Here is a 113,881-nt window from a genome sequence, read left to right on the forward strand (position 1 = left end):
GCGGACTGCGATCTCGCGCTGCATGTCGAACGACAGCCGCTCCTCGGCGCGGCCCGAGACGAAATGCAGATTGCAGCGCACCGACCACAGGAAATCGGCGCAGCGGCGGAAGGTGCGGTATTCCTGCGCGTCGAACACGCCGCGCTCGACTAGTTCGCCGGTCTCGCGCACGCGGTAGACGTATTTGGCGATCCAGAACAGCGTGTGCAGGTCACGCAAGCCGCCCTTGCCGTCCTTGACGTTGGGCTCGACGAGATAGCGCGACTGCCCGGCGCGGCGGTGGCGTTCTTCGCGCTCGGCGAGTTTGGCGGTGACGAATTCGGCCGCCGTGCCCTGCACGACATCCTTGTCGAAGCGGGCCACCAGCTCGTCATAGAGCGGCCGGTCGCCGGTCAAAAACCGCGTCTCCAGGATCGCGGTGCGGATCGTCATGTCGCCGCGCGCCTGGCGGATACATTCATCGACCGAGCGCGTGGCGTGGCCGACCTTCAATCCCATGTCCCAGAGGCAATAGAGAATGGCTTCGGCGACCTGCTCGCCCCAGGCGGTCTGCTTGTAGGGCAGGATGAATAACAGATCGATGTCGGATTCCGGCGCCATCAAGCCGCGGCCGTAGCCGCCGGTGGCGACGACCGCCATGCGCTCGGCGCCCGACGGCACATGCGAGCGATAGAGATGCCGGGTCGCAGCCGCATAGAGAATGCGGATGATCTCGTCCTGCATGAAGCAGAGCCGCTCGGCGCAGCGGCGGCCGTGGCGATCCTTCAGCAGCACGGCCTGCGCGGTGGCGCGCGCCGCGATCATCTCGGCCTTCAGGAGCTGTGCCAGCGCCGAGCGAAACACGTCCTCGCGGCCGGCATGTTTTTCGGCCAGCGCATCGACCGCCGCGGTGATCCGCGCGGTATCGAAACGGTCATCCGCCCCGGAGCGGTCCTCTGTCACGATGCTGTCCATGATCTCCCCGATATCGGACGGCACAGGGGCTGTCACGGGCGATTCCAAGCTGACCTGAGGCTATGCCGTGGGCCGTCCGAATTCCAGCCCTAACCTGTTGAAAAGACTGAAGTCGGCGAAGCGAATAGGCCCCGCGGCAGTCGCGGTGATGACATGGCGACAATCGACGACTATACCGGACATAAAATAAAGTCCGGGAGACGAACATGGACGCCGCCGAACTCCGCGCGATGCAGGCCCCGATCAAGGAACGCTACAAGTCCGATCCCTCCGCCGCCGTCATTACCCTCAAGGCCAAAGGCTCGATCGATAATGAAGGGATCGCCTGCAAGGTCGAGACCGGCCGCGCGCTGGCGATAGCCGGCCTCCATCCCGGCACCGGCGGCTCCGGGCTTGAGCTCTGCTCCGGCGACATGCTGCTCGAAGCCCTCGTCGCCTGCGCCGGCGTGACATTGAAGTCGGTCGCCACCGCCACCGAAGTACCGCTTAGAAGCGGCAACGTCATCGCCGAAGGCGATCTGGATTTCCGCGGCACGCTCGGCGTCGACAAGGAAGCCCCGGTCGGCTTCGAGGAGATCCGCCTGCGCTTCGAGGTCGCAACCGACGCGCCGCAGGACAAGCTCGACCTGCTGTTGAAGCTGACGGAGCGTTACTGCGTGGTCTATCAGACGATAAAAAACGGCCCGAAAGTCTCGGTGTCCATGAAGCGGGTCTAGCTCGCCGTCGTCCCTGCGAACGCAGGGACCCATAGCCACTGAAGTCCATTGGTGTGGAAGTAGAAGACCCGCACCGCCCAAAATCGAGAAGCCGCGGTGTATGGGTCCCTGCGTTCGCAGGGACGACAGGTAAATGTCCCCCGAACTCGCCTTCATCCTGACGCTCGGCCTGCGCATGGCGATTACCGCGGCGTTCGTGGTGACGGCCTCCATCATCACCGAACGCTCAGGCCCCGTAATCGGCGCGCTGATCGCGACGCTGCCGATCTCGGCGGGACCGTCCTACGTATTCCTCGCGCTCGATCACGACGCTGCCTTCATCGCCGAGGGCGCGCTGGCAAGCCTGCCGATCAACGCCGCGACGATCTTCCTCGGGCTGACCTATGTCGTACTCGCGCAGCGCCACGGCGCGCTGCTCAGTTGCCTTGCGGCGGTCGCGGTGTGGCTCGTGCTCGCCGCGATCATCCGCTCGGTGCAATGGTCGCTCGCCGGCGGGCTGGTCGTGAATGCCATTGCGTTCGGCATCTGCGTGCCGCTGCTCGCCCGCTACCGCCACGCCAAAATGCCGCCGATCCGGCGACGCTGGTACGACATTCCGTTGCGCGCCTCGCTGGTCGCGACGCTGGTGGCAACGGTGGTCACGACTTCGGGCTGGGTCGGTCCCAAGATCAGCGGCATGATCGCGCTATTCCCGATCGTGTTCACCTCGATGATGCTGATCCTGCATCCGCGCATCGGTGGCCCGCCGACCGCCGCCGTACTCGCCAACAGCGCCTGGGGATTGATCGGCCTCGGCATTGCGATTGCGGTGCTGCATGTCGCGGCGCTGCAGTTCGGCTCGACGGTCGGGCTGACCCTGGCGCTGGCGACGTGTATCGGCTGGAACCTGAGCCTGTGGTGGCTCGGGCGAGGGAAGGCTGCGGAATGACAGCGGCTACTTCGGCAGCTTCGCCTTCAGCGCATACAGCGCCTCCAGTGCCTCGCGGGGCGACATCTCGTCGGGATGCAGCGCCTTCACTGCCTCCACTAATAGCTCCGCCTCGCTCGGCGGCGCGGGCTCCGCGGCGGCGCGGGAGGGGACGGCGAACAGCGGAAGATCATCGGCGAGCGCGCGGGCGGTCTGGCCGCGATCCTGCGCCTCGAGTTTCGCCAGCACCGACTTGGCGCGCGCGATCACGGCTGGCGGCAGGCCGGCGAGCTTCGCAACCTGAATGCCGTAGGACCGATCGGCCGAGCCGGGCAGCACTTCGTGCAGGAACACGACGTCGCCCTGCCATTCCTTGACGCGCACGGTGGCGTTGAACATCCGCGGCAGTTTGGCGGAGAGCGCGGTCAGCTCGTGATAATGGGTGGCGAACAGCGCGCGGCAGCGATTGGCCTCGTGCAGATGCTCGATCCCGGCCCAGGCAATCGAAAGGCCGTCGAAGGTGGCGGTGCCGCGGCCGATCTCGTCGAGGATGACCAGCGAGCGCTCGCTGGCCTGGTTCAAGATCACGGCGGTCTCGACCATCTCCACCATGAAGGTGGAGCGGCCGCGCGCGAGATCGTCGGCTGCGCCGACGCGGGAGAACAGCCGGTCGACGACGCCGATCCGGGCGCGCGACGCCGGCACGTAGGAGCCGATCTGCGCCATCAGCGCGATCAAGGCATTCTGCCGCAGGAACGTCGACTTGCCGGCCATGTTCGGGCCGGTGATCAGCCAGACCTGGCCGGACTTCTGGCCCGGCCCCGGCGAGAGGTCGCAGGCATTGGCAATGAACGGCTGGCCGTCGCGCTTCAGCGCCTGTTCGACGACCGGATGCCGGCCGCCTTCGACAGCGAAACCGAGCGAAGTATCAACCTCGGGCCGCACGTAGTTGTCATCTATCGCAAGCTTCGCCAGCGCCGTCGCGACATCGAGCAGCGCGAACGCATGCGCCGCCGCGCGCAGATCATCGCTGGCGGCGAGCGCCATGGCGCAAAGCCGTTCGAAGAGTTCCAGCTCCAGATTGAGCGCGCGGTCGCCGGCATTGGCGATCTTGGCCTCGATCTCGCCGAGCTCGGAGGTGGTGAAACGAACCTGGCCCGCCAGCGTCTGGCGGTGGATGAAGGTCGCGTTCAGCGGCGGCGCCATCAGTCTGTCGCCGTGCTGCGCCGTCACCTCGACGAAATAGCCGAGCACGTTGTTGTGACGAATCTTCAGTGCTTTGATGCCGGTGTCCTCGGCATAGCGCGCCTGCATCGCGGCGACGACGAGGCGGGAGGCGTCGCGCAGGTTCCGGCTCTCGTCGAGCGCGGGCTCATAGCCCTCGCGGATGAAGCCGCCGTCGCGCTTGATCAGCGGCAGTTGTTCGGCGAGTGCACGCTCGAACTCGCGCGCAAGATCGCGTGAGGGACGGCGCAGCGCCTCCATCACGACAATGATTTCAGATGGCGCGGCATCGAGTTGCGCGAGCCGGGCCAGTGCCTGGTCTGCCGCGAAGATGCCGTCGCGCAAAGCTGCAAGGTCGCGCGGGCCGCCGCGTCCGACCGACAGGCGCGCCAGCGCACGCGACATGTCAGGGGCGGCGCGCAGCGTCGTGCGGATGTCATCACGCGCAGTGCTATCGCTGACAAAGGCAGCAATCGCATCCAGCCGCCGCCCAATGGCTGCACTGTCGGTAAGCGGTGCGGCGAGCCGTTGCGCCAGTAGCCGGGAGCCGGCGGCGGTAACCGTGCAGTCGATCGCGTCGAGCAGCGACCCGCGCCGCTCGCCGGCGAGCGTTCGGGTCAATTCGAGATTGGCACGGGTGGCGGGATCGATCGCCATCGTGGTGCCCGCGGCCTCACGCGAGGGCGGCGAGAGCGGCGGGCGCTTTCCGACCTGGGTGCGGTCGATATAGGTGACGGCGGCGGCCGCCGCGGTTGCTTCCAGCCGCGACATCGCGGAAAGGCCGTCCATGGTCGCGACCGCGAAGTAGTCGCACAGCCGCCGCTCGGCGGTGGCGCCATCGAAGACGTCACGCGTCAACGGCGTCACCGACGGCAGTTCGCGCAACAGCGGCCCGAGATCCGCATCGCCATAGAGGGCATCGGTAACGATGGCTTCGTTCGGATTAATCCGCGCCAGTGTCGCGGTGAGTTCCGCGGTCGAGCATTCCGTGACCATGAATTCGGACGTGGAGATATCGATCCAGGCAAGCCCGATGCGGTCGCCGCCGGAGGAGGCGCGGGCGCGGGCGATCGCCAGCAGATAATTATTGGTGCGGGCATCCAGCAGCGTGTCTTCGGTCAGCGTGCCCGGCGTCACCAGCCGCACCACGCCGCGCGCCACCACGCTCTTGTTGCCGCGGGCGCGCGCCGCCGCGGGATTCTCGGTCTGCTCGCACACGGCAACGCGATGGCCGGCATTGATAAGCCGATGCAGATAATCCTCGGAGCGCTCCACCGGCACGCCGCACATCGGGATGTCCATGCCCTGATGCTTGCCGCGCTTGGTCAGCACGATGCCGAGCGCCTTCGAGGCGATTTCGGCGTCTTCGAAGAACAGCTCGTAAAAATCGCCCATCCGGTAGAACAGCAGGAGCCCGGGATGGGCGGCCTTGATTTCGAGATATTGTTCCATCATCGGCGTGACGCGCGCGGGCGCCTCTGGTGCCGGTGCTTCCGCCGGGGGCAGGGGAATGGATTGCTGGATCGTCATGCGGGCCGCAAACTACAGAATTTCGTTGCCCGGTCCTATTCCCTTACCTGCGTTGTCAGAGTTTTCCACGCCCCCGGCGCCGCATGATTGATCACGCCTGCCGTGAGGGCATGGCGGCCCTACGCGAAAGCACCGCACGGGGGCGCCGCCTCAATTGACCTGCAGCGGGCGCGCTCCTAAAACTCGCCATCAAATTTGGGTCAACGCCTAAAGCGCGGCATTCAGGGAGAGATTCTATGCGTGATGTATTCATTTGCGATGCCGTCCGGACCCCGATCGGCCGTTTCGGCGGCTCGCTTGCCAAGGTCCGCGCCGACGATCTGGCCGCCACCCCGATCAAGGCGCTGATGGCGAAGCATCCCGATCTCGACTGGTCGCAGGTGGATGAAGTGTTTTTCGGCTGCGCCAACCAGGCTGGCGAGGACAACCGCAACGTCGCGCGCATGGCGCTGTTGCTGGCGGGCATGCCGGAATCGGTTCCCGGGCAGACGCTGAACCGCCTCTGCGCGTCGGGCCTCGATGCGGTCGGCGCCGCGGGCCGCGCAATCCGTGCCGGCGAAATCGATTTCGCGATTGCCGGCGGTGTTGAATCGATGACCCGCGCGCCCTTCGTGATGGGAAAGGCGCCGGAGGCGTTCGCGCGCTCGGCCGAGATTTACGACACCACGATCGGCTGGCGCTTCGTCAATCCACTGATGAAGGCGCAGTATGGCGTCGATGCGATGCCGGAGACCGGCGAGAACGTCGCGGAGGAATTCCAGGTCTCGCGCGCCGACCAGGATGCGATGGCGATCCGTTCGCAGCAGCGCGCGGGCGCGGCGATCGCTTCCGGCTACTTCGCGGAAGAAATCACGCCGATCCAGGTGCCCGGCGGCAAGGCCGGTCCGATCACCGTCGACAAGGATGAGCATCCGCGTCCCGAGACGACGCTGGAGGGCCTGGCGAAACTGAAGCCGATCGTGCGCAATCCCGGCACGGTGACCGCGGGCAACGCCTCCGGCGTCAATGACGGCGCGGCGGCGATGATCCTCGCTTCCGAAGCTGCGGTGAAGAAGCACGGGCTGACGCCGCGGGCGCGCATCCTCGGCCTCGCATCCGCAGCGGTGCCGCCGCGCATCATGGGCATCGGCCCGGTGCCGGCGACAAAGAAGCTGATGGAGCGGCTCGGCATCAAGATCAGCGACTTCGATTTGATCGAGCTCAATGAAGCCTTCGCTTCCCAGGGCATAGCCTGCCTGCGGCAACTGGGCGTCAAGGACGACGCCGACTTCGTCAACCCGCATGGCGGCGCGATCGCGCTCGGCCATCCGCTCGGCATGAGCGGCGCGCGGCTGGCGCTGACGGCGGTGCACGGCATGGAGAAGCGGGGCGGGAAGCTTGCCTTGGCAACCATGTGCGTCGGCGTCGGCCAGGGCGTTGCGGTCGCCATCGAAAAGGTCAATTAAGACAATAATTTGGGAGGATGAAAATTCGTCCTTTCCCAAATTAGTTATGTCATATAATGATCTGGCGGCGCGGCTTCGCGACAAAATCGCAAAGCGATTTTGCGCTGATAGCGCGATGCGAGGGAGGAATTCGTCATGACATTGGTCTATCCAGTGCAATCACTCGCGGCGCATCCGCCGCGGCTGTCTCCCGCCTACAAGAGCACGGTCAAGCGTTCGCCCTCAAAGCCGCTGATTCCGATGCGTCATACGCTGTCGGAACTGACCGGGCCGGTCTATGGCCACGAGACTGTGCGCGCGAGTGATCACGACCTCACGGTTCACGGCAAGGGCGAGCCGATCGGCGAGCGCATCATCGTGCACGGCCATGTGCTCGACGAAGACGGCCGCGGCGTGCCGAACACGCTGGTCGAGCTGTGGCAGGCCAATTCCTGCGGCCGCTATGTCCATGTCGTCGACCAGCATCCCGCGCCGCTCGATCCGAATTTCACCGGCGCCGGCCGCACGCAATCGGACGCGCAGGGTTATTATCGCTTCATCACGATCAAGCCCGGCGCCTACCCCTGGGGCAATCACCACAACGCCTGGCGGCCGGCCCACATCCATTTCTCGGTGTTCGGCCACTCCTTCGTCTCGCGCCTGGTGACGCAGATGTATTTCCCCGGCGATCCGCTATTCCCGTTCGATCCGATCTTCAATTCGGTCACCGACGAGAAGGCGCGCAACCGGATGATCTCGTCATTCGATCTGGAGAACACCAAGCCGGATTGGGCGCTGTGCTACCGCTTCAACATTGTGCTGCGCGGGCGCAACGCCACGCCGATGGAGAACAGTTAAAGTGCCACAGACCAAGCCGGACGGCATCACCCCGTCGCAGACCGTCGGTCCGTATTTCGCCTATGGCCTGACGCCGGGCGGCAAATACGACTGGAACGACGCGTTCAACAACAGTCTGGTGACGCCGGACACCTCGGGCGAGCGCATTCGCGTCGAGGGAACGGTGTTCGACGGCGACGGCGTGCCGGTGCCGGATTGCATGCTGGAGATCTGGCAGGCGGACGCGCAGGGCAGGTTCTCTGATCCGCAGGACAAGCGCGCGCTGCCGAATACGTCGTTCAAGGGGTTCGGCCGCATCGGCACCGATGCCAAAGGCCACTATGCCTTCGATACCATCAAGCCGGGCGGGGTTCCCGATCCCGACGGCAAGCCGCAGGCGCCGCATATCGTGCTCGCGGTCTATGCACGCGGCATGCTACTGCATCTCTATTCCCGGATCTATTTCGACGGCGAGGCGGCCAACGCGGCCGATCCCGTGCTGGCGCTGGTGCCGGCCGACCGTCGCGCCACGCTGATTGCGACGAGGCAGCCCAGCTCAGGCAACGCGGTGTACCGATTCGACGTGCACCTGCAGGGCGACAAAGAGACGGTGTTTTTCGACGTGTAACGGCAACTGGCGCAGAGGCCGTGACAAGCGGAATGCAGCGATGGCCTCTGAACTCAATCGACCCGCGAACAATTCCTGACCGGTTGATCGGTGCGCCGATTGCGCAACATGCGGCGCCTGCCATGCAAGAACAGGCGCCCGATGCGCTCGGCGTCCGCTGCCACTATCAGCTCGCTGGACGAAGGCCGAACAACTGGCGGCACGCCGCTCCTGACCGCGGCAAAGGCAAAAAGGCTGTAGCGTAATGACCGGCCGCGAGCTGGCGATCCATCAGGCCGCCGAGGCCTTCGAACTCTTCACCGGGCTACAGCCGTCGATTGCGGTGATTGGAAATGCGTTCGACGCCGTGATGGCAAGCCGATACTCTGTGGTAATTGCCGTGACCTTACAGGCGCCGGATCGAGCGTGAGCGAGCCAACCAAGGAAAGAGCCAAGAACAGCGCGCAGGAAGTGCTGGGCCTGCTCGGATTTCTGCTGGTTGCCACCGCCCAGGTCTCCAACATGATCCTGGCGCGCGGTGTTGCCGGGAGTGTTCCCCCGTTCTCGATCGCCTTCTTTCGCTGGAGCATTGTGGCGCTCGGCCTGCTGCCGGCCATCGTGATGGCGTTGCGTGAAAGCCCCGGCCTGTCGCGCAAGGACGGCCTCGGCATCGCGCTGGCCGGCTTTCTCGGCATGTTCATCTGCGGCGGTCCGGTCTATGTCGCCGGCATTACAACCTCGGCCATCAACATCGCCTTGATCATGGCGCTATCGCCGCTTGTTGTGCTGCTGCTTTCCTTCGTGTCGGGTCGGGAGACCATCGATCAACGAAAAATCGTCGGAATGCTGGTCGCGTTGGCGGGCGCCCTGCTGATTATCACCAAGGGACAAGCCGGCATAGGGACGGGCCTGTCGCCCGGTGATCTGCTCGCTTTGCTCGCGATGCTCGGCTGGGCGGGATACACGTTGATGCAAAATCGCGTCGGGCAGGGCGTGAGCTTTCTGGCAAGGATAGGGCTGTTTGCGACGGCAGGCGCGCTATTCACGTTGCCCTTTGCGATCCATGAAATTTGGTCCGCCCCCGCTGCTGCGTTCAGCGGACGTGCGGCGCTGGTGTATTTGTTCGCCGGTCTCGTCCCCGGGCTTTTTGCCTATTCGGCCTATGCCTATCTCGGCTCAATGTTCGGCGCGGTGTCGACGTCCTTGAGTCTCTATCTGGGTCCAATCGTCAGCGCGGTGCTATCGATCATCTTTCTCGGCGAGGCACCGACGGCGATCCATCTGATTGGCGGTGCGTTGTCGCTCGGCGGCATGTGGTTGTGCCTGCGGGCCAAGCAGAGCGGGCCATCACCATAGCGCCGGCCGCGAATCCTGCGGCCGCAAACTATCCGACGGGAACCGCGCGCGGCTTCGGAAAGTTCACCTCTGGAAGGCTATTGAGGCCGCACCGGAGGATGACGACGATGAATTGGCGGTCGGTCCGGCTGACATTCTGGGTTTTCGTCATCGTGGTGCTGACGGCCCCGCTGGCCGAGGCGGCGGCCGAAAGCGCAGGCCGCCCTTCTGAATTCATCCTCATCCTTCAGATCGTGCTGTTGATCGCCATTGGCCGCGGGCTCGGCGAGATCATGCAGCGCATCGGCCAGCCGTCCGTGATCGGCGAACTGCTGGCGGGTTTGTTGCTCGGCCCGTCGTTGTTCGGATGGGTCTGGCCGTCGGCGCATGCGGCGATCTTTCCGCCCGTCGCCGAGCAGAAGGCCCTTATCGAAGGTGTTGCCCAGTTCGGCATTCTGCTTCTGCTGCTGCTGACGGGAATGGAGACCGATCTCGGGCTGGCCAGGAAGGTCGGCAGGGCAGCGATCATCATTTCCATCGCCGGCATCATCGTTCCCTTCCTGTGCGGCTTTGCGCTCGGACAGTACTTGCCCGACAGCCTGCTGCCGCATCCGGAGGCGCGCCTGGTCGCCTCGCTGTTCCTGGGCACGGCGCTATCGATTTCTTCGGTGAAGATCGTCGCCGTCGTCGTTCGCGAGATGAACTTCATGCGCCGCAATGTCGGTCAGATTATCATCGCCACCGCGATTATCGATGACACGATCGGCTGGATCATCATTGCGGTCATCTTCAGTCTCGCCTCGCAAGGCACGATCGACCTTTTGTCGGTGGGGCAGGCTGTGCTGGGAACGCTGGTCTTCCTCGCCGTCAGCTTTACGATCGGCCGGCGGCTGGCGTTTCGGCTCATTCGTTGGGCCAACGATACGCTGGTCAGCGCGTCCGCCGTCATCACGGTCATCCTCCTGCTGATGGGTAGCATGGCGCTGATCACCCATGCGATCGGCGTGCACACAGTGCTCGGCGCGTTTGTCGCCGGCATACTGGTTGGCGAATCGCCGATCCTGACCCGGCAGATCGACGAGCGGTTGCGCGGGCTGATCACCAGCCTGTTCATGCCGGTGTTCTTCGGTTTGGCAGGATTGAACGCGGACCTGACAGTTCTCAGGGATCCAAACTTGCTATGGCTCACGGCGCTGCTGGTGCTGATCGCCAGCATTGGAAAATTCGGCGGCGCCTTCGTGGGCGGCAGTCTCGGCGGAATGAACCGCTACGAATGCTTTGCGCTGGCGAGCGGCATGAACGCGAGAGGATCGACGGAGGTCATCATCGCCAGCATCGGCCTGTTCATGGGCGTGCTGAGCCAGAACCTGTTCTCGATGATCGTCACCATGGCGATCCTGACCACGATCGCCATGCCTCCGATGCTGCGCTCTGCACTGTCGCGGCTTCCCATGAAGGCGGACGAGAAGGAGCGGCTCGAACGGGAGGAACTTGAGGAAAAAGGATTCACGGCAAATCTGGAGCGCCTGCTGCTCGCCGTCGACGAGAGCGCCAACGCAAAGTTTGCCTCCCATCTCGCAGGTCTCCTTGCGGGCACGCGCGGCATTCCGGTCACCGTGCTGCATATCGGCGCCCGTGCGAAGCGTCAGGAAAGGAAGCGCGACGAGCAAGAAAGCCATGAAAGCGCGGTCAAGAGCGCGGCAAGGACCATCGTCGATTCCGGCCCGGACGAGGCCGCGCGGGAAGTCGATGTCACGACGCGCGCAAAGAGCAAAAAGTCGGGCGACGCCATCATCGACGAGGCCCGGAAGGGCTTTGGTCTGCTGATTGTCGGAACGGAAAAGGTGGTCGGCGGAAAAAACGGGTTTGACGAAAGGATCGAGGATGTGACGGCAGGTTTCGACGGCCCGCTCGCCATCGTCGCCGCCAGGGACAGCCATCTCGAGCAGCCCGCGGCAAGCTCTTCGTTCCGGATTCTGGTCCCGGTGTCGGGTAGCGGTGCGTCGCGCCGGGGAGCCGACGTCGCGGTCGCGCTCGCCCGCGCCGGTTCGACATCGGTCCGATTCCTCCACGTGTCCAACACCAGGGACAAAGGACGACGCGGCAAGAACGCCTCATTGCTGCAACAGGAGGCGATCCTAAGGGACATTGGCTCGCTTGCCGCCCGCTACGCCATCCAGTCAACCACAGCGATTCGCGCCAGCGCGTCGCCGGAGCAGGCGGTCCTGCGCGAAATCGCAAGCAGCGGCGTTGATCTGGTTGTCCTGGGGGCCGACCGTGTCCAGGGGGAAAATCTCAGTTTTGGCGGCGTCGCTTCCTCGATTCTGGAGAATTCGACCGCCTCAGTCTTGCTGGTATCGAGCTGAGGCGCGGACGGGTCGAAGAGGCAGGTGGGTCGTCTCGGCGTGTGCGGGCGAACTGCGGCTGCAGTACCCACCCACATCCGGAATTGACAATAGCAGAGAGATTATATAATAAGTGTGTTATATAACAGATTTGGGATCAAAAGTGCCAAACCTCGATGCCGCCTTCGCGGCACTGGCAGACCCTACTCGCCGCGCGATCCTGGCGCGCCTCGCGCTCGGCGAAGCCACCGTCATGGAACTGGCCAAGCCGTTCGAGATCTCGCAGCCCGCCATTTCCCGTCACCTCAAGGTGCTGGAGGGCGCGGGGCTCATCGTTCGTCGCGTGGAGGGCACGAAGCGGCCGTGCCGGCTGGTGCCGAAGGCCGTCGCCGAGATCGATCATTGGCTTGGTCTGCTGCGGCAGACGCTCACGGCAAATTACAACCGGTTGGATGACGTGCTGGCCGAAATGAAAACCAAAGAGTGAAAGGCAATCCCATGAGCAAGTTGACGCTGAAGACCGAAGGCGACACCCACGTCGTCGTTACCAGGCGCTTTGCCGCCACGCCCGAGGCGGTGTTTCGCGCGCACACCGAGCCGGCGCTGATCCAGAAATGGCTGCTTGGTCCGGAAGGCTGGACGATGCCGGTCTGCGTCAACGAGGCCCGCCCGGGTGGCAAGATCCGGTACGAATGGAGCGACGGCAAGGGCGGTGGCTTCCACCTGACCGGTGAATTTATCGAGGTGGTGCCGTTCAGCCGCCTCGTACATGTCGAACGCATGCATCTGCCGGACCCGACACCTGACAATCATGTCGAAACCAACTTCGCGCCGGACGGAGCCGGCACCTTGATGACCATGCGAATGACCCTGCCAGATGCTGCGACGCGGACCACGATGCTGTCGAGCGGCATGGAGCAGGGAATGGAAGCGAGCTACGTCCGGCTCGACGCGCTTTCAGTGCCGGCGCGGCCGTGACGCTGTCGCTCCAAATCGCAGCCCTACTCCATCACCGCATGATCCGGCGCGGTCGACTGCTCGCGCAGCGTCGCCTTGGTCGAGCCGATCATGATGGCGAGCGGGATCGCGCAGGCGGTGAAGATCATCACGAGCTGGTAGTCGTACGAGAACGCGATGATCTGCGCCTGCATCTTGACCATCATATCCGCCATGGCGCGGCCTTTGTCGGTGGCGAGATCGATCATGTCGCGCACGCCAGGCATCTGCAGCGCGTGATTGAACGGATTGATATGCTCCGACAGGACAGCGTAGGTGTAGCGGGTGCCTTGCGTCAGTTGCGAGATCACCAGCGAAATCCCGATCGAGCTGGCGACATTGCGCATCAAGGTCAGCATCGAGGTGCCGTCGGTGCGCAGATGGTTGGGTAGCGTCAGGAACGCCACCGTGGATAGCGGCACGAACACCAGGCCGAAGCCAAAGCCCTGCACCACACTGATGATCACGATCTCGGTGACGCCGGTCTGGTCGGTCCAGCCGGTCATGTAGAACAGCGACAGGGAGGTGATGCCGAGGCCCGAGACGATCAGCGTCCGTGCCTCGATATGGTTCATCATGCGGCCGACCAGCATCATCGCCACGAACGTACCGCAGCCGCGGCTCGCCAGCAGAAGCCCGGCGGTGATGATGGGATAGCCGATCACGTTCTGCAGGAACGGCGAGGAAAGGGCCATGGTGGAAAACAGCACCAGTCCCATGACCGCCATGAACACGCAGCCGGCGACGAAATTCCTGTCCTTGAACAGCGCGAACTGGATGAACGGATGTTGCGTCGTCAGCGAATGCGCCAGGAAGTAATAGAAGCCGATGCCGGCGATGATGAACTCGGCAATGATCTCGTTGGATTCCAGCCAGCCGAGCTGCTCGCCGCGGTCGAGCGCGAGCTGCAGCGCGCCGATGGCGACCGCCAGCGCGGTGAAGCCGAACCAGTCGAAGCGCAGCTCGAGGTCCGTCTTGGTCTCGTCCATGAAGATGATTAGGCCAAGCACGGTGATGATGCCGAATGGGAGGTTGACGAAGAACACCCAGTGCCAGGAATAGGTCTCGGTCAGCCAGGCGCCCAGCGACGGGCCCATGATCGGGCCCATCATCACGCCCATGCCCCAGATCGCCATTGCTTTGGCGCGTTCGTGCAGCGCGTAGGAATCGAGCATCACGGCCTGCGATAGGGGGACCAGCGCCGCACCGAACACGCCCTGCAGCAGGCGGAACACCACCATCTGGCCGATGTCCTGCGCTAACCCGCACATCACAGAAGCTATGGTGAAGCCGGCCGAGCAGATGATGAAAATGCGTTTGCGGCCGAAGCGGTTGGCGATCCAGCCGACCGGCGCGGTCATGATCGCGGCGGCGACGATGTAGGACGTCAGCACCCAGTTGATCTGGTCCTGCGATGCCGACAGCGACCCTTGCATGTAGGGCAGCGCGACGTTGGCGATAGTCGTGTCCAACGCCTGCATGATGGTCGCCGTCATGGCGCAGATCGTCACCATGTTCCGGCGCAGGCCGGGAACGGATGCCGATGGCTGGCCCGGCGTCGCCATGTGACTAATCGTGGTCCTGGTTGGCCGCCGCCGGCATCAGGCCGAGCAGGGCCGATAGCGACCGGCGATGGTTGGTGTCGATGGTGGCGTAGACGCTCATGCCGGCCTTCAGCTTGCGGACGAACTTGTCGTTTTTGTCGAAATAGATCCGCACCGGTACGCGCTGCACTATCTTGACGAAATTGCCCGACGCGTTCTGCGGCGGCAGGATCGCGAACTGCGCGCCGGTGCCGGGCGAGAGCGAGCCGACCGTGCCCTTGAAGGGGTGATTGGGGAACGCATCGACCTCGAGCGTGACGGACTGGCCGACCGCGACATAGGTGAAATCGGATTCCTTCGGGTTGGCGTCGACCCACGGGTTCGCGGTGTCGATGATGCTGAACACCGGCGTGCCGGCCGTGACGAAGCGGCCGAGCTGAATCTGTTCGACCTGGGTGGCGATGCCGGCCATCGGCGCGCGCATCACGGTGTGGTCGAGATTGCGCTGGGCCTGGTCGAGCGCCGCCTTCGCCTGGGCATAGGGCGGGAATTCCTCGAGCGGCAGATCGGGATTGCCGAGCAGTTGGGCTTTTGCGGTTGCGATCTTCTGCAGCAGCAACTGATACTGTGCGCTCGCGGTAACGAGGGCGGTCGACGCGTTATCGAGATCGAGCTGCGAGCCGAAATTGTTCTTCACCAGCGCCGACTTGCGTTCGACGTCGCGCCGCTTCAGGTCCATGCCTTGCTGCGACAGTTGGCTCATCTGGCCGTAGATCTTGAGGTCGGCGATCAGATTGTCATAGGTGACCTTGGTTTGCGCGAGGTTGGCCTTGGCCTGCGCCACGGCGAGGCGGAACGGCACCGGGTCGATTTCGAACAGCACGTCGCCCGGATTGACCTGCTGGCCTTCCTTGACCACGACCTTTTCGATCTTGCCGGAGATGTCGGGCGTGATCAGAACCTTCTGCGCGCCGACATAGGCGTCGTCGGTGGTCACGTAGCGGCCGCCGTTGAGATAGAACGTCACGCCGGCGACCAGCGCTGCCAGCGGCAACACCACCAATAGCAGGAAGCGGCGGTAGCGCCGCATGCCGGCCATCAGCCGGCGGCGCGGCTCGGCCGCCAGTTTCGGCCGTGACGCAGGGGCGCCCTTCTGCTCAGGGGGGAATTTGAGCACGGGATCAGCCATAGCGCTGCTCCTTTCTGGGAGGTTCGCCGGCCGGATTCTGAATCGCGTTGCGAACGTTCTCCTTGATCAGATCGAGTTGGTCGAGCAGGCGGTGGGCATCAGCGGGATTGATGCCGTCGAGCGCGGTAGCCGTCAGTTCGGAGCGAAGCCCGGCGAGTTTGCCGAGCAGCGGCCGCGCAGCCTTGCGCAGATAGAGGCGGTTGACGCGGCGGTCATTCTCGTCGCCGCGGCGTTCGATCCAGCCATTGTCACAGAGCTTGTCGATCAGCCGCGTCAGCGTGATCGGCTGCATCTCCATCTGTTCGGCAAGTTCCGACTGCTTGAGGCCCTCGGTGCGCTCGACCTTGGCCAGAACCGCCCATTGCGCACGGGTGATGCCATAGCGCGCCGCCTGCCGGTCGGCATAGGCGCGCACCATCCGTTGCACCTCGCCAAGCGTAAACAGGAAGTTCATGTCCACGGAACCGCGCATGCCCAGCCTCCATAAGCTTGCGCTATAATAAGCTTGCTTACGAATTCCGCATGGCGAGTTAATAGTGGCCTGATCCGCTCCCAGGACATGGCTGGGAAACCAGCGCGTGCGCGGGCTTTAGCATTGGCCCTCAAACTGGTACAAAGGCCTGATATGAGCCTGACAAAGCCGACATTTCCTGCGCCCGACCATGACCACGGCCGCTGCACTGCGGAAGCGATCGCGCATGCCGAGCAGGTTTGCGCGCGGCGGGCGCAGAAATTTACGCCGATCCGGCGTCAGGTGCTTCAGGCGCTGCTGTCGAGCCATCGCCCGCTCGGCGCCTATGAGGTGATCGACGAGCTCGCCAAATCGATGCCGCGGCCGGCGCCGATCACGGTTTATCGCGCGCTCGATTTCCTGATGGAAAACGGCCTCGTCCACCGCATCGAGAGCCGCAATGCGTTTCTTGCCTGCGCGCATGACCATGACGAGACCTCGATGGTGGCGTTTTTGATCTGCGAGCTCTGCGGTTCCGTCGGCGAAATTCCTGCAACTCCCGTGGCGCAAAGCCTCAATGCGGCGGCGCGCGCCTCCGGATTTGCGCCAAAGCTCTCCGTCGTCGAGATCGCCGGCACCTGCGCTCATTGCCAGAAATAACGAGAACACGGCGCCAAGCCGGCCACGAGGATTGATGTCGTCCAAGCCAGTAGAACCTTCCGCCGGGCGTGCGCTCACGCCGGGTGCCGTTGCCTTGATGCTGATGCTGTGCCTGAGCTGGGGCTTCAACCAGATCGCGGTAAAGCTAACGCTGCCCGATGTGCCGCCGATGCTGCAGGCCTTGATCCGCTCGGCCGGCGCGTTGCCGGTGATGCTGCTGGCCGGTTGGCTGCGCGGCGTAAAATTCTTCGAGCGCGATGGCTCGCTTGGTCCCGGCCTGCTGGCGGGCACGTTGTTCGGTATCGAATTCGTGCTGATCTTCAGCGGGCTGGTGCTCACATCGGCGTCGCGCGCCGCCGTGTTCCTGTACACCGCGCCGTTCTTCGTCGCGCTCGGCTCCTACCAGTTTCTCGGCGAGCGGCTGAGTATGATGCAATGGGGCGGGCTGGGCCTCAGCTTCGCCGGTGTCGCGCTGGCGATCGGCGTGCCGCAGGCGAACGTCGACGCGAAAGTATTGCTCGGCGACCTGCTGGTGGTCGGCGGCGGCGCGCTATGGGGCGCAACCACGCTGATCGCCAAGGGCACGAAACTTCGTAACGCGGCGCCGGAGAAGGCGCTGGGCTATCAGGTGGCCGTATCGATCCCGATCCTGGGCTGTGCATCCCTGCTGTTCGGCGAAAAGATCACCCACATGCCGGGCGCGCTGTCGATCTCGCTTTTGGCTTACCAGGCGATCTGGGTGGTGGGCTGCACCTTCGTGCTGTGGTTCGCGCTGGTAAAGACCTATTCGGCCAGCAAGTTATCGTCGTTCACCTTCGTCACGCCATTGTTCGGCGTCGTCGCCGCCTATTTCATCCTGCACGACACGCTGACGATCGCCTTCGGCGTTGCAGCTTTGCTTGTCATTGCCGGGCTCTATCTCGTCAACAAGCCGGACCCGAAGGTGGTGCCGGATCCGAATGTGCCGGCGTGATCTGCCACAACGCAGCGGTTCTGCGTCCAAAGCCGTCTCGGACTGATTGGTTAGACTGCGCGGAGAATCGTTTTTGTCCGCTCGATCGCTGTTCCGGCTATCGACTTGTAGGGGGTCTTGATTGCCAGGTCCGCAATCGCGCCATTGACGAAGTCCGGGTTCAATTTATCCAGGGCGGCTAGTGTACCTTCCACCTCGCCCCGGTACGAACGTAACGCCTCAATGATCGTGTCGGCATGCTTCTCGGCCGCCGCGGCTATATCGAAGATATCGCGTGGTCTGATACTTGATCCCCTGTGATAGATTTTCTTCACGATGATTTCGGGGATTGTTTCCAATTCGACGGCTTCGCCTTCAATTATTCGTTCAATCGTCGGGCGTGTCGTCATTGACGAGCCGACAATGAAATCGATTTGGCCGATGCCCTCAAACGCCAACTTTAAAAATCTTGTTCCGTCCCCTTCATAATCGGTTGGTCCGACCTCGAGTTTGAAGTCGCGCTTTTGAGGATCGAGGAATGCCAGCAGTTGTGGGTCAGGTAGAAAGATATCTATGTCGTGGCTCTCGCGATGATCGATTTGCAGCATCATCGCTGTACCGCCACCGAACGTCCAATAATCGATCAGCGGTTGCTCGGCGTTTGCCTGATGGATAAATGCGCACGCTATGCGGAATAACCGCACCCAATCCGGCAAAGGTTTCGGAGCGCTCACGAGATGAGCGGATAGGATTCGCCGGAATAAATGGCGAATGCCTTGGCTGCCTCTGCAAGCTGCTGCTCGGAAATATTGCAGGAGCTGGCAAACTCGATTTGCAGCTTTGGACTGACTTCACCAAAAAACGAAGACATATGTCCCGGTACTGCCTGTGCCGCCTCGGGATGGAGAAGACAAAAGGCAAGCTCCTGCGCATCTAGCTGCTTGCTATGGGGCGCATTGACTGTGGTTAATACTAGGGAAGGACTCATTTCTTCTCACCTCTAGCTTTAGATTGGTCTGACAAGAACCGTTGTCAACGGCCTACAAAGCGTTCCATGAATCCTAAGGGGTGCAATTAATCCGTCTCGATCGGCAACGACGCATCCTTGGCCCATTCGCCCATCGAGCCATCGTAGAGGGTGAGGTTGTCGTAACCGAGCCGGTAGAGCAGGAACAGGTCGATCGTCGCCGAAATGCCGCCGCCGCAATAGGCGACCACGCGCTTGTCCTTGGTGAAGCCCTGGGCGCTGAATTTGGCTTCCGCCTCCGCAAGCGGCACGAAGACCTTGGTCTTGGGATCGAGCAGCGTCGCGGCTGATACATTGCAACTGCCGGGTATGCGGCCGGGTCGGCCGTAGCGGCTTGGCTCCAGGCCCTTGTGAAACTGCGGGCCGAGCGCGTTGACGACGACCGTATTGCGCTCCGAGGAGGCCGCGAGCGTCGCGTGCTTGTCGACGAAGAATCCTCCCCTCGGCTTCGCCGTGAAGGTCGCCGGCGGATATCCCCTGGCAGGCCCCGTTTCGAGCGGGCGGCCTTCGAGCTTCCATTTGTCGAGACCGCCGTCGAGCACTGAAGCATTCTCAAAGCCGAGCGATTTGAGCATCCACCAGAACCGCGTCGCCCACATCGGCGTGCCGATGCTGTACAGCACGAGCCGGCTTTCGTTGGATACGCCGTGACGGCCGAACGCCTGCTCGAGCTGCGCGACATCGGGCATCATAAAGCGAAGTTCGGTGTCGGGATCGGAGAACTCGCCCTGCAGATCGAGAAAATCCGCCCCCGGAATATGCCCGGCCTCGAACGTGTGCCGCCCGGGCACGGTGAGATAGGGCTGGCTAGAGCCTTCGGGCGCGGGTTCGAGATAGGTGGTGCAGTCGAACAAGCGCAAATTGGGCTGGTCGAGAATGTCGGCGAGTTCCGCCGCGGTGATGAGCTCGTTATGCGCTGACATGCCGGCCTCCCGCCATCTTGAGCCGATGCTAGGGCCCGCATTGGGCCATGAAAAGGCGGCCGGGAAGTGCGCTCGCCCTTTCAATTCGGCGATTCCTGTCCAATATAGCGGTTAACGAAAAGACGAGGTATTTTGCCCTGTTTTCGACCGCTGCGGCTGGCCTAAGCAATTGAACATACAAGATAAAAATCCGCTATGTGACAAGGCGCACACCGCCGTCGCCGCCCCCTTGGTACATGTCACCAAAACCTGATATTCGAGGCCCCATGAACAAGCCCGAAATAATCCCGCAAGACGACGTCGCCGGCCCCAAGGCGAGGCACAAAACCACCCAGGTCATGGTCGGCAATGTTGCCGTCGGCGGGGGTGCGCCAATCGTCGTGCAGTCGATGACCAATACCGACACGGCCGATGTCGAAGGCACCATCGCGCAGGTCGCAGCGCTGACCCGCGCCGGATCGGAAATGGTCCGCATCACCGTCGATCGTGAGGAGGCCGCAGCCGCCGTTCCGCATATCCGCGACGGCCTGCGCAAGCGCGGCATCACCACGCCGCTGATTGGCGATTTCCACTATATCGGCCACAAGCTGCTCGCCGAATATCCGGCCTGCGCCGAAGCGCTCGACAAATATCGCATCAATCCCGGCAATGTCGGCTTCAAGAACAAGCGCGACACGCAATTCGCCGACATCATCGAGATCGCCAACAAGAACAACAAACCGGTCCGGATCGGCGCCAATTGGGGGTCGCTCGACCAGGAACTGCTAACCAGGCTGATGGACGAGAACACGGCCTCGCCGAACCCGCGCGATGCCCGCGCAGTGACGCGCGAGGCGATGGTGCAGTCGGCCTTGCTGTCGGCGGCCCGCGCCCAAGAACTCGGCATGCCCAAGAATCGCATGATCCTGTCGGCAAAAGTTTCCGCCGTGCAGGATCTGATCGCGGTCTATCAGGAGCTGGCGCGCCGTTCGGATTACGCCATCCACCTCGGCTTGACCGAAGCCGGCATGGGCTCGAAGGGCATCGTGGCCTCGTCCGCTGCGCTCGGCATCCTGCTGCAAGACGGCATCGGCGACACCATCCGCATTTCGCTCACGCCGGAGCCCGGCGGCGATCGCACGCTGGAAGTGCAGGTCGCACAGGAATTGCTGCAGACCATGGGCTTCCGCACCTTCGTGCCGCTGGTCGCGGCATGTCCCGGCTGCGGCCGCACCACGTCGACCACGTTTCAGGAACTGGCGCGCTCGATCCAGGATTTCATCCGCGACGAGATGCCGAACTGGAAAACGCAGTATCCCGGCGTCGAGCAGCTCAACGTCGCGGTGATGGGCTGCATCGTCAACGGCCCGGGCGAATCCAAGCACGCCAATATCGGCATCTCACTGCCCGGCACCGGCGAAGCGCCGGCCGCGCCCGTGTTTGTCGACGGCAAGAAATTCCGTACCCTGCGCGGCCCGACGATTGCCGCCGACTTCAAGGCGCTGGTGATCGATTATATTGATCAGCGGTATGGCAGCGGCAGCAAGACGCCGGTGACGGCGGCGGAGTAGGCTATCTCCGCTCGTCGTCCCTGCGAAAAGCGGGGACCCATAACCACAGGACTTCGTGGTTATGCCTGGGCTGTGGCTCCAGCTTTCACAACAATGTGCTCCTGTGGTTATGGGTCCCGGCTCAAGGCCGGGACGACACCTACTGCATTGCGCTCGACATCGCCTGCGCTACGATGCACCCCAATCAAGAACGATTGGGAGAACACCCATGAGCTCACTGTCCGGCAAGCAGGGTCCACGCTACCGGCACCTCGCCGATGAAGCCGAACCCTACGAAACCATAGGCGTGGAAAAACTCACCCCGATCATCGGCGCGGAAATTTCCGGCGTCGACATTGCAAAGCTCGTCTCGGACGACGCCCGTTCCAACCGGCAGATGGACGAAATCCATCGCGCGCTCGCCGAAAACCTCGTCATCTTCTTCCGCGACCAGCACATAACCCCGCAACAGCATCTGGCCTTCGGGCGCAAGTTCGGCGAGTTGCACGTGCATCCGGCGGCGCCGAATGAGGGCGACCCGGCGCTGATGAAGATCTATGCCGACAAGGATTCGCCGCGCGCCAATGGCGAGGGCTGGCACACCGACGTGTCCTGCGACGTCGAGCCGCCGATGGGCTCGATCCTCTACATCAAGCAGTGCCCGCCGCGCGGCGGCGATACGCTGTTCGCCAACATGTACGCCGCCTATGAGGCGCTGTCGGACCGGATGAAGACCTATCTCGACGGACTCACCGCGTTGCATGACGGCGAGCAGACCTATCGCGGGCTTTACGCCAACTATGGCGTCGCCGACCGGCCGGAATATCCGCGTGCCGAGCATCCCGTGGTGCGTACGCATCCCGTCACCGGCAAGAAGGCGCTCTACGTCAACCGTGGCTTCACCCGTTACATCATGGGCATCCCGCGCGACGAGAGCGATGCCATGCTCGGCTATCTCTACCAGCACGCAGAGAACCCGCTGTTCCAGTGCCGTTTCCGCTGGACGGAAAACGCCATCGCGTTCTGGGATAACCGGTGCGCCCAGCACCGCGCGATGTGGGACTACTGGCCGCATACGCGATCAGGCACGCGGGTTACGGTGAAGGGGGAAAGGCCGGTGTAGGCGTATCGTGTTCCGGACGCGTTGCATCGCGCAGCGCGTCACTTCGTGCCGCGCTGCGTCCCGGACACGAGAGTAGAACGAGCGTTGACGTTGTCGGCCACCCGCGTCAATCTTGCGCAAAAGAAAAACAACAATCCGGAGGACGCCGATGCTCCGCGCCGAAGACAACAAATTCCTAACGGAGAGCGGCCCTGGCACCGGCATGGGCGAATTGCTGCGCCGGTTCTGGATTCCCGTGTTGCTTTCCGAAGAACTGCCCGAGCCCGACGGTCCGCCGAAGAAGATCGTCGTGATGGGCGAGGAACTGCTCGCCTTTCGCGATACAAGCGGCGTCGTCGGCGTCATCGATCAATATTGCCCGCATCGCGGCGCCAATCTCTGGCTCGGCCGCAACGAGGAATGCGGCATCCGCTGCGTCTATCACGGCTGGAAGTTCGACACCTCGGGCGCTTGCGTCGACATGCCGACCTCCTACCCGGATCTCAACGCAAAAGACCTGATCCGCATCAAAGCCTATCCGGTGCGCGAGTGGGGCGACATGATCTGGGCCTATATGGGCCCGGCGGCTCAGGTGCCCGAACTGCCCGATCTGGAAATGGCGCTGGTGCCGCCATCGCATCGCTACGTTTCGAAGAAATGGCAGGACTGCAACTGGGTGCAGGCGCTGGAAGGCTCGATCGACACCGCGCATTTCACCTTCGCGCATCTGTCGTTCGAAAAGGAAGAGAACGAGATTCTCGATATCAAGAAGCACTTTGTGAATCCGCTTGTGCGCGTGGCCACCGATCACATGCGCTGGATCGCGGAAGATCCGCGCCCCGTCATCAAGATCAGCCCGCATGACGCCGGGCTCACGATCGCAGGCGGACGTCTCACCGGCAGCGATAACATCTATTGGCGCATCGCCCAGTTCCTGATGCCGGTGCATGCCTATGCGCCGAGCGCGATGCCGGGCGAGAACATTTTTGGCCAGAGCTTTGTGCCGGTGACCGATACCAATTGCTGGATCTATACCTATGCCTGGAATCCGGAACGGCCGATCACGGATGCCGAGCGTAAGGCCTACGATCGCGGCAACGGCGTCATTGCGGAGGTCGACGAGAATTACGTGCCGCTGCGCAACAAGTCGAACGACTACCTGATCGATCGCAAGCTGCAGAAGACCCATAGCTACACCGGCATCAAGGACGTGTCCGAGCAGGACGCCGCGGTGCAGGACAGCCAGGGCCCGATCGCCGACCGCACGCGCGAACATCTCGGCCCGACCGACCTCGGCATCATGCATTTCCGGAAACTGGTGATAGACGCCGCCCGGGCTCTGCAGAAAGGCGAGGCGCCGCCGCACCTGAAGCATCAGCACCGCTACGCCGTGCGCTCCGGCGCCTGCGTCGCCAGCAAGGCCAAGGACCTCGCCGCCGTCATGATCGAGCGGTTCGGCGATGCGGCTGGTTATGTTGGCGGTCCCGGCAGGAACGCGGCGGCGGAGTAGGGGCAGGCTCGATCCATCGTCATTGCTGTCGATGTTCACGGGCGTGCGGGCTTGAGTAAATATTACTCGCGCAGATCGTAGCGGTAGGATTTCGAGACGATCTTCCAGCCGTCGCGCAGTTTCATTGCCACCAGATAATCGGTGAAATAGCGCGGCGGCAATTGGCAGCGCACCTTGACGAAGGCAGTGGATTCGTCCGAGCGGTCTATCGTGACGATGAAATCCTCGCGCGGCTTTCCTTCAGCCTTCGCCGACGGCCGCTTGCGCACGCGGTCGAGCCAGTCCGGCACGGTCAACACCTGCAACTCACCCTTCTCCAGCCAGCGCAAATCGGCGGAGGGGTCGAAGATCGCGCCGAGCTTGTCGGCATCGCCCTCGTAAAGGCCATCGAAATAGTTCTGCACCGCGGCTTCGACGGTCGATCGGTCATGACTCACAGCTATTCCTCCCCGGCATTGGAAATTGGTTCGAGTTGAATTAAGCCACGAACCGGCGCATGGCGCTATGGTGAGTTCATCACAGGTGCGAGGGATTGCGGGTGGCGGGTTCAGCAAAATCGAATGCTCGCATTCTTGCCGGAGAATGCTTCTGTCGCGCGACGCGCTATGCCGTGGCGGACGAATTCGCATACGCCTTGAATTGCCACTGCTCGGATTGCCGGCGCACCACCGGTTCGGCATTCAAGCCGTTTGCCGGCATCGGACGTGACAAGTTTGATGTCACCAAAGGCAAAGAGCACATCATGATCTATGGCGATGCGGCGAACCACAACGCGCATTGTCCCAAATGCGGCTCGTTGCTCTATTCCGTGGTGCGCGATGGCGCCTTCGTCCATGTCGCCATGGGCACGCTGGTTGACGATCCCTCGATCCGTCCAACGGCCCACATCTTCGTCGGCTCCAAGGCGCCATGGTTCTTGATCACGGATGACCTGCCGCAATTTCCGGAACATGTCGTGCCGCGGTGATCCCGCCGGCGTACACGTTCGTCGCCACATCCGGGCGGAACCCGGCGGAAAAGGTGATTGGCGATGGCCGAACCCGCGGGACACTTGCCAGACTAAGGGTAGAGAGGGCGCGTCTCACATGCTCGTGGTTCGTGACCTAACTCACAAAGCCCGCCTGATCCTTCTGATAGGCAGGCCGGTGTGGTAAAAGAGTACGAGGCTCCGGAGGAGTCATGATGATATCTGGATCGCTAAAATTGTGCCGATGGGCACTTGCAGCCGCCGCCTTCCTGCTGGTGAGCGAGCCGGCCTTTGCCGAGAAGCGCGTCGCGCTGATCCTCGGCAATTCCGCCTACCAGAATGTCGCACCACTCACCAATCCGGTTAACGACAGTTCCAAAATCGCAGCGACGCTGAAGGACGCCGGCTTCGACGTCGTCGATTCCCGCCGCGACTTGCCGGCGGCCGAGACCCGCCGCGCGCTGCGCGATTTCGCCGATCGCGCGCGCGATGCCGATATCGCCGTGGTCTATTACGCCGGCCACGGGATCGAAGTCGACGGCGCGAATTACCTGATTCCCGTCGATGCGCGGCTGGAACGCGATACCGACATTTATGACGAGGGCCTCTCGCTCGATCGCATCCTGATCGCAATCGAGCCGGCCAAGAAGCTGCGGCTCGTGATACTCGACGCTTGCCGCGACAATCCGTTTGCCCGCACCATGAAGCGTACCGTCGCGTCGCGCGCGATCGGGCAAGGCCTGGCCAAGGTCGAGCCGACCAGCCCCAACGTCCTGATCGCCTATTCGGCCAAGGCCGGTTCGACGGCGGCCGACGGTGACGGCCAGAACAGCCCGTTCACGGCGGCGCTGTCGAATCATTTGACCAAGCCCGGGCTCGACGTGCGCCGCGCGTTCGGCTTTGTCCGCGACGAGGTGCTCAAGACCACCAACAATCGGCAGGAACCCTTTGTGTATGGTTCGCTCGGCGGTGAAGACGTGCCGCTGGTGCCGGCACCGCGCGCGGCGCCGGCGGCCGCTGCACCGGCCCTGAGCGCGCAGGCCGAAGCCCGCCGCGATTACGAACTCGCGCTACAGATCGGCAACAAGAGCGCGCTCAACGCCTTCCTTGCGCAATATCCCGACGGTTTCTATTCGAGCCTCGCAAAACTTCAGCTCGACAAAATCGCGGCCGAGGACGCACGCCTCGCGGCCACCGAGAAAGCGCGGCTGGCCGAGCAGGAGCGGGCGCGGCTCGCCGCCGAGGGCGCCCAGAAGTCGCAGCAGGCAAAGGCCGAAGCGGAAGCCAAGGCTGCCGAGCGGGCGCGCATCGCGGCCGAAAAGGCCAAGCAGGTGGCGCAGGAGCAGGCGGCCGCGGCCGAGCAGAAGCGCGTCGCCGCCGAAAGCGCAGCCGGCGACAAGACGTCGGCTCCAGCACCCGCGGAGAAGGACAAGGCCGTAAACGTTGCTGCCCTCACGGCCGGCCCGCCGCAGGCTGACGTCACAAAATCGGTGCAGGCCGAACTGCGCCGCGTCGGCTGCCTGAGCGGCAATGCCGACGGCAACTGGAATGTCGCCTCGCAGCGGTCGCTGACTTTATTCAACCGTTACGCCGGAACCAAACTCGACACCAAGGTCGCCAGCGTCGATACGCTCGATACGATCAAGCTGAAATCGGCGCGCGTGTGCCCGCTGGTCTGCGAGCACGGCTTCAAGGCCGAGGGCGAGCGCTGCACCAGGATCACCTGCGCTGAGGGCTCGTTCCTCAACGACGACAATGAATGCCAGAAGCGTAGCGCCAGGAAGCCGGTCGCCAAGCGCGACAGGCCGGAAGCAAGGCGAGTTCCTGAAGCAAGGCAAGGTCGGGAGCCAAGGCAGGCGATTGTTACACGTTCCCAGAATCCGAATGCTCCAGGGATGTCCCAGCAAGGCCGTCCGCTTACCGGCCACGAACGTGCGGTGGGTTGCCACTCGTTCGGTGCCATCATGTCGGGCGTCTGCCCGTAGCCTGCAGCCGGAGCCGGCGTGCTAGCGAACACGCCGGCGTCCGGCTCATTCCTGTTCCTGTCCCGCCTCAAAGCATTGACGCCAGCGATCAGATCGCGCTCGCCGCGATATTCACCATCAGGCCCCAGCCGACGATGAGACGTGTCGCCAGCCGGCGTGTGTCAGGCACCAGGAAGAATACGGCCATGCCGACCGTGAGGGCGATGAAGGTGCGCAGTCGGCCATAGACGCCGGACCGGTATCGGTAGGGCTCCGGAAGCGGACAAGGCGTTTCTCGAATTCCTTGTCCATCCGCTCGCCTTCTAATGCGCTAATTCCTGCGCTCAGCGACGAAGCGCGCGGCTGCCCGCAAGACGTCTCCCTTCGGCCCAAAGATCGAAAGCGCCGAGTCCGCGCGCGCCAGGAGATCGCGCACGCGCTGCTTGGCGCCTTCAATGCCGAGCTGGGTGACGAAGGTGGTCTTGCCAAGCGCCGCATCCTGGCCGGTCTGCTTGCCGAGCGCTGCGGCGTCGCCCTCGACGTCGAGCAAATCGTCGGCAATCTGGAAGGCCTCGCCGAGCGCGCGGCCGTAATCGTCGAGCGCCCGGTATTCCTTGGGCGTGGACTGGCCGAGGATGGCACCGGCGATGCAGCCATAGCGGAGCAGCGCGCCGGTCTTCATCTGCTGCAGCCGCGCCACGTCGACCGGTTCCCGATCGCCGAAGCGGCCTTCGCCGGCGAGGTCGAGGATCTGGCCGCCGACCATGCCGCCGATGCCGGAAGCGCGGGCCAGCGCCCGCGTCAGGAGCAGGCGCACATTGGCGTCCTTGTGGATCTCGTCGCGCGTGACGATGTCGAACGCCAACGTCAACAGCCCGTCGCCGGCAAGAATCGCGGTGGCGTCGTCGGTCTTCTTGTGCAGCGTGGGCCGGCCGCGGCGCAAATCGCTGTTATCCATCGCCGGTAAATCGTCATGGATCAGCGAATAGCAGTGGATGCACTCCAGCGCCGCGCCGACCAAAAGGGCCGCCTCGCGCGGCACGCCGAACACGGCGGAACTTTCGACCACCAGGAAGGGCCGCAGCCGCTTTCCGCCGTTGAGGCTGGAATAGCGCATCGCCTCCATCAGCCGCTTCGGCCGCGCGATCTCGTCGGGCAGCAGCGTATCGGACAACAGCTTCGCCAGCAGCGCTTCGGTATCCTCCGCGGTCTGGTCCAGTCGTTTGGCAAAATCGGCAGTGGCGGTCGTCATTAAGAATAGCTCCAGATCAATTTGGCCCGGACAATGTTTGATGGCGGGCGCTTCGTCAATTCCATGACGCAGGTCACAAAAGCGCTGGAAAACGTCCGAAATATCATGGAGATGTCACGTGGGTGGGGCCTGTTCAGCGGTCCCGGCCGGGCTGGGCTGAACCGGAAGCATCCAATTTGCGCATTGTCCGAATTTTAGTGCTGACCCTGCTGGCGGTGCTGTTGCTGCCCTATCTGGTGACGCCGTTCTACCGTACCGGGCATCCGGTCTCGGCGCTGATGGCTTGGCGCTGGCTGAAGGGTGCGCCGGTGTCGCGGCAATGGATCGATTTCAAAGCGATGTCGCCTTACCTGCCGCGCTCGGTGGTCGGCTCCGAAGACGCCAGATTCTGCAGTCATCGCGGGATCGATTGGGGCGCGCTGCAGGACGCAATCGACGAGGCCGAGGACGGCGAGCCCGCCCGCGGCGGATCGACGATCACCCAGCAGGTGGCGAAAAACCTGTTCCTGTGGCCGGGCCGCAGCGTGGTCCGCAAGGCGCTGGAACTGCCGCTCGCGATGTGGATCGATCTGGTGCTGCCCAAGCAGCGGATCCTGGAAATCTATCTCAACATCGCTGAGCTCGGCCCGTCCGGGCAGTTCGGGGCGGAAGCCGGGTCGCTCTACGCCTTTGGCCGTTCGGCCTCGACCCTGTCGCCGCGCGAGGCCGCCTTGCTGGCGGCGATCTTGCCCAATCCGGTGCGGCGCAGCGCCCGCAATCCCGGCCCCGGGGTGCGCCGTCTGGCCGCCACCTACATGGCGCGGGCCAATACCGCGGCGCTACAGCGCTGCTGGAGCGAGAATCGCGCTTTTTGAGCCAATTTTCGGCCGCTTTTACCGCAACCTGCCCTAGCTTTACGCCAGTCCATCCTCTATAAGCGCGGCCTTATCGGCATCGCAGCCCGTGCGCGAAGCGCTGGGCGGTCTGGTTTCGGACGGATGCCTCCGACAACACCCCTAGAGGACCGTTATGGCCGTTCCCAGAAGAAAAACATCGCCCTCGCGGCGTGGCATGCGCCGCTCGGCGGACGCCCTGAAGAAACCGACCTATGCCGAGGACAAGGATTCGGGCGAGCTGCGCCGTCCGCACCACCTCGACCTGAAGACCGGCATGTACAAGGGCCGGCAGGTGCTGAAGAAGAAGGAATCCTGACCGGATAGGGGATGGGGCGCCGCCTCCCATGGCGTCTGCCCGAATTTGGCCAACGAGTGGGCCAACGGTTCCACAGGGCGAAGCGATGCTTTGCCCGGGGACATTTCCGGTTTTCCTAGCAAGGCGCGATACCCATGGTCGGTTTTCCGCTGCTTCTGATTCCGCTCGCGATCTACAACATCATCGTCTTCCTGATGCCGGAGGTATCGTTCACCGATCCGCTGGTGAGGCTGACCTTGGTGTCGGGTGCGGAATGGACGGTGACGCTGAGCGACGTGCTGCTCACGCTCAGTATCTTGCTGCTGCTCGCCGAGGTCATTAAAGGCGCGCGGCCCGGCGCGAAATATCTCACCGACCACCTGCTGTCGCTGATCGTGTTCGGCGCGGCGGCGGCTGAATTCCTGCTGTGGCCGAAGTTTGGCACCTCGACCTATTTCCTGATGACGGCGCTGTCGCTGGTGGATTTCATCTCCGGCCTCGCATTGCGGACGCGACGCCGCGGCGTCGCAGCGGCGGCGCCGGTTCCTCCAGCAAAAGGCGCCGAAAAAGCCGAGGCCCCGGCAGCTGAGCCCAAAATCGAGCCGGCACCGGCAGCCGCACCTTCGCCTGCGCCTGCTACACCAGCGGCAGCCTCTGTTGCCGAATCCGTGTTGAAGGATCACGCCGAACCGAAACCGGTGCAACCCGCCGCCGCGCCCGAGGCGACTTCACCGCCAGCCCCGTCGCCCGCAGTGTCGTCATCGGAAGTCCCTGAGCCAGAAGTCCCTGCACCCCAAACCTCTGCACCCCGAGTCCCGTCGCCAGGACTACAGCCGGGCTCGGGCCCTCCGCCCTCGGATAAGCCCGATGATACGCCCCAGCGCTGATCTAGATGGTTTGCCGTGTCCGGAAGCCGGTGATGCAGCGCCGGATCTGACTGGCGCCATAGGCCGTCTGAGCATCTTCCAGCGAGGCGCGTCTCAGGCCGCGGGTTTGCGGCGCCTGGTCGGCGGTCGCGATCAACTGCGCGAGGAAGGTCGGATCGGGCCGCGGCGTCGCCGCTTTCTGTGACCAGTGCACGGACTGGGTGACCGGCACCAGTTCGACGCAGGCCGGCTCGTCGAGGTTGACGAACTCACCGTCCAAAATTTCCTCTGATCGATCGATATCCAGCATCGCGCACCGCAACCGGCTGAAACTGTCACGTTTCGGGACGAAACGCCCCACTGCGATCTGACCTCGCAAGGTCTATGCCGATCCCTTGTGATTCGTTCCCGGCTGACCCGGAAAGTCCGTGAAACATGGTTTCCGGATTATTTATCAACTTTGCCTAGCCTCTCGTTCGAAACAGCCACTATCCTCAAGGCTTAAGGAATCACCCGGTGGTGTCCCGAATCGAGGCGATCTGATGCCCCCTGTCCCGGAAGCCTCCAGCATTCTCGCCTCGCTAGGCCAGGCGACTTTCGTTTGGGACCTGATAGCGGACACCATCGCCTGGAGCGACAACGCCGGCGCGGTTTTCACCGACATTCCGGCGGAAGCGCTGGCGAGTGGCGCCGGGTTCGCCGGGCTGATCGAGCCCTCCCGTTCGATCCGGACGGAGGCCCTCACTCAATCGCCGCCACCGCGGGGCGACGAAGGCGCCGCCTACCGGATCGAATATGGCGTGCGAGCCTCGAGCTCCGCGCCGGTACTCTGGATCGAGGAAACCGGTTGCTGGTTTGCTGGACCCGACGGCAAGCCGGTGCGCGCGCAAGGCATTGTCCGCATCAACAATGAGCGCCGTGCCCGCGACGAGCAATTGCTGAAGCTCTCGATGCACGATCCGCTGACCGGTGAACTCAATCGCACGCACCTCATCGCCTCACTGGCGGAAGCGATCGAGGAAGCCGCGCGTTTCCGATCGACCTGCGCCTTCATGCTGATCGGCATCGACCATTTGGCGCGCGTCAACGACGCCTTCGGCTTCGACGTCGCGGACGCCGTGATTGCCGAAGTCGGAAAGCGCATCCGCGCCAAGCTGCGCGGCGGCGACGTGCTCGGGCGGTTCTCCGGCAACAAGTTCGGGCTGATCTTGAGGAACTGCACCGTCGACGACGCCAATATCGCGGCCGAGCGCTTCCTGGCAGGGATCCGCGACGAGGTAATCCCGACCAAATCCGGCCCCGTCTCGGTGACGGCATCGATCGGTGCGATCAGCATCCCCCGTTACGCCCGTAATGCCGATGAGGCCGTCAACCGCGCACAGGAGACCCTCGACGGCGCCAAGCGCCGCCGCGCCGGATCGTTCTCGCTGTGGAAGCCGAACGTCGAACGCGACGCCCAGCGCCGCGTCAACATCCGCGTCACCGACGAGATCGTCACTGCATTGAACGAGCGGCGGATCGTCACCGCCTTCGAGCCCGTGGTCGAAGCGCGCTCGCGGCAGCCGGCGTTCTACGAATGCCTGGTGCGGATGGAGCAGGAGGACGGGCAGGCGCTGCTGGCGCCCGACATCGTTCCGGTCGCCGAGCGATTGGGCCTGATCCGGCTGGTCGATCACCGCGTGCTCGAACTTGCGGTCGCTGAACTTGCGGCGTCGCCGAACGTGCGGCTCAGCCTCAACATCTCGCCCGACACCACCATGGACCCGGATTGGTGGACCGGTATCGAATCGCTGATGCAGGCGCATCCCGGTGCCGGCGAGCGGCTGATCGTCGAGATCACCGAAACGGTTGCGATCCAGGACATCGACGATATCAGGGGCTTCATCACACGACTGAAGAATTTCGGCAGCCAGATCGCGATCGACGATTTCGGCGCCGGCTACACCTCATTCCGCAACCTGCGCAAGCTCGGCGTCGACATCGTGAAGATCGATGGCGCCTTCGTGCAGAACATCGCGCGCTCCGCCGACGATCGCGCCTTCGTGCATACCCTGATCGATCTGGCCAACCGCCTGCAGATCAAGACGGTCGCGGAGTGGGTGCAGGACGAGGAAGCCGCCGTGATGCTGCGCGAATGGGGCTGCGACTACATCCAGGGCCGCCTGATCGGGCTGGCGTCGCCGCAGCGTCCGTGGGCGGCGGCGGATGCGAGCGTGATGCCGGCGGCGGGGTAGCCTCTCTCCGCCTGTCCCTGCGAACGCAGGGACCTATACGCCGCGGCCCATCAGCGGGGCAATCGGGTAGACGGCTTCGCTAAACGATCAACGCTGGTAGTTATGAGTCCCTGCGTTGGCAGGGACGACAGTGGAGAAAGTGAAACGAAGGAGAGTCCTATTCTTCCTTCTTCGGCTCTTTCGACATGCGCTCGAGGCGCTCCTGCATGTCCTTCATCTGGCGGCGAAGATCGTCGATATTGTCTCCGTCGGGCGACGACTCCGGCACCTTCTCCGGTTCGGGCGAGGTCGCTCCGGCGCGCGGCGGCACGAACGGCTTGAACATCGAAAACGTCTGCTGAAACAATTCCATGTTGCGGCGAACGTGTTCTTCGAGCGGTGCGAACGGCGTGCCGCTGAAGGTGTTGGTGAGCTGCTTGCGGAATTTTTCCTGTTCGCGCGTCAGCGTATCGATCGACTGTTCGAGATATTTCGGCACTACCAGTTGCATGCTGTCGCCGTAGAAGCGGATCAACTGCCGCAGGAAAGTGGTGGGCAACAGATTTTGTCCGGCCTTGTTTTCCTGCTCGAAAATGATCTGCGCCAGCACCTGGCGCGTAATATCGTCGCCGGTCTTGGCGTCGTAGACGAGAAAATCCTCGCCTTCCTTCACCATCGCTGCGAGATCCTCGAGCGTCACATAGGTGCTGGTGCCGGTATTATAGAGCCGCCGGTTGGCGTACTTCTTGATGGTGGTAGGTTGTTCTGACTTTGCCATAAGCTCACACACATCGACACCGAGAGCAGGGAACCCGGCGGCTTCGCCGGCGGGCAGACGAGCAACGCAAACGCAGCAAAGTAAGCATTTTCAATGCGGTTCGGCTACCGTTTTGTGCGGCACGGTTAATTCCAAGGCATGGACGCTGCTATGGAAACCCTCACGGGGATCATTTTGAATGCGCCGCGGCAGGAATTTGGGCCCTGGCCGATTGACATGGGTCAATGGGGTTAACAGGATAAGGTGAGAGACAGGCTCGCCACCCCGGCCCGCCCGCCGTCGAAGAAACCTCAAGAACCCCCATAAGGAGATGTCCATGTCAGACGATGTCGTCATCGTCAGCGCCGCCCGCACCCCGGTCGGCAGCTTCAACGGCGCGTTCGCCACCACCCCGGCCCATGACCTCGGCGCCATTGCCATCAAGGCGGCTCTGGAGCGCGCGGGCGTCGAGCCGGGCCAGGTCTCCGAAGTCATCATGGGCCAGATCCTGACCGCGGCGCAGGGCCAGAACCCGGCCCGCCAGGCCTCGATCAACGCCGGCATTCCGGTGGAGAGCCCGGCCTGGGGCGTCAACCAGCTCTGCGGCTCGGGCCTGCGCTCGGTCGCGCTCGGCTACCAGGCACTGCTGAACGGCGATTCCTCGATCGTCGTCGCGGGCGGCCAGGAATCGATGAGCATGGCCCCGCACGCCCAGTACCTGCGCAGCGGCGTCAAGATGGGCGGCCTCGAGCTGGTCGACACCATGATCAAGGACGGCCTGTGGGACGCCTTCAACGGCTACCACATGGGTAACACCGCCGAGAACGTTGCCAAGCAATACCAGATCACCCGCGCACAGCAGGACGAGTTCGCCGTCGCCTCGCAGAACAAGGCCGAGGCCGCGCAGAAGGCCGGCAAGTTCAAGGACGAGATCACCCCGGTCACCATCAAGACCCGCAAGGGCGACGTTGTGGTCGACACCGACGAATATCCGCGTCATGGCGCTACCCTCGATGCGATGGGCAAGCTCCGCGCGGCCTTCGAGAAGGACGGCACTGTGACCGCCGGCAACGCCTCGGGCATTAATGACGGCGCCGCCGCCGTCGTGCTGATGACCGCCAAGGAAGCAGCCAGGCAGGGCAAGAAGCCGATCGCCCGCATCGTGTCGTGGGGCCAGGCTGGCGTCGATCCCAAGATCATGGGCACCGGTCCGATCCCCGCCTCGCGCACTGCCCTGAAGAAGGCCGGCTGGAACGTCGGCGACCTCGACCTGATCGAGGCCAACGAGGCGTTCGCGGCGCAGGCCTGCGCGGTCAACAAGGATCTCGGCTGGGATACCTCCAAGGTCAACGTCAACGGCGGCGCAATCGCGATCGGTCATCCGATCGGTGCGTCGGGCGCGCGCGTGCTGGTGACGCTGCTGCATGAGATGCAGAAGCGCGACGCCAAGAAGGGCCTCGCCACGCTCTGCATCGGTGGCGGCATGGGCATTGCGATGTGCGTTGCACGCGACTGAACTAAAGGCAGAGTGAGCGGTTGAATGATGAAAAGATCATCTCGCAACCGCGGCTCGAATTGGTAAAGATGAAATGCCCGGTCTCGCGCCGGGCATTTTCATCTTGTGGGGAGCGTTTTTAGGAACACGTGAAACAAGAACACTTGAAACAAGAACGCTTCACAAGCTGAAGATTGAGATTCGTCAAAAGACCGGGACAATTCCGGCGTACTAAGAGTTTACCAAGGAGGACTACGACATGGCACGTGTGGCATTGGTTACGGGAGGTACGCGGGGCATTGGCGCTGCGATCAGCAAGGCACTGAAGGCTGCTGGCTACAAGGTTGCGGCAAGCTATGCCGGCAACGATGCGGCCGCCGAGAAATTCAAATCCGAGACCGGCATCCCCGTCTACAAATGGGACGTCGCCTCGTTCGATGCTTGCGCCGAAGGCATCAAGAAGGTCGAGGCCGATCTCGGGCCGATCGACGTGCTGGTCAACAATGCCGGCATCACCAAGGACGGCGCCTTCCACAAGATGACGCTTGAGCAGTGGAACGCGGTGATCAACACCAATCTCGGCTCGCTGTTCAACATGACGCGCCCGGTGATCGAAGGCATGCGCGCCCGCAAATTCGGCCGTATCATCAACATCTCCTCGATCAACGGCCAGAAGGGACAATTCGGCCAGGTCAACTATTCCGCGGCCAAGGCCGGAGACATCGGCTTCACCAAGGCGCTGGCGCTGGAGAATGCCAAGGGCGGCGTGACCGTCAACGCGATCTGCCCCGGCTACATCAACACCGAGATGGTGCAGGCGGTGCCGAAGGAGGTGCTGGAGAAGAGCATTCTGCCGCTGATCCCGGTCAATCGCCTCGGCGAACCCGAAGAGATCGCCCGCGCGGTGGTGTTCCTGGCTGCCGACGAGGCCGGCGGCATCACCGGCTCGACCATGACGATCAACGGCGGGCAGTACATGGTTTGATCGACGCCCGTCTTTGATTGCACGCAGTCACGGACTGTAGAACGTCATCATGCCCGGGCTTGCCCCGGGCATCCATGTCTTTACAACGAACGGCAGAAAGACGTGGATGGCCGGGATGAATCCGGCCATGGCGGAAGAAGCTGATCAATTGCCGAAACTCATGACTCCCCGTGCCGCCACGCTGATCGGACTGACCGCGATCCTGATGTGGTCGCTGCTCTCGGTCCTGACGGTTGCGACAGGAAAGATCCCGGCGTTCCAGCTCGCCGCCATGACGTTTGCGATCGGCGCCCTGGTTGCTTTCGCAAGTTTCCTGTTCCGGCCCGCCGCCTTTGGCGCGTTGAAGCAGCCACCGGTCGCCTGGGTCGTCGGGGTCGGTGGCTTGTTCGGCTATCACGCGCTGTATTTCCTCGCGCTGCGCTTTGCGCCGCCGGCGGAAGCCGGCCTGTTGAATTACCTCTGGCCGCTCCTGATCGTGCTGTTCTCGTCGCTGCTGCCGGGCGAGCGGCTGGCGCCGCATCACATCATCGGTGCGTTGCTCGGGCTTGCCGGCACGGTGCTGCTGTTCGCCGGCAATACCGGTAGCTTTACGTCCGGCCAGATCCCGGGGCTGGCTGCGGCCTTTGTCGCCGCCTTCGTGTGGGCCGCCTATTCGGTGATGTCGCGCAAGCTCAAGGCGGTGCCGACGGATGCGGTCGCCGGGTTCTGTCTTGCCACTGCGCTGCTGGCTGCGCTCGTGCACATCATGGTGGAGAAGACGGTCTGGCCGGAAACGATCGGCCAGTGGCTTGCCGTCCTGGCGCTCGGCGTCGGACCGGTCGGCGCGGCGTTCTTTGTCTGGGACGTCGGCATGAAGCGCGGCGATATTCGCGTGCTCGGCGCGGCGTCCTACGCGACGCCATTGCTATCGACGGCATTTCTGATTCTTGCCGGCTTCGCCCAGCCGACCGCCACGATCGCCATCGCCGCGATTCTGGTCGCCGGCGGCGGCCTGATCGCGGCGAAGGATATGGTTTGGAAAAAGATGTAGATGGGTTTCGCTTCTGCTCAACCCATCCTACGAGGACTGATCGTGGCGAGAGACATGATGTGGCGGAAGTCTTAGGCGGCAGGCTTCCAGCCCGGTGGCTTGTGCACCGCTTCCGGAATTTGCCCGAGTTCCGAGTGCTGCAGCTTCTCGGACGTCAGTCCGTAGAGTTGCTGGAAGCTCATGATCAGCGGCCGCCATCTGCCCACCATGCCGACGACATCGGCGCGAGGTTGAATGAACCGTCCTCATTGGTCGAGCCGATCAGAACCACCGGCGTGCCGAAATAGAGAATCGCCGGTTCGATCTGATGTGAAACGCTGAATGTCCCGTGCATTTTCCGCTTCTCGTGTTGCGGGGCGGAAACTAAGTTCAAGTGCGCATTAAACCCACCCGATTCCCGATCATTCGCCACCGTTGAACCGCTCTTGGTAAAGCCCGGCTTGTAGCTCTCTCGCCCGTCACGTTTTCACACGCAGGGCAGCAAGCGTCGCGACACAAAACGCCAGCAACGTCACGCCCGCGTTGACGGCGTGGGAATATTCCCAGTGCCGGCGCGAGGCTTGCCAATCCTTGGGCTTCACAGTCCAGTTGTCGGTGGCGACGTTGACCGGGTTGGTCCAGATCAGGAAAATTGCCAGATTGACGAGGATGAGAGCCGCTGCGGCCACCGCAAGCCAAAGTGCCAGTTGGTCACCTCTGACTTCGACCGCGAGAGCCAGGTTGGCAATCAACGCCGCCGGCAAGAACAGGCCGATCACCCACCAGCCGACATAGATGCGTTGGACCACGAAGTAGTCCTGCTCGGACATCTGCATCTTGTGGCGCAGTTCGAACAGATGCGCAGCCGGAGCGATGACGGCAAGGCCGGTGAGAATGACTGCCAGGAATCGAATGATCATCGGAGCGGCTTCCGTCATGCAAGTGGGACGGCGCGCAGCATTCGAACCCGCATGGCCGAAAGACCGGACCGGGTCGCGGCTCGCCCGCAGGCTGCTTTTCGCTACCAACCTCGTGGTCCGGCCGGCGTTCCAGCGATTATCGGGAGGCTGGCCGGCGATTCACGCGCGCCTCCGCGCATCTCATCGCGAAGGGAACCAATCCGGTTTTGCCAGCTCAAACTTCGCAAAATCGAATCCGGGCGCGACGGTGCATCCGACCAGCGTCCAGGCGCCGTTGCTTTCAGCGGACTGCCAGGCGTGCGGAGGCACAACAGCTTGCGGAACTTCGCCGCCAGCGAGATCGGGCCCAAGTTTGACGCTGCGTCGGCCGCCGTCATCGGCGATCTGCAGCGTCAGTGACGCGCCTGCGTAGTAATGCCAGACCTCCACCGCATCGATGCGGTGCCAGTGCGAGCGCTCGCCGCGTGCCAGCAGGAAGTAGATTGCGGTCGATCGCGAACGGCCGTCGGCGTCCACGCTGGTGTCGCGAAACGTCTCGCGATAATGCCCGCCTTCGGGATGCGGCCTAAGGTCGAGCCGCGCGATGATCTCGGCCGCTTGTTTCGAAAGCGCCATCAGGACTTGTTCTTGCGTTCGCGCAGTTCGCCGAATACTTCGACGGCGCTGGCACCCTTCATGTGCAGCTTGGCCGCCACCGACGGCTCGTCGGCGCGCAGGAACACGTTGGCCTTTTTCTCCTCCCCGAGCAGCACCGGAATCGTCGGCTTGTTCTCGGCGCGCAGCCGGGTCACTTCCTCGGCGCGCGCCTTCAGCGCCGGATTGTCGCCGTCGACGGTGAGCGCGAACTTGACGTTGGAAGCGGTATATTCATGGCCGCAATAGAGCTTGAAATCGTCAGGCAGCGCGCGGAGTTTCAGCAACGAATCCCACATCATCGGATAATTGCCCTCGAACACCCGGCCGCAGCCGATCGAGAACAGCGTATCGGCGGCGAACACCGCTTTCTCCGTATCGAACACGTAGGAAATGTGATCGAGGGTGTGGCCGGGCGTTTCCAGCACGCGCGCCAGCAGACTTCCCACCTTGATCACGTCGCCATGGGCGGCGCGCAGGTCGACATTGGCAATCTTGGTGGACTTGTCATGCGGTGCAACGACGCGGCAATGATACTTCTGTTTCAGCTCGGCGATGCCGCCAACATGGTCATGATGGTGATGAGTGACGAGAATATCCGTCAGCGTCCAGCCCTCACGCTCCAGTGCCTTGATGATCGGGGCGGCTTCCGGCGCGTCGATCGATGCGGTGGCCTTGGTCGCGGGATCGTGGATCAAATAGCCGAAATTGTCGTTGAGGCAGGTGAAGGTGCGAATTTCCGCGGCCATGACAGCTCCTGATTCAGGCTTTCAGCCCCATTTAATCCGAAAGAAATATGGCGTTAACGCTTGCGCGGCAATGCCATTTTCGGCGCGCCGCAACGAAACACGGTGTGGTAGATTGCGCCCATGACCATCGACGTCATCGATCTCCGCGACTTCTATTCGCAGCGCCTCGGCATCGTGGCGCGGCAGTTGATCAACCGCGGCATACGAGCGCGCTGGCCCGAAGCTGCAGGGCAGCGCGTTCTCGGGCTCGGCTATCCGACGCCCTATCTCGGGCTGTTTCGTGAGGATTCGGAGCGCTGCATCGCCTTCATGCCGGCGGCGCAGGGCGTCTTGAAGTGGCCGACCGGGCGGCCTGCGCTGGCTTCGCTGATCGATGAATTCTCGATGCCATTGCCGGACGCTGCGGTTGACCGCATTCTGCTGGTCCATGCGCTGGAAATGTCCGACGATCCGGAGCGCTTGTTGCGCGAGGTGTGGCGGATACTGGCGCCATCCGGCCGGCTGATTGCGGTGATCCCGAACCGGCGGGGCGTCTGGACGCGCACCGACAATACGCCGTTCGGTCACGGCCGGCCCTATTCGCGCGCGCAGATCACGCAATTGCTGCGGCAGACCTGGTTCACGCCGGCGTCGTGGGGCGAAGCGCTGTTTCTGCCGCCGGTCGGCAATAGCTGGTTTCTGCGCTCCGCGATGGCGTGGGAGCGTGTCGGCGCCGCGCTGTCGCTGCCGTTCGCCGGCGTCCATATCGTGGAAGCGACCAAACAGGTCTATCGCGCGATCCCCGCGGGCCGCGAACGCACGCGGCTGATTCCGTCTCTGGAGCCAGTGCTGGTGCCGTCGTCGACGGCGACGCGGGACAAGGCATAGGCCTTTTCGTCGTCCCTGCGAACGCATGCGTCCGCAGGGACGACGATTGTGGGTGAACTACTTACTCATTCCCGGGATTGAAGTCTTCGCTTGGCGCGGCAGGCGCGGCCATGCTGTCGGGACGCGGGCCGTGCGGCCGGCGGCGCCGGCGCGGGAAACGCTCGCCGCGGCCTCCCTCTTCGTATCCGCCGGGCGTGCCGTTCACCTGCGGCTGCGGGCCGGTGATGAAGGAGGGCAGGCGATCGACGCCGCCGGTATCGGCAATCACCGGCTGTGGCTGGGGTTGCGGCTGATACTGCGGCTGCGGACGGTGCTCGCGTTCGCGATGGTGTTCGCGCGGCTGCTGGTCGCGTTGGTAGGGCTGGCCGTCGCCGCGCTGTTCACGCGGATTGTTGTCGCGGATGTAGGGCTGCGGCTGCTGCGGGACGAAGCCCGGCTCCTGGCCGAAATGCGAAAAACCCTCGCCGTCGTCGTCGCCTTCTTCCGCCGGCTGCATTTCGGGGTCGACGCGCGGCTGCGGCTGGTTCTGCCGGAACTGCTCCTGCGCGGCAGCGATCAGGCGAAAATAATGCTCGGCGTGCTGGTAATAATTCTCGGCCGCGACCGGATCGCCGGAAGAGCGCGCGTCGCGCGCCAACTGGACGTATTTTTCGGCAACGTGCGAAGCGGTGCCGCGGATCTTGATATCGGGTCCGTTCGATTCGAACACCCGGGTCATCGGGTTTTGACCACGCCGGTTATTGTTGTTGTTATTGTTGTTATTCCGGTTGCGCATCCGCTTGTTGTTTTGACCGTTTCTCATGTCTCGCCTTTATTCCAGCCCTGAAGTTATGCAGTTGCCGTCGTAGCCTGATCCGATCCGGCGCACGCTCATGCGCACCGAATCACGATGCCGTTCAAATTCGTGTCGTCGATTTCGCCAATCATCGCGTTCAGCAAAGACGCGTTCCCCAATCGGCGGCGTACAGTCGCGCGCCGGATCAAATCATTCAGCCTGCCAAAACCAGCCTAACCGTCTTGCATGACGGCTTCGCGTGACTGGCTGTTGCGTAAGTCTTCAAGCGCAATATCAGGCTTTCGTTCGCTTTACGGTCGAGAGCAGCACAGCTCCAGCTATTGCGCTCAATTCGACCTGCGTTTTGGAACCTTTCACCCGGCGGGCTCTCGTTTCGAGAACTCTGGCCTCACCCGTATGATCTTACGGGGCCAGCAACCCTGGACCGATGTTGTGACCGGAACGTAGTCGCTCCGGGGGAATATTCCAAGGGGTTTTTTTGCGTTCCAAAAGGACTTTATCGGGCCATTTTGTGACCCGCGACCGCCCTCGGAATGCCTGCCAGATCGGCCTTGGGGGCCATTGCAGGCGTTAACCCTGAGGCCGCCATCAGGGCCTGGATTGGGCCGCTTTGGCCCTCACCAGCCTCCACGACCAGGGCTGCACCCGGGGCAAGGAGGCCAGCCGCCTGGGGGATCAACGCGCGGTAAGCGTCCAGCCCGTCGGCGCCACCATCGAGCGCGGCGAGCGGATCGTAGTTCCTGACCTCCTCGGCCAGGTGAGCGATGTCGGCCGAGCGAATGTAGGGCGGATTCGAAACAATCAGATCGAACGTGCCGGACAATCCGCCGGCATAGTCGCAGGCGACGAACGTCGCGCGATCCGATAATCCTGCACGCGCCGCGTTGGCCGTGGCGGTCTGCAGCGCGGCCTTCGAAATATCGGTCCCGAATCCATGCGCTGCTGGCAGCTCGGACAAGAGCGCCAGCAGGATCGCGCCGGAGCCGGTGCCGAGGTCGGCGATGCGCAAGGGACGACTGAGGTCGCCACGGCCGCGCAGCAGTTCCAGCGCCAGTTCGACCACGGTCTCGGTATCGGGCCGCGGCACCAGGGTTGAGGAGGAGAGTTGCAAGGGCAGGCCCCAAAACTCCTTCTCGCCGATGATACGGGCGACCGGTTCTCCCCCGAGGCGACGGCGGGCGAATTCCTCGAGGCGTGCCGATTCGTCCGAGGCGAGCTCGCGCCGTGCAGCCGATATCAAGCCGGTCAGGTCGAGGCCAAGTGCATGGCCTGTCAGAATCCGTGCGTCGAGTTCGGCGGATTCGATGGCGGCGGCTTTGAGTCTCGCTGCGAGCACGCGCCGCGCGGTCTCGACCGTCTGGCCGACGAAATCCGTCATGCGGCGACCCACAATCTTGACGTCGTCCCTGCGAACGCAGGGACCCATAACCACAGGCCGTTATTGTTGCGAGAGGTCTCGGCCCCCACCGCCCAGATTGCGAGGCCGCGGCGTATGGGTCCCCGCTTTCGCGGGGACGACGGCCGGATGATGCTCACGCCGCCGCGCCTTGCGCCGCGAGTTGCGCGGCCTGGTGCTCGGTCGTCAGCGCATCGATCAGTTCACCCAGCGCCTCGCCCGAAATCACCTGCGGCAATTTGTAGAGCGTCAGGTTGATGCGATGGTCGGTGACGCGGCCCTGCGGGAAGTTATAGGTGCGGATGCGCTCGCTTCGGTCGCCGGAGCCGACCTTCTCCTTGCGGTCCGCGGAGCGCGCGGCATCGGCGCGCTGGCGTTCGGCGTCGTAGATGCGCGAGCGCAGGATATTCATCGCGGAGGCGCGATTCTTGTGCTGTGAGCGGCTGTCCTGCATCATCACCACGATGCCGGTCGGGATATGCGTGATGCGGATCGCCGATTCGGTCTTGTTGACGTGCTGACCGCCGGCGCCCTGCGCGCGCATGGTTTCGATCCTTAAGTCCTCATTCTTGATGTCGACATCGACATCCTCGACCTCGGGCAGTACCGCCACCGTTGCAGCCGAAGTGTGAATCCGCCCCTGCGTTTCGGTGTCGGGCACGCGCTGCACGCGGTGCACGCCGGATTCGAACTTCAGCTTGGCGAAGGCGCCGCGGCCCTGCACTTCGGCGATGATTTCCTTGTAGCCGCCCACGGTACCTTCCGAGGCCGAGATCACCTCGACCTTCCAGCCCTGCAAGGCGGCAAACCGCTCATACATCCGGAACAGGTCGCCGGCGAACAGCGAGGCCTCGTCACCGCCGGTGCCGGCGCGGATTTCCAGCATCACGTTGCGGTCGTCCATGGCGTCCTTGGGCAGCAGCGCCACGCGAATCTTCTGCTCGAGATCAGCGGCGCGCGCCTGCAGCGTTTCAAGCTCGGCTTCCGCCATGCTGCGGATTTCGGGATCGGTGCCGGCGTCAGCCAGGAGCGATTCGGCGCCTGCAATCTCGGCCCGCGCCGTGCGATAGGCCTTGACCGCATCGATCAGCGGATTGAGCTCGGCGAGCTCGCGCGTGATCTGGACGTATTTTTCGGAATTCACCTGGCCCAGCAGCTCAGCCTCCAACGAGGCATGATGGGCGAGCAGGATGTCGAGTTTGGCTTCGGGTAGCATGGCGTATTTCTCAGGCGGCGGATGCGGAAAGGTGGCGTTGTCGGGCGAGAGCCTCGCTACAACGACAGCCCCTCGGCTTCCGCGAATTCCGTCAGCTTCTGCCGGATCGAGACGCTGCCGGCCGGCGCGTCGAGCAGCGGCATCAGGACAGCTTCCGCCTTTTTGGCGTCGAGGTCGAGGATCATGGCCTTGACCGGCCCATGCCCGGTGGCCGACAGCGAGAGCGAGCGGTAGCCGAGCGCAATCAGGGCCAGCGCGCCGAGCGGCTTGGAGGCCATCTCGCCGCACAATGAGGCCATCTTGTTGGCGGCTTTCGCCTTGCACACGATGTCACGCAGCGCGCGCAGGATCGGCGCCGACATGGTGTCGAACCGATCGGAAACCTTGGCGTTGCCGCGGTCGACGGCGAACAAGAACTGGAACAGATCGTTCGACCCGACCGAGACGAAATCCACCTTCTTCAGCAGTTCGTCGAGCTGATAGAGCAGCGCCGGCACCTCCACCATGGTGCCGACGTCGATACGTTCCGGCAGCGCGTGGCCGTGCTGGCGCAGGTATGTCAGTTCGCGCTCGACGATGGCCTTGGCCTGGTCGAACTCGGCGACATCGGAAATCATCGGGAACATGATTTTCAGCGCGCGACCGCCGCCAGCCCGCAGCAGCGCGCGAATCTGGCCGCGCAATAGTCCCGGCCGGTCGAGCCCGAGCCGGATCGCGCGCCAGCCGAGCGCCGGGTTTTCCTCGATCACAGTCTCCATATAGGGCAGCGCCTTGTCGCCGCCAATATCGAGGGTGCGGAACGTGACCGGCTTGGAGCCGGCGGCGTCCAGCACGGTGCGATAAAGCGCGAGTTGATCGGAAGAACGCGGCAGGCTCTGGCCGACCATGAACTGCAGCTCGGTGCGAAACAGCCCGATGCCGGCGCTGCCGGTGTCGTCGATATGCGGCAGGTCGATGACGAGACCCGCATTGATCATCAGCTCGACTTTTTGGCCGTCCTTGGTCACGCAGGGTTTGTCGCGCAGCGCGGCATACTGCGCCTGCCGCCGCGCGCGAAACCGCACCCGCTCGGCATAGGCCGACTCGATTTCCGCGGAGGGGCGGACATAGATCGAACCCGAGGTACCGTCGACGATGATGGGGTCGCCGGGATCGGCGATCCCTGGCGCGTTCGGCACTTCGCCGACCGCAGGGATTCCGAGCGCACGCGCCACGATCGAGACGTGGGAGTTCGCCGTGCCTTCCTCCAGCACCAGGCCGCGCAGCCGCTTGCGATCGTAGTCGAGCAGCGCCGCCGGTCCCATCGCGCGCGCGATCAGAATGGCGTTTTCGGGAAGCTGCTCGCGCGAGGGCGCGTGATCCTGACCGACCAATTGCCGCATCAGGCGGTGGCCGAGGTCTTCGAGGTCGTGCAGGCGGTCGCGCAAGTAAGGATCGGTCGAGCGCAGCATGCGCGCGCGAGTATCGGACTGCACGCGTTCGACCGCGGCTTCCGCCGTGAGGCCGGTAGCAACCGCCTCATGCAGCTTGTGCGACCAGCCGTGGTCGTTGGCGAACATCCGGTAGGCTTCCAGCACCTCGCGGTGCTCGCCGCCGTCGGCGACGTCGCCGCGCTCCAGCATGCGGTCGAGATCGGCGCGCAGCTTGGCCAGCGCTGCATCCAGTTTCTTGATTTCCTTCGGCAGGTCTTCGGCGATGTAGTTGGTGATGACGACACGCGGCTCGTGCAGCACGACGTGGCCGAGCGCGATGCCGTCGGAGAGGATCGCGCCTGTTTTGTGCAGGGAATGCCGTGCCGCCGGTTCCGCGCCGGGTTGTGCCAGCGCCGCCAGCTCGCCGGAGGCGATCATCTCCGCGAGCACCATGGCGGTGGTCTGCAGCGCCTCGACCTCTTCCTCGACATAGGTGCGCTTGGCGCGGTTCTGCACCACCAGCACGCCGAGCGTGTTGCCGGCGCGCAGGATCGGAACGCCGAGGAACGAATGGTAGATTTCTTCGCCGGTTTCCGGGCGGAACGAGAATGCCGGGTGGCTTTGCGCGTCCGAGAGGTTCAGCGGGCTCGCCTCGCTGGCGACCAGGCCGACGAGGCCCTCATGCGCGTTCAGCACGGTGCGGTGCACCGCGTCGCGGTTCAGACCCTCGGTGGCATAGAGCTCGAGCGTGTTATCGATGCGCAGCACGTAGCAGGAGCAGACCTCGGCCACCATGTTGGCCGCGATCAGCACCACGATCTTGTCCAGGCGTTCTTGCGCCGAGACCTTCTCCGCCATGGTTTCGCGGAGCCGTCTCAACAGGACGCGGGGACCTCCCGACGTGCTCCGCATGTGCTGGTATCCTCCCCCGCGAGGCCAGCCCGCCGGGTGGCCGGTAGCTGGCGTGAAACGCACGAAAAACTACAATTATATTCATTCGGCGCTGCCGCAGGCACTTGATCCCGGGCCGAATCGGGATCGCCAAAACCTTGGCGCAGTTTGCGGCAACCCACCTCACAGGCCGTATAGCCAATCGAGGCTTGCTTTGCCAAGCAAAACGCCTGCCAGAAGCAATAACGTGTGTGTCAGGCCGATGCTGCGCAAGCGAAGCGCATGATCTGCCAAACCGCCGCCGGTTTGGCGATCCGATCATGCGCTAAATTTGAGAGAAAATCGTTCTAAGTCTGGTCGAGCCCGTAGAGCGTGTGCAGCGTGCGCACCGCAAGTTCGGTATAGGCGGCGTCGATCAGCACCGAAAACTTGATCTCCGAGGTGGTGATGGCGCGGATGTTGATGTTGCGTTCGGATAGCGCCTTGAACGCCTTCGCAGCGACCCCGGCATGGCTGCGCATGCCGCTGCCGATCACCGAGACCTTCGATACGTCGGTGGCGCTGTCGAGCCGGGCATAGCCGATCTTGCCCTTCGACGAGGTGATGGTGTCGCGGGCGCGGTTATAGTCGGAGGCCGGAACGGTGAAGGTGAGGTCGGTGGTCTTGCCGTCCTCGGAGACGTTCTGGACGATCATGTCGACGTTGATGTTGGCGTCGGCCAGCGGACCGAAAATGGCTGCGGCAACGCCTGGCTTGTCCTCGATCTGGCGGAGCGAAATCTGGGCTTCGTCCTTGGAAAAGGCGATGCCGGTGACGACGTGGCTTTCCATGATTTCCTCCTCGCTGCAGATCAGCGTGCCCGGCGGTGTGCCGTGCGGGTCGATATCCTCGGGCTTGTCGAAGCTGGAACGGACGAACACGGGTATGTTGTGTACCATGCCGAGTTCCACCGAGCGCACCTGCAGGACCTTGGCGCCCAGCGAGGCCAGTTCCAGCATGTCCTCGAAGGCGATCTTGTCGAGCCGTCGCGCCTTGGGAACCACCCGCGGATCGGTGGTATAAACGCCGTCGACGTCGGTGTAGATGTCGCAGCGGTCGGCCCGGATCGCGGCCGCAATCGCCACCGCCGAGGTATCAGAACCGCCGCGCCCAAGCGTGGTGATCCGGTTGGTCTGCGGATTGATGCCCTGGAAGCCGGCAATGACGGCGACTTCCTGGCGATCCTTGAATCGAGCGGAGATCTCGCTGCCGTCGATCTCGAGAATCCGCGCCGAGGCGTGGGCATCCGAGGTCTTGATCGGAATCTGCCAGCCCTGCCAGGAGCGGGCCTGGATGCCCATGCCCTGCAGCACGATCGCGAGCAGGCCCGAGGTCACCTGTTCGCCGGATGCCACCACGGCGTCATATTCGCGCGCATCATGCAGCGGCGAGGCGTCGCCGCACCATTCGACCAACTCGTTGGTCTTGCCGGACATGGCCGACACGACGACGGCAACGTCATGCCCGGCGTCGACTTCGCGCTTGACGTGACGCGCGACGTTGCGGATTCGATCGATGTTGGCGACGGACGTGCCGCCGAATTTCATCACGAGGCGGCCCATGACGTCGCGTGCATTCCCTGTGAGGATAAGTTAGGTGACCCGCACGGAAAGTGGAGCGCCCGGGCCGAAAGCGGCGTATACATAGCGATGCGGTCCGGGGCAAGCACCTCCGGTTCCGTTTTCGACCCAAAAACGGCGCAAATTGCTGTGGTGACGGGTTAATTCAGGACGAGCGTATGGGGCGTTACATCGATGATATCCTGCAGCCCGGCGAGAGGGTGCTGTATTCGACCAATGCGCACTGGATCTTCTTTTTGCCGGCGATAGCTGCCTGGATCGTGGCGATCGCGTTTCTGGTGTTGTCCCGGATGATCGAGGGCGACGTGCCGGTGCTGCTGTGCCTGACCATGGCGGGCCTCTCTGCGGTGTTCGCGCTATACAAGTCGGTGACGGCCTGGTTCCATCGCTGGACCACCGAGACCGATGTCACCAATTTCCGTGTCGTCCACAAGACCGGCTTTGTTCAGCGGCAGACGTTCGAGATGAGTGTGGACAAGGTCGAGAGCGTCGACGTCAACCAGAGCATCCTCGGCCGCATCCTCAACTACGGCGACGTAACGGTCTCGGGGGTCGGCGAGGGTGGCAAGACCCTCGACACCATTGCTTCGCCGCTGGCGTTTCGCAATGCCATCACGGCACGACCGGCCGGTACGTAAATCATGGCCATGCAGCAGAATTCCGCCGCCGGTTTGTCGGGCAAGGGCTCTACCGTCGATCCGGCCGAGGTCGCGAAATTTTCGAAATTGTCGGATGAGTGGTGGGACCCCAAAGGCAAGATGGCCCCCCTACACAAGATCAACCCGCTGCGGCTCGCCTATATCCGGGATGCCGCCTGCCGCAAGTTTGAGCGTAACGCCAGGAGCCTCAGTTGCCTCTCGGGCCTGCGCATCCTCGATATCGGTTGCGGCGCCGGGCTGTTGTGCGAGCCGTTGACGCGGCTGGGCGCGCAGGTGATCGGGATCGATCCGTCCGCGACCAACATTGCGGCTGCCAAACTGCACGCCGACAAGGGCCATCTGTCGATCGACTATCGCTGCACCACCGTCGAGCAGATGGACCACCGCGAGCGCTTCGATATCGTGCTGGCGATGGAAGTGATCGAGCATGTCACCGATGTCGGCGCGTTCCTCGCCCGCTGCGCGGCCATGGTCAAGCCGGGCGGGATGATGGTGGTCTCGACGCTGAACCGTAACTGGAAGAGCTTTGCGCTCGCGATCGTCGGCGCAGAATATGTGCTGCGCTGGCTGCCGCGCGGCACCCATCAGTGGGACAAGTTCGTCACCCCCGACGAACTCGCCCAGCATCTCGCCGCCAACAAGCTCACCATCACCGAGCAGGCCGGCGTGGTCTACAATCCGCTCGCCGACCGATGGAGTATCTCGTCCGACATGGACGTGAACTACATGGTGGTGGCGGAAGGGGTTTAGGGATTCTCAGTTATCGTCGTCCCTGCGAACGCAGGGACCCATACCGCGTGATCTATCGAGGAAGCGCGGTAGCAGACACCTTATCGCGCAACGAAAGCCGGTGGTTATGGGCCCCTGCTTTCGCAGGGGCGACAAGTTGAGGGGTTCTCGCCTCTATTCCGTCGTCCCTGCTTTCTCAGGGACGACACTGCCTTTGGGGCCGCACGCAATCCTGTCATGATGCTGCTCCCGTTGACCTGATGCATGCCACCCGGCACGGTGCAGCGGCATCACGCCGGTACTCCCCATGCTCTCCGTCGCCTCGCTCTGGATTCCCTTCACCATCATCGCTGCGCTGGGCCAGGTCGCCCGCAATGCGATGCAGAGGTCGTTGACGGGGCCGCTCGGGACCTGGGGCGCGACCAATATCCGCTTCCTGTTCGGCTTTCCGTTCTCGATCGTCTTCTTTGCGGTCGTGGTGGTGGTGACCGGCGACCCCGTACCGTGGCCGACGGCCGCGTTCTGGCCATGGCTGCTGCTCGGCGCACTCAGCCAGATCGTCGCCACCGGGCTGATGCTGCTGGCGATGAACGATCGCTCCTTTGTCGTGACGACGGCATACCTGAAAACGGAAGCGATCCAGACCGCGATCTTCGGTTTCATCTTCCTCAGCGATCATCTGACGCTGCTGAAAGTGGTCGCGATCGTGATCGCGACGATTGGCGTGGTGATCACCGCGCTGCGGCCGGGCGGCGAAAAAGGCTTTGCGGAGTTGAAGCCGACCATCATCGGCCTGGTCGCCGCCGGTTGCTTCGCGCTGTCGGCGGTCGGCTTTCGCGGCGCGGTTATCGTGGTGCCCGGCGTCTCCTTCGTGACGGCGGCGTCCTACACGCTGGTGTTCGGCCTGTTCGTGCAGACACTGGTGTTGACGATCCACCTCCTGCTCCGCGCGCCGGATGTGCTCGTGAAGATCTTCGGACTCTGGAAGCCCTCGATGCTCGCGGGCTTCATGGGCGCGTTCGCCTCGCAATTCTGGTTCCTGGCGCTCGCGCTGACGGCGGCCGCCAACGTGCGCACGCTGGCGCTGGTCGAGGTGCTGTTCGCACAGGCCGTGGCGTATTACTCGTTCAAGCAGGCGCTATCGGCGCGTGAATTGTCCGGCATCGTGCTGATCGTGATCGGTGTGGCGCTATTGGTGGCGGTTTGATTCGGGAATCGTAGGGTGGGCAAAGGCGAATTGCGCCGTGCCCGCCAATCTCAATCGCGGAGATAATGGTGGGCACGCTGTCGCTTTGCCCACCCTGCGGAATCGCCGCGCATCAGTTCCGGTCGTCCGGCAGCACCGGCAGCGGGGAGACCTCGACGCCCTCGTCGATCAGCGCTCTCGCCTCATCCGGCGAGGCCTCGCCGTAGATCGGGCGATGCTCGATGTCGCCGTAATGCATCTTGCGCGCTTCATTGGGGAAGCGCTCGCCGACATTGTCGGCATTCTTGACGATGTGATCGCGCAGTTCCTTCAGCTTGGCGCGCAATTCGCGCTCCTGCGCCATCAACAGCGGTGTCGATTCCGATCCGGTTGCTTCCGCAGGCGCGCCCGGCGCGGGCGCGGCTTGCTCGCGGCCTTTCTTGCTGACGATCTGCGGAGCCATGATGGCGCGTTCGACCTTCACCGAGCCGCAGGCGGGGCAGCTCACCAGCTTGCGCTTTTCCTGCGTCTCGTAAGCCGCGGAGCTTTGAAACCAGCTTTCGAAAGCATGGCCCTTCTCGCAGCGAAGGTTGTAGCGGATCATGCCGAGCCCCGGACGAGGTGCAGATGCTCGGGGCCGGCCTTGGGATCGGCAATACCGAAGCGCCTGCCATGTTGTAGCGACGGCACGGCTCTCCGAGCCGTCTCGACCTTGGATGTATCGATCTTGGCAAGGAACACGCCTGGCTCGATGTCGCCCTCGGCGAGGATCTCGCCCCAGGGGGCGACGATCAGGGAATGCCCGTAGGTCTCGCGCTTGTTCTCGTGCATGCCGCATTGCGCCGCGGCAAACACGAAGCAGCCGGTCTCGATGGCGCGGGCACGCAACAGCACGTGCCAATGCGCCTCACCGGTTTTCCTGGTGAAGGCCGATGGCACGGTGAGGAACGACGCGCCGGCCTCGGCCAGCGCGCGATAGAGCGCGGGGAAGCGCACGTCGTAGCAGATCGTCAGCCCGATGCGCCCCCACGGCAGGTCCGAGATGACGGCAGTTTCGCCCGGCTGGTAGTTGGCGGATTCGCGATAGCTCTCGCCGCCGGGCAGATCGATATCGAACATATGGATCTTGTCGTAGCTGGCGAGCAAATTGCCGTCGGGCCCGATCAGGAACGAGCGATTGACGGCGCGCTCGGGCGAGAAGCGCAGCGCCAGCGAGCCGATATGGAGATGGATCCTCAGCTCCGCGGCCAGCGCGCGATAGGCTTTCAGCGAGCGGTCGTCCTGTTCCGATGCGAGATGCTCGAACAGCGCCTTGCGGTTCAGTTGCATCATGTTGCTCACCTCGGGCGTGAGCACGTAGTCGGCGCCTTGCGCCGCGGCCTCGCGGATCAGCGTGACGCCCTGCTCGAGGCTCGGCCCGGGCAGCAGCCCGGTGCGCATCTGCACCATGGCAGCGGTGAAGGTGGAACCAGCGCTCATGAGGGGGCCTTTTCTCCCGCCAGCAAAGCGTCGAGCTTGCCCGCGCGGTCCAGTGCATAAAGCTCGTCACAGCCGCCGACATGCGTTGTGCCGATGAAGATCTGAGGGAAAGTCGAGCCGTGGCCGGCGCGGTCGTACATCTGCCCGCGATAGGCCGGGTCGGCGGCCACGTTCAGTTCCGTGAACGCGGCATTCTTGCGCGTCAGCAGCGATTTGGCGGCGGTGCAGTAGCCGCAGCCCGGGCGGGTGTAGATTTCAATGGCAGTCATGGCGCGCTCTGATCGGCAAGTCTTTGAATTACAAGTCTTTGAACTATATGGGAGCCCGGTGGCTGTCCACAACCCGCGCGAATACCAGCACGTCGACCTGCGCGGCCTTGGCCCGCAGTAGCGCCCGGGCGCAGGCGTCGGTCGTGGCGCCTGACGTCAGCACGTCGTCGATCAGGATGACGCGGCGGCCCTGGATGTCGGCTACGCGGTCGGCGACGACCTTGAAGGCGCCCTGCACATTGCTGGCGCGCTGCGGTCGGGATAGCCCGATCTGCTGCTCGGTCGCGCGAATGCGGCGAAGCGCCTCAGAGGCCAATTTGACGCCGGTTTGGCGCGAAATCACCCGTGCCAGTGCACCGGACTGGTTGTAGCGCCGGCTCCAGCCACGCCGCCAGTGCAGGGGGACTGGGACCAGCACGTCGGCTTCATCGAGCAATTCCTTGCCTGCGCGGGCCATCCAGCGGCCCATGGCCGGGGCCAGATCGGTGCGATCCTGGTACTTCAGCGCGTGCACCAGCGTGCGGGCGACGTCGTCATAGCGCACCGCGGCGCGGGCGCGCCGATAGGCTGGCGGATTGGCGATCGCCTCCATCGACAGCAATTCGGGACCGGGGTCGTAGACAAAGGGGATGCCGAGCCGCGGACAGAACGGCGGTGCGATGAACGACAGTTTCGCCCAGCATGCCGCGCAAACGCCCTCGCCATCCACCGGTTCGCGGCAGGAGACGCACTGCGTCGGCAGCGCGATGTCGAGCGCGAGCCGTGGCAGATGCGCGAATGCGTCGCGGCAGGCGCCGAGCGCGCTGCGAAGCTGGCCGGAAATCGAGCGTGGTGGTGATGCCTCGGCGTCCATAGAGCGAGGCTAGCGCTGCGTCGAGCTCGGCTCAAGCACTGCATTGCCAGAGAGAGGCCGCCAGCGTACCAACCGCGCATGGCTTCGAACCCGACCAGCGCACCCATCCTGTTCGACCGTGCGCTGCTGCGCGCGCGGATCGAGCGCGCGCGGCGCGGCGGGCCGGCGACGTTCCTACTCGATCGGATCAGGGACGATTTCGAAGAGCGGCTGCACGCGGTGACTCGAAGTTTTGCCGATGCGGCGGACATCTGGACGCCGGGCGAGCTGTTGCGGAAGCCGCTGGCCGATCGCTTCGCATCGATCACCCGCATCGATGTCGATCAATCGGAAGCCCTGCGCTTGCCGCCGCAATCGCTCGATCTCGCTGTTTCCGCGCTGGCGTTTCAGTTCGTCAACGATCTGCCCGGCGCGCTGGCGCAGATCCGCCGCGCGTTGAAGCCGGATGGGCTGTTGCTGGCGGCGATGATCGGCGGCGATACGTTGACGGAGCTCAGGCAGAGCTTTGCCGCGGCGGAAGCCGAATGCGAGGGCGGGGTATCGCCGCGCGTCGCGCCGTTTGCGGATTTGCGCGACATCGGCGGCCTGCTGCAGCGCGCAGGGCTCGCGCTGCCGGTCACCGACGTCGATCGCGTCGTGGTGCGCTACGACAGCGCGTTCGCGCTGATGGCCGATCTCAGGCGGATGGGCGCGGCCAATATTTTAATCGAGCGGCGGCGCACACCGACCCGCCGCGCCACCATGCTGCGGATGGCGCAGATTTACAGCGAGCGTTTTGCCGATGCGGACGGCCGTATCCGCGCGACCTTCGACGTGATCTGGCTGTCCGGCTGGGCGCCTCACGAGAGCCAGCAAAAGCCGTTGAAACCGGGCTCCGCGAAAGCGAGCCTGGAAGCGGCGGTGAAGGGAAAAAAGCGCGGTTGACGCGTCATCGGCGTCGGGGGTGAGTCGCTTGGTCGTGCAATGACGACGCAGCGCGGCAAATCGACCGCGACGGGCACCGCGAGCGAGGTTCCATTCTACTTTGCATGGGGTTGTTTTCGACCTTTTTGTCCTGGCTCTGCGTGCTCCCAGGAGCCGCCGGCCACTCCCCTCACATCAAGAGATCGATCAGATGCGGGATCAGCGGAATGTCCGCGGGCGGCATCGGGTAGTCGCGCAGTCTGTTGGCGCGGACCCAGGCCAGTTGCTGGCCCTCGCGCGCCACTACCATGCCTTCCCAGCGCCGGCAGATGTAGAGCGGCATCAGCAGGTGAAAGCTGTCATAGGCGTGGCTCGCAAACGTCAGCGGGGCCAGACACGGCTCGCTGACGTCGATCCCGATCTCCTCACGCAGTTCGCGGATCAAGGTCTGCTCCGGCCGCTCGCCGGGCTCGACCTTGCCGCCGGGAAATTCCCACAAACCCGCGAGCGCCTTTCCTTCCGGTCGCTGCGCGATCAGCACGCGCTTGTCGGCATCGACGAGGGCGCAGGCGACGACGAGGGTGAGCTTGATATCAGCCATGCGCCGCTGTCTCGCTTACGAACGGTAGTCGCCGTTGATCGCGACATATTCCTTGGTGAGGTCGCAGGTCAGCACGCGGTCGCGGCCCTTGCCGAGCCCGAGGGCGACCTTGATCTGGATCTTCGGGTTCTTCATCACCTCGGAAACCTCAGCCTCGTTGTAGGACGGATCGCGCGCGCCGCTCTTGGCGACGCGAATGCCGTTGAACGAGATCGAAAGCTTGTCGCGGTTGGCGGGCTCGCCGGCCTTGCCGACCGCCATCACCACGCGGCCCCAATTGGCATCCTCGCCGGCGATCGCCGTCTTCACCAGCGGCGAATTCGCGATCGACATGGCGATCTTGCGCGCGGAGTTCTTGGTGGTCGCGCCTTCGACGATCACCTCGACCAGCTTGCGCGCGCCTTCGCCGTCGCGGGCCACCTGCTCGGCAAGGTTGGCCAGCACGTCCTGGAAAGCCTTGGCGAAGGCCTTCAGGCGCGGATCGCTGGCGCGGCTGATCTTTGGCGCGCCGTCGTCGGCGGCCGCGCCGGTGGCAAAGGCCAGCAGCGTATCCGATGTCGAAGTGTCGCTGTCGATGGTAATGGCGTTGAAAGTATCCTCGACGCCGCTCTTGAGCAGCGACTGCAGCACGGCAGACGACAGCGGCGCATCGGTGAACACGAAGGACAGCATGGTCGCCATGTCGGGCGCGATCATGCCGGCGCCCTTGGCCATGCCGTTGATGGTCACCTTGGTCTTGCCGAGCTTCACCGTGGCGGTAGCCACCTTCGGGAAGGTATCGGTGGTCATGATGGCCGTGGCCGCGGCCATCCATTCGTCAGGCGCGGCGGTTTCAGCCAGCGTTGCCAGCACGCCGTCGAACTTGGTGGCATCAAGCGGCTCGCCGATCACGCCGGTCGACGCGAGAAACACCTCGTTGGCGCTGCAGCCGACCGCTTTTGCGGCGATCGAGGCCGTCAGTGCCGTCGCCTGCCGGCCGGTCTTGCCGGTGAACGCATTGGCGTTGCCGGAATTGACCACCAGCGCGCGGGCGCCTCGGCCGAGTTTGGCGCGGCACCATTCCACCGGCGCCGACGGACATTTCGATTTGGTGAACACGCCGGCGACCGCGGTGCCCTTGTCCATGACCGCGAGCAGGACGTCGGTACGGCCCTTGTAGCGGATGCCGGCGGCGGCGGTTGCTAGCTTCACGCCCGCGATGGCGGGCATGTCGGGGACGTCGGTCGGGGCGAGGGGAGAAACTGAAGCAGACATGCGGGCACCTTCTTCGACCAGATCAACCATAGCCGGACCTCCTCCGGCATCCACGTTTTCGAGGCTTGACAACGGCTCCCCAGACATGGAACGGCCGGGCGCTTCGGCCCGGCCATGACGATGGTAGATACTATCGGTCTCGAAGAAGTGACAGCAGTTTTTTACTTCTTCGGCGGCGCCATCTTGGAATCTGCGGGCTTTGCCGCATCCGGCTTGGCGTCGCTCTTCGTGGGCTCGGCCGGCTTGTCCATGCGTTCGACCTTGGCGGCCTCGCGCAGCTTGGCGACGTATTCGGCCTGGGCCTTGCGGGTCACGTAGGTTTCGATCTGGGCCTTGACCTGCTCGAACTCGGGCGCCTTGCGCGCGCGCTTTTCCTCGACCTTGATGAGGTGCCAGCCGAACTGCGACTTGACGGGATCGGAGATCTTGCCGGGTTCGAGCGTGAAGGCGACGGCGGAGAATTCCGGCACCATCTGCTCCTTGGTGAAGAAGCCGAGATCGCCGCCATCGGAGGCGCCGGGGTCCTTGGACTTCTTCTTCGCCAGTTCGGCGAAGTCGCCGCCCTTCTTCAGCTCTTCCGCGATCGCCTTGGCCTCGTCCTCGGTCTCGACCAGGATATGCCGGGCGTGGACTTCCATTTCCCCGGTGATCTGCTTGGCGGCCTCCTCATAGACCTTCTTCATGGCCTCTTCGGTGGTCGCCGCCTTGCCCTCGGTGGCGAGCAGGCTGTCCATCAGCAGGCGGCTGCGCGTGAACGCCAGGCGCTTCTTGAAGTCCTCGGAATTCTCGACCTTCTTGTCCTCGGCGGCCTTGGCGACGATCTTCAGGTCGATCAGGAAAGCCAGCACGTTGTCCTTCTTGGTCGCCGGGTCCATTTGCGCGAGGCTGGGGCCGAGTTCCTCTTCCGCGAGCGCAACGTCGCTCTGGCGGATCTCCGCACCGTTAACCTTGGCGAGAACGGGGTTGTCCTGGGCGCGAACCGGCAGGCCGGCGGCCAGAACCGCAGCCAGACAGGCCATTACGGCCAAAGAACCCCGTGAGGCAGCCGTGCCGAAGCGCAGGCCGGTTTTCGTTTCCGGGAACGAGGTGGTCATGGAAAATCCTTGTCTTGAAGAGGGGCGCCAAAGGCGGCGGGACACTCGCCCAATCATGCGGCCTTGGCAACGCGAAAAGTCTGTCAAAATGATGAATTCCTTGACATATGGACCCACGTTGACAAGGCCCGAACCCGGCCATATCTGTGCCGGATCGTACAGCGGCGATAGCGCTTATTTTGCTGCGTTTTTTGCCGTTGAACCTTGGATTGCTTAATTCCCACTCATTAGGCGGATGACGCCCCGGAACGGGGTATTTGCCGCCGTGCGTCACGGTGAGTTGATAGGCAACTTGGTGGACCACGTCACGGCTGCAACGCAAGTAACGGCAAAGGCAGGAATTGGCATGATCGGCGCGCTCGCCCGCAAGTTTTTCGGCTCCGCCAACGACCGGCGGGTAAAGGGATATCAGTCCCGCGTCAACGCCATCAACGCGCTTGAGCCCGAGGTCGCAAAGCTCTCGGACGAGGCGCTGAAAGCCCGCACCGCCGAATTCCGCCAGCAACTCGCCGATGGCAAGACGCTCGACGACATCCTGGTTCCAGCGTTCGCCACCGTCCGCGAGGCCGCCAAGCGCACCCTCGGCCAGCGGCATTTCGACGTCCAGCTCATCGGCGGCATGGTGCTGCATGAGGGCGACATCGCCGAGATGAAGACCGGCGAAGGCAAGACGCTGGTGGCGACGCTTGCGGTCTATCTCAACGCACTGGCCGGCAAGGGCGTTCACGTCGTCACCGTCAACGACTATCTCGCCCGCCGCGATAGCGAATGGATGGGCCAGATCTACAGATTCCTCGGGCTCACCGTCGGCGTGATCGTGCACGGCCTCGACGATGGCGAGCGCAAGGAAGCCTATTCGCGCGACATCACCTACGGCACCAACAACGAATACGGTTTCGATTATCTGCGCGACAACATGAAATACCGGCTGGAGGACATGGTTCAGCGCGGCCATTTCTATGCCATCGTCGACGAAGTCGACTCGATCCTGATCGACGAGGCGCGCACGCCGCTGATCATCTCCGGGCCGCTCGACGACCGTTCGGAATTCTACAACACCATCGATACCTTCTTCCCCCAGCTCGACAAGACCGATTACGAGGTCGACGAGAAGCAGCGCACGGTGACGCTGACCGAAGCCGGCATGGAGAAGATCGAGACGCTGCTGCGCGACGCCGGCCAGCTCAAGGGTGAGTCGCTCTACGACGTCGAGAACGTCTCGGTCGTGCACCACATCAACCAGGCGCTGCGGGCGCATTCGCTGTTCACCCGCGACAAGGACTACATCGTCCGCGACGGCGAAGTCATTATCATCGACGAGTTTACCGGCCGCATGATGCCGGGACGGCGCTACTCGGAAGGCCTGCACCAGGCGCTGGAAGCCAAGGAGCATGTTCAGGTTCAGCCTGAAAACCAGACGCTGGCCTCGATCACCTTCCAGAACTATTTCCGGATGTACGAAAAGCTCGCGGGCATGACCGGTACGGCCGCGACCGAAGCCGACGAATTGTTCGACATCTACAAGCTCGAGGTCGTGGAAATCCCGACCAATCTGCCGGTGGCACGTCTCGACGAGGACGACGAGGTCTACCGCACCCAGACCGAGAAATACGCCGCCATCCTGGCCGAGATCGAACGCGCCAATGCGCGGCTGCAGCCGGTGCTGGTCGGCACCGCCTCGATCGAAAAGTCGGAAGTGCTGGCCGACTATCTGAAGAAGCACGGCTACAAGCAGATCGATTTTGGCAACGAGGCCGCGCTGGAGAAGCTCTATGCCGCGGCGCGCGCCGGCAAGCCGGCAAAACTGTTTGCGGTGCTGAACGCGCGCTTCCACGAGCAGGAAGCCTATATCGTTGCCGAGGCCGGCGTGCCCGGCGCGATCACGATCGCGACCAACATGGCCGGCCGCGGTACCGACATCAAGCTCGGCGGCTCGCTCGAGATGCGGATCCTTCAGGAAACCGCTGACATCACCGACGAGGCCGAGAAGGCCAAGAAGATCGAGCAGATCAAGGCCGACATTGAGCGCTTCCGCGAGATCGTGCTGAAGGCCGAGGAAGTGGTGGAGCTCGAGCCTGCCAAGGGCTCAAAGGCCGCCAAGACCGTGACCAGGCCCGGCGGGCTCTACATCATGGGCTCGGAGCGCCATGAATCCCGGCGCATCGACAACCAGCTCCGCGGCCGCTCCGGCCGTCAGGGCGACCCCGGCCGCTCGAAATTCTTCCTGTCGCTGGAAGACGATCTGATGCGGATCTTCGGCTCCGACCGGCTCGACACCATGCTGCAGCGGCTTGGCCTGAAAGAGGGCGAGGCCATCATCCATCCGTGGATCAACAAGGCCTTGGAGAAGGCGCAGCAGAAGGTCGAGGCGCGCAACTTCGATATCCGCAAGAACCTCTTGAAGTTCGACAACGTCCAGAACGACCAGCGCAAGGTGATCTTCGACCAGCGCGTCGAACTGATGAAGAGCGACAGCGTGGCCGAAATGGTCACGGATATGCGTCACGACTACATCGATGATATCGTCGCCAAGCACGTGCCTGAGCATGCCTATGCCGAGCAGTGGGATGTCGCCGGCCTCAAGGAGGAATTAACGCGCGTGCTCGACGTCGAGCTGCCGGTCGATGAATGGGCCAAGGAGGAAGGCATTGCCGACGAGGAACTGCTGACGCGGATCGAGCAGCGCGTCGACGAGCACATGGCAGCCAAGGTCGCGCAATGGGGGCCCGACGTCATGCGCTACGTCGAGAAGACCATCCTGCTGCAGACGCTGGATCACCTCTGGCGCGAGCACCTGATCATGCTCGATCATCTGCGTCAGGTGATCGGCCTGCGCGGCTATGGCCAGCGCGATCCCTTGCAGGAATACAAGTCGGAAGCCTTCGGCCTGTATGAGGCAATGACGGCACATCTGCGCGAGGCGGTGACGGCGCAGTTGATGCGCGTCGAGATCGTGCCGCCGGAAGAGCAGCAACCGGTGCTGCCGGCGATGGAGGCGCACAAGTTCGATCCGAATACCGGCGAAGACGAGATGGCGTTCGCCAATGCCTCGCTGGTGCCCCAGGCTCCGGCCGCCGATCGCGATCCGAAAAACCCCGCAAGCTGGGGCAAGGTCGGGCGCAACGAGGATTGTCCCTGCGGAAGCGGCAAGAAGTACAAGCACTGCCACGGCAAGTATGCCTGACATCGCGCACACCCGCGGCGAATGTCCGCGCGTGTGACCCTTTGTCGCTGCAAGTAATATCTTTTCGACGAGCGTCAGGTCCCGCGTGCCGCGGAACCTGCCGACAGGAGCGCGGTGTCGGTCGCGCTTGGCTTGCTCAGTTCGAACTGTCGATCAAGCTTTCCAGGAGCCGTTTCAGCTCGTTGGTCGACTTGTCGCCATAGCTCTCCACGATGTGCTCCTCCTGGCTCACCGCCAGCGAGTTCAGTCGCCTGCACAGCGCCTTGCCCCGGTCGGACACGAACATCAGGACCTTGCGGCGGTCCTTGGGGTCCTGAACGCGGTAGACCAGCGCGTCCGACACCATGCGATCGATCATCTTGGTCAGCGTCGGATGGTTGAGGAGAACGGCATCCGCGAGCTCGCCCATGGAATGGCCGTTGCCGTCGGACAAAACCTTGAGAATACGCCACTGTTCGACAGGTACGCCTTCCTTGCTCAGGCGCATCTCCAACTGCCGGTTGATCTCCCGGTTGGCTTGCGCGAGCAAATAAGCGAGGTGTTCGGTGATGGGGGAATTGTCTTTCGGCGGTTTGGCCACGGCTTGAGACTTTGTCTTGACCCAAATGAGTGAATGGCTGGCAATCGATGCCGTTTCTATATGCACTTCAATTGTTGAATATTCAATATTTTCAAATAGGATATTTCCCCAACTAGGAAGGGCGGATGCCGCGGCCGCCCGCTGGATGCGTTTTGGTCTGGTGCCAGACAGGAGTTGGCGTGCGCTCGACGGTAAACTTCCCGGCTGCCGGCGGTTCCGCGTTTCCGCCCTCGCTGCTGTTTCGAAACCTGTCGTCGGCGACGGATGATCTCGACCTGTCCACGATCAAGCCCGGATCGTCGAGACGCCGAGGCGCCCACAGCAAGCTGCGGGTCGGCAATTTTCTCACCTTCTCGGGGTCGCCCGGAATCTGGGGCCCGAGCGCCACCAATAGCGTCCTGCTGGCGATCTCCGAGATTAATAAACGCGGCGGCATTCTCGGACGCGAGATTGAATTGTCGGTCTACGATTCCGGCGGGGCAATCGAGGAGGTAGTGCGTCGCGCCGAACGCGCTCTCGCGTTCGACGAAGTCGACCTGATTATGGGCTCGCACATCAGCGCGGTCCGCGTCGCACTGCGCAAGGTCACCCGCAACCGCATTCCCTATATCTACACCCCCGTCTATGAGGGTGGCGAGCGCACGCCAGGCGTGATGGCGATCGGCGAGACGCCGCGTTGGCAGAGCCGGCCGTCGATCCATTGGCTGTCCGACTTCAAGAAGGCGTCACGCTGGTATCTGATCGGCAGCGATTATGTGTGGCCATGGCAGTCGCATCGCGCGGTCAAGCGATACATCGCCGAAGCGGGCGGGCAGGTCGTCGGCGAGGAGTTCGTCCCCGTCGGGGAAGACAATCACGAGGCGCATCTGGCGCGCATTCGTGCCGCGAGGCCCGACGTCGTGCTGATCTCGCTCATCGGAACGGACAGCATTACGTTCAATCGCGCCTTCGCCGAATGCGGCCTCGCCGCCACCACGCTGCGCTTCGCCGGCGCGATGGACGAGACCGTTCTGCTCGGGATCGGGGCCGAGAATACCGAGAACCTGTTCTGCGCATCCGGCTATTTCACTTGCGTCGGCTCGCGCGCCAATGACGAATTCCTCTCTCGCTATCGGGCGATGTTCGGTCCGCACGCGCCACCGATCGGATCCGTCAGCCAATCCAACTATGAGGGGTTGCGCTTCCTCGAAGCGGCAGCCAACCGAGCCGGCTCGTTGTCGATGGGGCCGTTGCTCGCGGCGGCGCGCAACGTGATCTATGCGGGCGCCCGCGGCCCCATTACCATTCGCGGCGGCCGTGCCGAGATGCCGATGTATCTTGCCGAGGCCAATGGCCTCGACTTCAAGGTGATCAAGACGATCTAGAAAAGCGATGCCCGGATCAAGGGTCGAAATCCGAAATAATGCTTGAAAAGGAAAATATTTCCGTTTTGAATACAATAGTGGAGCCAACGGCCCGTCGCAGGCGGGCCGGGCACCGCGCCGGGAACCCAAAGCTTCAGGAGAGCGTCGTGTCAGTCGTCCTACCAACCCCAACGCAACTTCGTGCGGTCGCCGAGCAGTGCGGCCTTTCGCTGACCGAGGAAGACGTCGCATCGTTTCGCGGCCTGATGCAGGGCTCGATCGACGCCTACAATCTCGTTGCCGCAATGCCGGACGAGGTGCCGCCGGTGAGATATCCGCGCACCCCCGGCTATCGGCCTGCGCCGGAAGAGAACCCGCGCAACGCCTGGTATCGCAAGTCGACGGTGAAGGGCGCCAGTTCCGGCAAACTCAAGGGCAAGACGGTCGCGCTAAAGGACAACATTATGTTGGCCGGCGTGCCCATGATGAACGGATCGGCCACGCTGGAAGGCTACGTGCCCGACTTCGATGCCACTATCGTCACGCGGATGCTGGACGCGGGCGCCGAAATCGCCGGCAAGGTTCACTGCGAATCCTTCTGCATGTCCGGCGGCAGCCACACCAACGCGGTGGGACCCGTGCACAATCCGCACAAGATGGGCTATTCGGCCGGCGGTTCGTCGTCGGGCAGCGGCGTCGTCGTTGCGCTTGGCGAGGTCGACATGGCGATCGGCGGTGACCAGGGCGGTTCGATCCGGATGCCGTCCTCGTTCTGCGGCACATACGGGATGAAGCCGACCTGGGGATTGGTTCCGTACACCGGTATCATGCCGATCGAAATTTTCGTCGACCATACCGGGCCGATGACGGCAACGGTGGCCGACAACGCGTTGTTGCTGGAGGTGATCGCCGGCGACGACGGTTACGATCCGCGCATCAAGGCGCCGAAGGTCGAGGAGTATACCAAGGCACTCGGCGGCGGCGCTAAAGGGATGAGGATCGGCATACTCAAAGAGGGCTTCGAGCAGCCAATGGCGGAGGCTGCGGTGAACGAGAGCGTGCGCGAAGCGGCCAAGCGCTTCCGCGATCTCGGTGCCTCGGTCGAGACGGTCTCGATCCCGATGCATTTGACCGGCCCTGCAATCTGGACGCCGATCGGTACCGAAGGCATGACGCAGACCATGATGTATGGCGACGGCTACGGGCTGAGCCGTGGCGATCTCTATTCGACGTCGCTGATGGATTTCCATCGCGGCTGGCGCCGGCAGGCGGACTCACTCTCGGAAACCACCAAGCTGTTCCTGCTGCTCGGCACCTACATCAACAACAATTTCGGCCCGCGCTACTATGGCAAGGCGCTCAATATCTCCAGGCGGCTGACCGCTGCCTACGACAAGGCCTTCAAGGACTACGATCTGCTGCTGCTGCCGACGACGCCGATGAAGGCGACGCCGCTGCCGCCGGCCAATGCCAGCCGCGAGGACTACGTGGCGCGGGCGCTCGAGATGATTGCCAACACCGCACCGTTCGACATCACGCATCATCCGGCGATGTCACTGCCCTGCGGTATGGTCGACGGCCTGCCCGTCGGGCTGATGCTGGTCGGCCGGATGTTCGAGGAATCGACGATCTATCGCGCGGCGCACGCTTTCGAGCAGATCGGCGACTGGAAGAAGATGTGAGGGGGGTCGTCGTTACAGGCAGGCTGGACATAGGACATGGCTAGCACCTTCGTTGCGGCGTTCGAGATCCTGAGTTTTGGCGCGATCATCGTGCTGGTCGTGCTCGGGCTCGGGATCATCGCCAGCATGATGGGGATTTTCAATTTCGCGCAGGGCGAGTTCGTCCTGCTCGGCGCTTATGTCACCTATCTGGCGTATAGCAGCGGGATTCCGATCTGGGTCGGCATGGCGGTCGCGCCATTCATCGTCGGCGGCCTCGGCTTCGTGCTGGAGGCGCTGATCATTCGGCGCTTCTACGCCGCGCCCATCGTGGCAATGCTGGGCACCTACGCGCTCGGCCTGATCGTCCGTGAGAGCGTGCGCGGCCTGATCGGCGGCTTCTACCTGACGGTACCGGAGCCGATCGGCGGATCGATCGACATCGGCACGATGCACATCTCGGCGTGGCGCTTCACGATCATCGTCATCACGCTGCTGGTGATGGCGGGCTGCTATCTGTTGCTGTCGCGGACCAGCTTCGGCCTCCGCGTGCGCGCCACGCTGGAAAATCCCGCGCTGGCGCGGGCGTCGGGAATTTCCACGCCCCTGATCTATGGCGCCACCTTTGCCTTCGGAGCCGCGCTGGCGGGGCTGGCCGGTGCGCTGATCGTGCCCGTGTTCAGCCTGTTCGCCGACCTCGGCATACGCTTCCTGATCCAGGGTTTTGTCGCGGTCATGGTCGGCGGTGTCGGATCATTTATCGGGCCGGTTGCCGGAGCGGGCGTGATCGGAACGCTCAGCGCCGCGCTGCCCTGGGTCATGGCGCCCGTGGTCGCCGACGTTCTCGTCTTCGTACTTGCCATCGTCTTCATCAAATTCCGGCCGCAAGGCCTCATCGCTGGAAAAGGGGTTTAGTCACATGTTTGCCGATCGCTTTGATTTGACGCGCCGTCGTTTCCTCAGCGGCTTTGCTTTCACGACCGGCGCGATTGCGACCGGGGTCGGTAGCTGGGTGGTCAGGCCTGACTGGGCCAATGCCGCCGAAGGTCCGATCAAGGTCGGCATCGCGACCGACCTGACTGGCCCGATCGCCTATGCCGGCAATGCCGACGCCAATGTCGCCAAGATGGTCATCAAGCAGATCAACGCTGCCGGCGGCCTGCTCGGCCGGCCGCTCGAGCTCTATATCGAGGACACCGCCTCCAACGAATCGGTTGCCGTCGGCAACGTTCGCAAGCTGATCCAGCGCGACAAGGTCGACATGGTGCTCGGCGGCATTACGTCTTCGATGCGCAACGCGATCAAGGATCCGATCGTGGCGCGCGGCAAGACGCTCTACATCTATCCGCAGCTTTACGAGGGCAAGGAATGCACGCCCAATCTGTTCTGCACCGGCCCGACCCCGGCGCAGCAATGCGACGAGTTCATTCCCTGGCTGATCAAGAACGGCGGCAAGAAGTTCGCGCTGCCGAGCGCCAATTATGTCTGGCCGCACACGCTCAACGTCTATGCCCGCAAGGTGATCGAATCCAGCGGTGGCGAGGTCGTGTTCGAGGAATACTACCCGCTCGACCAGGTCGACTTCTCAGCCACCGTCAACCGCATCATCTCGAACAAGGTGGACGTGGTCTTCAATACCGTGATCCCGCCGGGCGTCGGCCCGTTCTTCAAGCAGCTCTACGAGGCCGGCTTCCTGAAGAATGGTGGGCGGCTTGCCTGCGTGTACTATGATGAGAATACGCTCAACATCAATCAGGCCAACGAGATCGAAGGGCTTGCGAGCTGTCTCGACTACTTCAAGGCGCTGACCAAGGACGATCCGGTCAGCGCCAAGATTCAGGCGGCCTACGAGAAGGATTTCCCCGGCAACTTCCTGTTCGCGGCCGGCAGCGCGGCGACCGGCACCTATCGCGGGCTGAAGCTCTGGGAAGCGGCGGTCAAGGAAGCCGGCAAGATTGACCGCGATTCGGTGGCCGCGGCGCTCGATCATGCCAAGATAGCTGAAGGCCCGGGCGGCCCGGCGGAGATGGTGCCGGGCAAGCGGCACTGCAAGATGAAGATGTATACCGCTGTTGCCAAAGGCGGGAACTATGAGATCGTGGGCCGCAGCGATGGTCTCGTCGATCCCAAGGAATGCTGAGTGATCGATGGGCACGGTAAAGCAGGCCCTTCGCATGAAGCTGAGCGAAGAGCCGGAAGTTTCGATGGCTGAGAGCCGACCTGATGGAGCATCGCCGGCGCGCCGCGCCGCGGGGCTGAAAGTGCTGCCGGTCGTCGAAGGGCTGGTGCTGATTGCAGCGCTGATCCTGCCTCTGTTCTTGCAGGACTACCTCACGGTGTTCGCCACCCGTGTCATCATCCTCGCCCTGTTCGCGCTCTCGTTCGATCTGGTGTGGGGATATGCCGGCATCATGAGCTTCGGTCAGGCCCTGTTCTTCGGCTCGGCCGGCTATGGCGTTGCATTGATGGCGCGCGACCTCGGCATAACCTCGATCTTTCTGGTGCTGCCGGCGGGCACGCTGATCGGGCTCACCACCTCGCTGCTGCTCGGCGGCTTTCTGCTGCTCGGCCGGCATCCCTCCAGCGTGATCTTCGTTGCGCTCGGCACCTTGACCGGATCCTATGCCGCCGATCGTCTGGCGCGGGGCTGGTACTATCTCGGTGGACAGAACGGCATTCCCTCGATCCCGCCAATGTCGTTCGGCAGCTACGACATTACCGAGGGGCCGGTCTATTACTATTTCGCGCTCGGCATTCTTGCCGTCGTCTATCTGCTGTGCCGCTTCCTGGTGCGCTCGCAGTTCGGCCTGGCACTGGCGGGGCTTCGCGAGAACGAGCAGCGCATCGCCTTCTTCGGATACAAGGCGCAGCACCTGAAGGCGATTGTTTTCGCCGTCGGCGGCACCATTGCAGGCCTTGCAGGTAGTCTCTACGCGTTTCACGAGGGGTTCGTCTGGCCCAATATGGTCGGCGTGGTGATCTCGACGCAGGTCGTGCTTTACGTTTTATTCGGCGGATCGGGCACATTGATCGGCGCGGTTATCGGCGCCGTTATCATCGAGGGCGTCAGCTTCTGGCTATCGGACAATTATCGCGAGATCTGGCCGATTCTTCTCGGCGTGTTGCTGCTGCTGGTGATCCTGTTCCGCCCGCTCGGGCTGATCAGCTTCGTGCTCGGCGAACGCGAGCGCGTCGGCAGTTTCGGGATGGCACGCAAGGAGAAGCGCAATGCCGCTCCTTGAGGCGACCGGTATCGTCAAGGTGTTTGGCAAGCTCACCGCGCTCGACGGTGCAGCGCTGACGATAGGCGAGAACGAGTTTCACGGCCTGATCGGTCCGAACGGCTCGGGAAAAAGCACCCTGATGAAGTGCGTTGCGGGCGCCGAGATGCCGACCCAAGGCAAGGTCAGCTTCGTCAACCGCGATATCACCCTGTTGTCGCCGACCGAGCGCGCCCGCGCTGGCATGAGCCTGAAATTCCAGATCACCAGCGTGCTGCCGACGCTGACGCTGTACGACAACATCCTGCTGGCGCTGCAGGCGCAATCGTCGCTGTTCGATCTGGTGTTCTCGCGCACGCGCGGCGTGCTGCACGATCAGGTAATGATGATGCTGAGCCAGTTTCGCCTCGCCGATCGCGCGCATGATGCCGCCGCGGCGCTGTCGCACGGGCAGCAGCAATGGCTGGAAATCGCCATGGCGCTTGCCGGCAAGCCGCGTCTCTTGCTGCTGGACGAGCCAACCGGCGGCATGAGCCTGGAGGAGCGCCGCGTCACCGGCGAGCTCCTGCAGCCGATCAAGCAGCATTGCTCGCTCGTGATCGTCGAACATGACCTGGATTTCATCCGCGATATCTGCGACCGCCTGACCGTGCTCGACCAGGGTCGCGTGCTCGCCTCCGGAACGGTCGCCGAGATCCAGGCCAACAAGAGCGTCCAGGAGATTTATCTGCGCCGTGCCTGAACAGACATTCCTCGACATACGGCATCTCGAAGCCGGTTATGGCCGCAGCCAGGTCCTGTTCGATGTCAATATCGGCGTACCCTGGCGCGGCGGCGTCGCGGTGCTTGGCCGCAACGGCGCCGGCAAGACCACACTGATGAAGACGATCGTTGGCGAGCTTGCGAGTTCGAAAGGCGAATTGTTTTTCGACGGCCGTGACATCACCCGGCGCCGGACCGAGGAGCGGGTCCGCTCGGGCATCGGCTACGTGCCACAGGAGCATTCGGTGTTCGCCCGCCTCTCGGTGCGCGACAATCTCGCAGTCGGCTCGCTGTTCAATCCTGATCCGGCGGCGGTCGATCGGGTCCTGACCATCTTCCCGAAGCTCGGGCAGCGGCTCGACCAGCCCGCGGGCACGCTGTCGGGCGGCGAGCGCAAAATGCTGGCGATCGGGCGCGCGATGCTAGGCAATCCTAAATTGCTGCTGCTGGACGAGCCGACCGAAGGCGTATGGGTCGGTGTGATCGAGGAGATCACCGAGCGGCTGATTGAGTTGGCCAGGCAGATCGCCGTCGTCATCGTCGAGCAGCATCTCGACCTCGCGTTGCGCGTCGCCGACCACGCTTATGTGCTCGATCGTGGCCGGGTGGCGCTGCAAGGGCCGGCAGGCGAGGTGCGGAGCGATCCGGAACTGTTGCGGTATCTCGCGCCGTAGCGCACGCGCAACGTACACCTGCATCGACGGTTGATTCGGTTGGGAAAGCGCCGCGTTTCTTTACTTCACCGCCCCGAAGCGGCTGTCGAACGAGTTCGACGACACGATCGGTGCGGAGCCTGCGACCTGGTTATCCTTGGCGGCGGGTGCCGGGGTATCTGACACTGATGGCTTCAGCGGCGGGCGGCTGGCGGCGGCGTGTTTGACGTCGGGCTTCGCTGCCGTCGTCTTCGGCGCAGCCGCTTCCGGACGCGGCTGCTGCTTGGTCTCGGTCGCCCTCGGCTTGGACGGCGGCGTGCTGGCGGTGGCGTCGGCTGCGCCGCCGAGGCCGACCTTGCGGGCGAGGTTGGAGAAGAATCCGTCGTTCTGCGCTGTCGGCGCCGCATTGGCGACCCGCGTCGAAGCTGCGTCGGGCGCGGGAGCAGATGCGGCAGCCGGCGCTGCGGCCAGTTTCGGCCGCTCGGGCGGGCCCATCAGCAGGTTTTCGGACGGAGCTTTCGGCGGATTGACGTGGGAGGGAACGGTGCCTGGCGCACGCGCCATCAGCGACAGGCTCGAGCCGTCGCCGGGCTCCGAAAGCCCGGTACTGCCCTCGGGCACGCGGGCGGCGAACACCTTGTGCATGCCGCCGTCGATACCGGTGTTGATCCGCGCCACCGGCGTTCCCTTTGCGATCAGCCGCGCGGTTTCGGCAATATCGGTGGCCTGCTTTTCGCGCACGGCATCGGCGATTTCATCCGATATCGCATAGGCGGGACACTTGGAGGATGCCTCGAACACCGGGTCCTTGGTGGCGCCCGGCGGCTTGACCGCGTCGAACACATACTTCTTTTCGCAGAAATCGACCTTCGGCTCCTGCCGCGTCACTTCGAAATGATCATTGCCTTCCTTGATCATTTTCCAGAACGGCATATGCGGGTTGTTGCGATGCTTGGCCATGTTGGCCGGCGTCATCTTGAACGGATAGGCCTGCAACTGGAACGACTTCTGGCCGCCGAAGAAGGATTCGCGGCCCAGCGAATAGATTTCCGCGATCTGCTCGTCGGTCATCGCGTAGCAGCCGCGCGAGGAGCAGTCGCCATGCACCATCAACTGCGAGCCGGTGCGTCCCAATGCTTTGTCGAACGCATTGGGATAGCCGGTGTTGAAGGAGAGGTAATAGGCCGACTGCGGGTTCATCTGCGCCGGTGAGATCGAGTAGAAGCCTTCCGGCGCCTGGCGGTCGCCTTCGCGAACCTTGGGGCCGAGATCGCCCGACCAGCGGCAGATCGGATAGGTCTTCAACAGCGCGAAACGGCCGGAGCGGTCCTGCTTCCAGATCTCCAGTTCGGCTTCCTGCTTGAACAGCCGGACCAGGATCGGGGACTGCAGGTCCATGTCCTTGGCCGTCATGTCGGCGATCAGTTTTGGCGGGACTGGCTGGTTGGCCTTGGCGTTGTTGGCCAGCGAGATGCCGTCACTGTTGCAGCCGGCCATCAACACGCCTGCGCCCACGAGGACAGCCGACGTGACGAGCGCGCGAACCAGCGAGCGGTTAATCAAAGGCTAAGCTCCACACCCACCGGGCATTCTCGCACCCCAAATCACAGCGACATGCCCTGAAGCCGTTGTCTAAAATATTATCCATTGCCCCCCTGCGCCGCAACCCGAACGGGGCCGTCCAGCGGCTGCGGCAGCAGGCATGGTCAACAGAAACTAAAGACCGGGCTCGGGGCCTAATTGCGGCCGAATCATGCGCGCTGGCGAAAATAGTGGCCGTTTAGAGGTCGTTAATCATTGGGCGAGTAGGCCCGGGGCGATCTTACCGAGGCGGCGTAGATACGGACGAAGCGATCAGCCGAGCTTGCGGCCGATATCGAGGAATTTCTGCCGCCGATGCCGGCGAACAGCATCCGCGTCGAGATTGCGGAGATCATTGAAGGCCTCCGCAATGGCATCGCCGGTGGCCGCGATCATGGCGGTCGGATCGCGATGGGCGCCGCCGGCGGGTTCTTTCAGGATTTGGTCGATCACGCCGAATCGCAGCATGTCCTGCGCGGTGATTTTCATGCTGGTGGCGGCTTCCTGCGCCTTGGTGCCGTCGCGCCACAGGATCGAGGAAGCCGCTTCCGGCGAGATCACGCTGTAGATAGCGTGTTCGAACATCAAAACCTTGTTCGTGGTGGTGATGGCGATCGCGCCGCCCGACATGCCTTCGCCGGTGATGATCGCGACATTGGGAACGCCGAGGGACAGGCAGGCGTCGGTGGAGCGCGCGATCGCTTCCGCCTGGCCGCGTTCCTCGGCGCCGATACCGGGATAGGCGCCCGCGGAATCGACGATCGACAGCACGGGAATGCCGAAACGATCGGCCAGCTCCATCAGCCGCACGGCCTTGCGATAGCCTTCAGGCCGGGCCATGCCGAAATTATGCTTGATGCGGCCTTCAGTAGAGGCGCCCTTTTCCTGGCCGACCACGCAGATGCTCTCGCCGCGGAAGCGGCCGAAGCCACCCATCAGGGCCTCGTCCTCGCCGAATTTGCGGTCGCCCGCCATCGGCGTGAAGTCCGTGATCAGCGCGTTGACGAAATCGGTGAAGTGCGGACGCTGCGGATGGCGCGCCACCAGCGTCTTCTGCCACGGCGTCAAATTGGCGTAGAGATCGGCCAGCGCCTGGGACGCCTTGTCCTCGATGCGCGCAATCTCGTCGCCGATGTCGCTGCCGGACGCCGCCAGCGCGCGCAATTCGTCGATCTTGGACTCGAGTTCGGCGACTGGTTTTTCGAAGTCGAGGTAGCTGCGCATCTGTTCCGGCATCAAGACAATATAGGTAACTACGCGCTGTGAGGCGAAGCGGTTTTCGATTCGCCTCAAGAAAGCACGCATCTTCAATGATTTAGCGCGTATCTCGGTCCGGATAACCCGGTTTTGCCGAAAGCGCGCCAAACAAGGCCGCGGGCGGGATGGCTGTTTCGGGGGAGAAGCCGCGGAAGTCAAGGCGGGAAGTTCAGCTACCTGTCGTCCCTACGAAGGGACCCGTACGCCGCGGCCTATCGGTCAGACCGGTTGGGGGTAGACGCCTTCTGCAAATAATCAGCGACGGTGGTTGGGGTCCCTGCGTTCGCATGCGTTCGCAGGGACGACTACGACTTCTCTGCCAGCGGATGCAGGTCTCGCACCAGGCTCTTCAGCCGCTCCTCGACTACATGGGTATAGATCTGCGTGGTCGATATGTCGGTGTGGCCGAGCAGGGTCTGCACGATGCGCAGGTCCGCGCCGTTATGCAGCAGATGACTGGCAAAGGCGTGGCGCAGCACGTGCGGGGAGACCAGCCGCGGCGCAAGGCCTGCTGCCGCCGCCAGCTCCTTCAGGTCGCGCGCAAAATGCTGCCGCGTCAGATGGCCGCTCTCACCGAAAGAGGGAAACAGCCACTTCGATGCGGCGGCGTTTTTCTTCTTCTCGGGCCTGAGCGCTTCCATGGCGGCGAGGTAATCGGCCATCGCCTGCCTTGAGGCTTCGTTGAGCGGCACCAGACGTTCCTTGTTGCCCTTGCCCCGCACCATGATCATGCGGGCATCGCGCCGCGCAGCCGACAGCGGCAGCGCCACCAGCTCCGAGACGCGCAAGCCGGTGGCATAGAGCACTTCCAGCAGGCAATACAGCCGCATCGCGCGCAGCCGCTGCTGCGGCGAAGCGTTCTCGGCCGCGGTCAATTCCTTGGCCCGCGTCAGCATGCGGTCGACGTCTGATATCGACAGCACCTTCGGCAAGCCGCGACCGCGCTTCGGGCCGGACAGGATCGCCGCCGGATCGTCAGAGCGGATACGCTCGTTGAGCAGGAACCGAAACAGGTGTCGCATCGCTGACAGCCGGCGCGCCACGCTGGAGGATTTGAACCCACGCGTGTCGAGATCGGCGAGGTAGTCGCGCAGCACGTCGGTCGCGGCACGGGTAAAGTTCTGTCCGGCTTGCCCAAGAAATTCGGAGAAATCTGTCAGGTCGCGCCGATAGGCGTCGAGCGTATTGTCGCCCGCCCCCTGTTCCGCCGCGAGCATGTCGAGGAACAGGGTGATCAGTTTCGCATCCGAGTTCGACTTGCTGGAACGCATTGCTCCCGAAATCTCTCTGACGGAGATGTCTCCCCGAGTTCGCCTCTCACCCACAAATCAGACGATAGCGGCTATTTCTTGAGGAATCTGTCAGCGGGAATGGTGACCGTTATTTCCCGGGGGCTTGGATTGACGAAGTTCGCCAGTGCGAAAATCACGCCATAGATCACCCCGGCTATCACGCCGACGACCGTCAGAAAGCGGAACAAGCTGGGCATAGGGGGGCTCAGGGCGGCGAAATTAACCAATGAAATCATCCAACATGTTCCCATCTCCGTGGCAAGAGTCTCTGGCAACGGCGTCAGTCGGGGTAGTATAGGTGTCGCGGAGCGGTGGAAATCCGCAAAACCACAGAGTTTTTTGATGCCCGAGACTGCCGCACAGGCCCAGGCGAGCGCCCCCCAGGAGCCAGACATTACGTCGGCGCTGGGACGGCGTTCGGTCGTGCTGGTCGGCATGATGGGTGCCGGCAAGTCCACCATCGGCCGGCGGCTGGCGGCGCGGCTCGGACTGCGATTTCTCGACGCCGATGTCGAAATCGAGGTGGCCCACGCCGGCCTGACCATCCCGGAAATCTTTGCGACCCATGGCGAGCCCTATTTCCGGGACGGCGAGGCGCGCGTGATTGCGCGACTGCTGGATAGCGGCCCGGCCGTGATCGCGACCGGCGGCGGTGCCTTCATGCGCGAGGAGACCCGCAATCGGATCCGCGACAAGGCTATCTCGATCTGGCTCAAGGCGGATGTCGACGTCATCATGAAGCGTGTCAAGCGCCGCGCCGACCGGCCGTTGCTGCAGACCGAGGATCCGGTCGCGACCGTCAGCCGTCTACTCGAGGCACGCGAGCCGGTCTATCGGACGGCAGACCTGACCATTCTGTCGCGCGACGTGCCGCATGACCGTATCGTCGACGAATGCATCGAGGCCCTGCGCGCCCGGCTGTGCGCCGGCGCCCCGGCCGCCGAGCCAACAACCGACGGGATGAACGTCACGCCATGACCGCGCCGCTGAAACATTCCGCCGATATTACGGTCGACGTCGCCCTCGGCGACCGCGCCTATGACATCGTGATTGGCCGGGGCGTCCTGGATACGCTCGGCACGCGCGTCGCTGCGCTGCGCCCTGGTGCGCGGACCGCCATCGTCACCGACCGCACGGTGGCAAAACACTGGCTGGAGCAAACCGAGCGCTCGCTTGCCGAAGCCGGCATCCCGACGTCACGCGTGATCGTCGAGGAAGGCGAAGTATCGAAGACCTATGCCGGTCTCGAAAAGGTCTCCGAAGCGCTGATCGCGGCGAAGATCGAGCGCAACGATCTGGTGATCGCGCTCGGCGGCGGCGTGGTCGGCGATCTCGCCGGTTTCGCGGCGGCGATCCTGCGGCGTGGCGTCGACTTCGTGCAGGTGCCGACCTCGCTGCTGGCGCAGGTGGATTCCTCGGTCGGCGGCAAGACCGGCATCAATTCGCCGCAGGGCAAGAACCTGCTCGGCGCCTTCCATCAGCCGGTGCTGGTGATCGCCGACACGTCGGTGCTCGACACGCTGTCGCCGCGCCAGTTCCGTGCCGGCTACGCCGAGGTCGCCAAATATGGCGTGCTCGGCGATGAAGCCTTTTTCACCTGGCTCGAAGCCAACCATGCCGACATATTCTCGGGTGGCGCGGCGCGCGAGCACGCGATTGCAACCTCCTGCCGCGCCAAGGCCGCGATCGTCTCCCGCGACGAGCGAGAAAATGGCGAGCGCGCGCTGCTCAACCTCGGCCACACCTTCGGCCATGCGCTGGAGGCCGCGACCGGCTTTTCCGACCGCCTGTTCCACGGCGAAGGCGTCTCCGTCGGCATGGTGCTGGCGGCGGAGCTTTCAGCGAAACTCGGCCTGATCTCCGAGGCCGACGCCACCCGGGTCGAGCGCCATCTTGCTTCCGTCGGGCTGCCGACCCATTTGCAGGACATCGCGGGCTTCGCCCAGGAAGGGCTGGCCGATGCCGACACCCTGATGGCGTTGATGGCGCAGGACAAGAAGGTCAAGCGCGGCAAGCTGACTTTCATCCTGCTGCAGGCGATTGGCCGCGCGGTGGTTGCAAACGACGTCGAGCCGGCGCTGGTTCGCGATTTCCTGCAACAGAAGTTGTCTGGATGAGAACCGAATTGTCGGGACGCGGCTTGACGCAAGCGCCGCGCGGGGCCGGGGCCGTCACGAGGAATATATGAGTTCGACCGCGTTCAATCTGCTGCTCGCGATCCTGCTGCTCGCCGCCAACGCGTTTTACGTGGCCGCCGAGTTTGCGCTGGTCAAGAGCCGCGGGTTTCGCATCAAGGCGATGGTCGAGCAGGACCGGTTCGGCGCGCGCCTGCTCCATGGCATGATGGGCAATATCGAGGCCTATCTCGCCTGCTGCCAGCTCGGTATCACCATGGCTTCCCTCGGCCTCGGCTGGGTCGGCGAGCCCACGGTTTCGGCGCTGCTCGAACCGTTGCTGATTCCGCTCGGAATGTCAGAAGCCAGCTTGCACTTCGTGTCGTTCCTGACCGGGTTCCTGGTGTTCTCCTCGCTGCATATCGTGGTCGGCGAACAGGTGCCGAAGACGCTGGCGATCAGGGAGCCGATGCCGGTATCGCAATGGATCGCGTATCCGCTCTATCTGTCCTATCTGGTTTTCTGGCCGCTCAACTGGCTGCTCAACAGCGCATCACGCGGGATTTTGCGCCTGCTCGGCGTGCAGGAATCCTCACAGCACGAAATTCTCACCGACTCCGAGATCGAAGGGCTGGTGGAAGAATCGGCCGTGCACGGCGGGATCGAAAGCGGTGAGGCCGAATACATTCAAAATGTCTTCCGCTTTGGCGACCTGGCGGTATCCGACGTCATGGTTCATCGCACCGCGATGGTGATGATCAACGCCGACCTGCCGCCGGACGAACTGGTGGGCGAAGTGCTCGCCACAGAATACACCCGGATCCCGTTGTGGCGCGACAAGCCGGAGAACATCATCGGCGTGCTGCACGCCAAGGATCTCTTGCGCGCGATCCGTGCTTCTGACGGCGATACCTCGCACATCAACGTTTCGGCCATCATGCGCCCGCCCTGGTTCGTGCCGGAGATGCGGCCTCTGTCCGAGCAGTTGAAGGCGTTCCGCCGCCGCAAAACTCACTTCGCGCTCGTCGTCGACGAATATGGCGAGGTCGAAGGCATGGTGACGCTGGAGGACATTCTGGAAGAGATCGTCGGCGATATCTCCGATGAGCATGACGTCGTGGTCGCGGGCGTCCGTATCCAGGCCGACGGCTCCGTCGTGGTGGATGGCTCGGTGCCGATCCGCGATCTCAACCGCGCCATGAACTGGCATCTGCCCGACGAGGAGGCGACTACGGTTGCCGGCCTCGTGATTCACGAGGCGCGTTCGATCCCCGAACGCGGCCAGAATTTCACCTTCCACGGCTGCCGCTTCCGCGTGCTGCGCCGCGAGCGCAACCGCATCACCGCGCTGAAGATCACCCCGCTGCCGCGCGAAACCGAGGCCGAGGATCCGAAGCCGAAGCGCGCAGGGACGGCGTTCTGACGCCTCCACTGCGCGCGCTCACTCCGTCATCCCTTGTATGGGGAGAGAGATGTCCGCCCCGGAAGCAATCATTCAATATCGATCGCGACGCCAGAGAGCTTCCACTGGCCGTCGGAGGGGATGAAGCCGAGCTGGTATTTCACCTTTTTCGGCGCGGTGTCGAAGCGGCCCTTCAGGCGCAGCACGCCCTTGTCGTCGATCCTGGCGTCCTCCTCCGGAATGACCGGGCTGGCGACGATCGCGTCGAACACGGCGTGCTTCTCGACCAGGTCCTTGAAGACGGCCCGCAACTTGTCGGGCGGAAACTGGTCGCGGAACGGCTTTGAAATCTTGGCGTGCAGGACCGTGAAATTGTCCGACGCCACCGCGTCATTCAGTGTCACCAGAATGCTCTTGATGAGCACCTCCTGGACAAAGGGGCTCGGCATGTCCAGAGCGTGCGTCCGGATTGGGGAGACCGCAACCAGCAGCGCCACGGCGGCCGCCCATCTGAAGCGTGCCCAATATCGCATCGGACGACCCCATCGAGCTGCGACGGCATCGGGGTCAGCCCGACCCCGCGTTCAACCGGAACTCCACCTTCGCTGCAGTGATTGTCTCACAGTTGCGAAAACGGTTCTACCGTCTCTGGCGTTCTTCACAGGAGGCTGGTTGATAGCCTCACGCCAAATAGCCGATGGCTTCGGCGAGTAGTCGTTCAGGCGGGTGTGCCGACGTATCCAGCGTCAGCCGGGCGTCGATCCAGGCCTCATAGCCTGTGCGCCGTTTCTCGACTTCGGCCCAGGTGATCTCGGTCATTCCCTCGATTTGACGCATTCGCGCTTCAATGCGCCGGCGGTGGGTCGCCTCGTCCACGCAAATGCACTCGATGATCGACAAATTCGCGCGATATTTTTCGGCGAGACTTCGCCAGGCGGCGCGTGACGCCTCGACCGGATTGACGGCGTCGATAACAACCGACTGCCCCAGCCGCAGATGCTCTTCGGCCAATGCTTGAGCAACGACATAAGCCGCAATTCCCGTGCGATCCCGGGGCAGGCCGCCGCGCCACATCGCGGCCTCGATCGGATCGACCGAGAACAACGGCAGCGAAAAATGCCGCGAAAGCCCTTCCGCCAGCGTGCTCTTCCCGGAACCCGGGAGCCCTGCCAAAACTACGAGCTTTCGCGACAGCATCGGATGCTCATATTCTCGCGGCAGGTCTGGGCCAGCTAGCCGCCGGCGGTTTCTCCGGGTGCCTGGGCCCTGATGGCGAGCGCATGGACGGAGCCCTGGAGTTCCGCGCCAAGCGTCGCATTTACCATGCGGTGGCGTTCAATCCGGCTCTTCCCTTCGAAGGCCGGAGATACGATATACACTCTGAAATGCGTCTCACCGCCTGGCCGGTGGCCCGCATGGCCCTCATGCAGATGAGATTCGTCCGTGACGTCGAGGCTTTCGGGCAAGAAAGCTTCATGCAACTTGTTTATGATAGTGTCCCTGGTGCTCATGATGGCAGCAGATAATTCCGTGTCCGCTTTCCGTCAATGACGCATCCGAACGGAGGTATTCGCAATGTCAAGACTTGAAGCCTTGCGCATTGCGTAGTCAAAGTCAGCCATGCCGATTGATTCATCCAAATTCTTCGATTCCATTCGCATCAAGCCCAACAAGGTCAGCGCGAAGGCGCAGGCGCGTGCGAATGAAGAATCCGCCATGTGCGAATGGGCAGGCTGCCAGAACAAGGGGCCGCACCGCGCGCCCAAGGGCCGGGAGAATTCCCGCGAGTATTGGCACTTCTGCCTCAACCATGTGCGCGAATACAACCAGTCCTACAATTTCTTCCAGGGCATGAACGCCGATGCTGTCGCGCGCTACCAGAAGGATGCGCTGACCGGCCATCGCCCGACCTGGAAGATGGGCGCCAACACCGCCGGCAAGAAGGGCAAGCAGCCCAGCGCCGAGGATTTCGATGGAGCCGCTGATCCCTTCAGCATGTTCTCCGAGCTCAACGGTCGCGGCCGCTGGCGGCCCGGGCCGGGCACGGAGGCCAAGGCCGAAACGCGGAAGGTCATGAATGCCGAGCGCAAGGCGCTGCAGGTGATGGGGCTTTCCGCCGAGGCAACGCTCGATGACGTCAAGGCGAAATACAAGGCGCTGGTCAAGCAGCACCATCCCGATGCCAATGGCGGCGACCGCTCCACCGAGGACCGCCTGATCGAGATCATCAAGGCGTATAATTATCTGAAGACGGTGGTGCGCGCGTAGCGCCGCTTGCTGTCGTCCCTGCGAACGCCGAGTCCCATACGCCGCGGCTTCTCGATTTTGTTCCACCGGTCGACGGCTTTCGCGAGACAATACGCATTTGTGGTTATGGGTCCCTGCGTTCGCACGGACGACAGCGGAGATGATGGCGCCGCAGTTGCCGTGCAGACGGTTTGCCCGCTCACCTCGGCATTGGCCCGATATACGCCGAACTCGGCCGGTTGATCCGGCCCCGCGCGCGCTATGTCGGCCCCGCACCGGGACGAAGCCCGGTCCGGGCCTGACGGCGGCGCAGCGTCCAGACACCGAACGCGATGATCGCCGCCGCGAACACAGCTAAAATCCACAGGTGCTTGCCGGTGCCCTGGTGATGCGGCAGGCCGGCATATTCATGCAATGCGGAGACCGCGAGCACGCCCGGCAGCACATGCGCCAAAGCCCAGGCGATTACCGCGGGAATATTGACACCGAAGAAAACGGCCGGCGACATCCCGAGCGCGCCGGCCGTGACCGGTACGAAGGCACGGATCGGCGGCACAAAGCGCGCGAACAACACCGCCAGCGTCCCCCAGCGGTGGAAGAACGTCTCGCTCTGCGCCATCACGCCCGGATATTTCGACATCGGCCAGGCGTTGAGAATTTCGCGTTGCGAGCGATGGCCGGCCCAAAACGCCGATCCGTCGCCGATCATGGCGCCGGCGATCGCGGCCGCCAGCACGCCCCACAGCTTCAGTTCGCCGCCGGGCACCAGCGCACTCAGCGCAAGGATGATGGTCGAGCCCGGCACCAGCGCGCCTGCGACCGGTATCGCTTCCAGGAGGGCGGCCAAGAATAGCGTCAGGTAGGCCAGCCACGGATGGGCCGAAACAAACGCAATCAGGGGATCGAGGAATGAAGTCACAACTGCCGTCCTGTAGGTGGTCGCCTGCACCCAGAGCTACCAAGCCCGGGGAGGGGCCGAAAGTGCCGGCAGACCTTCGGCATGGCCCGGCAAAGTGGCCAAATCGGCAAAAGTGCGGCGTGATTCGCAGAGCAGCCCTCCAAAAACCTGAGAGATGGCCTATCTCAATGATAAGGCAATGGAACTTTGATTGCGGCGCGGGCTTCTGCCGGCCCCTGCTCTCTGCTAGGTTCACGTTAGCCCCCATCCGCAGCCATTCAACAGATCTGGTTTCGGGAACGCCCGGGACCTCGGAGGATTGATGACGACCGCCGCCATGAGCAAAGTTTCGGAGCCCGCCGGACTGCCCGACATGAAGGTGTCGGTCCGGCAGGTTTTCGGTATCGACAGCGATCTCGAAGTGCCGGCCTATTCCGAAGTCGACCCGCACGTGCCTGAAGTCGATTCGGATTACCGCTTCGACCGCGCCACCACGCTCGCGATTCTCGCCGGTTTTGCCAAGAACCGCCGCGTCATGGTCACCGGCTATCACGGCACCGGCAAATCGACCCATATCGAGCAGGTCGCAGCGCGCCTGAACTGGCCCTGCGTGCGCGTCAACCTGGACAGCCACATCAGCCGTATCGATCTGGTCGGCAAGGACTCGATCGTCATCAAGGACGGCAAGCAGGTCACGGAATTCCGCGACGGCATCCTGCCCTGGGCGCTGCAGCACAACATCGCGCTGGTGTTCGACGAATACGACGCCGGTCGGCCCGACGTGATGTTCGTGATCCAGCGCGTGCTGGAGGTCTCCGGCCGCCTGACGCTGTTGGACCAGAACAAGGTGATCAAGCCGCACCCGGCGTTTCGCCTGTTCTCGACCGCCAACACCGTCGGTCTCGGTGACACTTCGGGCCTCTATCACGGCACCCAGCAGATCAACCAGGGCCAGATGGACCGCTGGTCGATCGTCACCACGCTGAACTATCTGGCGCATGACGAGGAAGTCGAGATCGTGCTGGCGAAAGCGCATCACTACCGCACCCAGGAAGGCCGCGATATCGTCAACAAGATGGTGCGGCTGGCCGATCTCACCCGTAACGCATTCGCCAATGGCGATCTGTCGACGGTGATGAGCCCGCGCACCGTGATCACGTGGGCCGAGAACTCCGACATCTTCGGCGATATCGGATTCGCGTTCCGCGTCACCTTCCTCAACAAGTGTGACGAACTGGAGCGGCCGCTGGTGGCCGAATTCTATCAGCGTTGCTTCAACCAGGAGCTGCCCGAGAGTTCGGTGAACGTGGCGCTCAGCTAGTTGTCGTCCCTGCGAACGCAGGGACCATACCGTGACCTCTCGGGGATGGGTAAGGTTCGGGATAGAGTAACCGCCGGTGGTTATGGGTCCCCGCGTTCGCGGGGACGACGGAAATAGGGCAAGGATGACGACGTCGAACTCCAAATTCCGTACCGGATCCAAGGAAGCACCGACCGAGCCGTTCAAGCGCGCGGTGACCTCGTGCCTGCGCGCGATCGCGAAAGCGCCGGAACTGGACGTGACGTTCGCCGCCGAACGTCCCGGTCTTGCGCCGGGCAAGGCGCGGTTGCCGGAGCCGGCGCGCAAGATGACCAAGCGCGATGCCGCGATCGTGCGCGGCCACGCCGATTCGATCGCGCTGAAACTCGCCTGTCACGACCCCAAGGTGCATCGCAAGCTGATGCCGGGAAATCCGCAGGCGCGCGGCGTGTTCGAGGCGGTTGAGCAGGCCCGCGTCGAAGCCATCGGCTCGCGGCGGATGGCGGGCGTCGCCAAGAATCTGACCGCGATGCTCGACGATCACTTTCATCGCGGCAAATACGACGAGATCACCGACCGCGCCGATGCGCCGCTGTCGGATGCGCTGGCGATGCTGGTGCGCGAACGGCTGACGGGCCTTGCGCCGCCGACGGCTGCAAAAAAAATGGTCGATCTCTGGCGCCCGGCACTGGAAGACAAGATCGGCACCCGGCTCGACCAGCTCAGCCGCGTCACCGAGGACCAGGCCAAGTTCGGCGACCTCGTGCATGACTTGTTGTCGGCGCTCGATCTCGGCGACGACCGCGATGCGGACGCCGATGACGACGAAAACGATGACGAGAACCAGGACGGCGAGAGCGATCAGTCCGGCGCCGAGGGCTCGCCCGATTCCGATGCCGCGCAGGAAATGAGCGCCGACGAGGCGCAGGCTTCCACCGACGAAATGTCGGAAAGCGCGATGGAGAGCGCGCAGGCTTCCACATCGGACACGTTCGACGACGGCGAGCTCGGCGACGACGAGACCCCCGGCGAAGCAACGCGGCCGAATACGCGCGGCGCCAACGAGCCGCGTGGACCGGAATATCACGCCTTTGCACCGAAATTCGACGAGGTCATCGCCGCCGAAGATCTCTGCGACCATGACGAGCTGGAGCGGCTGCGCTCCTACCTCGACAAGCAGCTCGCCCATCTGCAGGGCATCGTGGCCCGGCTCGCCAACCGGCTGCAGCGCCGCCTGATGGCCCAACAAAACCGCGCCTGGGAGTTCGATCTCGAGGAAGGCATTCTCGATCCCGCAAGGCTGTCGCGCGTGGTCACCGATCCCTATCACCCGCTGTCCTTCATGCACGAGAAGGAAGCGACCTTCCGCGATACCGTGGTGACGCTGCTGCTCGATAATTCCGGTTCGATGCGCGGCCGGCCGATCACGGTGGCGGCCACTTGCGCCGACATTCTCGCGCGCACGCTGGAGCGTTGCGGCGTCAAGGTCGAGATCCTCGGCTTCACCACCCGCGCCTGGAAGGGCGGACAGTCCCGTGAGTCGTGGCTTGCCGCCGGCAAACCGGCCAATCCCGGACGCCTCAACGACCTCCGCCACATCATCTACAAGTCTGCCGATGCGCCCTGGCGGCGTTCGCGCAAGAATCTGGGCCTGATGATGCGCGAGGGCCTCCTGAAGGAGAACATCGACGGCGAGGCGCTGGACTGGGCCCACAAGCGGCTGCTCGGCCGCGCCGAGCAGCGCAAGATCCTGATGATGATTTCGGACGGCGCGCCGGTCGACGATTCCACGCTGTCGGTCAATCCCGGCAATTACCTCGAGCGGCATCTGCGCCACATTATCGAGGAGATCGAGACCCGTTCGCCGGTCGAACTGATCGCGATCGGCATCGGTCATGACGTCACTCGCTATTATCGCCGGGCGGTCACCATCGTCGATGCCGAGGAGCTCGGCGGCGCCATCACCGAAAAACTCGCCGAGCTGTTCAGCGAGACCCACGGCGCCGCGCCTGCCACAGGCCACCACCGGCCGCGCCGCCTGCACTCGTGAGCACATGCGCCCGCTTGTAGGCCGCCGCCGCCTTTTGAAGTATGCAGCGGCGGGGCTTTCCATGGCAGCCGTGCCCGGCGCGGCATTGGCGCAGACCGCCGTTCAGCGTCCGCCGAAGCAGACCGTCCCCGACGAATTCTCGGTCCGTGCGCCGGTCTCGATCGACGTCAATGCAAGGCCGCTGCAGTCGTTCGACACCCGCGACCGCTCGCGTGTGCGGTTCGGCGAACTCGAATTTCGCAGCGGACTGATCCTGACCTCGCGCTTTCGCGGCTTTGGCGGCTTGTCCGGTCTGCGGCTGGATCCAAAGGGCGAGCGCTTCATCGCCATCAGCGACAAGGCAGGCTGGTTCACCGGGCGCATCGTCTACAAGGGCCGCGAGATGACCGGGCTCGACGATGTCGAGGCCTCGCCGATGCTCGGTCCCGACGGCAGGCCGATCACCTCGCGCGGCTGGTTCGATGCCGAGGCGCTCGCGCTCGACGGATCGCTGGTCTATGTCGGCCTCGAGCGCGTCAATCAGATACTGCGCTTCGACTTCGCCAGGGGATTTACGCGCGCGCATGGCGAATTGATTCAGTTGCCGCTGGGCGTGCGCAAGCTGCCCAACAACAAGGGCATCGAGGCGCTTGTCGTGGTGCCGAAGGGCTTGCCGCTGGCGGGAACGCTGATCGCGATCTCCGAACGCGGGCTCGACGCGCAGGGCAACATCACAGCCTTCCTGATCGGCAGGACGCTGGCGCTGTTCAGCATCCGCCGCAGCGACAATTTTGATATCAGCGACGCCGTGCTGCTGCCGTCCGGCGGACTGCTGCTGCTGGAGCGCAAATTCTCCTGGCTCGGCGGGATCGGCATCCGCATCCGCCGCATCGCGCTTTCCACTATAGTCCCCGGGGCGGTGATCGACGGTCCCGCGATCTTCGAGGCCGATCTCGGCAACGAGATCGACAACATGGAAGGTATCGACGCCCATGTCACGGCGGAGGGCGAGACGGTGCTGACGCTCGTCTCGGACGATAATTTCTCGATGATCCAGCGCAATCTGCTGCTGCAATTCGCGCTGGTGGAGTAGGGGAGGGTTGCAATCCCGGCGGGTTGAGGCGCGGGGAGCAGCCAGCTAGAAATTGGGGGTCGCTTTCCTCCCGGTCCGGATCCCACGCCATGAGTGCTTTGTTTACCCCGATCAAGCTGCGCGGCCTCACGCTTGCCAACCGCATCATGGTGGCGCCGATGTGCCAGTATTCGTCCGTCGACGGCGAGGCCAATGACTGGCACTTCACGCACATCAATTCGCTGGCGCTGTCGGGCGCGGGCGTCTTCTGTATCGAGGCGACGGCGGTGGAGCCGACGGGCCGGATCACGCCGGGCTGCCTCGGCCTCTACAATGACGCCACCGAAGCCGCGCTGAGGCCGATCCTCGCCTCCGTGCGCAAGCGTTCCAAGGCCGCGGTGATGATGCAGCTCGCGCATGCCGGCCGCAAGGCGTCGAGCCACACTCCGTGGGATGGCGGGCAACTAATTCCGGTGGCCGAAGGCGGCTGGCGGGCGGAGGGGCCGTCGGCGATCCCGCACAAGGAGAGCGAGCCGCCGCCTGTCGCCTTCGATGCCACGGGCCTTGCGCGCGTACGCGATGCGTTCGTCGCGGCCGCCAGGCGCGCCGAGCGGCTCGGTATCGACGCGATCGAGGTGCATTCGGCGCACGGTTACCTGCTGCACCAGTTCCTGTCGCCGATTGCCAACCGGCGCACCGATCAATATGGCGGCTCCTTGCAGAATCGCATGCGGTTTCCGCTCGAAGTGTTCGACGCCGTGCGCGCGGCGTTTCCGCACGACAAGCCGGTGGGGTTGCGCGTTTCCTGCGCCGACTGGGTCGAGGGCGGCTGGGATCTGGCGCAGACCATCGAGTTCGCGCAGGAGCTGAAGAAACACGGCGTCGACTGGATCGATGCGTCCTCGGGCGGCGTGTCGCCGCTGCAGAAGATTCCGCTCGGCCCCGGCTACCAGGTGCCGTTCGCGCAAGCGATCCGCGAGGCCACCGGGCTCACCACCATCGCCGTCGGCCTGATCACGGAAGCCAGGCAGGCCGAAGAGATCGTGGCCTCCGGCAAGGCCGACATGGTCGCGCTCGCCCGCGCCATGCTCTACGATCCGCGCTGGGGCTGGCACGCCGCCGCCGAACTCGGCGGCGAAGTGTTCGCCCCGCCGCAATACTGGCGCTCGCAGCCCTCGACGCAGAAGGCGCTGTTCGGCGCCACCACGTTCGGGACGCGGTAATTCTCTCGCCGTCCTGCCCGGGATAAGCCCGGGCATGACGAGCTTTGCGATGAGCACCGTTACTTCGCTGCATATTGCCGCGCGAACCTCTGCCCATCCGTTTCGTCATATCTCGGCCGTACGTCCGGCGTGCTATGCTTTTGCGTGCGCGCGATAGACGCGTTTTCAATAACGACATACAGCGAGGACACCCATGGAGATCGGATATTTCACGATGCCGTCCCATCCGCCGGAGTGCGGATTGAAAGAGGGTCACGACTGGGACCTGCAGACGCTGCGCTGGCTCGACGAGCTCGGATATCAGGAAGCCTGGATCGGCGAGCACCACACTGCACCCTGGGAGCCGCATCCCTCGCCCGATCTCATTCTCGCGCAGGCGTTCCTGCAGACCAAAAACATCCGCCTCGGTCCCGGCGGCTTCCTGCTGCCCTATCACCACCCCGCCGAACTGGCGAACCGCGTTGCGATGCTCGATCATCTCTCCGGCGGACGGCTGAATTTCGGCGTCGCCGCAAGCGGCCTGCCGAGCGACTGGGCGATGTTCAACGTCGACGGCATGTCCGGCCAGAACCGCGACATGACGCGCGAGGCGCTGGAGATCATCCTGAAAATGTGGACCGAGGACGCGCCCTGGACCCACACCGGCAAGTTCTGGACCGTGAACAAGCCGGACACGATGTTCGACTTCCTCAAGCCCCACATCAAGCCGTTGCAGGCGCCGCATCCGCCGATCGGCGTTGCGGGCCTGTCGAAGGGCTCGGATACGCTCAAGCTCGCCGGCGAGCGCGGCTACATCCCGATGAGCCTCAATCTCAACCCGGCTTACGTCGGCAGCCATTGGGAATCGGTCGAGATCGGTGCTGCGAAAACCGGACGCAAGCCCAAGCGCAGCGACTGGCGGCTGGTGCGCGAGGTCTTCATCGCCGACACCGACGAGGAGGCGTGGCGGCTTTCCGTCGGCGACATGATGGGCCGGATGATGGGCGAATATTTCCTGCCGCTGCTCGGCCATTTCGGCTTCAAGGACTACCTGAAGGCCGCGCCCGACGTCGCCGATTCCGACGTCACGGTCGAATATTGCGCCCGCAACAACTGGATCGTGGGCTCGCCTGCGACCGTCACGGAAAAAATCGAGCGGATCTACCACGAGGTCGGCGGCTTCGGCACGCTGCTGGTGTTCGGCTTCGACTACAAGCACAAGCCGGAGGCGTGGCACAATTCGCTCCGCCTGTTGAAGCAGGAGGTGATGCCGCGGCTGCAGCATCTCGACGCTGGCCTCACCAAGGCGGCGTGAGTGTTTTTCCCTTCTCCCCTTGTGGGAGAAGGGAAGTAAGAATCCCTCAACGCGGCGGCTTCGGCGCCGCGTCGACGGCGCGGACCTGCCAGAATCGCAGCAGGCGGCGGGCGTTCTCGACCGTCAGTTTGGCGTATTGCTCTCTTGCTTTCGCGAGCTCGTGGCGGCCCATCGAGCCGGAGGCGAAGCGGCTTTCGAGCACGGCGGCGACGGTGTCCCAGCTCAGGCCGGCGACGCGGCAGGGGATCAGTACGCCGTCGTCGCGCAGGCTCTGCATCACCGGGCGGATCACCTCGATGGTCGAGCCGGAGAGTTCGGCGAGCGCCGCGACCGTCTCGGCGTATTTGCGCTCTCGCGCAAACGCCAATAGCGCGGGCTCGTTCAGCTTGCCGTGCTTGGCAAGCGCTGCAACGAAGCGGCGCGCCATGGTGAAATCGCGCCTGCGCGACATTTCGCGGCTGGCGCCGTTGGAGGCGGCGGCGATCGCGTTGCGGATTTCCTCGAACAGATGCGGCGGCGCGCGCGACAACAGCCGCGTGCGCACGGCCTCCGTGGCGTTCTTCAGCAATTGCCGGCGCTGCTCGGCCGGCAGGTCGATCCGGATGCCGGTCTCGACCGCCAAATCTGGATCGCTCTCCGCCTGCTTCAGCACGATCGCATAGCCGCCGGCCGACATCCGCGCGCCGGGATTGGTGACCAGCCGCCGGCTGACGGAGGGATAATGCCGCTTCAGCAGCGCGTCGGTGACGATCTCGGTCAGCCACCAGCGCCCGGAGATCGCCAGCAGATGCTGCTCGCCCTTGGTCTGCGCGAGCTCCACCAGATCCTCGGCCGTCAGCCGCGCCGATTCGGTCAGCACGGGCCGGGCGATCGTAATCTCGTCATTGTGCGCGAGCCGTCGGATCACGACGGGCGGCGCCTGCTTGACGGAAGCGAGCTGCGTGCTCAATTCGGCGAGCGCAATGCGCGCGGAGACATCGGCCAGTGCGCGCAGCTCGATGGTGCGGATCAGCCGCTCGAGCACGTCGCCGAACAGCTCGATCTGCTCGCCGGAATAGCCGTCGGCGGACAGCAGAAACAGGTCGGTGACCTGCTTCAGCGCATCCAGATGTTTTTCCGCCGAGCCGGCCTCGATGGCCGCCTCGACCTCCTCGGTGATCGATCGTTCCAACATCGCTCGTCCTGAGCGTTTCCAGCCGGTTCTGCAGCAGATAGGTGAGAATAGGCAGCAGAGTTGAACGATTCGTAAACCATTTGGGTTCCGCGGCGGCAGGAATGTGGCGGGAGGATTTGCGGGGTGGGTAGGCCGGCGGCTCAGCTCCTAGAGCGTTAGCCTATCAGGTTGCAAGTAGCCGGCGGCGGTGAAGTAGTTTGTGGATTCTGCTGGCGTGTAGGTGTCGACGGTGCGCCCGATAGCATCCCAAAGGCCGCCGACGGTGCGTTCGGCGGCCTTTCGCAAGCTTGCTTTGAGCTTGGCGAAGGCGTTTTCGATCGGGTTGAAGTCGGGGCTGTAGGGCGGAAGGTAGAGAAGCGTCGCGCCAGCTGCCTCGATCATCTCACGTATGCGGGGCCCTTTGTGGCTGGAGAGGTTGTCCATGATGACAATAGCGTCGTCCGGGAGCTCGGGGACGAGCACCTTTTCGATGTAGGTTTCAAAGGCATCGCGATTGATGGGACCATCGAGCACCCAGGGCGCGATGATGCCGCGCGTGGTGAGGGCGGCGACGCAGGTTGTTGTTTTCCAGTGGCCGTGAGGAACGCTGGCCCGCAGGCGTTCTCCGCGCAGACATCGACCATGTGTTCGCGCCATGTTGGTCGATGCCCAGGTCTCGTCGATGAAGACGAGCCGATCCCGGTCGAGCTTGCCCTGGCTCTCGCGCCAGGCCTGGCGTCGCGTCAAGACATCCGGGCGATCTTGCTCTGTGGCATGGGCGGTCTTTTTTTACGCGTGATCTTGTGCCGCTCGAAGAAGCGTCGGATCGTGCCATAACCAAAGGACAAGCCTTGTTTGCTCAAGCTATCACGCAATTCCTCGATGGTGATGTCGGGTGAGGCCTTGAGCAGAGCCACGATCGTCGCATGATGGGCATCAATCCGGTGGGACTTGCGATCGCCGCCCTGAGCTCTCGGCTGGGCATCGCCTTGCTCCCGCTCGCGCGTTCGCCAGCGGCTTACGCTCGCCGCGCTGACGCCAAATCGCTCAGCAGCCTGCCGGCCTGAAACGCCGCCTCCAATACAGGCCAGCACACGTTCGCGCAGATCCATCGACAGCGGTTTCGCCATGCCCGCCGGCCTCCAGTCCGGCGACCAGCTTGAATCACTAAAACGCTGATTTGTGAATCCCCGACGATTCAGTCAGATGGGCCAACGCTCTAGCTTCGCAAACTCCATCCACCCGTCGTCCCTGCGAACCAGGCAACTTGCCAGAGTCGAGTTTTCACACGCGTGTAGCTACGATGATGCGAAGGGTCACTACTGCTTCAGCACGGTAGCTTTACCCTCCCCTGGAGGGGGAGGGTCGGCTCGCGTTGAGCGTAGCGAAATGAGAGGCGGGGTGGGGTGACGGTCTCTCCACTCGAACAGTGCCCGAGTTGAGAGATCACCCCGCCCCGTCACGCATCTCGCTTCGCTCGATCCATGCCGACCCTCCCCCTCCAGGGGAGGGTGAGCACCGCTCGCCACTCGCCAGCTCCGCCGCGCCAACGCCGGTCCCATCAGCACGAACGTCGACGTGACCTCCGGCGCGGCGACGGTGTGCGCGCAGTTCGTCGTTCGCTCTACGATTCCGCCGCGACCTCCTCCGCGCTCGCATGCGCCGGCGGCACCGGCATCGGGAATTTCTCGTACTGCTTCGGCAGGTTCACCGGCCGGTAGCTCGGCATCGCTTCCATCCGCGCCAGCGCCGACTCGTGGATCACGGCGCCGTCGGGGATCAGCCGCGGCTCGGCGTCGGGGATGTAATAGCCGAGATGCGTCTGCCGCGCCGGCCATTCCTTGTACGTCGCGCGCTTCGGCAGATATTCGAGCAGCCACCACGCGCCGGAGAGCGACTCGTGCAGCTCGCCGCGCACGTCAGGCGCGACATAGGAGAACGGGCTGCCCTTGCGCTGGATGCCCCAGGCGAGCTGGTTGACGGTGGCCTGGTTGACGCGAACCCCGCATTTTGTCGCCTCGTCGATCATCCAGAGCAGCGGATATTTTGAAATCCCGCTTTGCTTTTCCGGATAGCCGCCGCCGATATCGGCATGGACGCCGGCGAACCACACCTGCAGGATATCCTGCGGCTCGGCGTTGATGTCGTTGAAGCGGTTGTGCCGGAAGGTCTGCGGATCGTCCCATTTTTTCGGACGAAACATGGAGCGCCGCTCGTCGATCGAGATCGCCTGCCGGAACGTCTGCACGCTCGGGTTGGCGGTCGTGAACGCCAGCTCTTCCAGGCTCGGCCAATAGAAGCGATCGGCGCGCGGCACGATCACGCTCGCGACCGTATCCCAGACGCCGACGAAGCGGATCACGGGCCAGCGCGCCGAGGTGATGCGCGCGAATTGGGCTGCGTTGTCGAACGCGGTCTGCGGCAGCGGCCCTTGCGCGTCGCCGGCATCGCTGAGCAGCTTCATCTCGCGGCGCAGCTTCGGCGCCTCGTCGGAAGAGAACTGCTTGTAGGCGATCAGGCCGCTTCCTGCGAGATTGACCTGCTCGGGCGAGATCAATCCGATCTTGTGCACCAGCCCCGCCAGCACCCGCACGGTATAGGCGCCGCGGGAAAAGCCGAACAGATAGATCTGGTCGCCTTCGCGATAATGCTGGACCAGGAAGCCATAGGCCGCGAGCACGTTGTCATCGAGCCCATAGCCGGTGGCAAGGCCGAGGATGGCGTTGAAATCTTGGCGTAGCTTGTGCCACACGTCCGGCCGCTCCAGCGTGCCGACGCCGGGATCGTAAAACACCATCTGCCGCGGCTCGGTCTTCTCCGTCTTGCGCAGGCAACGATAGAGCTTGAGCACGTTGGAGATGTTCTCGGAAATCTCGTTGCCGGTGCCGTCGCAGCAGATGATGATGTTGCGCATGGCGATGCTCTCGCGGTGCTACCGGAGCGAGTATAGCGGAATTTGGGGATTTTGGATGGCGCTGCAGGCGCCGACGGCGTTTCGTCCACGGCCATTCCCGACGCCAGCGGCCTTGGGTCAGGCCGCCTCCGTCACCGCGCGAATCTTCAAGTGCACGCCGGTTTCTTCCTGCAGCGCCCCGATCACGCCGAGCAGATTTCCCGCGGTCGGGTTGCCGTCCGGCCCGAACATGCGCATCAGGCTTTTCGGCGAACGCCCCAGCACCTCGCCCAGCCGGTCGAAGCCGACGGTCGCGTTGATGTAGGCCCGCAGCGCCGCGCGGCCATGATCGATCTCGCCCTGCAGCAGCGCCTGCACCGCCTCCTGAAACAGGGCCTTCCGGAAAGCAGGCTCCCGCTCCGCTCGCGCCCGCACCGTGTCACGAAAACTTCGGGTCAGTGGCATAGGGTCATCCCTCGCTGCGCTTTCGTTTCTTGTAATCGCGCCACCGGCGCAACGCGGCTTCGATGTCGTTCTGCTGCCGTCGCTTGGTCCCGCCGCCGAGCAGAATGACGAGCGTCTTGTCGTCCCATCCGAAGTAAATGCGGTAACCGGGGCCGCGATTGATCTTTAATTCAGCCGCGCCTTCACCGATCGGCTTGACGTTCGACGTGTTGCCCTCGGCCAGCCGCTCGATCGCCACCGTCACGCTGGCGGCCGCCTGCGTATCCAGATCGTCGAACCATCGCCGGAAGGGGCCGGTGCCTTCCGAGACATACTCTTCAACCCGGATCATTTGGTATCATATATGTTACCACAGCGCAAGCGGAGGTCAGCGTTGCTGAAACGGCCGTTCCAGCGTGCCGACGCTGGGGTCGTAAAACACCATCTGCCGCGGGTTGGTCTTCTCGGTCTTCTCCGTCTTGCGCAGGCAGCGATAGAGCCTGAGCACGTTGGAGATGTTCTCGGAAATCTCGTTGCCGGTGCCGTCGCAGCAGATGATGACGTTGCGCATGGTAATATTACTCCGATGCTACCTTAGCGAGTATAGAGCAGTTCGGTGGACTTATTGAGCTGGGGGCGGACTATCGTCCCAGAACGTCGGCGGCATTTGTCTTTGAGATATCTTCGATGAGGCTGGCTGCGCTGTATCTGCGATGTTCGAGCACTTCTTGCGCCTCCGCTCTCCAAGCCAAATCGCAGTCGTCCCCTAGGGTGCGCCGCAGGCTCCTAATTACACCTAAGGCCTCGCGGGCCCATGTTCGAAAGTCCTCCAACTTCCAAAGCGCTACTCCCTCTAGGTGTGGGATCGCTCCAGCCTCCGCGCGCTGCACCGGCGTAACAAGAACTGGCAGGATTGTCATTCCGGCCGCTACTTGCGTCAATGCGGCGTTCGCTCTCATCCAGTTTGGATGACCGGCCGCCTGTCGGGCTTTTTCTGCGCCAAGTGTTGACGTGATCTTAGCTTCGGAATGGTCTTCGAACACAAGGCAGTAATTGCCAGATAGCCACCATGGGTCGGGTGAAGCGTCTGATTCATGTTTGCCGGCTTGGAAGCCGAGCATTAGTCCGAGGTCGCGTTGAGCGATCTCAAACTTAGTCGCATCGTCTGAGTTAAGGCCATCCAGAATAGCTTTCTCTCTCTTCGCGAATTGCGCTTCATGAGAGATCCCGAGCTTGAGAAGATAGCTCTCAAGTCGTTCCACTTGTAACTGAAGTGCTTCGTTCTCTGGAGTATTCGCAGGTACATCAGCTCTGAAACGCGCAAGGCTAGCTAACCAATGAATGCCAGCTGCAGCGTCTCGCGCGGCGGCAAAGTGGGTGCGCGCGCGGGCGGACATTCCTGCGATTCCATTTGCTTCACCGTAGGCTGCTGCTGCCCCAGCCAGGTATTGCCAAAGTGCCCTATAGCCCTTCAGGGTTTCGTCGGTAAGGCCGGCTAAGACTTGGCCAGCACATTCGACGGCACCTTCGTAGTGCCGAAGCCAAAGACTCTTTTGGTACTTTATCTCAGCTGCGACCACGTGCTGCAGTTGGCCAAGTCCGCTCGGTACTTTTTGGGACGCAACGGCTCGCTTCGCGAGGATCTGGCGATTGACCGCTTCCCACGTTGCATCATTGCGCAAGAAGATACCAAAATTTTCGACTAGATCGTTGACGGATGTGTTCGATGATTGCCTGGCGCCGAAGTCAAGCTCCGCCTGCAATTCTGGATGAAGGAAATTCGTCCGGACAGGGCTATTCAAATAGTCGGTTAACGAAGGACCCGTGACAACTACAGCAGAGAAATCTTGCAGCGAGCGTGTGCATCTTCCAACTGCTTGAACTATGCGCGTTTGTATACGACCTTGAAGCAGCGCATATGCGCCCATCTTTGAAACAAAGAAGCGTTCTTGCGCATTGGTGGTTTTTGGCAAGCCGTCGAGAAACAGAAGGCGGCACTCATCACCCGGAAAATCAATACCATCGTATCGATTCGAAAAGACTGCGACGGAGCCCGTTGAGCGAACAAATGTCTCTTTCGAATCTTCAATCGAACTGGCGTCAACAACGGTTAATCCCAGGTGATTTTGAATATCAGCTACGATCTCGTTCTTAACGCGGTCGTTGGGTACGAGTACAACGCTCCTTGGGACCTGTTGCATCAAGGTTCGGCGCAATGAGGCGGTTTCGTCTGCGTCGAGTGTCATCTCTGGAAAAATGAAGAAACGCCGCCCTATACCTTGTCGATCCCATCCTTCTGGTGTCGGCAGTCGAGTTATGCTTTCTCGTCCTGTCAGGCGCTCCAGATCGCCGCCTTCGCCCAGAGTTGCAGACATAAAGATGCGCTGCCGCGCATTCGCAAAGGGCGCATGCGTCCACGTTGGTGGTATGAGAGGGCGTACTAAGATTTCGGACGGGGAAAGGTATACGTGACATGCATGCAAGTTGTCGCGTAGTAGCATCCATGTGTAGCGAAGTGTGTCAATCGATCCGACGTATTGATCGACTATGCCGACAAATTCAGGAGTAATGCTTGCGAAGGCAGGTGTAGGCAGTTTCTCTACCCAAGATACATCGAAAAGACTGCTGTCGATTTCTCCAGTCAGTCGACCGAAATCCGTTGAGTCCAAAAAGGGTCTCAAAAGCTCAGCTAGGGCAGCATGCAGGGCCGCATGCGCCCCCTCGTTGCGTATGACCCGTAAGCTCCACATTGACGCAACGTAGTTCTCGGTTGCGTGTGCATCGTCGGCAATGATGACGTCGGGGCTATCGAAGAACGGATTGATATTAAAGAGGCCGCTGTAGGTCGTGACCGCAATCCGACGTGCTGCCAGATAGTCTGCCTTAGCAGCTGCATCGAACTCGTACTTTGATCCGGTGAAGCCGTGAACGCTGAGGCCATATTGGCTTTCTGCCTGAGCAACCACTTGGTTTACTAACTGCCTAGTGGGACAAACAAACACGATGCGTTCGTTGTTCTTACGGCGAAGCCACTCTCCAGTAAGTAAGCCAACGAGAGTCTTTCCGCTCCCGGTCGGCAGCTGCATCGCTACGTCGCTGGCAGTAAGTGCACGCGCAACATACTGCTGCATTATCTGGCCCTGATGGAGGAGCACGCCCGGAATCTTGCGGCGTGGTAGCTCCAACAGAATCTTCTCAGGGCTATCCGGAACTGCTTCCGGCGGGGGCGCATCCTTGAAAGCCACAGTCAGCTTCTCCGCTCTACCTTTGGATGGTGTGTAGCAGATTCTGCACCAATCAATCCCTTAGATCTTGCTTCCTAGGGGTGCAAAGAGATGCGCGCTTCCCTCAAACCGAGTGTTTGCCTCGCCAAACGCCGCAATCTGCAAAACAAAAACGGCCGGGTCACCCGACCCGGCCGCTCCAAACTCCGATCCGCCGATTTAAACTTCGCTCAGCTCGCCTTCTTCACGAACGCGGGCTTGCCGACCTTCTTCTCGATCGCGCGCTTCAGTTCGAGGGCGCGGGGGGAGAGGACGTCGGCTTTGGCCTTGAGGAGGTAGGCATCGAGGCCGCCATTGTGGTCGACGCTCTTGAGCGCGTTGGTCGAGACGCGCAGGCGCACGTTGCAGCCGAGCGCGTCCGAGATGAAGGTGACGTTGGCCAGGTTCGGCAGGAAGCGCCGCTTGGTCTTGATGTTGGAGTGGCTCACCTTGTGGCCCACCTGGGGGCCCTTGGCCGTCAGTTCGCAGCGCCGGGACATTTCGAAAAATCCTCTTCCATCCCCGCCATGGCCAAGCCGCTTCTCGCGGGCACCGCGGGGGTCCAAAATCGCGTCCATTTCCAGGAACCGCGGACGTATAGGGGGAGACGGCCACGGGGTCAAGGTTGTTGGGCCGGTAAAGGAGCCCCGTCCGGGGCTCAAGCCCTAATTCTGACGCGCTTTCTTCACGCGAAACCGGAAGTCCACTTCGCTTGAAAACGCTATGGTTCGTAACGGCTGGTTTACCAGGGGTTCCAGCCACTTAAGGGACCATATAAAGGGCGTAATCCGCGCCGACACCATGGCTTTCGAAAAAGAACCGGCCCCGAGCCCCCGCAAGCGGTGGGCGGCCAGGGAGAGGTCGGGTAAAGGCGTCGTTTTCGCGAAAACACGCGTTGTTTGCCGGATATTTTTGCCTAGATGAACACCCAATCGCGCCGATCCCGGGATTTTTCATTCGTGACCGCCAGATGCGCCGTTTCGCGCCAAACCCTTTCCGCAAGGTTCGGCCTCGTTGCCGGCCTGTGCGCCGCCGCGTGGGGCTTGCTCGCGCCGCAACAGGCCTCCGCGCAGGGGCGGCTGGATGCGCGTTATGAGGCGACGCTGGCGGGCATCCCCGTCGGCAAGGGAAGCTGGACCATCGAAATCGGCGACGACGTGTTTTCGGCCTCCGCGCAAGGCGGCACCGCCGGCCTCTTGAAGGCGTTTTCCGGCGGCACCGGCTCCGGCGCCAGCCAGGGCCGCGTCATCAACGGCGCGCTGGTCGCGAACGCCTATACCGCGACCACCACCACGCAGAAGAAATCCGAGACCATCCGCCTCGTGCTGGCAGGCGGCAACGTCAAGGATTTTTCGATCGACCCGGCGCCGCCGGTCGATCCCGGCCGGATCGTCGTCACCGAGGCGCACCGGAAAAACGTGCTCGATCCCATGACCGGCTCGATGCTGCGCGTGCCGGGCAATGGCGAGCTGATGACGCCGGATTCCTGCCGCACGGGCGCGGGGATCTTCGATGGCCGCATGCGCTACGATCTCAAGCTCGACTACAAGCGCATCGAAACGGTGAAGGCCGAAAAGGGCTATCACGGCCCGGCGCTGGTCTGCGCGATCTATTTCAACCCGGTCGCGGGCTACATCCCCGATCGGCCCGTCATCAAATATCTCGCCGCCGAGCGGCGGATCGAGATCACCTTCGTGCCGATCGCCGGAACGCGCGTCCTGGTTCCGTACCGCATGACCATCCCGACGCCGTTGGGCCTGGCGATGCTGGAAGCGACGTCGTTCGTGACGACGGCGATGCCGCCACGGGTGGCGAAGACGAATTGAGGCCCATAGTTTACCGTCGTCCCTGCGAACGCAGGGACCCACAACCACAGGCGGTCATTGTTTCGGGCGGTCGTAGTGCCCGCTGCCTGCAAATTGCGCGGCCGCGGCGTATGGGTCCCTGCGCCCGTGCGCAATTGCGCACTAGGCAGGGACGACGGGGGAATGGAATCCGCCTTGACTCTTCCCCGCTTCTGATTCGACTCGGTCGCCTCGAACTTTTTAAGAAATTGGTCCCGAAACCGTTGCTTGTGGAGCCGCTGTAAACTTGATCTAGTGCCACCGGGTGCACTTCAGCGCGAGATGTTGCGGTGAACGTATCGGGTCTCGGGAGGAGTCAGCGATTCGGACGCGATTCGTTCCAGACTCGTTCCAGAGCTTAAGCCGCGACCGCATCACCGTCGCAGAATGAAACAGAATCGGCGCCATTGACGCCGAACGACCGAAGGGCTTCCGTCATTGCGAGGAGCGTAAGCGACGAAGCAATCCATTCTTTCTTTGCGGCTCGATGGATTGCTTCGCTGCGCTCGCAATGACAGCTCGAGCGCCTGCGAATCCAAGAAACACCTGCACAGAATGGCTTTCTCTCCTTCCACGTTCGCAACCGATCGCGCGCCCGGCGCGGGCGTTACTGCCGTGCTCGGGCCGACCAACACCGGCAAGACCCATCTCGCCATCGAGCGCATGCTGGCGCATTCGTCGGGCGTGATCGGCCTGCCGCTGCGGCTGCTCGCGCGCGAGGTCTACAACAAGATCGCGGATCGCGCAGGCACCGAGGCGGTCGCGCTCGTCACGGGTGAAGAGAAGATCAAGCCGAAGAATCCGCGGTACTGGGTCTCCACGGTCGAAGCGATGCCGCGGGATCTCGACGTGAGTTTTCTGGCCGTCGACGAAATCCAGATCGCGGCCGATCTCGAGCGCGGGCATGTCTTCACCGACCGCATCCTGCACCGCCGCGGCCGCGACGAGACGCTGCTGCTCGGCGCCGCCACCATGCGCCCGATCATCGAGCGGTTGCTGCCGGGCGCTTCGATCGTCACGCGTCCGAGGCTCTCGCAGCTCGAATTCGCCGGCGACCGCAAGATCACGCGCCAGCCGCGCCGCACCGCGATCGTCGCGTTCTCGGCCGATGAAGTCTATGCGATCGCCGAACTGATCCGCAGGCAGCATGGCGGCGCGGCGGTCGTGCTCGGCTCGCTGTCGCCACGCACGAGGAACGCGCAGGTCGCCATGTTCCAGAACGGCGATGTCGATTATCTCGTCGCCACCGACGCCGTCGGCATGGGGCTGAACCTCGACGTCGATCACGTCGCCTTCGCCTCCGACCGCAAGTATGACGGCTATCAGTTCCGGCGGCTCAATCCGGCCGAGTTCGCGCAGATCGCCGGCCGCGCCGGGCGCGCGACGCGTAACGGCACCTTCGGCACCACCGGCCGCTGTGCACCGTTCGAGCCGGAACTGGTGAACGCGCTGCAGAACCACACGTTCGACAGCGTCAAAATGCTGCAGTGGCGGAATTCGAGGCTGGATTTTTCCTCGCTCGGCGCGCTGCAGGTGTCGCTGGCGCTGCCGCCGGGGCACGACGCGCTGACCCGTGCGCCGATTGCCGAAGATTTGCGCGTGCTCGATCATGCGGCGCGCGATGGCGAGGTGAGGGAGATGGCCCACGGCGCATCGGCCGTGGAGCGGCTGTGGGACGCCTGCCAGATCCCGGATTACCGCAAGATCGCGCCCGCTGCCCACGCCGAGCTCGTGACCACGCTTTATGCATTTCTGATGCAAAAGGGTCGGATACCTGACGCATGGTTCGCCGCCCAGGTCGACCAGGCCGACCGCGTTACCGGCGATATCGACACGCTGTCGGGCCGGATCGCGCAAATCCGCACCTGGACCTTCGTCGCCAACCGGCCGGACTGGCTGTCCGACCCCGATCACTGGCAGGGGATCACCCGGGAGGTGGAAAATAAATTGTCCGATGCGCTGCATGAACGCCTTACGGAGCGTTTCGTTGACCGGCGGACCAGTGTATTGATGCGCCGCCTGCGGGAGAACTCAGTTTTGAATACGGAAATCGGCAAGACCGGCGAAGTGATTGTTGAAGGCCACACGATCGGCCGGCTCGATGGATTTACCTTTGCGCCCGATGCGGCGGAAGCCGGCTCGGACGCCAAGGCGCTGCAGGCCGCCGCCCAGCAGGTGCTGGCGAGCGAGATCGACGCGCGCGCCGGCAAGCTTGGCGCCGCGCCCGACGACCAGTTCGTGCTGACCTCTGACGGCACCATCCGTTGGACCGGAGATGCGGTGGCAAAGCTCGTTGCGGCCGACGACGCGCTGCATCCGCGCATCCGCATCATTGCCGACGAGCGGCTGTCCGGTGCGTCGCGCGAGGCGGTGCAAACGCGGCTCGATCTGTGGCTGAAGACGCATATCGAAAAGCTGTTGGGTCCGCTGTTCGGGCTGTCGAAGGCCGAGGACATCACCGGCATCGGGCGCGGCATCGCGTTCCAGCTCGTCGAAGCGCTCGGCGTGCTGGAGCGGAGCAAGATCGCGAGCGAGATGAAGGATCTCGACCAGGCCTCGCGCGCCAGCTTGCGCAAATACGGTGTGCGCTTCGGCGCCTATCACATCTATTTTCCGGGGCTCCTGAAGCCTGCAGCCCGTGCGCTGGCCTCGCTCTTGTGGGCCGAGAAGCAGGACAATGTCGATATGTCCGCGCTGTCGGGCGCGCAGCATCTGGCGAGCTCGGGCCGAACCTCGTTCCCGGTCGACAAGCAGCTCGCCCGCGATGCCTATCGCGTGCTCGGCTACCGTCAGTGCGGCGAGCGCGCGGTGCGCGTCGATATTCTGGAGCGGCTCGCCGATCTCATTCGTCCCGCGCTGGCCTGGCGCGAGACCTCGCCCGGCGAGAAGCCGGCCGGTGCGTTCGACGGCCGCGGCTTCGTGGTGACGCAGGCGATGACCTCGCTGACGGGATCCGCCGGCGAAGATTTCGCCTCGATCCTGCGCGCGCTCGGCTACCGCATGGACCGCCGCCCGCCATTGCCGCCAAAGCCGGCGCCGGAGGTGATCGTCGAGACGGTCTCCGCCGAAATGCCGCCGGTCGAGGCTGCTGCCGAAACCACGACGCAGACGCCAGCGGAGGAAGTCGCGGCCGAAGTGCCGGTGTCGAGCGAACCGGTATCGTCGGCGTCGCTGCTGCCCGAGGTCTCGCTGGCGCCTGCTGCCAGTGAGGAGCCGGCCGCTGCGGCTGAAGCCGCGCCCGCCGAAACCACGCCGGCGGAAGCCGCAATTCTCGACGCGCCTCCGGAACAGGAACCGGGAGAAGCGATCAGCGCTGCGGAGGCGGCGGCCGAACCCGAAACTGCTAGCGAAGCGCCTGCTGAAGCCGAAGCGCCTGCAGAATCCGCTGAAGCCAAGCCTGAAACGGAAGCCAAGTCTGAAACGGAAACCACGCCAGAGGCGAAATCCGAGACGCCGGCGGAGCCCGCGCTCGTCGAAGTCTGGCGGCCCGGCGGCCGTTCCGACGAGCGGCGTCCGCATCACGACCGCAACCGCCAGCGCCATCATCGCGCGGGCGAAGGCGCGCAAGCGGCAAGCGGCGAAGGAGAGGGCGCGCCGCGCGAGCAGCGTCATCGCCGCGGCCGTCGCCATGGCGAATTCAGAAAGCCCCGCGAGGGCGCACCGGCCGATGCTACGGCGACGCCGGCTGTCGAAGGCGCGCCCGCGGCTGAAGCGCGTCAGGACCGCCCGCAGCGCGAGCGCTTCGAGGGCAAGGGCCGCGACCGCGAGGAGCGCCGCGACAAGTTCGATCGCAACAAGGGCGAGCGCAAAGGTGGCCGCGACAAGGGCGAGCGCGGCGGCCGTGATTTCGGCGGACGCGACAAGGGCGGCCGCGACAAGCGCGATAGCGGTCCCTCGCACCGTCAATGGGCAACCAGTGCGAGCCCGCGTGATCGCGACCGGCCGGTCGATCCGAATTCGCCGTTTGCAAAACTGGCGGCGCTGAAGGAACAGCTCGCCGGCCGGAAGGAATAACCAAAGCGTTTTCAAGCGAAGTGGGTACCGGTTCGCGTCAAGAAAACGCGTCAAAATAAATTACGAGAGACTGATTGGAGCGGCAGCGTCTCGACAAATGGCTGTGGCATGCGCGGGTGGTGAAGGCCCGCACCTCGGCTGCCGCCCTCGTCGAGGCCGGTCACGTCCGCATCAACGGCGTGCGTGAAATGGCGCCGGGACATTCGGTGAAGGTTGGCGATGTGCTGACGATCGGGCTCGATCGCACCGTGCGCATCCTCAAAGTAGTCGGATTTTCCGAGCGGCGCGGCGATGCTGCAGCCGCGCGCGTGCTCTACGATGATTTGCAGAACGACAAACAATAACTATCTGGAAAGGGCTCGCGGGGACGCCTGAAAAACGGCCGCTAAGGGCCCGCTGCTTCCCTTGCGGCAGCGCACTGCATGCGCTACGCAAACCCCGGAAAACTGATCCGTTTCGGAGCGTTGGATGACTTACGTCGTCACTGAAGCCTGCATCAAGTGCAAATATACCGACTGCGTTGAGGTTTGCCCCGTCGATTGCTTCTACGAGGGCGAGAACATGCTGGTCATCCATCCCGACGAATGCATCGACTGTGGCGTCTGCGAACCCGAATGTCCTGCGGATGCCATCAAGCCCGACACCGAGCCGGGCCTGGAGAAGTGGCTCGAGGTCAACACCGAGTACGCCAAGAGCTGGCCCAACATCACCCAGAAGAAGGACGCCCCGCCGGACGCGAAAGAATTCGAAGGTGTCGAGGGCAAGTTCGAGAAATATTTTTCCAAGGAGCCCGGTGCCGGCGATTAAGCCTGTGGATAAGTTGAGGGTTCCTTGAGCCTTTTTTCGGCCGCAATCTGAACCGAACGCGGTTGCCGGATTTAACCCTGTTAGCCGACTTATGACGGAAACCGCCCCGTAAGGGCCCGGAACCCGGCGTAAATCATTGATTTTTGCGGAAAATGTGCTATATTGGGCACATTATAAGCCGATCCCGGCCATGCGTATCCTGTGGCCCCGGTGGGTTTCCGTAAAAACATCGAACAGGGGCGTGGCAGTTCCGCGCGCAGGCTGTGTCACAGAAAACGCGTAAAAAGAGTGCTTCCAAGACGACGAAAAAAGCCGCTCCGGCCAGCCGCAGCGCAACCAAAGGCCGTGCCAAGGCGTCCGTAAAGGATGCCAGGAAGGTTTCGGCCACAAAGTCCTCAAAGAACAAAAGAAGCGCAATGCCAGAAAAGACTGCCAAGACCGCCGCGAAAGCGACGGGTTCGAAGACCACTGCGTCGAAGGTTGCTGCCAAGGCTCCCGTCAAGACCCCTGTGAAGGCCGCTCCCCCGAAGGCCGTCGCGCCGAAGGCTCCTGCCAAGCCGGTCGCCGCCGCGCCGCGCGTCGAGGAACCGAAGAAGGTCGTGACCCAGCGTCAGGGCTTCAAGGCCAATGAATTCGTGGTCTATCCCGCTCACGGCGTCGGCCAGATCCTGGCCATTGAGGAGCAGGAGATCGCGGGTGCCAAGCTCGAGCTGTTCGTGATCAATTTCATGAAGGACAAGATGACGCTCCGCGTGCCGACCGCCAAGGTCGCCAATGTCGGCATGCGCAAGCTGTCCGAGCCGGCGCTGGTCAAGAAGGCGCTGGAGACGCTGAAGGGCCGCGCGCGCGTCAAGCGCACGATGTGGTCGCGCCGGGCGCAGGAGTACGAAGCGAAGATCAATTCGGGCGACATCGTCGCGATCGCCGAAGTGGTTCGCGATCTCTACCGCTCGGAATCGCAGCCCGAGCAGTCCTACAGCGAACGCCAGCTTTATGAAGCGGCGCTCGATCGGCTGTCGCGCGAAATCGCGGTCGTGCAGCATTCGACCGAGACCGAAGCGGTCAAGGAAATCGAAAGCCAGCTCGCCAAGAGCCCGCGCCGCGGCGCCAAGGCCGAGGCGACCGAAAGTGACGCTGAGGCCGACGAGGCCGATGTCGACGGCGACGACGCAGCCGTGGCGGATGAGGCTGCCTGAAAGAATCCCAAGGATTGAAACGAAAGGCCCGGTCGAAAGACCGGGCTTTTTGTTTGGGGGCATGGCTACAGCAGGCGATCTCCCGTCGCCCCTGCGAAAAGCAGCGGCCTATAGGCCGATATTTGCTGAGGCAAAAGGCGTCTGCCCGATGCCCTGCGACGAAGGCCGCGGCGTATGGATCCCGGAGCGCGCTTCCGCCTTCGCTCGTTGAGCTACGGCGGACAAGTCGCTTGTCCGGGACGACGAGAGGAGGGAATACGCTAAACCTTGCAGCCACTTACGCGGAAAGTGGCCCAATTTTCGACTTTTTGTGACCAGAATCGGGAGAGAACCTCCCGGCCGCATCCAGATCAACCGCAAGGGGGATTCGATGAAAGGGCAGGTTCAGAAAATCTTGTTCGCCGTTGTCATGGCCGCGCTGCTTCCAGTCAGCGCGCCGGCCGCGCAGGTTAGAGAGTGCAGCGCCGCGGTGCCCGCAAATCAGTCGGGGCATTGGTCCTGGCGCCTGATCGACGGACGCAAATGCTGGTACGCCGGCAAGACCGTGATTTCGAAATCGTTGTTGCGGTGGCCTGCCGCGGCGCCGGCGCAAGCCGAGCCCGAGGCCGCGCCCGTAAGCATCGCGACAGATAAGCGTAGCGAGCCCCTGGATGCGCAGGCGCGGATGCTCGAGGATGACAATAGTTTCGAGTCGCGGTGGCGTTCGCGTGTGACTATCGAGTAGGTATGGCTAAGCGAGCTTGATGTTCGCTTCCCTTCCCCACTTGTGGGAGAAGGTGCCCTCGCGAAGCGAGGGCGGATGAGGGTTCTCTCCGCGGAGACAGGCCCCTCATGAACTCAAGGGGAAGGCAGCGAAGAAGCGCAAGCGGGTCGAGATCCGGGTTCGCTTCGCGCCCTCAGATGCGCGAATTGCGCGTCGGAGATGACGCGCTTCGCGCGTCAATCCACCACGATCTTCACGCGATCGCGCGGCTTCACCTGGGCGTGCTGGTCGAGGCCGTTGAGGATGCGGAAGCGTTCGGCGGGGCGGTCGACGCCGGTCATGCGGTGGGACAGCGATTCCACGGTGTCGCCGGGCTGCACGGTGATGACCTTGATACGCAAGGGACGCGCGGCCTGGATTTCTTCCAGCGTCAGGCGGCGGAACGAGTTGACGGTCTCGCGCGCATTGCGCTCGCTTTCGGTGTTGCGCTGCTTGGCGGCGAAGATGAAGCGGTAGACGTCGCTGCCGTAGCGCAGCGCGTAGACCTTGAACTGCCACTGATCGCCGTTCGCCGAGGCCGAAGCCACCGGGAAACCGTTGATCATGAGGTCCTCGGTCGAGCCCTTGTCGACGCCTTCCATCCAGCCGGAATTGAGGTAGTCGGACAGCGACTGTTCGGCCGGCACGCGCACCACGTCGAAGCGCATCGCCTGCGTGCCGCCCTCGCGCACGCCGATCACGGCCTGCGCGGTGTTGTCGAGCGTGAACGTCTCGGGCGCGGCAAAGGTGAAGCCGAGTTTCGGGTGCAGGAAGCGGCGCCCGCGCACAAAGCCTTCACTGGGGTCTTCGCCGTAGACGATGTTGTCGATCGCGGCGAGATAGGTCTCGCGGTCGCGCTCGCCGCCCTGTGGCGAGGTATATTGCCGGGCGCTGGCCTGCGCGTTCTGCACGCGCTCGGGGGTTGCCGGATGCGAGGACAGGAAATCCTGCGCGCGCGGATCGAGCGAGGTCTTGCCGACCTTCAGCGCCGCATTGCGCTCCATCGCAGCGAGGAAGCGCGCCGCGCCGTAGGGGTCGAAACGGGCGCGGGCCGCAATGCTGACGCCGATGCCGTCGGCCTCGAATTCCTGCTGCCGCGAGAAGCTCGCCATGGTCAGCTTGGTCTTCGCGAGCGCCAGCGCCGTCAAATCCGGATCGTTGCTCATGTCGGTGACGACGCGCGTCACCACCGCCGCCTGCCGCGCCTGGTCCTCGCGGATCGAGGCGTGCTTGGCCAGCACATGCGCCATCTCATGGCTCAGCACCGAGGACAGTTCCGAGGTGTCGCTGGCGAGCGCTACCAGTCCTCGCGTCACATAAAGCTGGCCGGTCGGCAGCGCGAAGGCGTTGACCGCGCCTGAATTGAGGATAGTCACGCGGTAGGCCTGGTCGGGGCGGTCGGACGCCGCAACCAGCCGGTCGACGGTCTTGCCGATCAGGGTCGCAAGTTTCGGGTCATCATAGGCGCCGCCATAGGAGGCGAGAATGCGCTCATGCTCACGCTCGCTGGCCGGCGTCTGCGCGACGGTCCGGCTCGGCTTCGGCGAGGGAACCGTCGGCGCAGCGGTCTCGATCTTTCCGAGATTTCCACAGGAAGACAGTATGAGCGCGGCACACAACAGCGCCGGCGCAGCCAGAAGGCGGCAGCCCGTGGTTCCTTCGCGCCGTTCCGCACGATACGTCAAATCAGCCTCTAAGATCACGACCCGACCGGGATCGATGATCTCATCCCTCATTTTGCGCATGGTCCAAAACGAAAACCGGTGCCCAGTCTTCGGATCAAGCGCTATTTCCCGCCCAGCACCTCAATCTGCCCCACCCGGAACAACTCAATCCGTGGTCCTCCCCGCGACGAGACAATGCCCCGGACACGAATCCGTCGATTTTCGAGCGATTTAGGTCCAAGGCCGGCGCTCTCGAACGCCGGCATGATGCGCCTTGAAATAGTCGCAGCAAAGTCCCGTGTCCAGTTCCGCCCGAAATTCAGGTAGGTGATTGCCCCTGCCCGCCGAACCGACAGCACTCTGCCCTCGACCACCGTAAAGTGCCCAATCGCGGCCAGAATATCGCCCGAACTTTCAGCGTTTTTTATGGCCGTGCTTTCAGCCCAGATGCCCAATTTGGCATCCCGCGCGCCCGCTTCGGCCATCGCCAGGGCTGAAACGCAATTTTTCTCGGCTATATCGCTCGAAACGAGCGCTTCGCCGCGGCGCAGCAGTTCCGTTTGCACCGAGTGGTCCGAGCCGGCCGCGAACACGAAGGCAGCTTGGCGGCCATAGCGGTCCGGCGTGTCTTCTTCGCCATGCAGTGTCACGTCGCGGCCGCCGGCGATAGCAGATAACGCGGCTCTGCCGCTGGCCCTCTCTGCTCCGGCACGCTCGATGCCGGCGAGGCGGACCTCGCGGCCATCTTCGAGGCGAAAGCTGCGGGCATCGATCACGCTGGCCACACGGCCCTCGCCCTGCGGTTCAAGCACGCAATCGGCGGCGCCGGCGCCTCCGACGGAGGCCAGCACGAGCAACGATGCGGCGCATGCCCGGAGCGCCGCGCCATAACGACTTAGCGGACGTATCATAACGCTGCTCTCGGTCCCGCCCGTTCCGGTATGCTTGACTATCAATGGCATTGCTACCTGAGATTGCCACGCAGGGGAAGACAATGGAAGTCAACGGCATCGCACATATTTTCCTCACCGCTTCGAATTACGAACGCTCCCGCGATTTTTATCGCAAGCTGTTGCCGTTTCTTGGGCTGAGGCCGGTCATCGATAGCGAGACGACCTATTACTGCGTCGGCGGCCGCACCGCGCTGGGCATCAGCGCGCCATCGCCAGAGCACGAGGGCGTCGCCTTCGAACAGCAGCGCGTCGGCCTGCATCACCTCTGCTTCCGCGCCCGCGAGCGCGCCGATGTCGACGAACTGCACGGCTTCCTGCAGACGCTCTGCACCAAAATCATCCGCGCGCCGCGCGAAGACCATTGGGCGCCGGGATACTTACTCGATCCTGTTCGAAGATCCCGATGGCATCCGGCTCGAGCTCAACCATGTGCCGGGGAAGGGGCTGTTGGCGTGAGTGGCGCGTCTCGCGTTACACGAGCGTTTCGATTGTGCGTAGCTGTGCCGGCTGGCAACGAAGGGACTTGTCCGCCGTAGCTCGAAGAGAGAGGACGGATACCCATCATGTCTCCGCGCAAGGACTGGATGGGTTTCGCTTCCGCCTGCGCCTACGCTCAATGGCTACGGCGGACAGGCCGCAACTAGCCATCCTACGCAATGTACTCAGCGGTCGCGCTCTGCTGCGTTCTGCAATGTCAAGCGCACACAGCAATTGAGTTGTTATCATCATATCATGCGCTGCTTGGTAGCGAGCACCGTAGCCAAGCACCGCTCTTGCAAGAAATAGAGGGCCAACCGCAGCCGAATTGCTGCATCAAGGCGTGCCATGCCGGCGATCTTGGGATAAGTTTTTCCCGCCGTGGCCCAATCATCGGCCTGCTGTCAACCACACGCTCGGTGGCATCAATGCAGCAGATTGCGGACTGGCTCGAGAATCTTGGGCTTGGACAATACGCGAAGCGTTTTGCCGAGAACGGGATCGATGTCAGTGTCCTCTCCGAACTGAGGGACGAGGACTTCGATAGACTTGGGGTCCTGCTCGGCCATCGCCGTAAGATGCTTCGCGCCATCGCCGAACTCAATCAGGACGAATTGACAGCGGCTCGTCAGCATGACGCCGAACGACGCCACCTCACCGTTCTGTTCTGCGATCTGGTCGGCTCAACGGCGCTCTCGGCGCGCCTCGATCCCGAAGACATGTGGGATGTGATCCGCGTCTATCGCACCGCGTGCGCGAAAGTCATCGCTTCCTATGACGGCGTGATAGCCCGGTTTGTCGGCGATGGAATTCTCGCCTATTTCGGTTACCCCCGGGCGCACGAGGATGATGCCGAACGCGCCGTGCGCGCCGGCCTCGACATCATCCCCGCAATGAGGCAGCTCGAAACGCGCATGCACGAGCGGGTCGACGTGCGGATCGCCATCGCGACGGGACTTGTGGTGGTGGGTGACCTCACCAGCGGAGGCGCCTTCGAAGAACAGGCAATGGTCGGCGATACGCCAAATATCGCTGCCCGGCTGCAGAGCCTGGCGGAGCCAGGGGCCGTTGTCGTCGCCGCTTCGACACGCCAACTGCTTGGCGATCTCTTCACCTTTCAAAACCTCGGGCACCGCGAGGTCAAGGGGATATCAGGGCCCATCGCCGTGTGGGCGGTCGAAGGCGGCGCCGCTTCGGAGAGCCGCTTCGAGGCGGTACGCACGGCACGATCCATCGGCTTTGTCGGTCGCAAGGCAGAGATCGAATTCGTGCTCGCGCGGCAGCAACTGGCGTGGCAGGGCGAGGGGCAGGTGGTGCTGATTTCCGGTGAGGCCGGGATCGGCAAGTCGCGCCTTGTGGCATCTCTGTGCGAGAGCGCTGCGCTGGGACCGCACCGCCGGCTGCGGTATCAGTGCTCACCCTACCATTCGAACAGCGCGCTTCATCCCTTTATCGCTCAGCTCGAGCGCGCCGCCGGCATCGCTCCAGAGGACACGTCCGAGCAAAAGCTCGACAAGCTCGAGGCAACGCTTGCGCTCGGAGCGCAGCGGGTGGGCAACGCCACCCCGCTCATTGCCGCGCTGCTTTCGATCCCGACCGGCGAGCGGTATCCACCGCTGGCTTTAAATCCAGTGCAGCAGCGGCGACAGACCTTCGCTGCCCTGCTCGACCAGTTTGAGGGCCTGGCACGGCAGCAGCCACTGCTGATCGTCTGCGAGGACATGCACTGGGCCGACGCCACAACCCTCGAGCTGTTCGATCTCGCCGTCGATCGGATCAGGGGACTGCCGGTGCTCGCGCTCGCGACATTCCGGCCGGAGTTCGAGCCGCCTTGGGTGGGTCTTGCCAACGTTAGCCTGCTGCGGCTCGATCGGCTTGACCGGCGGGACACGCGCGCGCTGGTCGAGCAGGTAACCGTCGGTCGAGAGCTGCCGCGCGAGATGATGACGCAGATCGTCGACAAGACGGATGGTGTCCCGCTGTTCGTGGAAGAATTGACCAAGATGGTGCTGGAGTCGGGGCTGCTGGTGGAAGATGACGGGCGCTATCGCTTCGATAGTCCGCTGCCGCCGCTCGCCATTCCTGCGACGCTGCAGGACTCGCTGATGGCGCGGCTCGATCGGCTGGCGCCGGTGAAGGAGGTAGCACAGATAGGTGCTGCCATTGGCCGCGACTTCTCATACACGCTGCTGCGATCGGTGGCGGGACGCGATGATCTGACGCTGAGCGCTGCTCTGATGCAACTCGAAGAGGCCGAGCTGCTGGTTCGCCACGGCACTCCGCCGGAAGCGACCTACACCTTCAAGCATGCGCTCGTTCAGGAAGCCGCCTACGAGAGCCTGCTCAGGAGCCGGAGGCAACTGCTGCATAGCCACATCGGCGATGTTCTGCGTGACAAGTTTCCGATCATCGCCGAGACCGAACCGGAAGTCCTGGCGTACCACTTCACCGAGGCGGGCTTGAGCGGAATGGCCCTCGAATGGTGGCGCAAGGCCGGCCAGCAGGCATTGAGACGCTCGGCCTATACCGAGGCAATCGCACATCTCGGCAAGGCGGTTACCATCGCAGATGGCCTGCCCGATGAACCGGGCCGGACCATGAACCGACTCCAGCTTCAAATCGCATATGGCCGCGCCCTGCGCGGCAGCCTTGGCCACAGTGCCCCCGAGACGGTGGCCGCCTGGAAGCGCGCGCGACAATTCGCAACTGACATCAATGATCCGGTCGAACTGGCGCCGATCCATTCGGGCCTGTTCAATGCCTGCCTGACCCACGGCGAGATCGCGCCGATGCGGGACTTGGCGGAGACCATCATGATCCTCGCCAAGCAGCGACCGGAATCGCCGGTGGCCGCAGTCCTCGCACGCTGGACAACCGGCGTGACCTGCTGGTTCGGGGGCGACTACCTGAGCGCGCAACTGCATCTCGAGCGCGCACTCGCTGCCTATGAGGCCGATCCGGATCCGGCGACCTTCAAGGCGTCGGCGCTGGATCTGCCTTTCGTCATTATGAGGTTCCTTGCCCTGGTGCTTTGGCCGCTCGGGAGGATCGATCGATCGCGCCGGCTCGCCACTGAGGCGGTGCGTGCCACGGGAGAAACGCGAGCGCTTGCCCAGGCCAATGCACTCGTTCACAAGGCCGTTTTCGATGGGCTATGCGGGGGCATGCTGCAGGAAACGGAGACGATTTTGGCGCTCGGGCTCGCCCGCGAGCATACGATGCCGCTGTACGTTGCCGCCGGCAGTTTTCTGAACGGCCTGGCAAGGTGGCGCGGCGGCGACCGGATGGATGGGCTTGCCGAGATGCGCCGTGGCTGGACATTGCTTCACGAGAATGACTGCTACCTTTGCGAACCATTTTGGGGAATGCAGGTTGCCGTAGCGAATGCGGAGGCCGGACAGCTTGAGACCGGGCTGGAAATTTTGCGGGGGCTGATCTCCTGGACAGAACAATCCGGCCAGCATTGGCTCGATGCCGAACTTCATCGTAGTCAGGGTGAGCTGTTGCTGCGGCTTGATCCGCCTGATGTCTCCATGGCTGAAGACAGCTTCCGTCGAGCCCTGGAAATCGCGCGAACGCAACAGACGAGGACATTCGAGCTGCGCAGCGCAGTTCGGCTAGCGCAGCTCTACGGCGCATATGGCCGCGAGGGAGCAATCTCCGAGGTGCTGGCGCCAATCCTCGTCCATTTCGACGCCGAACAACATCTGCCCGAAATCGAACAAGCGGAAGCCTTGCTCAAGGGTGGGTTAGGAGCTCGGTCCAGCATTTAGCGATTGTTCTGGTGCGTTGCTGGCTCCGCGCCTTGTCGTTCATTCCGCTTAGCGGAAAACACGACAGAGCCCGCGTTGTCCTCCGCCTTGCCGCTGCTCACCCCATGCGGCATGATCGCGCCGACAATTTCAAAGCCGCAGACAATGCGGCGCGGGCACAGGGAGAAACTCCGTGAAGAGAGCAATGACAGGTATTTTCGCCGCCGCGCTGGCGATGTCGGCGACTGCGGCGCTGGCGCAAGGCAAGCCGGCGCTCAAGCTCGGCGGCATCCTCGATATGTCCGGGCTTTACGCCGACATCACCGGCACGGGCTCCGAGACGGCCGCGAAGATGGCGGTGGAGGATTTTGGCGGCGAGGTGCTGGGGCGCAAGGTCGAGATTCTTGCGGCCGATCATCTCAACAAGGCCGACCTTGCCGCCAGCATCGCGCGCGACATGCTCGACAACCAGGGCGTCGAGATGCTGTACGACGTGGCGGCGTCCGCCACCGCGCTGGCCGCCGGCGAGATCGCGAAGGCGCGCAACAAGATCGTGATGTATAGCGGCCCCGCCTCGATCCGGCTGAGCAACGAGGCCTGCGGCCCTTACACCGTGCATTATTCCTACGATACCTTTGCGCAGGCCAACGTCACCGGGCTCGCCACCGTCAAGAGTGGCTTCGAGACCTGGTTCTTTCTCACCGCCGACTATGCTTTCGGGCAGGATTTGGAAAAGGACACCAGCAATGTGGTGGTGAAGGCCGGTGGCAAGGTGCTGGGCAGCGTCAAGCATCCGCTCAACACGTCGGACTTCTCCTCGTTCCTGTTGCAGGCGCAGAGCTCGAAGGCAAAGGTCGTGGGCCTTGCCAACGCCGGCGGCGACACCATCAACGCGATCAAGCAGGCGGCGGAATTCGGGCTGACCAGAAGCGGCGGCCAGAAACTTTCGCCGCTGCTCGCCTTCGTCACCGACATCGACAGCGTCGGGCTGGAGACCGCGCAAGGCCTGCTGCTGGCGGAAGCCTTTTATTGGGACCTCAACGACGACACCCGCGCGTTTTCAAAACGCTTCATGGAGCGCGTCAAGCGGCCGCCGACCGCAGCGCAGGCCAGCGTCTACTCTTCCGTCCTTCACTATCTGAAAGCCGTGAAGGCCGCGGGCACCACGGATGCGGCCGCGGTCATGAAGGTGATGAAGGAGACGCCGGTCAACGACATGTTCGCCAGGAACGGCAAGATTCGCGACGATGGTCGCATGGTGCACGACATGTATCTCTTCGAGGTCAAGAAGCCATCGGAGTCAAAGGGACGCTGGGATTATTACAAGCTGCTGGCGACGATCCCCGGCAGCGAGGCGTTCCAGCCGCTGGAAGCCTCGCGCTGTCCGTTGGTGAAAAAATAGGACTGATCTGCGTAGGGTGGGCAAAGCGAGGCGTGCCCACCATTAGCGCCGCAGATCGGCGAGAGATGGTGGGCACGGCGCAAGTGCGCCTTTGCCCACCCTACGAGTTCATCTCAACCAACAAACGAAAGCACCACCCATGAGCGCAAACGAAATGGTCCTCCAGAAGCTCGAACAGGGCTTGCTCACCATCACTATGAACCGCCCCGAGCGGCGCAATGCGCTCAATCCGGACATGACGCGCGGACTGGTGGAGGCGGCGCGGCGGGCGGCGGAGGATCACGAGGTGCGTGCGGTCTTGATCAAGGGCGCGGGCGGCACGTTCTGCGTCGGCGGCGACGTCAAGTCGATGGCGGAGGGCAGGGCGCCGCTCGGCTTCGAGGCCAAGATGGCGAACTTGCGCCGTGGCATGGAAGTGTCGCGCATCCTGCACCAGATGCCGAAGCCGGTGGTGGCGCAGCTCGATGGCGCTGCCGCCGGCGCCGGCCTCTCGATCGCGCTGTCCTGCGATCTGCGCGTCGCCAGCGCCTCCTGCAAGATCACGACCGCGTTCGCCAAGGTCGGATTGTCGGGGGATTACGGCGGCACCTATTTCCTCACCCAGATGCTCGGAGCTGCGAAAGCGCGCGAACTCTATCTGACCTCGCCGGTCCTGAGCGCGACCGAGGCCTATAATCTCGGCATGGTGACGAAGGTGGTGCCGGATGCCGAGATCGACGCCGAGGCGCACGATCTCGCGATGTCGTTGGCACAGGGGCCGTCGGTGACGCTGGGCTACATCAAGCGCAACATCAACAATGCCGAGACGATGTCGCTGGAAGCCTGCTTTGACGCCGAAGCGATTCACCATTCGCGCTCGGGGGACACCGCCGATCACAAGGAAGCTGCAAAAGCCTTTGTCGAGAAGCGCAAGCCCGTGTTTTCGGGCCGTTGAAAATGGCCGAGGGCACTGAGATGGCCGAATATCTGAGGCTGCGGCAGATCTGCCTGGTGGCGCCGCATCTGGCGCCCGTGATCTCGGATATTTCCGCGATCATGGGCCTCAACGTCTGCTACCGCGATGGTAACGTCGCCAAATATGGCCTGGAGAATGCACTGCTGCCGGTCGACACCATTTTGCTGGAGGTGGTGGCGCCGTTCCAGCCGGGCACCGCGGCGGGACGTTTTCTCGACAAGACCGGCGGCCGCGGCGGTTACATGGCGATCTTCTGCTGCGACGATCCCGATGCGCGCGGCAAGCACGCCAACGCCATCGGCGTGCGCACGGCGAACGTGATCACGCACGCGCCCTATCGCGGCGTGCAACTGCACCCGCGCGATTGCCGTGCCGCGTTCATCGAGTTCAACCACACCGACGGCAGCGACGATGTGCTGGGGCCCTATCCGCCGGCGGGCCCCGACTGGCAGAAGGCGATCCGCAAGGATGTGACGGTGGCTTTGACGGAAGTCGAGATGCAGAGCCCGGATCCGCAAGGGCTGGCGGAGCATTGGGGAAAGATTCTGGGTGTTGGTGTCAGCGCGGGCGCAGGTGGCGAGCTTGAATTGAAGCTGCCCAATGCCCGCTTCCGCTTCGTCAAGGGCGAAAGCGATCTGATGAGCGGGCTGACCTTCAAGGTAGCCGATATCGCCAAAGTGCGTGACGCGGCCAAGGCAAAGGGCTGCAAGGTGTCGGGCAACAGCTTTGATCTCTGCGGCGTGACGCTCAAGCTGGTGGCGTAGCGCGATCTATCAACACGTCGTCCCTGCGAACGCAGGGACCCATAACCACCGTTGCCGATGGCGAAGGAGGCCGTTTCCTCTTGTGCCCTCTCCGCGGGCCGCGGCGTATGGGTCCCGGCTCGAGGCCGGGACGACGGGGTGCGAGAGTTGCGCTAGATCACCGCCCCTTGAAGTTCGCAACGCGGCGTTCGGCGGTGGCTTTGACGCCTTCCTTGAAATCCTCCGTCGCGCGGAGCTTGGTCTGCTCGGCGAGTTCGTGGTTGGTGGCGGCCATGACGCGGTCGGCGAGGCCGGCGCGCATGGTGGCGCGGGTCGAGATCAGGCCGAGCGGGGAGCACTCGGCGATTTCTGCGGCGAGCTTCATCGCTTCAGCGCGCACCTGGTCCTGCGGCACGCAGACATTGGCGAGGCCCATGCGCGTGGCTTCCTCGCCGGTGACGCGGCGGCTGGTGTAGAAGATCAGCTCCGCGTTGTTTCTGCCGACCAGTTCGGGAAGCGTCGTCGTCAGGCCGAAGCCCGGATGAAAGCCGAGCTTGGTGAAGTTCGCGGCGAAGCGCGCTTCGGGGCAGGTGACGCGGAAATCGGCCGAGACGGCCAGGCCGAGTCCGCCGCCGATGGCAGCGCCGTGCACGGCGGCGACGATCGGCTTCTTGTTGCGGAAGATGCGCACGGCCTGAACGTAGAGATGGTTGATCGGCAGATTGGCCGCCGGATCATTCTGCGCGTTCGCTTCCTGCTCCTGCCGCTTCGGATCGGAGAAATCGGCGCCGGCGCAGAACGCCTTGCCTTGCGCCGCGAGCACCGAGGCGCGGATTTCGATGTCATTGTCGAATTCTTCGAGCGCGTCCGCAATCTGGTTGATCAGCGAGACGTCGAAGAAGTTCAACGGCGGTTTTCGGATTTCGATCAGGCCGACATGGCCGTGTTTCTCGACGCCGATATCAGTGTATTTGCTCATGCGTTTCCTCGTTGAATTAGCGCAGACCAAGCCGCGCGCTAGCGCAAACCGAGCCCGCGGGCGATGATGCCGCGCAGCACTTCGGTGGTGCCGCCCTGGATCGTCAGTTTCGGTGCGGTCTTGATGGCGAAGTCGAGCTGCTTTTCCAGCGTCTCACGGTTGGTGGCGGTCTCCTCGACGAAGGCGGCGAGCTCGCGCACGCGATGCGGCAATTGCTGCTCCCAGATGGTGCCGATGTCTTTCACGATCGACGCCTCGACCACCGGCTCCTTGCCGGCCTGCAGCATGCCCGCGACCGACACCGACATGCGGCGCATGGTGTGGACCTGCGCCACCAGGCGGCCGATGCCTTCGGCGCTGCGGGTATCCGGCTTGTTGCCGACGGCGCGGACCAGTTCGGTCAGCACGTAGTAGGTTTCCAGGAAACGTTCGGGGCCTGAACGTTCATAGGCGAGCTCACTCGTCGCCTGCTTCCAGGCGCCGTCGATCTCGCCGAGCACGTGATCGTCGGGAATGAAGTGGTCGGTGAAAACAACTTCGTTGAACTCATACTGCCCGGTGATCTGGCCGATCGGGTTCACCTGGATGCCCGGCTGCTTCATCTTGACAAGGAATTGCGTCAGGCCGTGGCGGCGGTTTTCCTTCGTCGGCGGTGACGTCCGGAAGATCGCGATCATGTAGTCGGCAATATGGGCCGAGGAGGTCCAGATCTTGGTGCCGTTGATCAGATAGCCGCCGTCGGTTTTCGTCGCGCGGGTCTTTGCCGCGAACAGATCGGAGCCGGAGTTCGGCTCGCTCATGCCGATCGCAAAGCAGATCTCGCCGCGGCAGATGCGCGGCAGGATTTCCATCTTGATGTGCTCGGGCGCGTACTTCAGGAGCACCGGGCCGCTCTGGCGGTCGGCGACGAAGAAACGGCGCGTCGGCGCATTCGCTACGCGCATTTCCTCGGTCACGACATAGCGCTCGAGGAACGAGCGCTCGTGGCCGCCATATTTCTTCGGCCAGGTCATGCCTAGCCAGCCGCGTGCGCCGACCTTGCGGGAAAATTCCGGCACGTCGGTATCTTCGCGGTTCGGCTGGTGCGGATCGAAGGTGCCGGCGGCGATTTCTTCGGCAAGAAAGGCGCGCACTTCCTTGCGCAACTGCTCGCATTCGCTCGGCAGGCGGATCGGATCGAAACGGAGGGCTGCGGTCATTATCGTTCTCTATGCAGGCAAATCGGTATTGATGTCAGCGCGAGGCGACCAGCGGCCACAGTTCATCGGCGCCGCGCTTGCACACGAGCTTGCCGAGCTCGACCGCCCAATAACTTTCGGAGCCGAAATCGTCGCGCCATGCCAGGGCACGCAGCGAATAGCGATGCAGGATGTGCTCGATGGTGAAGCCGATCGCGCCGTGCACCTGGTGGGCGATGCCGCCGCCTTTCTCTGCCGCCTCCGAGCAGCGGATTTTTGCCGCCACCGCTTCGAGAAACACTTCGTCGTCGAAGGAGTTTGCGTTGGCGATGGCGTCGGCGGC

104 protein-coding genes and 3 pseudogenes (2 of these 107 cut by a window edge) are annotated in these 113,881 nt (G+C 63.4%); 57 read left to right on the forward strand and 50 right to left on the reverse strand.

Annotation, left to right across the window (positions count from 1 at the left end; translation table 11 throughout):
• Positions 1-954, reverse strand: the beginning of a protein-coding gene (locus LMTR13_RS01360; RefSeq protein WP_065732319.1) for a [protein-PII] uridylyltransferase. The gene continues 1,842 nt to the left of window position 1, outside the view; only the first 954 of its 2,796 coding nucleotides appear in the window; it begins with the start codon at positions 952-954; its stop codon lies beyond the left edge, outside the window.
• A gap of 206 nt (positions 955-1,160) precedes the next feature.
• Here LMTR13_RS01360 and LMTR13_RS01365 point away from each other — a divergent pair, with 206 nt between their 5' ends.
• Positions 1,161-1,670 carry an OsmC family protein gene (locus tag LMTR13_RS01365; RefSeq protein ID WP_065726360.1) on the forward strand — a complete coding sequence of 170 codons (510 nt, stop codon included), beginning with the start codon at positions 1,161-1,163 and terminating at the stop codon, positions 1,668-1,670.
• Between the two features lie 133 nt (positions 1,671-1,803).
• Complete coding sequence (locus tag LMTR13_RS01370; RefSeq protein WP_065726361.1) at positions 1,804-2,598, forward strand: hypothetical protein; 795 nt, start codon at positions 1,804-1,806, stop codon at positions 2,596-2,598.
• Between the two features lie 6 nt (positions 2,599-2,604).
• Here the strand turns inward: LMTR13_RS01370 and mutS are convergent, their stop codons facing one another.
• A complete protein-coding gene (gene mutS / locus LMTR13_RS01375; protein ID WP_065726362.1) occupies positions 2,605-5,331 on the reverse strand; it encodes a DNA mismatch repair protein MutS in 2,727 nt (908 codons plus the stop codon).
• Between the two features lie 236 nt (positions 5,332-5,567).
• On the opposite strand from mutS, the gene pcaF reads away from it, so the two are divergent.
• From pcaF to LMTR13_RS01410, 8 genes and pseudogenes are all read left to right on the forward strand, one after another.
• The gene (gene pcaF / locus LMTR13_RS01380) at positions 5,568-6,776 is read left to right on the forward strand and encodes a 3-oxoadipyl-CoA thiolase (protein ID WP_065726363.1); all 1,209 of its coding nucleotides are present in this window, start codon (positions 5,568-5,570) and stop codon (positions 6,774-6,776) included.
• A 135-nt stretch (positions 6,777-6,911) separates the two neighbouring features.
• Complete coding sequence (pcaH, locus tag LMTR13_RS01385; RefSeq protein ID WP_065726364.1) at positions 6,912-7,613, forward strand: protocatechuate 3,4-dioxygenase subunit beta; 702 nt, start codon at positions 6,912-6,914, stop codon at positions 7,611-7,613.
• Position 7,614: 1 nt separating this feature from the next.
• Positions 7,615-8,220 carry a protocatechuate 3,4-dioxygenase subunit alpha gene (pcaG, locus tag LMTR13_RS01390; protein WP_065726365.1) on the forward strand — a complete coding sequence of 202 codons (606 nt, stop codon included), beginning with the start codon at positions 7,615-7,617 and terminating at the stop codon, positions 8,218-8,220.
• 201 nt (positions 8,221-8,421) lie between these two features.
• Positions 8,422-8,629: pseudogene (locus LMTR13_RS42095) on the forward strand (hypothetical protein); the annotation flags it as partial.
• Positions 8,626-9,555, forward strand: coding sequence for a DMT family transporter (locus LMTR13_RS01395; protein ID WP_065726366.1), 930 nt, complete (start codon positions 8,626-8,628; stop codon positions 9,553-9,555). The pseudogene LMTR13_RS42095 and the gene LMTR13_RS01395, both read left to right, overlap by 4 nt.
• 107 nt (positions 9,556-9,662) lie before the next feature.
• Complete coding sequence (locus tag LMTR13_RS01400; protein WP_065732320.1) at positions 9,663-11,900, forward strand: cation:proton antiporter domain-containing protein; 2,238 nt, start codon at positions 9,663-9,665, stop codon at positions 11,898-11,900.
• Positions 11,901-12,042: 142 nt separating this feature from the next.
• Positions 12,043-12,366, forward strand: coding sequence for an ArsR/SmtB family transcription factor (locus LMTR13_RS01405; RefSeq protein WP_065726367.1), 324 nt, complete (start codon positions 12,043-12,045; stop codon positions 12,364-12,366).
• Positions 12,367-12,377: 11 nt separating this feature from the next.
• The gene (locus tag LMTR13_RS01410; RefSeq protein WP_065732321.1) at positions 12,378-12,857 is read left to right on the forward strand and encodes an SRPBCC domain-containing protein; all 480 of its coding nucleotides are present in this window, start codon (positions 12,378-12,380) and stop codon (positions 12,855-12,857) included.
• 23 nt (positions 12,858-12,880) lie between these two features.
• Here LMTR13_RS01410 and LMTR13_RS01415 read toward each other — a convergent pair whose 3' ends face one another.
• Genes LMTR13_RS01415 through LMTR13_RS01425 form a run of 3 tightly spaced genes read right to left on the reverse strand, consistent with a single transcriptional unit; the run spans position 12,881 to position 16,080 of the window.
• Positions 12,881-14,440 carry an MDR family MFS transporter gene (locus LMTR13_RS01415; RefSeq protein WP_065726368.1) on the reverse strand — a complete coding sequence of 520 codons (1,560 nt, stop codon included), beginning with the start codon at positions 14,438-14,440 and terminating at the stop codon, positions 12,881-12,883.
• Positions 14,441-14,444: 4 nt separating this feature from the next.
• Positions 14,445-15,608, reverse strand: a complete 1,164-nt coding sequence (locus LMTR13_RS01420; RefSeq protein ID WP_065726369.1) for an HlyD family secretion protein — start codon at positions 15,606-15,608, stop codon at positions 14,445-14,447.
• Entirely contained in the window at positions 15,601-16,080 is a 480-nt protein-coding gene (locus LMTR13_RS01425) for a MarR family winged helix-turn-helix transcriptional regulator (RefSeq protein ID WP_065726370.1), read from the reverse strand. The genes LMTR13_RS01420 and LMTR13_RS01425 overlap by 8 nt, the downstream gene beginning before the upstream one ends.
• A gap of 153 nt (positions 16,081-16,233) precedes the next feature.
• On the opposite strand from LMTR13_RS01425, the gene LMTR13_RS01430 reads away from it, so the two are divergent.
• Both LMTR13_RS01430 and LMTR13_RS01435 read left to right on the forward strand, forming a co-directional pair.
• Positions 16,234-16,719, forward strand: coding sequence for a Fur family transcriptional regulator (locus tag LMTR13_RS01430; RefSeq protein WP_065726371.1), 486 nt, complete (start codon positions 16,234-16,236; stop codon positions 16,717-16,719).
• A 34-nt stretch (positions 16,720-16,753) separates the two neighbouring features.
• A complete protein-coding gene (locus LMTR13_RS01435) occupies positions 16,754-17,692 on the forward strand; it encodes a DMT family transporter (RefSeq protein WP_065726372.1) in 939 nt (312 codons plus the stop codon).
• A gap of 50 nt (positions 17,693-17,742) precedes the next feature.
• Here the strand turns inward: LMTR13_RS01435 and LMTR13_RS01440 are convergent, their stop codons facing one another.
• The 3 genes from LMTR13_RS01440 to LMTR13_RS01450 all read right to left on the reverse strand — a co-directional run bounded on the left by LMTR13_RS01440 (position 17,743) and on the right by LMTR13_RS01450 (position 19,621).
• Positions 17,743-18,405: a nucleotidyl transferase AbiEii/AbiGii toxin family protein gene (locus LMTR13_RS01440; RefSeq protein WP_156795383.1), complete on the reverse strand. Its 663-nt coding sequence runs from the start codon at positions 18,403-18,405 to the stop codon at positions 17,743-17,745.
• Positions 18,402-18,659: a hypothetical protein gene (locus tag LMTR13_RS01445; RefSeq protein ID WP_065726373.1), complete on the reverse strand. Its 258-nt coding sequence runs from the start codon at positions 18,657-18,659 to the stop codon at positions 18,402-18,404. Before LMTR13_RS01445 ends, LMTR13_RS01440 begins: the two co-directional genes overlap by 4 nt.
• An 86-nt stretch (positions 18,660-18,745) precedes the next feature.
• Complete coding sequence (locus LMTR13_RS01450) at positions 18,746-19,621, reverse strand: sulfurtransferase (protein WP_065726374.1); 876 nt, start codon at positions 19,619-19,621, stop codon at positions 18,746-18,748.
• Positions 19,622-19,887: 266 nt separating this feature from the next.
• Between LMTR13_RS01450 and ispG the strand changes: the two genes are divergently transcribed.
• The 3 genes from ispG to LMTR13_RS01465 all read left to right on the forward strand — a co-directional run bounded on the left by ispG (position 19,888) and on the right by LMTR13_RS01465 (position 23,762).
• Positions 19,888-21,171: a flavodoxin-dependent (E)-4-hydroxy-3-methylbut-2-enyl-diphosphate synthase gene (ispG, locus tag LMTR13_RS01455; RefSeq protein ID WP_065726375.1), complete on the forward strand. Its 1,284-nt coding sequence runs from the start codon at positions 19,888-19,890 to the stop codon at positions 21,169-21,171.
• A 208-nt stretch (positions 21,172-21,379) separates the two neighbouring features.
• Complete coding sequence (locus LMTR13_RS01460; protein WP_065726376.1) at positions 21,380-22,273, forward strand: TauD/TfdA dioxygenase family protein; 894 nt, start codon at positions 21,380-21,382, stop codon at positions 22,271-22,273.
• Positions 22,274-22,421: 148 nt separating this feature from the next.
• Positions 22,422-23,762, forward strand: a complete 1,341-nt coding sequence (locus tag LMTR13_RS01465) for a Rieske 2Fe-2S domain-containing protein (RefSeq protein ID WP_065726377.1) — start codon at positions 22,422-22,424, stop codon at positions 23,760-23,762.
• 62 nt (positions 23,763-23,824) lie between these two features.
• Here LMTR13_RS01465 and LMTR13_RS01470 read toward each other — a convergent pair whose 3' ends face one another.
• On the reverse strand, positions 23,825-24,199 hold the full coding sequence (locus LMTR13_RS01470) for a nuclear transport factor 2 family protein (protein ID WP_065726378.1): 375 nt from the start codon (positions 24,197-24,199) through the stop codon (positions 23,825-23,827).
• Between the two features lie 101 nt (positions 24,200-24,300).
• On the opposite strand from LMTR13_RS01470, the gene LMTR13_RS01475 reads away from it, so the two are divergent.
• Together LMTR13_RS01475 and LMTR13_RS01480 are read left to right on the forward strand one after the other, a co-directional pair.
• Positions 24,301-24,729 (forward strand): GFA family protein, encoded by a 429-nt coding sequence (locus LMTR13_RS01475; protein WP_065726379.1) that lies wholly within the window; start codon positions 24,301-24,303, stop codon positions 24,727-24,729.
• A gap of 212 nt (positions 24,730-24,941) precedes the next feature.
• The gene (locus tag LMTR13_RS01480; protein WP_083218593.1) at positions 24,942-26,714 is read left to right on the forward strand and encodes a caspase family protein; all 1,773 of its coding nucleotides are present in this window, start codon (positions 24,942-24,944) and stop codon (positions 26,712-26,714) included.
• 310 nt (positions 26,715-27,024) lie between these two features.
• On the opposite strand, the gene LMTR13_RS01485 is transcribed toward LMTR13_RS01480, so the two are convergent.
• On the reverse strand, positions 27,025-27,945 hold the full coding sequence (locus LMTR13_RS01485; protein ID WP_065726380.1) for a polyprenyl synthetase family protein: 921 nt from the start codon (positions 27,943-27,945) through the stop codon (positions 27,025-27,027).
• A 176-nt stretch (positions 27,946-28,121) separates the two neighbouring features.
• Between LMTR13_RS01485 and mtgA the strand changes: the two genes are divergently transcribed.
• From mtgA to LMTR13_RS01500, 3 genes are all read left to right on the forward strand, one after another.
• Positions 28,122-28,799, forward strand: coding sequence for a monofunctional biosynthetic peptidoglycan transglycosylase (gene mtgA, locus LMTR13_RS01490; protein WP_065726381.1), 678 nt, complete (start codon positions 28,122-28,124; stop codon positions 28,797-28,799).
• Positions 28,800-28,953: 154 nt separating this feature from the next.
• Positions 28,954-29,136, forward strand: coding sequence for a 50S ribosomal protein L32 (gene rpmF / locus LMTR13_RS01495; RefSeq protein ID WP_028347701.1), 183 nt, complete (start codon positions 28,954-28,956; stop codon positions 29,134-29,136).
• Between the two features lie 134 nt (positions 29,137-29,270).
• Positions 29,271-30,002: a hypothetical protein gene (locus tag LMTR13_RS01500; RefSeq protein ID WP_065726382.1), complete on the forward strand. Its 732-nt coding sequence runs from the start codon at positions 29,271-29,273 to the stop codon at positions 30,000-30,002.
• 1 nt (position 30,003) lies between these two features.
• On the opposite strand, the gene LMTR13_RS01505 is transcribed toward LMTR13_RS01500, so the two are convergent.
• The gene (locus tag LMTR13_RS01505) at positions 30,004-30,291 is read right to left on the reverse strand and encodes a hypothetical protein (protein WP_065726383.1); all 288 of its coding nucleotides are present in this window, start codon (positions 30,289-30,291) and stop codon (positions 30,004-30,006) included.
• Between the two features lie 232 nt (positions 30,292-30,523).
• On the opposite strand from LMTR13_RS01505, the gene LMTR13_RS01510 reads away from it, so the two are divergent.
• Positions 30,524-32,215, forward strand: a complete 1,692-nt coding sequence (locus tag LMTR13_RS01510) for a putative bifunctional diguanylate cyclase/phosphodiesterase (RefSeq protein WP_156795384.1) — start codon at positions 30,524-30,526, stop codon at positions 32,213-32,215.
• A gap of 157 nt (positions 32,216-32,372) precedes the next feature.
• Here LMTR13_RS01510 and phaR read toward each other — a convergent pair whose 3' ends face one another.
• A complete protein-coding gene (gene phaR, locus LMTR13_RS01515) occupies positions 32,373-32,972 on the reverse strand; it encodes a polyhydroxyalkanoate synthesis repressor PhaR (protein ID WP_065726384.1) in 600 nt (199 codons plus the stop codon).
• 316 nt (positions 32,973-33,288) lie between these two features.
• Between phaR and LMTR13_RS01520 the strand changes: the two genes are divergently transcribed.
• The 3 genes from LMTR13_RS01520 to yddG all read left to right on the forward strand — a co-directional run bounded on the left by LMTR13_RS01520 (position 33,289) and on the right by yddG (position 36,461).
• Positions 33,289-34,467, forward strand: a complete 1,179-nt coding sequence (locus tag LMTR13_RS01520; RefSeq protein WP_065732324.1) for an acetyl-CoA C-acetyltransferase — start codon at positions 33,289-33,291, stop codon at positions 34,465-34,467.
• A gap of 238 nt (positions 34,468-34,705) precedes the next feature.
• On the forward strand, positions 34,706-35,431 hold the full coding sequence (phbB, locus tag LMTR13_RS01525) for an acetoacetyl-CoA reductase (protein WP_065726385.1): 726 nt from the start codon (positions 34,706-34,708) through the stop codon (positions 35,429-35,431).
• Positions 35,432-35,591: 160 nt separating this feature from the next.
• Positions 35,592-36,461, forward strand: a complete 870-nt coding sequence (gene yddG, locus LMTR13_RS01530) for an aromatic amino acid exporter YddG (RefSeq protein WP_065732325.1) — start codon at positions 35,592-35,594, stop codon at positions 36,459-36,461.
• A gap of 202 nt (positions 36,462-36,663) precedes the next feature.
• Here yddG and LMTR13_RS42100 read toward each other — a convergent pair.
• The 4 genes and pseudogenes from LMTR13_RS42100 to gloB all read right to left on the reverse strand — a co-directional run.
• Positions 36,664-36,795, reverse strand: a pseudogene (locus LMTR13_RS42100) (flavin reductase family protein); the annotation flags it as partial.
• Between the two features lie 124 nt (positions 36,796-36,919).
• A complete protein-coding gene (locus LMTR13_RS01535) occupies positions 36,920-37,360 on the reverse strand; it encodes a DUF1772 domain-containing protein (RefSeq protein WP_065732326.1) in 441 nt (146 codons plus the stop codon).
• A 180-nt stretch (positions 37,361-37,540) separates the two neighbouring features.
• On the reverse strand, positions 37,541-37,975 hold the full coding sequence (locus tag LMTR13_RS01540; protein ID WP_065726386.1) for a cupin domain-containing protein: 435 nt from the start codon (positions 37,973-37,975) through the stop codon (positions 37,541-37,543).
• Complete coding sequence (gene gloB, locus LMTR13_RS01545) at positions 37,975-38,742, reverse strand: hydroxyacylglutathione hydrolase (RefSeq protein ID WP_065726387.1); 768 nt, start codon at positions 38,740-38,742, stop codon at positions 37,975-37,977. Before gloB ends, LMTR13_RS01540 begins: the two co-directional genes overlap by 1 nt.
• A gap of 120 nt (positions 38,743-38,862) precedes the next feature.
• Between gloB and LMTR13_RS01550 the strand changes: the two genes are divergently transcribed.
• A complete protein-coding gene (locus tag LMTR13_RS01550; protein WP_156795385.1) occupies positions 38,863-39,609 on the forward strand; it encodes a methyltransferase domain-containing protein in 747 nt (248 codons plus the stop codon).
• Between the two features lie 61 nt (positions 39,610-39,670).
• Here LMTR13_RS01550 and LMTR13_RS01555 read toward each other — a convergent pair whose 3' ends face one another.
• The 5 genes from LMTR13_RS01555 to LMTR13_RS01575 all read right to left on the reverse strand — a co-directional run bounded on the left by LMTR13_RS01555 (position 39,671) and on the right by LMTR13_RS01575 (position 46,921).
• A complete protein-coding gene (locus LMTR13_RS01555) occupies positions 39,671-40,411 on the reverse strand; it encodes a DUF4167 domain-containing protein (RefSeq protein ID WP_065726388.1) in 741 nt (246 codons plus the stop codon).
• 490 nt (positions 40,412-40,901) lie between these two features.
• Positions 40,902-41,783 (reverse strand): peptide chain release factor N(5)-glutamine methyltransferase, encoded by an 882-nt coding sequence (gene prmC / locus LMTR13_RS01560; RefSeq protein WP_065726389.1) that lies wholly within the window; start codon positions 41,781-41,783, stop codon positions 40,902-40,904.
• A 154-nt stretch (positions 41,784-41,937) separates the two neighbouring features.
• Positions 41,938-43,017: a peptide chain release factor 1 gene (prfA, locus tag LMTR13_RS01565; RefSeq protein ID WP_065726390.1), complete on the reverse strand. Its 1,080-nt coding sequence runs from the start codon at positions 43,015-43,017 to the stop codon at positions 41,938-41,940.
• Between the two features lie 56 nt (positions 43,018-43,073).
• Positions 43,074-45,341, reverse strand: coding sequence for a phosphoenolpyruvate--protein phosphotransferase (gene ptsP / locus LMTR13_RS01570; protein WP_065726391.1), 2,268 nt, complete (start codon positions 45,339-45,341; stop codon positions 43,074-43,076).
• A 326-nt stretch (positions 45,342-45,667) separates the two neighbouring features.
• Positions 45,668-46,921, reverse strand: a complete 1,254-nt coding sequence (locus tag LMTR13_RS01575) for an aspartate kinase (protein WP_065726392.1) — start codon at positions 46,919-46,921, stop codon at positions 45,668-45,670.
• A 176-nt stretch (positions 46,922-47,097) separates the two neighbouring features.
• Here LMTR13_RS01575 and LMTR13_RS01580 point away from each other — a divergent pair, with 176 nt between their 5' ends.
• From LMTR13_RS01580 to LMTR13_RS01590, 3 genes are all read left to right on the forward strand, one after another.
• Complete coding sequence (locus tag LMTR13_RS01580) at positions 47,098-47,577, forward strand: PH domain-containing protein (RefSeq protein ID WP_065726393.1); 480 nt, start codon at positions 47,098-47,100, stop codon at positions 47,575-47,577.
• Positions 47,578-47,580: 3 nt separating this feature from the next.
• Positions 47,581-48,348: a bifunctional 2-polyprenyl-6-hydroxyphenol methylase/3-demethylubiquinol 3-O-methyltransferase UbiG gene (gene ubiG, locus LMTR13_RS01585; protein ID WP_065726394.1), complete on the forward strand. Its 768-nt coding sequence runs from the start codon at positions 47,581-47,583 to the stop codon at positions 48,346-48,348.
• A gap of 286 nt (positions 48,349-48,634) precedes the next feature.
• The gene (locus tag LMTR13_RS01590) at positions 48,635-49,534 is read left to right on the forward strand and encodes a DMT family transporter (RefSeq protein ID WP_065726395.1); all 900 of its coding nucleotides are present in this window, start codon (positions 48,635-48,637) and stop codon (positions 49,532-49,534) included.
• A 112-nt stretch (positions 49,535-49,646) separates the two neighbouring features.
• Here the strand turns inward: LMTR13_RS01590 and LMTR13_RS01595 are convergent, their stop codons facing one another.
• From LMTR13_RS01595 to LMTR13_RS01610, 4 genes are read right to left on the reverse strand one after another with little or no spacing between them, the layout of a single operon-like run.
• A complete protein-coding gene (locus LMTR13_RS01595; RefSeq protein ID WP_065726396.1) occupies positions 49,647-50,117 on the reverse strand; it encodes a DUF1178 family protein in 471 nt (156 codons plus the stop codon).
• Positions 50,114-50,992 carry a carbon-nitrogen hydrolase family protein gene (locus LMTR13_RS01600; protein ID WP_065726397.1) on the reverse strand — a complete coding sequence of 293 codons (879 nt, stop codon included), beginning with the start codon at positions 50,990-50,992 and terminating at the stop codon, positions 50,114-50,116. Before LMTR13_RS01600 ends, LMTR13_RS01595 begins: the two co-directional genes overlap by 4 nt.
• Positions 50,989-51,261, reverse strand: a complete 273-nt coding sequence (grxC, locus tag LMTR13_RS01605; RefSeq protein ID WP_065726398.1) for a glutaredoxin 3 — start codon at positions 51,259-51,261, stop codon at positions 50,989-50,991. Before grxC ends, LMTR13_RS01600 begins: the two co-directional genes overlap by 4 nt.
• 43 nt (positions 51,262-51,304) lie before the next feature.
• A complete protein-coding gene (locus LMTR13_RS01610) occupies positions 51,305-52,114 on the reverse strand; it encodes a ComF family protein (RefSeq protein WP_065726399.1) in 810 nt (269 codons plus the stop codon).
• Between the two features lie 78 nt (positions 52,115-52,192).
• Here LMTR13_RS01610 and LMTR13_RS01615 point away from each other — a divergent pair, with 78 nt between their 5' ends.
• Positions 52,193-53,038, forward strand: coding sequence for a methyltransferase domain-containing protein (locus LMTR13_RS01615; protein WP_065726400.1), 846 nt, complete (start codon positions 52,193-52,195; stop codon positions 53,036-53,038).
• Positions 53,039-53,207: 169 nt separating this feature from the next.
• On the opposite strand, the gene LMTR13_RS01620 is transcribed toward LMTR13_RS01615, so the two are convergent.
• The 3 genes from LMTR13_RS01620 to LMTR13_RS01630 form a co-directional block, all read right to left on the reverse strand.
• Positions 53,208-53,618, reverse strand: a complete 411-nt coding sequence (locus LMTR13_RS01620) for a (deoxy)nucleoside triphosphate pyrophosphohydrolase (RefSeq protein WP_065726401.1) — start codon at positions 53,616-53,618, stop codon at positions 53,208-53,210.
• A 15-nt stretch (positions 53,619-53,633) separates the two neighbouring features.
• Positions 53,634-54,872: a bifunctional glutamate N-acetyltransferase/amino-acid acetyltransferase ArgJ gene (argJ, locus tag LMTR13_RS01625; protein ID WP_065732328.1), complete on the reverse strand. Its 1,239-nt coding sequence runs from the start codon at positions 54,870-54,872 to the stop codon at positions 53,634-53,636.
• 161 nt (positions 54,873-55,033) lie between these two features.
• Complete coding sequence (locus LMTR13_RS01630; RefSeq protein ID WP_065726402.1) at positions 55,034-55,966, reverse strand: peptidylprolyl isomerase; 933 nt, start codon at positions 55,964-55,966, stop codon at positions 55,034-55,036.
• Positions 55,967-56,312: 346 nt separating this feature from the next.
• Between LMTR13_RS01630 and secA the strand changes: the two genes are divergently transcribed.
• Positions 56,313-59,150 carry a preprotein translocase subunit SecA gene (gene secA, locus LMTR13_RS01635; RefSeq protein WP_065726403.1) on the forward strand — a complete coding sequence of 946 codons (2,838 nt, stop codon included), beginning with the start codon at positions 56,313-56,315 and terminating at the stop codon, positions 59,148-59,150.
• Positions 59,151-59,286: 136 nt separating this feature from the next.
• Here the strand turns inward: secA and LMTR13_RS01640 are convergent, their stop codons facing one another.
• On the reverse strand, positions 59,287-59,730 hold the full coding sequence (locus tag LMTR13_RS01640; RefSeq protein WP_065726404.1) for a MarR family winged helix-turn-helix transcriptional regulator: 444 nt from the start codon (positions 59,728-59,730) through the stop codon (positions 59,287-59,289).
• Positions 59,731-59,909: 179 nt separating this feature from the next.
• On the opposite strand from LMTR13_RS01640, the gene LMTR13_RS01645 reads away from it, so the two are divergent.
• The 7 genes from LMTR13_RS01645 (at position 59,910) to LMTR13_RS01675 (ending at position 67,391) form a co-directional block, all read left to right on the forward strand.
• On the forward strand, positions 59,910-61,094 hold the full coding sequence (locus LMTR13_RS01645; protein ID WP_065726405.1) for a substrate-binding domain-containing protein: 1,185 nt from the start codon (positions 59,910-59,912) through the stop codon (positions 61,092-61,094).
• 146 nt (positions 61,095-61,240) lie between these two features.
• On the forward strand, positions 61,241-62,755 hold the full coding sequence (locus LMTR13_RS01650) for an amidase (RefSeq protein ID WP_065726406.1): 1,515 nt from the start codon (positions 61,241-61,243) through the stop codon (positions 62,753-62,755).
• Positions 62,756-62,791: 36 nt separating this feature from the next.
• The gene (locus tag LMTR13_RS01655; RefSeq protein WP_065726407.1) at positions 62,792-63,649 is read left to right on the forward strand and encodes a branched-chain amino acid ABC transporter permease; all 858 of its coding nucleotides are present in this window, start codon (positions 62,792-62,794) and stop codon (positions 63,647-63,649) included.
• Between the two features lie 4 nt (positions 63,650-63,653).
• A complete protein-coding gene (locus LMTR13_RS01660; protein WP_065726408.1) occupies positions 63,654-64,874 on the forward strand; it encodes a substrate-binding protein in 1,221 nt (406 codons plus the stop codon).
• A gap of 64 nt (positions 64,875-64,938) precedes the next feature.
• Positions 64,939-65,976 carry a branched-chain amino acid ABC transporter permease gene (locus LMTR13_RS01665; RefSeq protein WP_236843531.1) on the forward strand — a complete coding sequence of 346 codons (1,038 nt, stop codon included), beginning with the start codon at positions 64,939-64,941 and terminating at the stop codon, positions 65,974-65,976.
• Entirely contained in the window at positions 65,963-66,697 is a 735-nt protein-coding gene (locus LMTR13_RS01670) for an ABC transporter ATP-binding protein (protein WP_065726410.1), read from the forward strand. The genes LMTR13_RS01665 and LMTR13_RS01670 overlap by 14 nt, the downstream gene beginning before the upstream one ends.
• A complete protein-coding gene (locus LMTR13_RS01675) occupies positions 66,690-67,391 on the forward strand; it encodes a branched-chain amino acid ABC transporter ATP-binding protein (protein WP_065726411.1) in 702 nt (233 codons plus the stop codon). The genes LMTR13_RS01670 and LMTR13_RS01675 overlap by 8 nt, the downstream gene beginning before the upstream one ends.
• Positions 67,392-67,451: 60 nt before the next feature.
• Here the strand turns inward: LMTR13_RS01675 and LMTR13_RS01680 are convergent, their stop codons facing one another.
• From LMTR13_RS01680 to LMTR13_RS01695, 4 genes are all read right to left on the reverse strand, one after another.
• Positions 67,452-68,933 carry a L,D-transpeptidase family protein gene (locus LMTR13_RS01680; RefSeq protein WP_065726412.1) on the reverse strand — a complete coding sequence of 494 codons (1,482 nt, stop codon included), beginning with the start codon at positions 68,931-68,933 and terminating at the stop codon, positions 67,452-67,454.
• A 291-nt stretch (positions 68,934-69,224) separates the two neighbouring features.
• A complete protein-coding gene (locus LMTR13_RS01685; protein ID WP_065732329.1) occupies positions 69,225-70,187 on the reverse strand; it encodes an acetyl-CoA carboxylase carboxyltransferase subunit alpha in 963 nt (320 codons plus the stop codon).
• Positions 70,188-70,513: 326 nt separating this feature from the next.
• Positions 70,514-71,479 (reverse strand): site-specific tyrosine recombinase XerD, encoded by a 966-nt coding sequence (gene xerD, locus LMTR13_RS01690; RefSeq protein ID WP_065726413.1) that lies wholly within the window; start codon positions 71,477-71,479, stop codon positions 70,514-70,516.
• A gap of 71 nt (positions 71,480-71,550) precedes the next feature.
• The gene (locus tag LMTR13_RS01695; protein ID WP_065726414.1) at positions 71,551-71,697 is read right to left on the reverse strand and encodes a histidine kinase; all 147 of its coding nucleotides are present in this window, start codon (positions 71,695-71,697) and stop codon (positions 71,551-71,553) included.
• A 145-nt stretch (positions 71,698-71,842) separates the two neighbouring features.
• Here LMTR13_RS01695 and LMTR13_RS01700 point away from each other — a divergent pair, with 145 nt between their 5' ends.
• From LMTR13_RS01700 to LMTR13_RS01710, 3 genes are all read left to right on the forward strand, one after another.
• The gene (locus LMTR13_RS01700; protein WP_065726415.1) at positions 71,843-72,478 is read left to right on the forward strand and encodes a shikimate kinase; all 636 of its coding nucleotides are present in this window, start codon (positions 71,843-71,845) and stop codon (positions 72,476-72,478) included.
• Positions 72,475-73,617 (forward strand): 3-dehydroquinate synthase, encoded by a 1,143-nt coding sequence (aroB, locus tag LMTR13_RS01705; RefSeq protein WP_065726416.1) that lies wholly within the window; start codon positions 72,475-72,477, stop codon positions 73,615-73,617. The genes LMTR13_RS01700 and aroB overlap by 4 nt, the downstream gene beginning before the upstream one ends.
• 67 nt (positions 73,618-73,684) lie before the next feature.
• Entirely contained in the window at positions 73,685-75,037 is a 1,353-nt protein-coding gene (locus LMTR13_RS01710) for a hemolysin family protein (RefSeq protein ID WP_065726417.1), read from the forward strand.
• 68 nt (positions 75,038-75,105) lie between these two features.
• On the opposite strand, the gene LMTR13_RS01715 is transcribed toward LMTR13_RS01710, so the two are convergent.
• From LMTR13_RS01715 to LMTR13_RS01725, 3 genes are all read right to left on the reverse strand, one after another.
• A complete protein-coding gene (locus LMTR13_RS01715; RefSeq protein ID WP_065726418.1) occupies positions 75,106-75,549 on the reverse strand; it encodes a hypothetical protein in 444 nt (147 codons plus the stop codon).
• Between the two features lie 148 nt (positions 75,550-75,697).
• On the reverse strand, positions 75,698-76,213 hold the full coding sequence (locus LMTR13_RS01720; protein ID WP_065726419.1) for a P-loop nucleotide/nucleoside kinase family protein: 516 nt from the start codon (positions 76,211-76,213) through the stop codon (positions 75,698-75,700).
• Positions 76,214-76,248: 35 nt separating this feature from the next.
• Positions 76,249-76,527, reverse strand: coding sequence for a BolA family protein (locus LMTR13_RS01725; protein WP_065726420.1), 279 nt, complete (start codon positions 76,525-76,527; stop codon positions 76,249-76,251).
• A 109-nt stretch (positions 76,528-76,636) separates the two neighbouring features.
• On the opposite strand from LMTR13_RS01725, the gene LMTR13_RS01730 reads away from it, so the two are divergent.
• Positions 76,637-77,284, forward strand: a complete 648-nt coding sequence (locus LMTR13_RS01730; RefSeq protein ID WP_065726421.1) for a J domain-containing protein — start codon at positions 76,637-76,639, stop codon at positions 77,282-77,284.
• A 238-nt stretch (positions 77,285-77,522) separates the two neighbouring features.
• On the opposite strand, the gene LMTR13_RS01735 is transcribed toward LMTR13_RS01730, so the two are convergent.
• Positions 77,523-78,182 carry a DedA family protein gene (locus tag LMTR13_RS01735; RefSeq protein ID WP_065732330.1) on the reverse strand — a complete coding sequence of 220 codons (660 nt, stop codon included), beginning with the start codon at positions 78,180-78,182 and terminating at the stop codon, positions 77,523-77,525.
• A gap of 301 nt (positions 78,183-78,483) precedes the next feature.
• On the opposite strand from LMTR13_RS01735, the gene cobS reads away from it, so the two are divergent.
• The 5 genes from cobS to LMTR13_RS01760 all read left to right on the forward strand — a co-directional run bounded on the left by cobS (position 78,484) and on the right by LMTR13_RS01760 (position 85,079).
• Positions 78,484-79,482 carry a cobaltochelatase subunit CobS gene (cobS, locus tag LMTR13_RS01740; protein ID WP_065726422.1) on the forward strand — a complete coding sequence of 333 codons (999 nt, stop codon included), beginning with the start codon at positions 78,484-78,486 and terminating at the stop codon, positions 79,480-79,482.
• A gap of 124 nt (positions 79,483-79,606) precedes the next feature.
• Entirely contained in the window at positions 79,607-81,511 is a 1,905-nt protein-coding gene (cobT, locus tag LMTR13_RS01745; protein ID WP_065726423.1) for a cobaltochelatase subunit CobT, read from the forward strand.
• Between the two features lie 61 nt (positions 81,512-81,572).
• On the forward strand, positions 81,573-82,583 hold the full coding sequence (locus tag LMTR13_RS01750; protein WP_236843259.1) for an esterase-like activity of phytase family protein: 1,011 nt from the start codon (positions 81,573-81,575) through the stop codon (positions 82,581-82,583).
• 89 nt (positions 82,584-82,672) lie between these two features.
• Entirely contained in the window at positions 82,673-83,785 is a 1,113-nt protein-coding gene (locus LMTR13_RS01755; protein ID WP_065726425.1) for an NADH:flavin oxidoreductase/NADH oxidase, read from the forward strand.
• Between the two features lie 193 nt (positions 83,786-83,978).
• Complete coding sequence (locus LMTR13_RS01760) at positions 83,979-85,079, forward strand: LLM class flavin-dependent oxidoreductase (RefSeq protein ID WP_065726426.1); 1,101 nt, start codon at positions 83,979-83,981, stop codon at positions 85,077-85,079.
• A gap of 46 nt (positions 85,080-85,125) precedes the next feature.
• Here LMTR13_RS01760 and LMTR13_RS01765 read toward each other — a convergent pair whose 3' ends face one another.
• The 8 genes and pseudogenes from LMTR13_RS01765 to rpmB all read right to left on the reverse strand — a co-directional run bounded on the left by LMTR13_RS01765 (position 85,126) and on the right by rpmB (position 93,332).
• Entirely contained in the window at positions 85,126-86,253 is a 1,128-nt protein-coding gene (locus LMTR13_RS01765) for a DUF2336 domain-containing protein (RefSeq protein WP_065726427.1), read from the reverse strand.
• A gap of 147 nt (positions 86,254-86,400) precedes the next feature.
• Positions 86,401-87,362 (reverse strand): IS630 family transposase gene (locus LMTR13_RS38600; RefSeq protein WP_156795382.1). Its coding sequence is split into 2 segments (ribosomal slippage): positions 86,401-87,023 and positions 87,023-87,362, totalling 963 coding nucleotides; the frame shifts between segments, so codons are not numbered across the junction.
• 494 nt (positions 87,363-87,856) lie between these two features.
• Complete coding sequence (locus LMTR13_RS01780) at positions 87,857-89,146, reverse strand: T6SS phospholipase effector Tle1-like catalytic domain-containing protein (RefSeq protein ID WP_065726428.1); 1,290 nt, start codon at positions 89,144-89,146, stop codon at positions 87,857-87,859.
• Between the two features lie 117 nt (positions 89,147-89,263).
• Entirely contained in the window at positions 89,264-89,590 is a 327-nt protein-coding gene (locus LMTR13_RS01785; RefSeq protein ID WP_065726429.1) for a transcriptional regulator, read from the reverse strand.
• Between the two features lie 4 nt (positions 89,591-89,594).
• Positions 89,595-89,921, reverse strand: coding sequence for a type II toxin-antitoxin system RelE/ParE family toxin (locus LMTR13_RS01790; RefSeq protein WP_335622062.1), 327 nt, complete (start codon positions 89,919-89,921; stop codon positions 89,595-89,597).
• Between the two features lie 51 nt (positions 89,922-89,972).
• Positions 89,973-90,140 (reverse strand): annotated as a pseudogene (locus LMTR13_RS01795) (T6SS phospholipase effector Tle1-like catalytic domain-containing protein); the annotation flags it as partial.
• A 70-nt stretch (positions 90,141-90,210) separates the two neighbouring features.
• The gene (locus LMTR13_RS01800) at positions 90,211-92,814 is read right to left on the reverse strand and encodes a DEAD/DEAH box helicase (protein WP_065726431.1); all 2,604 of its coding nucleotides are present in this window, start codon (positions 92,812-92,814) and stop codon (positions 90,211-90,213) included.
• Between the two features lie 209 nt (positions 92,815-93,023).
• On the reverse strand, positions 93,024-93,332 hold the full coding sequence (gene rpmB / locus LMTR13_RS01805; protein WP_065726432.1) for a 50S ribosomal protein L28: 309 nt from the start codon (positions 93,330-93,332) through the stop codon (positions 93,024-93,026).
• Positions 93,333-93,791: 459 nt separating this feature from the next.
• Between rpmB and LMTR13_RS01810 the strand changes: the two genes are divergently transcribed.
• The 6 genes from LMTR13_RS01810 to LMTR13_RS01835 all read left to right on the forward strand — a co-directional run bounded on the left by LMTR13_RS01810 (position 93,792) and on the right by LMTR13_RS01835 (position 101,417).
• A complete protein-coding gene (locus LMTR13_RS01810; protein ID WP_418219749.1) occupies positions 93,792-94,658 on the forward strand; it encodes a DUF3108 domain-containing protein in 867 nt (288 codons plus the stop codon).
• Between the two features lie 573 nt (positions 94,659-95,231).
• On the forward strand, positions 95,232-98,690 hold the full coding sequence (locus tag LMTR13_RS01815) for a helicase-related protein (RefSeq protein WP_065726434.1): 3,459 nt from the start codon (positions 95,232-95,234) through the stop codon (positions 98,688-98,690).
• Between the two features lie 74 nt (positions 98,691-98,764).
• Positions 98,765-99,034 carry an RNA-binding S4 domain-containing protein gene (locus tag LMTR13_RS01820; protein WP_057842041.1) on the forward strand — a complete coding sequence of 90 codons (270 nt, stop codon included), beginning with the start codon at positions 98,765-98,767 and terminating at the stop codon, positions 99,032-99,034.
• Positions 99,035-99,158: 124 nt separating this feature from the next.
• Positions 99,159-99,497, forward strand: coding sequence for a ferredoxin FdxA (gene fdxA / locus LMTR13_RS01825; protein ID WP_065726435.1), 339 nt, complete (start codon positions 99,159-99,161; stop codon positions 99,495-99,497).
• A gap of 416 nt (positions 99,498-99,913) precedes the next feature.
• Positions 99,914-100,693 carry a CarD family transcriptional regulator gene (locus tag LMTR13_RS01830; protein ID WP_083218609.1) on the forward strand — a complete coding sequence of 260 codons (780 nt, stop codon included), beginning with the start codon at positions 99,914-99,916 and terminating at the stop codon, positions 100,691-100,693.
• 370 nt (positions 100,694-101,063) lie between these two features.
• Positions 101,064-101,417, forward strand: coding sequence for a hypothetical protein (locus tag LMTR13_RS01835; RefSeq protein WP_236843260.1), 354 nt, complete (start codon positions 101,064-101,066; stop codon positions 101,415-101,417).
• Positions 101,418-101,632: 215 nt separating this feature from the next.
• Here the strand turns inward: LMTR13_RS01835 and LMTR13_RS01840 are convergent, their stop codons facing one another.
• Together LMTR13_RS01840 and LMTR13_RS01845 are read right to left on the reverse strand one after the other, a co-directional pair.
• Positions 101,633-103,171: a M48 family metalloprotease gene (locus LMTR13_RS01840; protein WP_083219399.1), complete on the reverse strand. Its 1,539-nt coding sequence runs from the start codon at positions 103,169-103,171 to the stop codon at positions 101,633-101,635.
• Between the two features lie 50 nt (positions 103,172-103,221).
• Positions 103,222-104,010 (reverse strand): thermonuclease family protein, encoded by a 789-nt coding sequence (locus LMTR13_RS01845; protein WP_083219400.1) that lies wholly within the window; start codon positions 104,008-104,010, stop codon positions 103,222-103,224.
• An 83-nt stretch (positions 104,011-104,093) separates the two neighbouring features.
• Between LMTR13_RS01845 and LMTR13_RS38605 the strand changes: the two genes are divergently transcribed.
• From LMTR13_RS38605 to LMTR13_RS01870, 5 genes are all read left to right on the forward strand, one after another.
• Positions 104,094-104,588, forward strand: a complete 495-nt coding sequence (locus LMTR13_RS38605; protein WP_197520983.1) for a VOC family protein — start codon at positions 104,094-104,096, stop codon at positions 104,586-104,588.
• Between the two features lie 369 nt (positions 104,589-104,957).
• Positions 104,958-108,302 carry an adenylate/guanylate cyclase domain-containing protein gene (locus tag LMTR13_RS01855; protein WP_065726437.1) on the forward strand — a complete coding sequence of 1,115 codons (3,345 nt, stop codon included), beginning with the start codon at positions 104,958-104,960 and terminating at the stop codon, positions 108,300-108,302.
• 184 nt (positions 108,303-108,486) lie between these two features.
• Complete coding sequence (locus tag LMTR13_RS01860) at positions 108,487-109,683, forward strand: ABC transporter substrate-binding protein (RefSeq protein WP_418219750.1); 1,197 nt, start codon at positions 108,487-108,489, stop codon at positions 109,681-109,683.
• A 139-nt stretch (positions 109,684-109,822) separates the two neighbouring features.
• Entirely contained in the window at positions 109,823-110,617 is a 795-nt protein-coding gene (locus LMTR13_RS01865; RefSeq protein ID WP_065726439.1) for an enoyl-CoA hydratase, read from the forward strand.
• Positions 110,618-110,637: 20 nt separating this feature from the next.
• Entirely contained in the window at positions 110,638-111,402 is a 765-nt protein-coding gene (locus tag LMTR13_RS01870; protein WP_065732336.1) for a VOC family protein, read from the forward strand.
• 157 nt (positions 111,403-111,559) lie between these two features.
• On the opposite strand, the gene LMTR13_RS01875 is transcribed toward LMTR13_RS01870, so the two are convergent.
• The 3 genes in view from LMTR13_RS01875 to LMTR13_RS01885 are tightly spaced (at most 38 nt apart) and all read right to left on the reverse strand, a layout consistent with a single transcriptional unit that may run on beyond the window.
• A complete protein-coding gene (locus tag LMTR13_RS01875) occupies positions 111,560-112,360 on the reverse strand; it encodes an enoyl-CoA hydratase/isomerase family protein (protein ID WP_065726440.1) in 801 nt (266 codons plus the stop codon).
• A gap of 38 nt (positions 112,361-112,398) precedes the next feature.
• Positions 112,399-113,559: an acyl-CoA dehydrogenase family protein gene (locus LMTR13_RS01880; protein WP_065726441.1), complete on the reverse strand. Its 1,161-nt coding sequence runs from the start codon at positions 113,557-113,559 to the stop codon at positions 112,399-112,401.
• Positions 113,560-113,593: 34 nt separating this feature from the next.
• Positions 113,594-113,881: the end of an acyl-CoA dehydrogenase family protein gene (locus LMTR13_RS01885; RefSeq protein WP_065732337.1), read on the reverse strand. 780 nt of this gene lie beyond the right edge of the window; 288 of the gene's 1,068 nt are visible here — the last part of the coding sequence; its start codon lies beyond the right edge, outside the window; its stop codon occupies positions 113,594-113,596.

It is taken from the genome of Bradyrhizobium icense, assembly GCF_001693385.1.
GTDB lineage: Bacteria > Pseudomonadota > Alphaproteobacteria > Rhizobiales > Xanthobacteraceae > Bradyrhizobium > Bradyrhizobium icense.

Bases quoted from the DNA above. Each gene is read 5' to 3' on its own strand.
- ubiG (WP_065726394.1), top strand. From the start codon at position 47,581: ATGGCCATGCAGCAGAATTCCGCCGCCGGTTTGTCGGGCAAGGGCTCT.
- LMTR13_RS01365 (WP_065726360.1), top strand. From the start codon at position 1,161: ATGGACGCCGCCGAACTCCGCGCGATGCAGGCCCCGATCAAGGAACGC.
- LMTR13_RS01765 (WP_065726427.1), bottom strand. From the start codon at position 86,253: ATGTTGGAACGATCGATCACCGAGGAGGTCGAGGCGGCCATCGAGGCC.
- LMTR13_RS01610 (WP_065726399.1), bottom strand. From the start codon at position 52,114: ATGGACGCCGAGGCATCACCACCACGCTCGATTTCCGGCCAGCTTCGC.
- ptsP (WP_065726391.1), bottom strand. From the start codon at position 45,341: ATGCGGAGCACGTCGGGAGGTCCCCGCGTCCTGTTGAGACGGCTCCGC.
- argJ (WP_065732328.1), bottom strand. From the start codon at position 54,872: ATGTCTGCTTCAGTTTCTCCCCTCGCCCCGACCGACGTCCCCGACATG.
- LMTR13_RS01615 (WP_065726400.1), top strand. From the start codon at position 52,193: ATGGCTTCGAACCCGACCAGCGCACCCATCCTGTTCGACCGTGCGCTG.
- LMTR13_RS01505 (WP_065726383.1), bottom strand. From the start codon at position 30,291: ATGCTGGATATCGATCGATCAGAGGAAATTTTGGACGGTGAGTTCGTC.
- LMTR13_RS01400 (WP_065732320.1), top strand. From the start codon at position 9,663: ATGAATTGGCGGTCGGTCCGGCTGACATTCTGGGTTTTCGTCATCGTG.
- LMTR13_RS01485 (WP_065726380.1), bottom strand. From the start codon at position 27,945: ATGACGACCGCCACTGCCGATTTTGCCAAACGACTGGACCAGACCGCG.
- cobT (WP_065726423.1), top strand. From the start codon at position 79,607: ATGACGACGTCGAACTCCAAATTCCGTACCGGATCCAAGGAAGCACCG.
- cobS (WP_065726422.1), top strand. From the start codon at position 78,484: ATGACGACCGCCGCCATGAGCAAAGTTTCGGAGCCCGCCGGACTGCCC.
- xerD (WP_065726413.1), bottom strand. From the start codon at position 71,479: ATGCGTTCCAGCAAGTCGAACTCGGATGCGAAACTGATCACCCTGTTC.
- LMTR13_RS01730 (WP_065726421.1), top strand. From the start codon at position 76,637: ATGCCGATTGATTCATCCAAATTCTTCGATTCCATTCGCATCAAGCCC.
- gloB (WP_065726387.1), bottom strand. From the start codon at position 38,742: ATGGCCGCGGAAATTCGCACCTTCACCTGCCTCAACGACAATTTCGGC.
- LMTR13_RS01590 (WP_065726395.1), top strand. From the start codon at position 48,635: ATGCTCTCCGTCGCCTCGCTCTGGATTCCCTTCACCATCATCGCTGCG.
- LMTR13_RS01540 (WP_065726386.1), bottom strand. From the start codon at position 37,975: ATGGCGCTTTCGAAACAAGCGGCCGAGATCATCGCGCGGCTCGACCTT.
- LMTR13_RS01415 (WP_065726368.1), bottom strand. From the start codon at position 14,440: ATGGCGACGCCGGGCCAGCCATCGGCATCCGTTCCCGGCCTGCGCCGG.
- LMTR13_RS01410 (WP_065732321.1), top strand. From the start codon at position 12,378: ATGAGCAAGTTGACGCTGAAGACCGAAGGCGACACCCACGTCGTCGTT.
- LMTR13_RS01500 (WP_065726382.1), top strand. From the start codon at position 29,271: ATGGTCGGTTTTCCGCTGCTTCTGATTCCGCTCGCGATCTACAACATC.
- yddG (WP_065732325.1), top strand. From the start codon at position 35,592: ATGACTCCCCGTGCCGCCACGCTGATCGGACTGACCGCGATCCTGATG.
- LMTR13_RS01790 (WP_335622062.1), bottom strand. From the start codon at position 89,921: ATGATCCGGGTTGAAGAGTATGTCTCGGAAGGCACCGGCCCCTTCCGG.
- LMTR13_RS01550 (WP_156795385.1), top strand. From the start codon at position 38,863: ATGACCATCGACGTCATCGATCTCCGCGACTTCTATTCGCAGCGCCTC.
- LMTR13_RS01710 (WP_065726417.1), top strand. From the start codon at position 73,685: ATGAGTTCGACCGCGTTCAATCTGCTGCTCGCGATCCTGCTGCTCGCC.
- prmC (WP_065726389.1), bottom strand. From the start codon at position 41,783: ATGACGGATTTCGTCGGCCAGACGGTCGAGACCGCGCGGCGCGTGCTC.
- LMTR13_RS01580 (WP_065726393.1), top strand. From the start codon at position 47,098: ATGGGGCGTTACATCGATGATATCCTGCAGCCCGGCGAGAGGGTGCTG.
- prfA (WP_065726390.1), bottom strand. From the start codon at position 43,017: ATGCTACCCGAAGCCAAACTCGACATCCTGCTCGCCCATCATGCCTCG.
- LMTR13_RS01435 (WP_065726372.1), top strand. From the start codon at position 16,754: ATGTCGTCCAAGCCAGTAGAACCTTCCGCCGGGCGTGCGCTCACGCCG.
- rpmB (WP_065726432.1), bottom strand. From the start codon at position 93,332: ATGTCCCGGCGCTGCGAACTGACGGCCAAGGGCCCCCAGGTGGGCCAC.
- LMTR13_RS01830 (WP_083218609.1), top strand. From the start codon at position 99,914: ATGCCAGAAAAGACTGCCAAGACCGCCGCGAAAGCGACGGGTTCGAAG.
- LMTR13_RS01880 (WP_065726441.1), bottom strand. From the start codon at position 113,559: ATGACCGCAGCCCTCCGTTTCGATCCGATCCGCCTGCCGAGCGAATGC.
- phbB (WP_065726385.1), top strand. From the start codon at position 34,706: ATGGCACGTGTGGCATTGGTTACGGGAGGTACGCGGGGCATTGGCGCT.
- LMTR13_RS01535 (WP_065732326.1), bottom strand. From the start codon at position 37,360: ATGATCATTCGATTCCTGGCAGTCATTCTCACCGGCCTTGCCGTCATC.
- pcaH (WP_065726364.1), top strand. From the start codon at position 6,912: ATGACATTGGTCTATCCAGTGCAATCACTCGCGGCGCATCCGCCGCGG.
- secA (WP_065726403.1), top strand. From the start codon at position 56,313: ATGATCGGCGCGCTCGCCCGCAAGTTTTTCGGCTCCGCCAACGACCGG.
- grxC (WP_065726398.1), bottom strand. From the start codon at position 51,261: ATGACTGCCATTGAAATCTACACCCGCCCGGGCTGCGGCTACTGCACC.
- LMTR13_RS01755 (WP_065726425.1), top strand. From the start codon at position 82,673: ATGAGTGCTTTGTTTACCCCGATCAAGCTGCGCGGCCTCACGCTTGCC.
- LMTR13_RS01700 (WP_065726415.1), top strand. From the start codon at position 71,843: ATGCCCGAGACTGCCGCACAGGCCCAGGCGAGCGCCCCCCAGGAGCCA.
- LMTR13_RS01450 (WP_065726374.1), bottom strand. From the start codon at position 19,621: ATGTCAGCGCATAACGAGCTCATCACCGCGGCGGAACTCGCCGACATT.
- LMTR13_RS01840 (WP_083219399.1), bottom strand. From the start codon at position 103,171: ATGAGGGATGAGATCATCGATCCCGGTCGGGTCGTGATCTTAGAGGCT.
- phaR (WP_065726384.1), bottom strand. From the start codon at position 32,972: ATGGCAAAGTCAGAACAACCTACCACCATCAAGAAGTACGCCAACCGG.
- LMTR13_RS01865 (WP_065726439.1), top strand. From the start codon at position 109,823: ATGAGCGCAAACGAAATGGTCCTCCAGAAGCTCGAACAGGGCTTGCTC.
- LMTR13_RS01555 (WP_065726388.1), bottom strand. From the start codon at position 40,411: ATGAGAAACGGTCAAAACAACAAGCGGATGCGCAACCGGAATAACAAC.
- LMTR13_RS01620 (WP_065726401.1), bottom strand. From the start codon at position 53,618: ATGGCTGATATCAAGCTCACCCTCGTCGTCGCCTGCGCCCTCGTCGAT.
- LMTR13_RS01670 (WP_065726410.1), top strand. From the start codon at position 65,963: ATGCCGCTCCTTGAGGCGACCGGTATCGTCAAGGTGTTTGGCAAGCTC.
- LMTR13_RS01510 (WP_156795384.1), top strand. From the start codon at position 30,524: ATGCCCCCTGTCCCGGAAGCCTCCAGCATTCTCGCCTCGCTAGGCCAG.
- LMTR13_RS01760 (WP_065726426.1), top strand. From the start codon at position 83,979: ATGGAGATCGGATATTTCACGATGCCGTCCCATCCGCCGGAGTGCGGA.
- LMTR13_RS01725 (WP_065726420.1), bottom strand. From the start codon at position 76,527: ATGAGCACCAGGGACACTATCATAAACAAGTTGCATGAAGCTTTCTTG.
- LMTR13_RS01845 (WP_083219400.1), bottom strand. From the start codon at position 104,010: ATGATACGTCCGCTAAGTCGTTATGGCGCGGCGCTCCGGGCATGCGCC.
- LMTR13_RS01575 (WP_065726392.1), bottom strand. From the start codon at position 46,921: ATGGGCCGCCTCGTGATGAAATTCGGCGGCACGTCCGTCGCCAACATC.
- LMTR13_RS01860 (WP_418219750.1), top strand. From the start codon at position 108,487: ATGACAGGTATTTTCGCCGCCGCGCTGGCGATGTCGGCGACTGCGGCG.
- LMTR13_RS01750 (WP_236843259.1), top strand. From the start codon at position 81,573: ATGGCAGCCGTGCCCGGCGCGGCATTGGCGCAGACCGCCGTTCAGCGT.
- LMTR13_RS01465 (WP_065726377.1), top strand. From the start codon at position 22,422: ATGCTCCGCGCCGAAGACAACAAATTCCTAACGGAGAGCGGCCCTGGC.
- LMTR13_RS01780 (WP_065726428.1), bottom strand. From the start codon at position 89,146: ATGCGCAACATCATCATCTGCTGCGACGGCACCGGCAACGAGATTTCC.
- LMTR13_RS01695 (WP_065726414.1), bottom strand. From the start codon at position 71,697: ATGCCCAGCTTGTTCCGCTTTCTGACGGTCGTCGGCGTGATAGCCGGG.
- LMTR13_RS01870 (WP_065732336.1), top strand. From the start codon at position 110,638: ATGGCCGAATATCTGAGGCTGCGGCAGATCTGCCTGGTGGCGCCGCAT.
- LMTR13_RS01785 (WP_065726429.1), bottom strand. From the start codon at position 89,590: ATGCCACTGACCCGAAGTTTTCGTGACACGGTGCGGGCGCGAGCGGAG.
- LMTR13_RS01445 (WP_065726373.1), bottom strand. From the start codon at position 18,659: ATGAGTCCTTCCCTAGTATTAACCACAGTCAATGCGCCCCATAGCAAG.
- LMTR13_RS01715 (WP_065726418.1), bottom strand. From the start codon at position 75,549: ATGCGATATTGGGCACGCTTCAGATGGGCGGCCGCCGTGGCGCTGCTG.
- LMTR13_RS01685 (WP_065732329.1), bottom strand. From the start codon at position 70,187: ATGCCGGAACAGATGCGCAGCTACCTCGACTTCGAAAAACCAGTCGCC.
- LMTR13_RS01460 (WP_065726376.1), top strand. From the start codon at position 21,380: ATGAGCTCACTGTCCGGCAAGCAGGGTCCACGCTACCGGCACCTCGCC.
- LMTR13_RS01370 (WP_065726361.1), top strand. From the start codon at position 1,804: ATGTCCCCCGAACTCGCCTTCATCCTGACGCTCGGCCTGCGCATGGCG.
- LMTR13_RS01875 (WP_065726440.1), bottom strand. From the start codon at position 112,360: ATGAGCAAATACACTGATATCGGCGTCGAGAAACACGGCCATGTCGGC.
- LMTR13_RS01720 (WP_065726419.1), bottom strand. From the start codon at position 76,213: ATGCTGTCGCGAAAGCTCGTAGTTTTGGCAGGGCTCCCGGGTTCCGGG.
- LMTR13_RS38605 (WP_197520983.1), top strand. From the start codon at position 104,094: ATGGAAGTCAACGGCATCGCACATATTTTCCTCACCGCTTCGAATTAC.
- LMTR13_RS01660 (WP_065726408.1), top strand. From the start codon at position 63,654: ATGTTTGCCGATCGCTTTGATTTGACGCGCCGTCGTTTCCTCAGCGGC.
- LMTR13_RS01430 (WP_065726371.1), top strand. From the start codon at position 16,234: ATGAGCCTGACAAAGCCGACATTTCCTGCGCCCGACCATGACCACGGC.
- LMTR13_RS01480 (WP_083218593.1), top strand. From the start codon at position 24,942: ATGATGATATCTGGATCGCTAAAATTGTGCCGATGGGCACTTGCAGCC.
- pcaF (WP_065726363.1), top strand. From the start codon at position 5,568: ATGCGTGATGTATTCATTTGCGATGCCGTCCGGACCCCGATCGGCCGT.
- rpmF (WP_028347701.1), top strand. From the start codon at position 28,954: ATGGCCGTTCCCAGAAGAAAAACATCGCCCTCGCGGCGTGGCATGCGC.
- fdxA (WP_065726435.1), top strand. From the start codon at position 99,159: ATGACTTACGTCGTCACTGAAGCCTGCATCAAGTGCAAATATACCGAC.
- LMTR13_RS01665 (WP_236843531.1), top strand. From the start codon at position 64,939: ATGGCTGAGAGCCGACCTGATGGAGCATCGCCGGCGCGCCGCGCCGCG.
- LMTR13_RS01815 (WP_065726434.1), top strand. From the start codon at position 95,232: ATGGCTTTCTCTCCTTCCACGTTCGCAACCGATCGCGCGCCCGGCGCG.
- LMTR13_RS01425 (WP_065726370.1), bottom strand. From the start codon at position 16,080: ATGCGCGGTTCCGTGGACATGAACTTCCTGTTTACGCTTGGCGAGGTG.
- LMTR13_RS01835 (WP_236843260.1), top strand. From the start codon at position 101,064: ATGAAAGGGCAGGTTCAGAAAATCTTGTTCGCCGTTGTCATGGCCGCG.
- LMTR13_RS01420 (WP_065726369.1), bottom strand. From the start codon at position 15,608: ATGGCTGATCCCGTGCTCAAATTCCCCCCTGAGCAGAAGGGCGCCCCT.
- aroB (WP_065726416.1), top strand. From the start codon at position 72,475: ATGACCGCGCCGCTGAAACATTCCGCCGATATTACGGTCGACGTCGCC.
- mutS (WP_065726362.1), bottom strand. From the start codon at position 5,331: ATGACGATCCAGCAATCCATTCCCCTGCCCCCGGCGGAAGCACCGGCA.
- LMTR13_RS01600 (WP_065726397.1), bottom strand. From the start codon at position 50,992: ATGAGCGCTGGTTCCACCTTCACCGCTGCCATGGTGCAGATGCGCACC.
- ispG (WP_065726375.1), top strand. From the start codon at position 19,888: ATGAACAAGCCCGAAATAATCCCGCAAGACGACGTCGCCGGCCCCAAG.
- LMTR13_RS01595 (WP_065726396.1), bottom strand. From the start codon at position 50,117: ATGATCCGCTACAACCTTCGCTGCGAGAAGGGCCATGCTTTCGAAAGC.
- LMTR13_RS01630 (WP_065726402.1), bottom strand. From the start codon at position 55,966: ATGACCACCTCGTTCCCGGAAACGAAAACCGGCCTGCGCTTCGGCACG.
- LMTR13_RS01655 (WP_065726407.1), top strand. From the start codon at position 62,792: ATGGCTAGCACCTTCGTTGCGGCGTTCGAGATCCTGAGTTTTGGCGCG.
- LMTR13_RS01855 (WP_065726437.1), top strand. From the start codon at position 104,958: ATGCAGCAGATTGCGGACTGGCTCGAGAATCTTGGGCTTGGACAATAC.
- LMTR13_RS01520 (WP_065732324.1), top strand. From the start codon at position 33,289: ATGTCAGACGATGTCGTCATCGTCAGCGCCGCCCGCACCCCGGTCGGC.